The 113449-nt window shown below is 64.4% G+C and carries 106 protein-coding genes, 2 tRNA genes and 1 pseudogene (2 of these 109 running past the window's edge); 54 read left to right on the plus strand and 55 right to left on the minus strand.

Annotation, left to right across the window (positions count from 1 at the left end; genetic code table 11):
- The 3 genes in view from FHW58_RS14540 to rffA are tightly spaced (at most 9 nt apart) and all read left to right on the plus strand, a layout consistent with a single transcriptional unit that may run on beyond the window.
- Nucleotides 1–230: the 3' end of a GNAT family N-acetyltransferase gene (locus tag FHW58_RS14540; RefSeq protein ID WP_179673847.1), read on the plus strand. It extends 505 nt beyond the left edge of the window; only the last 230 of its 735 coding nucleotides appear in the window; its start codon lies beyond the left edge, outside the window; it ends in the stop codon at nt 228–230.
- Complete coding sequence (locus FHW58_RS14545) at nt 227–589, plus strand: hypothetical protein (protein WP_179673848.1); 363 nt, start codon at nt 227–229, stop codon at nt 587–589. Before FHW58_RS14540 ends, FHW58_RS14545 begins: the two co-directional genes overlap by 4 nt.
- 9 nt (nt 590–598) lie before the next feature.
- A complete protein-coding gene (gene rffA / locus FHW58_RS14550) occupies nt 599–1726 on the plus strand; it encodes a dTDP-4-amino-4,6-dideoxygalactose transaminase (RefSeq protein ID WP_179673849.1) in 1128 nt (375 codons plus the stop codon).
- A gap of 6 nt (nt 1727–1732) precedes the next feature.
- Here rffA and FHW58_RS14555 read toward each other — a convergent pair whose 3' ends face one another.
- Together FHW58_RS14555 and FHW58_RS14560 are read right to left on the minus strand one after the other, a co-directional pair.
- Entirely contained in the window at nt 1733–2902 is a 1170-nt protein-coding gene (locus tag FHW58_RS14555; protein WP_179673850.1) for an acyltransferase, read from the minus strand.
- Entirely contained in the window at nt 2899–4380 is a 1482-nt protein-coding gene (locus tag FHW58_RS14560) for a DEAD/DEAH box helicase (protein WP_179673851.1), read from the minus strand. Before FHW58_RS14560 ends, FHW58_RS14555 begins: the two co-directional genes overlap by 4 nt.
- A 142-nt stretch (nt 4381–4522) precedes the next feature.
- Between FHW58_RS14560 and FHW58_RS14565 the strand changes: the two genes are divergently transcribed.
- Both FHW58_RS14565 and FHW58_RS14570 read left to right on the plus strand, forming a co-directional pair.
- Complete coding sequence (locus tag FHW58_RS14565; protein ID WP_179673852.1) at nt 4523–7606, plus strand: diguanylate cyclase; 3084 nt, start codon at nt 4523–4525, stop codon at nt 7604–7606.
- Nucleotides 7607–7617: 11 nt separating this feature from the next.
- Nucleotides 7618–7815, plus strand: coding sequence for an oxidoreductase-like domain-containing protein (locus FHW58_RS14570; protein ID WP_373996679.1), 198 nt, complete (start codon nt 7618–7620; stop codon nt 7813–7815).
- Nucleotides 7816–7938: 123 nt separating this feature from the next.
- On the opposite strand, the gene FHW58_RS14575 is transcribed toward FHW58_RS14570, so the two are convergent.
- Together FHW58_RS14575 and FHW58_RS14580 are read right to left on the minus strand one after the other, a co-directional pair.
- Nucleotides 7939–9639: a methyl-accepting chemotaxis protein gene (locus FHW58_RS14575; RefSeq protein WP_179673854.1), complete on the minus strand. Its 1701-nt coding sequence runs from the start codon at nt 9637–9639 to the stop codon at nt 7939–7941.
- Nucleotides 9640–9752: 113 nt separating this feature from the next.
- Complete coding sequence (locus FHW58_RS14580) at nt 9753–11999, minus strand: TonB-dependent receptor (RefSeq protein WP_179673855.1); 2247 nt, start codon at nt 11997–11999, stop codon at nt 9753–9755.
- 182 nt (nt 12000–12181) lie between these two features.
- On the opposite strand from FHW58_RS14580, the gene FHW58_RS14585 reads away from it, so the two are divergent.
- The gene (locus FHW58_RS14585) at nt 12182–12508 is read left to right on the plus strand and encodes a hypothetical protein (protein WP_179673856.1); all 327 of its coding nucleotides are present in this window, start codon (nt 12182–12184) and stop codon (nt 12506–12508) included.
- Here FHW58_RS14585 and FHW58_RS14590 read toward each other — a convergent pair.
- Both FHW58_RS14590 and FHW58_RS14595 read right to left on the minus strand, forming a co-directional pair.
- Complete coding sequence (locus FHW58_RS14590) at nt 12501–14510, minus strand: bifunctional diguanylate cyclase/phosphodiesterase (RefSeq protein ID WP_229265325.1); 2010 nt, start codon at nt 14508–14510, stop codon at nt 12501–12503. The genes FHW58_RS14585 and FHW58_RS14590 overlap by 8 nt on opposite strands.
- A 410-nt stretch (nt 14511–14920) precedes the next feature.
- A complete protein-coding gene (locus FHW58_RS14595) occupies nt 14921–15526 on the minus strand; it encodes a LysE/ArgO family amino acid transporter (RefSeq protein WP_179673857.1) in 606 nt (201 codons plus the stop codon).
- Between the two features lie 89 nt (nt 15527–15615).
- On the opposite strand from FHW58_RS14595, the gene FHW58_RS14600 reads away from it, so the two are divergent.
- A complete protein-coding gene (locus FHW58_RS14600; protein ID WP_179673858.1) occupies nt 15616–16500 on the plus strand; it encodes a LysR family transcriptional regulator ArgP in 885 nt (294 codons plus the stop codon).
- Here the strand turns inward: FHW58_RS14600 and FHW58_RS14605 are convergent.
- A complete protein-coding gene (locus tag FHW58_RS14605; RefSeq protein ID WP_179673859.1) occupies nt 16497–17570 on the minus strand; it encodes a histone methylation protein DOT1-like protein in 1074 nt (357 codons plus the stop codon). The genes FHW58_RS14600 and FHW58_RS14605 overlap by 4 nt on opposite strands.
- A 43-nt stretch (nt 17571–17613) precedes the next feature.
- Nucleotides 17614–17979, minus strand: coding sequence for a DUF5710 domain-containing protein (locus FHW58_RS14610; RefSeq protein WP_179673860.1), 366 nt, complete (start codon nt 17977–17979; stop codon nt 17614–17616).
- Between the two features lie 60 nt (nt 17980–18039).
- Here FHW58_RS14610 and FHW58_RS14615 point away from each other — a divergent pair, with 60 nt between their 5' ends.
- Nucleotides 18040–18687: a hypothetical protein gene (locus FHW58_RS14615; protein WP_179673861.1), complete on the plus strand. Its 648-nt coding sequence runs from the start codon at nt 18040–18042 to the stop codon at nt 18685–18687.
- On the opposite strand, the gene FHW58_RS14620 is transcribed toward FHW58_RS14615, so the two are convergent.
- Nucleotides 18684–19781, minus strand: coding sequence for a Gfo/Idh/MocA family protein (locus tag FHW58_RS14620; RefSeq protein ID WP_229265326.1), 1098 nt, complete (start codon nt 19779–19781; stop codon nt 18684–18686). The two genes, FHW58_RS14615 and FHW58_RS14620, sit on opposite strands and share 4 nt — an antisense overlap.
- Nucleotides 19782–20003: 222 nt before the next feature.
- Here FHW58_RS14620 and FHW58_RS14625 point away from each other — a divergent pair, with 222 nt between their 5' ends.
- Together FHW58_RS14625 and FHW58_RS14630 are read left to right on the plus strand one after the other, a co-directional pair.
- Nucleotides 20004–20345 (plus strand): HdeA/HdeB family chaperone, encoded by a 342-nt coding sequence (locus FHW58_RS14625; protein ID WP_179673863.1) that lies wholly within the window; start codon nt 20004–20006, stop codon nt 20343–20345.
- Between the two features lie 225 nt (nt 20346–20570).
- Nucleotides 20571–21533 (plus strand): helix-turn-helix transcriptional regulator, encoded by a 963-nt coding sequence (locus FHW58_RS14630; RefSeq protein ID WP_179673864.1) that lies wholly within the window; start codon nt 20571–20573, stop codon nt 21531–21533.
- Nucleotides 21534–21709: 176 nt separating this feature from the next.
- Here the strand turns inward: FHW58_RS14630 and FHW58_RS14635 are convergent.
- From FHW58_RS14635 to ybiB, 7 genes are all read right to left on the minus strand, one after another.
- Nucleotides 21710–21788, minus strand: a tRNA-Ile gene (locus tag FHW58_RS14635).
- Between the two features lie 44 nt (nt 21789–21832).
- Nucleotides 21833–24076 carry an RNA polymerase sigma factor RpoD gene (gene rpoD, locus FHW58_RS14640; RefSeq protein WP_179673865.1) on the minus strand — a complete coding sequence of 748 codons (2244 nt, stop codon included), beginning with the start codon at nt 24074–24076 and terminating at the stop codon, nt 21833–21835.
- 395 nt (nt 24077–24471) lie between these two features.
- Nucleotides 24472–26268, minus strand: a complete 1797-nt coding sequence (dnaG, locus tag FHW58_RS14645; RefSeq protein WP_179673866.1) for a DNA primase — start codon at nt 26266–26268, stop codon at nt 24472–24474.
- A gap of 188 nt (nt 26269–26456) precedes the next feature.
- Entirely contained in the window at nt 26457–26906 is a 450-nt protein-coding gene (locus tag FHW58_RS14650) for a GatB/YqeY domain-containing protein (RefSeq protein ID WP_179673867.1), read from the minus strand.
- A gap of 125 nt (nt 26907–27031) precedes the next feature.
- Nucleotides 27032–27244, minus strand: coding sequence for a 30S ribosomal protein S21 (gene rpsU / locus FHW58_RS14655; RefSeq protein ID WP_008451879.1), 213 nt, complete (start codon nt 27242–27244; stop codon nt 27032–27034).
- A 141-nt stretch (nt 27245–27385) separates the two neighbouring features.
- Nucleotides 27386–28591, minus strand: coding sequence for an NAD(P)/FAD-dependent oxidoreductase (locus tag FHW58_RS14660; RefSeq protein ID WP_179673868.1), 1206 nt, complete (start codon nt 28589–28591; stop codon nt 27386–27388).
- 72 nt (nt 28592–28663) lie between these two features.
- On the minus strand, nt 28664–29647 hold the full coding sequence (gene ybiB, locus FHW58_RS14665; RefSeq protein WP_179673869.1) for a DNA-binding protein YbiB: 984 nt from the start codon (nt 29645–29647) through the stop codon (nt 28664–28666).
- 73 nt (nt 29648–29720) lie between these two features.
- Between ybiB and FHW58_RS14670 the strand changes: the two genes are divergently transcribed.
- Nucleotides 29721–30779, plus strand: a complete 1059-nt coding sequence (locus FHW58_RS14670) for a 3-deoxy-7-phosphoheptulonate synthase (RefSeq protein WP_179673870.1) — start codon at nt 29721–29723, stop codon at nt 30777–30779.
- 67 nt (nt 30780–30846) lie between these two features.
- Here FHW58_RS14670 and FHW58_RS14675 read toward each other — a convergent pair whose 3' ends face one another.
- A complete protein-coding gene (locus FHW58_RS14675) occupies nt 30847–31167 on the minus strand; it encodes a hypothetical protein (protein WP_179673871.1) in 321 nt (106 codons plus the stop codon).
- A 170-nt stretch (nt 31168–31337) separates the two neighbouring features.
- Between FHW58_RS14675 and tsaD the strand changes: the two genes are divergently transcribed.
- Nucleotides 31338–32378 carry a tRNA (adenosine(37)-N6)-threonylcarbamoyltransferase complex transferase subunit TsaD gene (gene tsaD / locus FHW58_RS14680; RefSeq protein ID WP_179673872.1) on the plus strand — a complete coding sequence of 347 codons (1041 nt, stop codon included), beginning with the start codon at nt 31338–31340 and terminating at the stop codon, nt 32376–32378.
- Here the strand turns inward: tsaD and FHW58_RS14685 are convergent.
- Entirely contained in the window at nt 32375–32557 is a 183-nt protein-coding gene (locus tag FHW58_RS14685) for a hypothetical protein (RefSeq protein ID WP_179673873.1), read from the minus strand. The two genes, tsaD and FHW58_RS14685, sit on opposite strands and share 4 nt — an antisense overlap.
- A 166-nt stretch (nt 32558–32723) precedes the next feature.
- Nucleotides 32724–33659 carry a LysR family transcriptional regulator gene (locus FHW58_RS14690; protein WP_179673874.1) on the minus strand — a complete coding sequence of 312 codons (936 nt, stop codon included), beginning with the start codon at nt 33657–33659 and terminating at the stop codon, nt 32724–32726.
- Between the two features lie 111 nt (nt 33660–33770).
- On the opposite strand from FHW58_RS14690, the gene FHW58_RS14695 reads away from it, so the two are divergent.
- Entirely contained in the window at nt 33771–34634 is an 864-nt protein-coding gene (locus FHW58_RS14695; protein WP_179673875.1) for an oxidoreductase, read from the plus strand.
- Here FHW58_RS14695 and FHW58_RS14700 read toward each other — a convergent pair.
- The 7 genes from FHW58_RS14700 to ybaK all read right to left on the minus strand — a co-directional run bounded on the left by FHW58_RS14700 (nt 34631) and on the right by ybaK (nt 39849).
- The gene (locus FHW58_RS14700; RefSeq protein WP_179673876.1) at nt 34631–35857 is read right to left on the minus strand and encodes a metal-dependent hydrolase; all 1227 of its coding nucleotides are present in this window, start codon (nt 35855–35857) and stop codon (nt 34631–34633) included. The genes FHW58_RS14695 and FHW58_RS14700 overlap by 4 nt on opposite strands.
- A complete protein-coding gene (locus FHW58_RS14705) occupies nt 35850–36590 on the minus strand; it encodes an AAA family ATPase (protein ID WP_179673877.1) in 741 nt (246 codons plus the stop codon). The genes FHW58_RS14700 and FHW58_RS14705 overlap by 8 nt, the downstream gene beginning before the upstream one ends.
- Nucleotides 36590–36880, minus strand: a complete 291-nt coding sequence (locus FHW58_RS14710) for a DUF427 domain-containing protein (protein ID WP_179673878.1) — start codon at nt 36878–36880, stop codon at nt 36590–36592. The genes FHW58_RS14705 and FHW58_RS14710 overlap by 1 nt, the downstream gene beginning before the upstream one ends.
- Before the next feature lie 13 nt (nt 36881–36893).
- On the minus strand, nt 36894–37946 hold the full coding sequence (locus FHW58_RS14715) for a diguanylate cyclase (RefSeq protein ID WP_179673879.1): 1053 nt from the start codon (nt 37944–37946) through the stop codon (nt 36894–36896).
- Between the two features lie 95 nt (nt 37947–38041).
- Nucleotides 38042–38692 carry a DsbA family oxidoreductase gene (locus FHW58_RS14720; RefSeq protein WP_179673880.1) on the minus strand — a complete coding sequence of 217 codons (651 nt, stop codon included), beginning with the start codon at nt 38690–38692 and terminating at the stop codon, nt 38042–38044.
- Nucleotides 38670–39302 carry a glycerol-3-phosphate 1-O-acyltransferase PlsY gene (gene plsY / locus FHW58_RS14725; protein ID WP_179673881.1) on the minus strand — a complete coding sequence of 211 codons (633 nt, stop codon included), beginning with the start codon at nt 39300–39302 and terminating at the stop codon, nt 38670–38672. Before plsY ends, FHW58_RS14720 begins: the two co-directional genes overlap by 23 nt.
- 55 nt (nt 39303–39357) lie before the next feature.
- Nucleotides 39358–39849 carry a Cys-tRNA(Pro) deacylase gene (gene ybaK / locus FHW58_RS14730; RefSeq protein ID WP_179673882.1) on the minus strand — a complete coding sequence of 164 codons (492 nt, stop codon included), beginning with the start codon at nt 39847–39849 and terminating at the stop codon, nt 39358–39360.
- Between the two features lie 21 nt (nt 39850–39870).
- On the opposite strand from ybaK, the gene FHW58_RS14735 reads away from it, so the two are divergent.
- The 3 genes from FHW58_RS14735 (at nt 39871) to FHW58_RS14745 (ending at nt 45427) form a co-directional block, all read left to right on the plus strand.
- A complete protein-coding gene (locus FHW58_RS14735) occupies nt 39871–40902 on the plus strand; it encodes an endonuclease/exonuclease/phosphatase family protein (RefSeq protein WP_179673883.1) in 1032 nt (343 codons plus the stop codon).
- 188 nt (nt 40903–41090) lie between these two features.
- Entirely contained in the window at nt 41091–42317 is a 1227-nt protein-coding gene (locus tag FHW58_RS14740) for an efflux RND transporter periplasmic adaptor subunit (RefSeq protein WP_179673884.1), read from the plus strand.
- 2 nt (nt 42318–42319) lie between these two features.
- Nucleotides 42320–45427, plus strand: coding sequence for an efflux RND transporter permease subunit (locus FHW58_RS14745; protein ID WP_179673885.1), 3108 nt, complete (start codon nt 42320–42322; stop codon nt 45425–45427).
- A gap of 78 nt (nt 45428–45505) precedes the next feature.
- Here the strand turns inward: FHW58_RS14745 and FHW58_RS14750 are convergent, their stop codons facing one another.
- From FHW58_RS14750 to FHW58_RS14760, 3 genes are all read right to left on the minus strand, one after another.
- The gene (locus FHW58_RS14750; RefSeq protein WP_179673886.1) at nt 45506–45682 is read right to left on the minus strand and encodes a hypothetical protein; all 177 of its coding nucleotides are present in this window, start codon (nt 45680–45682) and stop codon (nt 45506–45508) included.
- A gap of 61 nt (nt 45683–45743) precedes the next feature.
- Nucleotides 45744–46649: a site-specific tyrosine recombinase XerD gene (xerD, locus tag FHW58_RS14755; RefSeq protein ID WP_179673887.1), complete on the minus strand. Its 906-nt coding sequence runs from the start codon at nt 46647–46649 to the stop codon at nt 45744–45746.
- Nucleotides 46625–47146 carry a methylated-DNA--[protein]-cysteine S-methyltransferase gene (locus tag FHW58_RS14760; protein WP_179673888.1) on the minus strand — a complete coding sequence of 174 codons (522 nt, stop codon included), beginning with the start codon at nt 47144–47146 and terminating at the stop codon, nt 46625–46627. The genes xerD and FHW58_RS14760 overlap by 25 nt, the downstream gene beginning before the upstream one ends.
- A 569-nt stretch (nt 47147–47715) precedes the next feature.
- Here FHW58_RS14760 and FHW58_RS14765 point away from each other — a divergent pair.
- Nucleotides 47716–48372, plus strand: a complete 657-nt coding sequence (locus FHW58_RS14765) for a TRAP transporter small permease (protein ID WP_218892765.1) — start codon at nt 47716–47718, stop codon at nt 48370–48372.
- A complete protein-coding gene (locus FHW58_RS14770) occupies nt 48369–49760 on the plus strand; it encodes a TRAP transporter large permease (protein ID WP_179673889.1) in 1392 nt (463 codons plus the stop codon). The genes FHW58_RS14765 and FHW58_RS14770 overlap by 4 nt, the downstream gene beginning before the upstream one ends.
- Before the next feature lie 143 nt (nt 49761–49903).
- Here the strand turns inward: FHW58_RS14770 and FHW58_RS14775 are convergent, their stop codons facing one another.
- Nucleotides 49904–50890 carry a TRAP transporter substrate-binding protein gene (locus tag FHW58_RS14775; protein WP_179673890.1) on the minus strand — a complete coding sequence of 329 codons (987 nt, stop codon included), beginning with the start codon at nt 50888–50890 and terminating at the stop codon, nt 49904–49906.
- Nucleotides 50891–51019: 129 nt separating this feature from the next.
- On the opposite strand from FHW58_RS14775, the gene FHW58_RS14780 reads away from it, so the two are divergent.
- A complete protein-coding gene (locus FHW58_RS14780) occupies nt 51020–53047 on the plus strand; it encodes a nitrogen regulation protein NR(II) (RefSeq protein WP_179673891.1) in 2028 nt (675 codons plus the stop codon).
- 5 nt (nt 53048–53052) lie between these two features.
- The gene (locus tag FHW58_RS14785; RefSeq protein ID WP_179673892.1) at nt 53053–53634 is read left to right on the plus strand and encodes a response regulator transcription factor; all 582 of its coding nucleotides are present in this window, start codon (nt 53053–53055) and stop codon (nt 53632–53634) included.
- Between the two features lie 52 nt (nt 53635–53686).
- Here FHW58_RS14785 and FHW58_RS14790 read toward each other — a convergent pair whose 3' ends face one another.
- Nucleotides 53687–54121, minus strand: coding sequence for a hypothetical protein (locus tag FHW58_RS14790; protein ID WP_179673893.1), 435 nt, complete (start codon nt 54119–54121; stop codon nt 53687–53689).
- A gap of 72 nt (nt 54122–54193) precedes the next feature.
- Between FHW58_RS14790 and FHW58_RS14795 the strand changes: the two genes are divergently transcribed.
- Together FHW58_RS14795 and FHW58_RS14800 are read left to right on the plus strand one after the other, a co-directional pair.
- On the plus strand, nt 54194–54670 hold the full coding sequence (locus tag FHW58_RS14795; protein ID WP_179673894.1) for a MarR family winged helix-turn-helix transcriptional regulator: 477 nt from the start codon (nt 54194–54196) through the stop codon (nt 54668–54670).
- Complete coding sequence (locus FHW58_RS14800; protein WP_179673895.1) at nt 54667–55518, plus strand: CPBP family intramembrane glutamic endopeptidase; 852 nt, start codon at nt 54667–54669, stop codon at nt 55516–55518. Before FHW58_RS14795 ends, FHW58_RS14800 begins: the two co-directional genes overlap by 4 nt.
- On the opposite strand, the gene queG is transcribed toward FHW58_RS14800, so the two are convergent.
- A complete protein-coding gene (queG, locus tag FHW58_RS14805; RefSeq protein ID WP_179673896.1) occupies nt 55450–56562 on the minus strand; it encodes a tRNA epoxyqueuosine(34) reductase QueG in 1113 nt (370 codons plus the stop codon). The two genes, FHW58_RS14800 and queG, sit on opposite strands and share 69 nt — an antisense overlap.
- A 63-nt stretch (nt 56563–56625) precedes the next feature.
- On the opposite strand from queG, the gene tsaE reads away from it, so the two are divergent.
- The 3 genes from tsaE to FHW58_RS14820 are packed head-to-tail and all read left to right on the plus strand — an operon-like array spanning nt 56626 to nt 59294.
- Nucleotides 56626–57111 (plus strand): tRNA (adenosine(37)-N6)-threonylcarbamoyltransferase complex ATPase subunit type 1 TsaE, encoded by a 486-nt coding sequence (tsaE, locus tag FHW58_RS14810; protein WP_179673897.1) that lies wholly within the window; start codon nt 56626–56628, stop codon nt 57109–57111.
- A complete protein-coding gene (locus tag FHW58_RS14815; RefSeq protein ID WP_179673898.1) occupies nt 57075–58430 on the plus strand; it encodes an N-acetylmuramoyl-L-alanine amidase in 1356 nt (451 codons plus the stop codon). Before tsaE ends, FHW58_RS14815 begins: the two co-directional genes overlap by 37 nt.
- Nucleotides 58431–58442: 12 nt before the next feature.
- Nucleotides 58443–59294, plus strand: a complete 852-nt coding sequence (locus FHW58_RS14820) for a D-hexose-6-phosphate mutarotase (protein WP_179673899.1) — start codon at nt 58443–58445, stop codon at nt 59292–59294.
- 130 nt (nt 59295–59424) lie between these two features.
- Here FHW58_RS14820 and FHW58_RS14825 read toward each other — a convergent pair whose 3' ends face one another.
- Both FHW58_RS14825 and FHW58_RS14830 read right to left on the minus strand, forming a co-directional pair.
- Nucleotides 59425–60444 carry a carbonic anhydrase gene (locus FHW58_RS14825; RefSeq protein ID WP_179673900.1) on the minus strand — a complete coding sequence of 340 codons (1020 nt, stop codon included), beginning with the start codon at nt 60442–60444 and terminating at the stop codon, nt 59425–59427.
- 86 nt (nt 60445–60530) lie between these two features.
- Entirely contained in the window at nt 60531–61175 is a 645-nt protein-coding gene (locus tag FHW58_RS14830) for a VTT domain-containing protein (RefSeq protein ID WP_179673901.1), read from the minus strand.
- A gap of 132 nt (nt 61176–61307) precedes the next feature.
- Between FHW58_RS14830 and FHW58_RS14835 the strand changes: the two genes are divergently transcribed.
- The 3 genes from FHW58_RS14835 (at nt 61308) to miaA (ending at nt 65313) form a co-directional block, all read left to right on the plus strand.
- On the plus strand, nt 61308–62225 hold the full coding sequence (locus tag FHW58_RS14835; protein WP_179673902.1) for a peptidylprolyl isomerase: 918 nt from the start codon (nt 61308–61310) through the stop codon (nt 62223–62225).
- Nucleotides 62226–62320: 95 nt separating this feature from the next.
- Nucleotides 62321–64363, plus strand: a complete 2043-nt coding sequence (gene mutL, locus FHW58_RS14840; protein ID WP_179673903.1) for a DNA mismatch repair endonuclease MutL — start codon at nt 62321–62323, stop codon at nt 64361–64363.
- 2 nt (nt 64364–64365) lie between these two features.
- Nucleotides 64366–65313: a tRNA (adenosine(37)-N6)-dimethylallyltransferase MiaA gene (miaA, locus tag FHW58_RS14845; protein ID WP_179673904.1), complete on the plus strand. Its 948-nt coding sequence runs from the start codon at nt 64366–64368 to the stop codon at nt 65311–65313.
- On the opposite strand, the gene FHW58_RS14850 is transcribed toward miaA, so the two are convergent.
- On the minus strand, nt 65310–65714 hold the full coding sequence (locus FHW58_RS14850) for a VOC family protein (RefSeq protein ID WP_179673905.1): 405 nt from the start codon (nt 65712–65714) through the stop codon (nt 65310–65312). The two genes, miaA and FHW58_RS14850, sit on opposite strands and share 4 nt — an antisense overlap.
- Before the next feature lie 149 nt (nt 65715–65863).
- On the opposite strand from FHW58_RS14850, the gene FHW58_RS14855 reads away from it, so the two are divergent.
- From FHW58_RS14855 to FHW58_RS14890, 8 genes are all read left to right on the plus strand, one after another.
- Nucleotides 65864–65940: transfer RNA gene (locus tag FHW58_RS14855), tRNA-Met, on the plus strand.
- A 123-nt stretch (nt 65941–66063) separates the two neighbouring features.
- The gene (locus FHW58_RS14860) at nt 66064–66612 is read left to right on the plus strand and encodes a PAAR domain-containing protein (RefSeq protein WP_179673906.1); all 549 of its coding nucleotides are present in this window, start codon (nt 66064–66066) and stop codon (nt 66610–66612) included.
- Between the two features lie 12 nt (nt 66613–66624).
- Nucleotides 66625–67677, plus strand: coding sequence for a DUF2515 family protein (locus FHW58_RS14865; protein ID WP_218892766.1), 1053 nt, complete (start codon nt 66625–66627; stop codon nt 67675–67677).
- Nucleotides 67674–68354: a hypothetical protein gene (locus FHW58_RS14870; RefSeq protein WP_179673907.1), complete on the plus strand. Its 681-nt coding sequence runs from the start codon at nt 67674–67676 to the stop codon at nt 68352–68354. Before FHW58_RS14865 ends, FHW58_RS14870 begins: the two co-directional genes overlap by 4 nt.
- Nucleotides 68355–68734: 380 nt before the next feature.
- On the plus strand, nt 68735–71587 hold the full coding sequence (locus FHW58_RS14875; RefSeq protein ID WP_179673908.1) for a TonB-dependent receptor: 2853 nt from the start codon (nt 68735–68737) through the stop codon (nt 71585–71587).
- Nucleotides 71587–72726 carry a glycoside hydrolase family 88 protein gene (locus FHW58_RS14880; protein WP_218892767.1) on the plus strand — a complete coding sequence of 380 codons (1140 nt, stop codon included), beginning with the start codon at nt 71587–71589 and terminating at the stop codon, nt 72724–72726. Before FHW58_RS14875 ends, FHW58_RS14880 begins: the two co-directional genes overlap by 1 nt.
- A gap of 13 nt (nt 72727–72739) precedes the next feature.
- Nucleotides 72740–74014 carry a DUF2264 domain-containing protein gene (locus FHW58_RS14885; protein WP_179673909.1) on the plus strand — a complete coding sequence of 425 codons (1275 nt, stop codon included), beginning with the start codon at nt 72740–72742 and terminating at the stop codon, nt 74012–74014.
- Complete coding sequence (locus FHW58_RS14890) at nt 74014–76392, plus strand: beta-galactosidase (RefSeq protein ID WP_179673910.1); 2379 nt, start codon at nt 74014–74016, stop codon at nt 76390–76392. The genes FHW58_RS14885 and FHW58_RS14890 overlap by 1 nt, the downstream gene beginning before the upstream one ends.
- 27 nt (nt 76393–76419) lie before the next feature.
- On the opposite strand, the gene FHW58_RS14895 is transcribed toward FHW58_RS14890, so the two are convergent.
- A complete protein-coding gene (locus FHW58_RS14895) occupies nt 76420–76677 on the minus strand; it encodes a PAAR domain-containing protein (RefSeq protein WP_179673911.1) in 258 nt (85 codons plus the stop codon).
- Nucleotides 76674–77774, minus strand: coding sequence for a DUF6708 domain-containing protein (locus tag FHW58_RS14900; protein WP_179673912.1), 1101 nt, complete (start codon nt 77772–77774; stop codon nt 76674–76676). Before FHW58_RS14900 ends, FHW58_RS14895 begins: the two co-directional genes overlap by 4 nt.
- A gap of 56 nt (nt 77775–77830) precedes the next feature.
- Here FHW58_RS14900 and FHW58_RS14905 point away from each other — a divergent pair.
- Nucleotides 77831–78449, plus strand: a pseudogene (locus FHW58_RS14905) (IS3 family transposase); the annotation flags it as partial.
- 92 nt (nt 78450–78541) lie between these two features.
- On the opposite strand, the gene FHW58_RS27535 reads toward FHW58_RS14905, so the two are convergent.
- Entirely contained in the window at nt 78542–79270 is a 729-nt protein-coding gene (locus tag FHW58_RS27535) for a contractile injection system protein, VgrG/Pvc8 family (protein ID WP_229265327.1), read from the minus strand.
- A gap of 146 nt (nt 79271–79416) precedes the next feature.
- On the opposite strand from FHW58_RS27535, the gene FHW58_RS14915 reads away from it, so the two are divergent.
- On the plus strand, nt 79417–80898 hold the full coding sequence (locus FHW58_RS14915) for a diguanylate cyclase domain-containing protein (RefSeq protein ID WP_179673913.1): 1482 nt from the start codon (nt 79417–79419) through the stop codon (nt 80896–80898).
- A 3-nt stretch (nt 80899–80901) separates the two neighbouring features.
- On the opposite strand, the gene FHW58_RS14920 is transcribed toward FHW58_RS14915, so the two are convergent.
- A complete protein-coding gene (locus tag FHW58_RS14920; RefSeq protein ID WP_229265328.1) occupies nt 80902–81663 on the minus strand; it encodes an AraC family transcriptional regulator in 762 nt (253 codons plus the stop codon).
- A 91-nt stretch (nt 81664–81754) separates the two neighbouring features.
- On the opposite strand from FHW58_RS14920, the gene FHW58_RS14925 reads away from it, so the two are divergent.
- From FHW58_RS14925 to FHW58_RS14940, 4 genes are read left to right on the plus strand one after another with little or no spacing between them, the layout of a single operon-like run.
- Nucleotides 81755–82687 carry a 4-hydroxyproline epimerase gene (locus FHW58_RS14925; protein ID WP_218892768.1) on the plus strand — a complete coding sequence of 311 codons (933 nt, stop codon included), beginning with the start codon at nt 81755–81757 and terminating at the stop codon, nt 82685–82687.
- Nucleotides 82684–83790 carry an FAD-binding oxidoreductase gene (locus tag FHW58_RS14930; protein WP_179673915.1) on the plus strand — a complete coding sequence of 369 codons (1107 nt, stop codon included), beginning with the start codon at nt 82684–82686 and terminating at the stop codon, nt 83788–83790. The genes FHW58_RS14925 and FHW58_RS14930 overlap by 4 nt, the downstream gene beginning before the upstream one ends.
- A complete protein-coding gene (locus FHW58_RS14935; RefSeq protein ID WP_179673916.1) occupies nt 83783–84040 on the plus strand; it encodes a (2Fe-2S)-binding protein in 258 nt (85 codons plus the stop codon). The genes FHW58_RS14930 and FHW58_RS14935 overlap by 8 nt, the downstream gene beginning before the upstream one ends.
- Nucleotides 84037–85299: an FAD/NAD(P)-binding oxidoreductase gene (locus FHW58_RS14940; RefSeq protein ID WP_179673917.1), complete on the plus strand. Its 1263-nt coding sequence runs from the start codon at nt 84037–84039 to the stop codon at nt 85297–85299. Before FHW58_RS14935 ends, FHW58_RS14940 begins: the two co-directional genes overlap by 4 nt.
- Nucleotides 85300–85371: 72 nt before the next feature.
- Here FHW58_RS14940 and FHW58_RS14945 read toward each other — a convergent pair whose 3' ends face one another.
- The 6 genes from FHW58_RS14945 to FHW58_RS14970 all read right to left on the minus strand — a co-directional run bounded on the left by FHW58_RS14945 (nt 85372) and on the right by FHW58_RS14970 (nt 91545).
- Nucleotides 85372–86361 carry a LacI family DNA-binding transcriptional regulator gene (locus tag FHW58_RS14945; protein ID WP_179673918.1) on the minus strand — a complete coding sequence of 330 codons (990 nt, stop codon included), beginning with the start codon at nt 86359–86361 and terminating at the stop codon, nt 85372–85374.
- Between the two features lie 69 nt (nt 86362–86430).
- Nucleotides 86431–87537, minus strand: a complete 1107-nt coding sequence (locus tag FHW58_RS14950) for an aldose epimerase family protein (RefSeq protein WP_179673919.1) — start codon at nt 87535–87537, stop codon at nt 86431–86433.
- On the minus strand, nt 87537–88940 hold the full coding sequence (locus FHW58_RS14955; RefSeq protein WP_179673920.1) for an MFS transporter: 1404 nt from the start codon (nt 88938–88940) through the stop codon (nt 87537–87539). Before FHW58_RS14955 ends, FHW58_RS14950 begins: the two co-directional genes overlap by 1 nt.
- A 138-nt stretch (nt 88941–89078) precedes the next feature.
- Nucleotides 89079–90338 carry an MFS transporter gene (locus tag FHW58_RS14960; RefSeq protein WP_179673921.1) on the minus strand — a complete coding sequence of 420 codons (1260 nt, stop codon included), beginning with the start codon at nt 90336–90338 and terminating at the stop codon, nt 89079–89081.
- A gap of 64 nt (nt 90339–90402) precedes the next feature.
- Nucleotides 90403–90723 (minus strand): thioredoxin family protein, encoded by a 321-nt coding sequence (locus FHW58_RS14965; protein WP_179673922.1) that lies wholly within the window; start codon nt 90721–90723, stop codon nt 90403–90405.
- Nucleotides 90724–91545 carry a ChaN family lipoprotein gene (locus FHW58_RS14970; protein WP_229265329.1) on the minus strand — a complete coding sequence of 274 codons (822 nt, stop codon included), beginning with the start codon at nt 91543–91545 and terminating at the stop codon, nt 90724–90726.
- A 403-nt stretch (nt 91546–91948) separates the two neighbouring features.
- On the opposite strand from FHW58_RS14970, the gene FHW58_RS27715 reads away from it, so the two are divergent.
- Nucleotides 91949–92179 (plus strand): PEP-CTERM sorting domain-containing protein, encoded by a 231-nt coding sequence (locus tag FHW58_RS27715; RefSeq protein WP_373996680.1) that lies wholly within the window; start codon nt 91949–91951, stop codon nt 92177–92179.
- Nucleotides 92180–92237: 58 nt separating this feature from the next.
- Here FHW58_RS27715 and FHW58_RS14980 read toward each other — a convergent pair whose 3' ends face one another.
- Nucleotides 92238–93818 carry a sensor histidine kinase gene (locus tag FHW58_RS14980; protein ID WP_179673925.1) on the minus strand — a complete coding sequence of 527 codons (1581 nt, stop codon included), beginning with the start codon at nt 93816–93818 and terminating at the stop codon, nt 92238–92240.
- A gap of 121 nt (nt 93819–93939) precedes the next feature.
- On the opposite strand from FHW58_RS14980, the gene FHW58_RS14985 reads away from it, so the two are divergent.
- Together FHW58_RS14985 and FHW58_RS14990 are read left to right on the plus strand one after the other, a co-directional pair.
- Nucleotides 93940–94287: a hypothetical protein gene (locus FHW58_RS14985; RefSeq protein WP_179673926.1), complete on the plus strand. Its 348-nt coding sequence runs from the start codon at nt 93940–93942 to the stop codon at nt 94285–94287.
- Complete coding sequence (locus FHW58_RS14990) at nt 94280–95125, plus strand: HDOD domain-containing protein (protein ID WP_179673927.1); 846 nt, start codon at nt 94280–94282, stop codon at nt 95123–95125. The genes FHW58_RS14985 and FHW58_RS14990 overlap by 8 nt, the downstream gene beginning before the upstream one ends.
- Before the next feature lie 58 nt (nt 95126–95183).
- Here FHW58_RS14990 and FHW58_RS14995 read toward each other — a convergent pair whose 3' ends face one another.
- On the minus strand, nt 95184–95525 hold the full coding sequence (locus tag FHW58_RS14995) for a hypothetical protein (RefSeq protein WP_179673928.1): 342 nt from the start codon (nt 95523–95525) through the stop codon (nt 95184–95186).
- Between the two features lie 291 nt (nt 95526–95816).
- The gene (locus FHW58_RS15000) at nt 95817–96095 is read right to left on the minus strand and encodes a hypothetical protein (protein ID WP_179673929.1); all 279 of its coding nucleotides are present in this window, start codon (nt 96093–96095) and stop codon (nt 95817–95819) included.
- 113 nt (nt 96096–96208) lie between these two features.
- Here FHW58_RS15000 and FHW58_RS15005 point away from each other — a divergent pair, with 113 nt between their 5' ends.
- The 9 genes from FHW58_RS15005 (at nt 96209) to FHW58_RS15045 (ending at nt 105764) form a co-directional block, all read left to right on the plus strand.
- On the plus strand, nt 96209–97327 hold the full coding sequence (locus FHW58_RS15005; protein WP_179673930.1) for a PhoH family protein: 1119 nt from the start codon (nt 96209–96211) through the stop codon (nt 97325–97327).
- The gene (ybeY, locus tag FHW58_RS15010; protein ID WP_179673931.1) at nt 97311–97775 is read left to right on the plus strand and encodes an rRNA maturation RNase YbeY; all 465 of its coding nucleotides are present in this window, start codon (nt 97311–97313) and stop codon (nt 97773–97775) included. The genes FHW58_RS15005 and ybeY overlap by 17 nt, the downstream gene beginning before the upstream one ends.
- A 92-nt stretch (nt 97776–97867) precedes the next feature.
- Nucleotides 97868–98752, plus strand: coding sequence for an HlyC/CorC family transporter (locus FHW58_RS15015; protein ID WP_179673932.1), 885 nt, complete (start codon nt 97868–97870; stop codon nt 98750–98752).
- Nucleotides 98752–100323, plus strand: coding sequence for an apolipoprotein N-acyltransferase (gene lnt, locus FHW58_RS15020; protein WP_179673933.1), 1572 nt, complete (start codon nt 98752–98754; stop codon nt 100321–100323). Before FHW58_RS15015 ends, lnt begins: the two co-directional genes overlap by 1 nt.
- Nucleotides 100324–100403: 80 nt before the next feature.
- Nucleotides 100404–101321 (plus strand): glycine--tRNA ligase subunit alpha, encoded by a 918-nt coding sequence (glyQ, locus tag FHW58_RS15025; protein ID WP_179673934.1) that lies wholly within the window; start codon nt 100404–100406, stop codon nt 101319–101321.
- A 15-nt stretch (nt 101322–101336) separates the two neighbouring features.
- Nucleotides 101337–103460 (plus strand): glycine--tRNA ligase subunit beta, encoded by a 2124-nt coding sequence (gene glyS / locus FHW58_RS15030; protein ID WP_179673935.1) that lies wholly within the window; start codon nt 101337–101339, stop codon nt 103458–103460.
- Between the two features lie 15 nt (nt 103461–103475).
- Nucleotides 103476–104042 carry a D-glycero-beta-D-manno-heptose 1,7-bisphosphate 7-phosphatase gene (gene gmhB / locus FHW58_RS15035; protein WP_179673936.1) on the plus strand — a complete coding sequence of 189 codons (567 nt, stop codon included), beginning with the start codon at nt 103476–103478 and terminating at the stop codon, nt 104040–104042.
- A 67-nt stretch (nt 104043–104109) separates the two neighbouring features.
- Nucleotides 104110–104802 (plus strand): lysophospholipid acyltransferase family protein, encoded by a 693-nt coding sequence (locus FHW58_RS15040; protein ID WP_373996688.1) that lies wholly within the window; start codon nt 104110–104112, stop codon nt 104800–104802.
- A gap of 5 nt (nt 104803–104807) precedes the next feature.
- The gene (locus FHW58_RS15045; protein WP_373996689.1) at nt 104808–105764 is read left to right on the plus strand and encodes a YgjP-like metallopeptidase domain-containing protein; all 957 of its coding nucleotides are present in this window, start codon (nt 104808–104810) and stop codon (nt 105762–105764) included.
- Nucleotides 105765–106020: 256 nt separating this feature from the next.
- On the opposite strand, the gene waaA is transcribed toward FHW58_RS15045, so the two are convergent.
- From waaA to rfbA, 7 genes are all read right to left on the minus strand, one after another.
- Complete coding sequence (waaA, locus tag FHW58_RS15050) at nt 106021–107322, minus strand: lipid IV(A) 3-deoxy-D-manno-octulosonic acid transferase (protein ID WP_179673938.1); 1302 nt, start codon at nt 107320–107322, stop codon at nt 106021–106023.
- Between the two features lie 6 nt (nt 107323–107328).
- Nucleotides 107329–108321 carry a lipopolysaccharide heptosyltransferase I gene (gene waaC / locus FHW58_RS15055; RefSeq protein ID WP_179673939.1) on the minus strand — a complete coding sequence of 331 codons (993 nt, stop codon included), beginning with the start codon at nt 108319–108321 and terminating at the stop codon, nt 107329–107331.
- A 7-nt stretch (nt 108322–108328) separates the two neighbouring features.
- Complete coding sequence (locus FHW58_RS15060; RefSeq protein WP_179673940.1) at nt 108329–109711, minus strand: phosphomannomutase/phosphoglucomutase; 1383 nt, start codon at nt 109709–109711, stop codon at nt 108329–108331.
- A 166-nt stretch (nt 109712–109877) separates the two neighbouring features.
- On the minus strand, nt 109878–110972 hold the full coding sequence (locus tag FHW58_RS15065) for a glycosyltransferase (RefSeq protein WP_179673941.1): 1095 nt from the start codon (nt 110970–110972) through the stop codon (nt 109878–109880).
- Between the two features lie 202 nt (nt 110973–111174).
- Entirely contained in the window at nt 111175–112032 is an 858-nt protein-coding gene (gene rfbD, locus FHW58_RS15070) for a dTDP-4-dehydrorhamnose reductase (RefSeq protein WP_179673942.1), read from the minus strand.
- Entirely contained in the window at nt 112029–112577 is a 549-nt protein-coding gene (rfbC, locus tag FHW58_RS15075) for a dTDP-4-dehydrorhamnose 3,5-epimerase (protein ID WP_179673943.1), read from the minus strand. The genes rfbD and rfbC overlap by 4 nt, the downstream gene beginning before the upstream one ends.
- Nucleotides 112574–113449: the 3' portion of a glucose-1-phosphate thymidylyltransferase RfbA gene (rfbA, locus tag FHW58_RS15080; RefSeq protein WP_179673944.1), read on the minus strand. Its footprint extends 21 nt past the window's final position; only the last 876 of its 897 coding nucleotides appear in the window; the start codon falls outside the window, past its right edge; its stop codon occupies nt 112574–112576. The genes rfbC and rfbA overlap by 4 nt, the downstream gene beginning before the upstream one ends.

Genomic DNA, 113449 nt, shown 5'->3' on the forward strand with positions numbered 1-113449 from the left:
GGCTGCTGGAGGGCGTGCTGTTCGGCGTCCACCCGCAACACCAGGGCCGCCGGCTGTACCAGGCGCTGATGCAGCAGGCGCAGCACTGGGGCCATGCGCATGGCTTCAGCGCCATGACCGTCTCGACCCAGGTGGTCAACCTGGCGGTGCAGAAGGTCTGGTGCCGCCTCGGCTTCGAGCCGTCGTCCAGCTATTACACCTTCCACCAATGGTTTGGAGAGCAACCATGAATTACCTGTACATCGTTGCCACCATCGCGCTGACCGTGTTCGGCCAGATCGCCATCAAGATGCAAGTGCTGAAGGCCGGCGCGCTGCCGGCCGAGGCCGGGGCCAAGCTGGCCTTCCTGGTCAAGCTGCTGCTCAACCCGTGGATCATCGCCGCCTTCGCCGCCGCCTTCCTGGCGTCGGTGACGTGGATGGGGGCGATGAGCAAATTCCAGCTCAGCCACGCCTATCCGTTCATGGCGCTGAACTTCGTCATCGTGCTGGGCCTGAGCGCCTGGCTGTTCCAGGAACCCCTGTCCCTCACCCGCCTGGCCGGCGTGGCGCTGATTTGCATCGGCACCGTGGTCGCCGCCCAGGGCTAAGGAAACCGCATGAACCCGATCCCGTTCAACAAACCCTTCATGACCGGCCGCGAACTGTGGCACATCGCCCAGGCGCACAACAACGGCCACCTGTCCGGCGACGGCCAGTTCACCAAACAATGCCACGCGTGGCTGGAACAGCGCACCGGCGCCCGCCGCGCGCTGCTGACCCACTCGTGCACGGCGGCGCTGGAAATGGCGGCGCTGCTGGCCGAGCTGCAGCCGGGCGACGAGGTCATCATGCCGTCCTACACCTTCGTCTCGACCGCCAACGCGTTCGTCATGCGCGGCGCGGTGCCGGTGTTCGTCGACATCCGGCCCGACACGCTGAACATCGACGAAAGCCAGATCGAGGCCGCGATCACGCCGCGCACCCGGGTCATCGTGCCGGTGCACTATGCCGGCGTGGCCTGCGAGATGGACACCATCATGGACATCGCCCGCCGCCACGACCTGATCGTGATCGAGGACGCGGCCCAGGGCATCATGTCGACCTACAAGGGCCGGCCGCTGGGCAGCATCGGCCACCTCGGCGCCTACTCGTTCCACGAGACCAAGAACATCATCGCCGGCGAGGGCGGCGCGCTGCTGGTCAACGATCCGGAACTGGCCGAGCGCGCCGAGATCATCCGCGAAAAAGGCACCAACCGCAGCCAGTTCTTCCGCGGCCAGGTGGACAAATACACCTGGGTCGACATCGGCTCGTCCTACCTGCCGGGCGAGGTGATCGCCGCCTTCCTGTGGGCGCAGATGGAGGACGCGGAGAGCATCACCGCGCGCCGGCTGGCGCTGTGGGACCACTACCACGCGGCGCTGGCGCCGCTGGAGCAGCAAGGCCGCCTGCGCCGCCCGCTGCTGCCGGCCGACTGCCAGCACAACGCCCACATGTACTACATCCTGCTGGACTCGCTGGCGCAGCGCACCCAGGTGATGGCGGACATGAAGCGCCAGGGCGTCAACTGCGTGTTCCACTACGTGCCGCTGCACAGCGCGCCGTATGGCGTCCAGCACAGCCGCCATCACGGCGACATGGCGCACACCAACCAGCTGTCGGAGCGCCTGCTGCGGCTGCCGCTGTGGGTCGGCCTGGAAAATGAACAGGAGCGCGTGCTGCGCGCGCTGCGCGAGGCGCTGTAAGCGCTGTCAGGACGGGCGCCAGCGGATGCGGCGCTCGACCACGCGGGCGAAGCCGTAGGCGAAAATCAGGCACAACGGCACGCCCAGCAGCGCCAGCCCGAGCAGCTTCTCCAGCGGCGCCAGCGCGCCATAGGCCGGCCAGTGCAGCAGGAACTTGTAGGCGGTGGCCAGCAGCGGAATGTGGACCAGGTACAGCGAGTACGAGAAGCCGCCGATGCCCACCAGCGCGCGCCGCTCGAACAGCCAGCGCAGCCACTGGCCCGGCGCCAGTCCGGTCAGCCACACCAGCAGCGCGGCGGTAAACAGGCCGGCCAGCGGATCGACCCGCGCAAAGCGGCCGGCAAAGCGCACCGCGCTGGCGCCGTCGACGATCGGATGGCGGCACAGCACCGCCGCCAGCAGCGCCAGCAACAGCAGCACACCCCAGCCCAGATAGCGCCGCGCGCGTTCGCGCCAGGCGGCAAAGGCCGTGCCGTTGGCCAGCGCGGCCGCCGCGATGCCGAGCACGAACAACAGGATGAAATGCGGCGGCTGCGGCACCGACGCGTCCACCAGCGGCAGGCGCGGATAACGGCCGGACAAGCTGGTCAAGCCCCAGGCCAGCAGCACCGCCACCGTCAGCAGCACGCCCAGGCCGTGGCGGCGCAGCAGCCAGATCAGCGCCGGGAAGGTGAAATACAAGTGCCACTCGCAGGCGATGCTCCAGAACGCGCCATTGATGTTGTTGTACTGGCCGTAGATATCCTGCAGCAGCAGCAGATTGGTCCACCATACGGGCGCGCTGATGGTGGCGGTCAGCCCCAGGTCATGGCGTCCCCAGTAGGCCAGCGGCACGAAGCAGTTGACCAGCAGGATCAGCGCCAGCGTGGCGAAATACGGCGGCAGGATGCGCAACGCGCGCGCGGTGAAGAACGCCGGCCAGCCGGCGCGGACGCGGTAGTCCTGGCGCACCACCGGCAGCGCCAGGCAGTAGCCGGACAGCACCAGGAACACGACCACGCCCAAGTGCAGGTACATCAGCAGGTTCAGGGGTTGGGCGGCCCACAGCGTCTGCGCCTGCCAGCCGATGGCGAACAGGTACAGATGGCCGCCCATGACCCACAGCGCCGCCAGCGCGCGCAGGCCGTCGAGGAACAGCAGGCGCTGCGGCGCCAGCGACACGGGCGCCGGGCTCAAGACTTGGGCGCGCCGCCCAGCAGGAAGGCCAGTTTGGGTTTCACCTTGGTGATGCCGTTGCCGCTGGTGGCCGGCGTGGCGGAAGGCGCCGGCGTGGCCGCCTTGCTCGGTTCGTACGGTTTGAGGAACCACGGGTCGACCTTGTCGCGGCGCGGCGACGGGCCCGGGCCCATGCCGCGCGGCGCGCGGTCGGCCGGGCGCGCCGGGCCGCGGCCGAGGTCCTCGCTGCGGCGCGGTCGGCGTTCGCCGCGCTCGTCGGCGAAGGCCGGCGCCGGCATGAAGCCCTGCGGCTCGGCGCGCTGGATGGTCTGCTTGATCAGCTTTTCGATGTCGGCCAGCAGGCGCTCGTCCTTGTCGGAATAGATCGAGATGGCGTCGCCCGAGGCGCCGGCGCGGCCGGTGCGGCCGATGCGGTGCACATAGTCCTCGGCGTTGTACGGCAGGTCGTAGTTGATCACGCACGGCAGGTCGGAAATGTCGAGGCCGCGGGCGGCGACGTCGGTCGCCACCAGGATGTCGATCTCGTTTTTCTTGAACGCGTCCAGCGCCGCCATGCGCTCCTGCTGGGTCTTGTCGCCGTGGATGGCGACCGCCTTCATGCCCTCGCGCTCCAGCTCGCGCGCCAGGCGCGAGGCGCCGATCTTGGTGTTGGAGAAGATGATCACCTGCTTCAGCGCGCGCTGGCGCAGCAGGTGCGCGGTCAGCGCGTGCTTGTGCTGCTCGGCGATCTTGTACACCACCTGGGTAACGGTGTCGGCGGTCTTGTTGGCGCGCGCCACCTCGATCGTCACCGGGTCGGTCAGGAAGGTGTTGGCCAGCTTCTTGATTTCCGGCGAGAAGGTGGCCGAGAACATCAGGTTCTGGCGCTTCTTCGGCAGCAGGTTGATGATGCGCTGCAGGTCCGGCAGGAAGCCCATGTCCAGCATGCGGTCGGCCTCGTCCATGACCAGCATCTGCACCTGGTTCAGCGCGATGTTCTTCTGCTCGACGTGGTCCAGCAGCCGGCCCGGGGTGGCGATGACGATTTCCACGCCAGCCTTCAGCGTGGCGGTCTGCGGCTTCATGTCCATGCCGCCGAACACCACGGTCGAGCGCAGCGGCGTGTGCTGGGCGTAGGCCTTGACGTTGTCGGCCACCTGCACCGCCAGTTCGCGGGTCGGCGTCAGGATCAGCGCGCGCACCGGGTGGCGCGCCGGCGAGGTGCTGCTGCTGGCGTGCGCCAGCAGCATCTGGATGATCGGCAGCGCGAAGCTGGCGGTCTTGCCGGTCCCGGTCTGGGCCGCGCCCATGACGTCGCGCCCCTGCAGCAGCACCGGAATGGCCTGGGCCTGGATCGGCGTCGGGTGCTCGTAGCCCTGGTCGTTCAGCGCGCGCAGGATGTCGGGCGACAGGCCGAAGTCGGCGAAACGGACAGGGGCGGCAGCGGCGACGGCGGCCGGCTCGGGGGCGGAAGGGGTGGTGATCTCGGTATCGGACATAATCTGGACGGATGGTGAAGCGCCGTAAACTATACCCTACTTTCTGACAACTGCGCTAAAAACCAGCAGCTTTTATCACGAAACCATTGCATCAATGGCATGTATAATAACCAATCTGATCAGAAACCAGGTTGCTTTCCCGATGTTCGTGCCCGTTGCGGCCCTGCGCCGCCTGCTCCTCCTTTGCCTGTTGCTGGCGCTGAGCGCCGCCAGCGCCGCCCCGGCGCCGTCGCTGCGTTTCAAGAAGCTGGGTCCGCTGGGCGGCGACGAGCCGTCGATGCTGTCGCTGTTGCAGGACCGCCAGGGCTTCGTCTGGGTCGGCACCCACACCAACGGCCTGTACCGCTACAACGGCTACCAGGCGGTCAAGTACATCAACAACCCGGCCGATCCGGCCAGCCTGCCGCACGACCGCGTGTCGGCCATCTTCGAGGACCGCCAGGGCCGCATCTGGGCCGCCACCCAGAACGGCCTGGCGCGCTTCAATCCGGACACCAACAACTTCACCACCTTCACCACCGACCAGGCGCCGAAGAACCACCGCATCGTCAAGAACATCATTTCGGACGGCAAGGACGGGCTGTGGATCGGCACCTGGGGCGGGCTGCAGCATTTCGATCCCAACCGCGGCGTGTTCGACGCCGTCTACGCCCACGACGACGCCGATCCGGACAGCCTGGCCAGCAACGACCTGAACGCGCTGGCGCTGGACGCCCGCGGCGGCGTGTGGATCGGCACCTGGCCCGGCGGCCTCGACTACCTGGCCCCGGGCGCCAAAACCTTCCGCCACCACCAGGTCGACCCGGCCACCAGGCCGGACGCGCGCGTCAACATCGTCCGCGCGCTGCAGTTCGACCACGGCGGCGCGCTGTGGATCGGCACCGAGTCCGGCATCATCCGCTGGGACGGCAAGGGCGACTGGAGCACGCGCAAGGCGATCGCCTCGCCGTACAGCCGCATCACCAACTTCGGCCTCGACAGCAAGGGCGTGCTGTGGGCCACCACGCTGTCGGCCGGCCTGCTGCGCTGGAACGAGGCCAACGACAGCTTCGACCAGTTCGTGCACGCTGCCGACGACCCGTACAGCCTGCCCGGCGACAACCTGCGCGCGGTGATGCAGGACCGCGGCGGCATGCTGTGGATCGCCTCCTTCACCGACGGCATCGCGCTGGCCAACCTGAGCAGCGAGGGCTTCACGCGCCACGTGCCGTTCCGCATCGACAGCCGCTCGGCGCCGGCCAGCAACGCGTTGCTGAGCCTGGCGCGGGCGCCGAACGGCCGGATCTGGCTGGGCGGCAATGTCGGCATGAGCTTGTACGATCCGGCCACCAGCACCGTACTGCGCAGCTACCGCGCCGACGACAAGACGCCGGGCAAGCTGTCGCATGCCATCGTCTACAGCATGTACCAGGACGAGGACGGCAAGGGGCCGCTGTGGCTGGGCACCTCCAACGGCCTGAACCGGCTGGACACGCCGGACAGCCCGTTCCAGGCCATCCACTTCGGCAACACCGCCAGCGACTACATCAACGCCATCGCGCCCGGCGCCGGCGGCGTGCTGTGGCTGGCCACCGGCAACAGCCTGATCCGCTACGAGATCAAGACCGACGCCCGCAAGATCTATTACAACGATCCGCGCGACCCGGCCTCGCGCAGCGTCAACGGCACTTCGGCGGTGCTGGAGGACCGCCAGGGCCGCGTGTGGGCCGGCTCGGAATGGAATGGCGGCGGCCTCGACCTGCTCGACCCGGCCAGCGGCAAGTTCCGCCACTACCGCCACGCGGCCAGGGATCCGACCAGCCTCAGCGACGACAACGTCGCCAGCCTGCACGAGGACGCGCAGGGGCGGATCTGGGTCGGCACCAGCAAGGGCCTGAACCTGGTAGTGTTCCAGCCGGACGGCGCGCTCGCCTTCAAGTCGTACGCGGCGGCCATGCGCGCGCCCAAGATCCTGGCCATCCAGCACGACCACGAGGGCCGCATCTGGTGCAGCACCATCGCCGGCCTGTACCGGCTGGAGCCGGACAGCGGCAAGGTCACGCACTTTTCCGCCTCGGATGGCCTGACCGAGGGCTTCACCGTCAACTCGTCGGCGTTTGGCGCCGATGGCACGCTGTATTTCGGCGGCGTGCACGGCATGACGGCGGTGACGCCGTCCAAGGTAAAGACCAGCTCGGTGCCGCCGCAGGTGGCGATCACCGACATCACGGTGTTCAACCACTCGCTGCAGAACGGCCAGCCGGCCGAGAACGTCAAGGCCGACGGCCCGGTGACGGCGCCCACCGCGCTGACCTTGTCGTCGCAGGCGTCGGTGTTCGCGCTGGAGTTCGCGGCGCTGCATTACACCGAGCCGTCCGGCAACCGCTACCTGTACCAGCTGCAGGGCTTCGACCGCGACTGGGTGGAGACCGACGCCAGCCGGCGCGTGGCCAGCTACACCAACCTCAATCCCGGCAAGTACGTGTTCCGGGTCAAGGCCGCCAATCACCTGGGCGTGTGGAACGAGGTGCCGGCCACGCTGGCCATCACCATCACGCCGCCGTTCTGGCAGCAGTGGTGGTTCCGCTCGGGCGTGGCGGCGCTGGTGGTCGGCTCGCTGGCGCTGGCGTACAAGGTGCGCATCAACCGGCTGACCCGCCATCAGGCCGAGCTAGAGCAGACGGTGGCGGCGCGCACGGCCGAGCTGGAGGAGTCCAACCGCAAGCTGGCGGCGCTCAGCACCACCGACGGCCTGACCGGCGTCAGCAACCGGCGCGGCTTCGACCTGGCGCTGGAGGCCGAGTGGCGGCGCGCGGCGCGCACCGGCCAGACGCTGGCGCTGTCGATGCTGGATGTGGATTACTTCAAGAAGTACAACGACCATTACGGCCACCTGGCCGGCGACGCGGCGCTGCGCACCGTGGCCGAGCTGATCACCACGCACGGGCGGCGCACCAGCGATCTGGTGGCGCGCTATGGCGGCGAGGAGTTCGCGCTGCTGGCGGCCGCCACCGATGCCACCGACGCTTTTGGCGTGGCCGAGGAGATCTGCGCCGAGCTGGCGCGGCGGGCGCTGCCGCACGCGCAGTCGCCGTTTGGTATCATGACGATCAGTATCGGCGTGGCGGTGCTGGTGCCGACCGAGGAGACCTCGCCGCAGGACCTGGTGCGGCTGGCCGACCGGGCCTTGTATCGCGCCAAGGAGAAAGGGCGGAATATGGCCTTGCTGGCCATGCCGCCGATGTGAGATGAGCAATGATGATGGATGACCCGAAGCCGCAACCACCCACCCCGCCCGCGCCGGGCGATTGCTGCCACAGCGGCTGCACGTATTGTGTGGAAGATTTGTATCAGGAGGAGCTGGACCGCTACCGCGCGGCGTTGCGGGCGTGGGAGTTGCGCCACGCCGGCGCCGACTCCACCCGGCAAGTCAACCCCGCCCGGCAAGGGGTCTGACCCCGCACGGGGTCAGACCCCGGCTTCGGCAGGCCGCCTTGGGGTGGCGGCGTGCGTGGCCTGGCTGGCGTTAACACATGGCCGTTGCGGCCGCGTGCCGGGTGCGGTCTTTACCCCACCTATCTAGAACGCTTCCCACTCGTCCCCGCCCACCGTTTCCTTGACCGGCTTCTTCAACGCCGGCCGCACCACCGGCGCCCCGGCGCTGGCCGCCACCGCGGCCGGCACCGCCGGCTTGCGCGCCACCGGCGCCGGCCGCGCCGCCGTCTGCGCTGTCGCCAGCAGCTTGAACACGCTGACCACCTCGCTCAGCCGCGCCGCCTGCTCCTGCATCGACTCGGCCGCCGCGGCCGCCTCCTCCACCAGCGCCGCGTTCTGCTGCGTCACCTGGTCCATCTGCACGATGGCGGTGTTGACTTGCTCGATGCCGGCGCTCTGCTCCACGCTGGCCGAGGTGATCTCGCTCATGATGTCGGTCACGCGCGTGATGCTGGTGACGATCTCGTTCATCGTCTCGCCGGCCTGGTTGACCAGCGCCGAGCCGGTTTCCACTTTTTCCACCGAGTCGCTGATCAGCAGCTTGATGTCCTTGGCTGCCGCCGCCGAGCGGTGTGCCAGGTTGCGCACCTCGCCCGCCACCACCGCAAAGCCCCGGCCCTGCTCGCCGGCGCGCGCCGCTTCCACCGCCGCGTTCAGCGCCAGGATGTTGGTCTGGAAGGCGATGCCGTCGATCACCGAGATGATGTCGACAATCTTGCGCGACGACTCATTGATCGAGGCCATCGTGCCCACCACCTGCCCCACCACGTCGCCGCCCTTGAGCGCGATGCCCGAAGCCGACTGCGCCAGCTGGTTGGCCTGGCGCGCGTTGTCGGCGTTCTGCTTGACGGTGCTGGTCAGCTCCTCCATCGACGACGCCGTCTCCTCCAGGCTGGACGCCTGCTGCTCGGTGCGCGACGACAGGTCCTGGTTGCCGCTGGCGATTTCCGACGAGGCGGTGGCGATGGTGTCGGTGCCGTTGCGCACCTGGCTGACCAGGTTTTGCAGGTTGGTGGTCATGTCCTTGAGCGCCTGCATCAGCTGGCCGGTTTCGCAGTTGCTCTTGACGTCGATGTCGCGCGTCAGGTCGCCATCGGCCACCACGCGCGCCAGCGACACCGCCTCCTGCAGCGGCCGGGCGACGATCTTCGCCACCCACATCGCCAGCGCCATGCCGATGCCGATGTTCAGCACCAGCAGCACGATCGAGGTTAGGCGCGCGCTCTGGTAGACGCGGGTCGCCTCTTCGCTGGCGGCGTCGCCGCCGTCCACGTTCAGCTTGACCAGCTTGTTGACTTTGTCGGTGATGGCAGCCAGCGCCTGCGCCGAGGAGCCGGCCGACAGCGCGCGACCCTCGGCCTTCTGGCCGGCGCGCGACATGCGGATCATCTTGTCATGGTCGAGCATGAAGGCGGCCAGCGCCTTGTCGAATTCGCTGGCGATGGCTTTTTCCTGCGGGCTGGAGATCAGCTTTTCGTAGGTGTCGCGGTGTTGCTTGAGCAGGGCCAGCGCCTTGTCGAGCCTCTGTTCGTAGTCGGCCATGGCGGCCGCGTCGTCGTTGAGCAGGTGGGCCAGTTCCCAGCGGCGGATTTCGCCGACGTCGGTGCGCAGGTCCATCACCGCGCGCACACTGGGCATCCAGTTGTCGGCCAGGTCGGTCGAGGCCTGGTTGACGCGGTCCATCGACAGCATGTTGCTGAGGCCCAGCACCAGGGTCAGAAACAATACTGCACCGAAAGAAACGATCAGCTTGGTGGCTATTTTCAGATCGTAAAACCATTTCATGGCTCTTCTCCTCATCGCTGCGGCTGGCTATCCAGTATGCAACTATGTGGGGCGCCATGCCAGCGCCGCGCTGTGCCTGTGTTATCCGTGCAACAGCGCGGCGCCGGGACCGCTTACAGCTTGCCGTTCAGCGTCAGGAAGAACTGGCGCGGCGCGCCGGTCAGCAGGGTCTGTGCCGTGCCTTTCGGGTCGCTGGCCTGGAAGCCGTTGGTGCCGATGGTGCTGATGTACTGCTTGTCGAACAGGTTGGTCACGTTCAACTGCAGCGACAGCTCCTTGGCCCAGCCCAGCGACTTCAGCTTGTAGCCGGCCGACAGGTTGGACAGCCAGAACGCCTCGACGCCGGCGTCGTTCAGGTAGGTGTAGTAGCGCTTGCCGGTGTACTTGGCGCCGAGGCGGGCGAACCAGGCGCCGCCTTCATACGACACTTCGGTGTTGAACAGCTGGCGCGGCGCGTTGACCACGGTCTTGCCGCTGACCGCCACCAGCGTGGTGCCGTCGACGTAGTTCGACTTGTACTTGGAGTCGTTGTAGGTGTAGGAGTTGAACCAGCTGAACTCGCGGTTGAACTTCCACACCGCCACCGCTTCCGCGCCCTTGGTGTCGACCTTGCCGACGTTGACGAAGGTCGACGGGCAGCCGACGATGCCGGCGCAGGTGGCCACGCTCAGCTGGCGGTCGTCGAAGCGGGCGCTGTACAGCGCTACCGAGCCTTGCAGGCTGGCGCGCTTGAAGCGGTAGCCGAGGTCGACGTTGGTCGAGGTTTCCGGACGCAGGTTGCCGATGCCGGCGTTGTACGCGGCCTGGGTCTGCGAGAACGGGCCGCCCACGCCCGGCTGGAAGGCGCGCATGTTTTTCGACGCCGAGCCGAACACCTCGTCGTCGGCGGTGACGGCGTAGTTGAAGCCGGCCTGCGGCAGGAACTTCTTGTTGGCGTCCAGGTCGCCGGCAGCGCGTGTGCCGACGATGTTGGTGGCGTGGATGTCGACGTCCAGCGCCTTGAAGCCGGCGTTGATCTTCAGCTTGTTGTCCAGCAGCGCCAGCGTGTCCTGCAGGTAGTACTGCGAGGTGGTGGTGATGAAGTTCTGCTTCCAGTCGGTGGCGAACGGATTGCTCAGGTAGTACATGGTGTCGGCCGGACCGGTGACGCCGTAGTAGTTGCGGCTGGCGGTGTGGTTGTTACGCTCGCCCCACAGGCCGGCGCTGATGGTGTGGTCGCCGATTTCCCAGCTCAGGTCGCTGGTGACGCCGTCGCGGTAGATGCTGTACTCGGTGGTGCGCAGCGAGATCGGGTTGGCGGCATTGGTCGGCACGTACGGCGTGTACCAGTGGCCCTGGCCCTTGTTGTCGTGGTGGTAGATGGTGGTTTTCAGGTCGACGTTCTGGCTCAGGTGCAGGTCCAGCGTCAGGCCGCCGATGGTGTCCTTGCGCAGGCCGCCGGCCGAGTAATAGGCGTCGTCCAGGCTGTTGACGCCGCCGGTGTAAATGCCCTTGGCGGCGTTGACCGCGCGCTGCCAGTCCGGCTGGTAGTTGTCCCAGTTGTAGCCGAGGCGGTTGATCATTTCCAGCGACATGTCCTGGTAGTCGATTTCCTTGCGGTCCGAGTAGTTCAGGAAGCCGGTCAGGCTGTTGTCGCCGAAGTTGAACACGAAGCGCGAGTTCCACTGATCCTGGTCCTGGCCGCCGTCGCCCTTCCACTTGTCGGTGCGCTGGCGGGTGCCGCTCAGGAAGGCCTTGAAGACGCCGTTGATCAGGCCGGAGTCGACGCGCACAAAGGTGCGCGAGGTCGAGTCGCTGCCACCGGTTTGCGCGAAGGTCAGGCCGCGCTCGTCGCTCGGCGCCAGCGTGAAGAACTGCACCGTGCCGCCCAGGTTGCTCGACGAGGCGGTGCCGAGCGAACCGGCGCCCTGCGACACCTGCACGCTGCCGATGTTTTCCGACGAGATGGCGCGGCTGATGTGCAGGCCGTTGTTGTTACCGTAACTCATGTCGCCCAGCGGCACGCCGTCCAGCGTGTAGCCCAGCTGGCTCTGGTTGAAGCCGCGGATGCTGAAGCTGGTCGACCATTCGTAGGCGCCGAACGGGTCGGCCGACTGGAAGTTGACGCCCGGCAGCTTGTCCAGCACCTTGAGCGGGCTGGTGCCCGGCAGGGCTTCGGCCAGGTCGAGCTTGTTGATGTTTTGCACCTGGCGCGACTGACCGCGGCCGGTGATTTCCACCGTCTGGACAGGGCCGGCCAGGGCGCCGACTGCCGCGCTGTCGTCGGCGGCGGTATCGGTGGCTTCGCCGGCGTACGCCTGGCAAGCCAACGCTTGCAGGACGACCAGGCACAAAGGTTTCAGAGGGAAGCGCTGTCGCATGATTGTTGTTCTTTCTTGCTAGGTTGGTGGAAAATCAACTGGCAAGATTGTAGGAAGCGGATGTGACCAAGCGATGACGCCTGCGTGACATCTTGATGACACAGCAACATTTGTTCATGCAGTCGCAGTTCGGCACCATGACGGTGGTGGCGAGGTGGGCCATGCTGCGGTAAGCTGGCGGCATGAACCCGACGCGATTCCTGATAGCGCTGCTGCTGAGCGCCACGCTGGCCCTGCCGGTGCTGGCCATCGATCGCCCCTTCCCGGCCAATATCCTGCGCGGCAAGTTCACGCCCGGCTACTTCCCGGACATCACGCTCGACGGCAAACCACGCCAACTGTCGCCATCCGCGCGCATCTTCAATCAAGACAACCGCATCGAAATGCCGGCCGCCGTGCGCGGCAGCGACATCGTCGTCAACTACACCGTGGACGGCATGGGCTATATTGATCGCATCTGGATTCTGACCGCCGAAGAAGCGGCGCAGAAAGTGCCCAGCGCTAAATAACGTAATCCGGCTGGACTGCCGGCGAGGCGGCGCGGCTGCCGGCGAAGCGCAGCAACTCGCCGGGCGCCACCGGGCGCGCGATGTGGTAGCCCTGCAGATAGTGGCACCCCATCTTTTCCAGCATGGCGGCCTGGCCGGCCGTCTCCACGCCCTCCGCCACCAGTTGCAAGCCCAGGCTATGGCCCATGGCGATAATGGCATGCACCAGATTATGGCTACGCTCGCTATGCTCGATACCCATGACGAAGGAGCGGTCGATCTTCAGCGTGTTCAGCTGGAACTGGGTCAGGTAGCTGAGCGACGAATAACCGGTGCCGAAGTCGTCCAGCGAAATGCCGACGCCCAGCGCACGCAACTGCGCCAGCACGGTCTGCACATTCGCGGTATCGTCGATCAGCACCCGCTCGGTCAACTCCAGTTCCAGCTGGTGCGGCGACAGGCCGTTGCGGATCAGCGCCTGCGACACCAGCGTCACAAACGCCGGATCGGCCAGTTGCCAGGCCGAGACGTTGATGCTGATGGTCACATCGCTCAGCGTGCTGTGCGTCCACTGCCCGACCTGGCGACAAGCCTGCTCCAGCACCCAGGTGCCGAGCGCGATGATCATGCCGCTGTCTTCCGCCACCGGGATGAAGCGGTCCGGCGACACTGGCCCCAGCAGCGAACTGTTCCAGCGCAGCAGCGCCTCAACCTTGGTCAGTTTGCCGCTCTGGGCACTGATGATGGGCTGGTACACCAGGTAAAACTCGCCGGCATCGATGGCGCCGGCCAGCGCGCCATCGATAACCAGCGCATCTTTCGCCATCGCGTTCATATCGTCGCTGAACACGCGCTGTTCGCCGCGACCAGCCTTCTTGGCCTGGTACATGGCGATGTCGGCGTTGCGTATTAGCGTATCGCTATCGGTTCCGTGATTTGGATAGCAAGCAATGCCTATGCTGGCGGTGACGCTGATGGCGTGGTAGGACAGTTCGAACCCCCGCGCCGTGGCGGCGATGAGCGCATCGGCGCAGTCGGCCGCCATCATCTCGGCGCTGCGCGGCGCCAGATCGGGGATGACGACGATAAACTCGTCGCCGCCGAAGCGGGCCAGCACATCCATCGGGCGCAGCAGCGCGTGCATGCGGTCGGCAGCGGCGCGCAGCAACTCGTCGCCGGCGGCGTGGCCGAAAGAATCGTTGACGCGCTTGAACTTGTCCAGGTCGATGAACAGCACCGCGCACTCGCGGCCATTTTCGGCGGCCTGGGCCACCTCCTGCGCCAACCGGGCCGACAGCGCGTGGCGGTTGAAGTAATTGGTCACCGGGTCGATCCGCGCGGCCTGGTACAGCTGATCGTCCTTCTTTTTGCGTTCGCTGACGTCCAGCAACTGGACCAGACAGAACAGCCGGCCGCGCTCGACGTACGGCGACGCCAGCAATTCGACCGGCAAATGATTGCCGTTGCGCAACTTGAAAATGGCCGTATCGGCCATCGGATAGGCCGTTCCCTCCGCCTGGAACCGGAAGAAATAATGGTCGGCCATGTCGCGTGACAGGCCCGGCAGCAGCTCGCACACATGCTTGCCGATCAGTTCCTGAGCGCCATCAAAGCCCAGCAATTTTGCACAACGCTCATTGGCCACGTGGACATAGCCGCGCCGGTCGCGGATCAGGAAACCGTGGCTCAAGCTATCGATGGTGCGGGCGTAGCGCTGCTGAATTTCATCCTGCACCGCATACACCAGACCCAGCATGGACATTACCTTCAAAATACTGGTGCCGACAAACCACACCACATACGTATCCGGATCCAGGGTCACAACGGAAAATAAATTAAAGCCGGCACGCAATATCAACGTCATGCCCAGAAAACGGTAGCGGTTATTCACCGCCATCAGCCGCACGCCGGCCCACAGCATCACCAGGCCTAATGCCGCCGCACTCCCGCGCACCAGCCAGTCATTATTTGCACGCCACAGCAGATAAAACAACCCACTGGCCAGCATAATAACCGGCAACATCCCGCGTACGTGAACCGCGCGCAGCCTACCGATAAAGAATTGCGTCCCCGACCAATATCCCGCCATGCCGACGGTTAAACCCAAGGCGCTTAAATACAAACGCCACTGCAACGACAATATATCCGCAGTACCAAACCAGATAGTGCCGCCAGCCATAATGGCCAACTGTCCGGCACCCCAGAATAGCGCGTGCTTTTCCTTGCGCTGCATCAGCCAAAGAAAAATTAATAAGGCGCTGAGGATGGTATCAGCGGTAAATTCCACGACCATCGCGGTGAGGAAGCCTGGTTGTGCGCTCATCGACATGCGGCGTCCGGGGACGCAGGTTCAAAAAGACCACCTCATTGTATGCCGAACCAGGCTTTTCATGCCAGAAATTAGCATGAACCAGCCAGTTTTGAGCTTATGCTCTATAGAAACAACGAAATGGCAAGACTCCACATGACCATCGCGATAATGCCGTCCAAAATCCGCCACGCACTGGGCCGGGAAAATATCGGCGTCAAATAGCGTGCTCCGAGACCCAGGCTACTAAACCATAGGACGGATGCCAACATTGCCCCAAGAGCAAAATACCAGCGGCCGCTTCCAGGCTGCTGACCACCGATCGAACCCAATAACACCACGGTATCCAGATAAATATGCGGATTCAGCAAACTGAAAGCCAGCATCGCAGCAATAACCGTGCGTCTATCCGGCGCGGCATTATTCATATCTGTCACCAAGGCCGATGGATGAATGGCGGAGCGCGCCGCGCGCAAGCCATACCAGAATAAAAATCCCGCGCCAGCGATTTTTATCCAGAATAAAAGCGACGGCGCCTGAATAATCAGCTGCCCCATGCCGGCCACGCCGGCACCAATTAAAACCACATCGCAGATAATACAAATCGCGATACACGTCAGCACAAATTCACGCTTCAGTGCCTGCCTGAGTAAATAGGCATTTTGCGAACCAATGGCCACGATCAAGCTGCCGCCCAAACCCAAACCTTTCAAAAAAGCGGTGGCTTCCATACGCCTCTCCCGTGCGAAAAAAACGCCAGATTACGTCCCGCCAGCAGATAAGTATAATTAATATTATTTGCCAAATATTAGGTGAGCTAATGAGTCGCGTAGACTACCGGGGACTGGCCGCGCTGGACGCGGTGATCGATCATGGCAGTTTTGACAAGGCCGCCGTAGCGCTGTCGATCACCCAATCGGCAGTGTCGCAACGCATCCGCATGCTGGAAAACAGCGCCGGCGAATTGCTGATCGTGCGCAGCCAACCGCCCGTGCCGACCGAAGCCGGGCAGCGGCTGATCGCCCACTACCGCCAGGTACGGCTGCTGGAATCCGCGCTCGACAAGCGTCCAGGCGACACCGACGCCCGCCCGGAAATCGCCATCGCCGTCAACGCCGACAGCGCCGCGACGTGGCTGCAGGAAGCCGTCACGCCGCTGATGCGCGATGGCGATTGCATGTTGCAGATCCGCCTGGACGACCAGGACCACACGCTGAGCATGCTGCGCGAAGGCCGGGTATTCGGCTGCGTCACCAGCGAAACCGCCCAGGTGCCGGGCACCACCGCCACGCCGCTAGGCATCATGCGCTATTTTTGCGTGGCCACGCCGGTCTTTGCCGCCCGCTGGTTTCCGGACGGCATGACCGCGCAAGCCGTCGCGCACGCGCCGGTGATGACCTTCGACCGCAAGGATATGCTGCAAACCCGCTTCATCGCCCAGCATACCGGCTACACCGGGCGCTACCCGCATCATGCGCTGTCCAGTTCGGAAGGTTATGTGCGGTTCGTCGAGGCGGGGTTTGGCTACGGCATGCTGCCGCTGCCCCAATGCGACCGGCAACTACAGGAGGGAGCACTGATCGATCTAGCGCCCGGCAAGTGGCTGGACGTGATGCTGATCTGGCATATGTGGGACATCCAGACACCGTTCACGCGCGCATTATCTGATAACCTGGTGGCTACTGCACGCAAATGGCTGCTTTAGCTAGCCAAATCCGCGCGCGCCCGAGCTTCCCACGCGACCACGTCCGGCTGGTGCAGATAACGCGCTTCGGACGCCGGTTCGGCCATTTGCGGGCCAATACGCTGATAAATCATCACGCTGGTCCACGAAAGCGTTCCGGGCGCGTGCGATTGCAGCAGCCGGAACGCTGGATGCTTGATCGGATAAGTAGTGGTAGTGACCAGCGCGCCCTCCGGCAGTTCACGCGCCAGCTTGTTGCTCAGCGCATCCATCAGCGGCCCGAAGCAGGTGCTGTACAAGAACACCAGGCTGGCACCACGCACATCGACCTTGAACATATCGCTTTCGATAAAGGCGATGCGCGCACCTAGCTCCAGCAGATGGCGGCCGCTGGTCTGCACCCCGGACGGCAGCATTAAGGGCGAGTCCGGCGTCAACGGCTGCGGCAAGGCTTCCAACCCTTGACGGGCCAACGTCAGCAGCCTGACCAGCCGTTCCTGCGCCAGCCGGTGCCGGTAAGTCATCAGCTCGATGCCAACGCAGCGCACAAACGGCCAGCTCAGCGCCGCCGTCATGACCACCTTGCCCAAGCCGCTGCCGAGGTCAACCATCACGCCGCCGGGCGGCAGGAAGGGTTGGACGGCGTCGAAATAGTTATCCAGCTCGAAACGCTGCATTTCGCCGTAAATCAAGCCACCTTCCTGAATCAGCCAGGAACGGACTTCATCATCGGAGATCTGCTCCAGCGGCCGAAATCCGGGCAGCGGCGCCAGCTTGGGCAGCATGCCCATCGGCAGGATGCTGGCTGGCAGCGTGCCGATCATCACGCTCAGATGCGGGCGCAGGCGCTCGATCAGGTAATCGTGACGGGACGCCTTTTCCGCGCAAGCGCGCAGCGCATAGCCAATTTCGAGGAAAGGCAAAAACGGCGAATCCGGCGTCAGCTCCAGCGTGGGCCGGGCATGCGTCTCGCCGCCCTGGATACTCTGGAACAAGGCCTCGAAAATATCGGCCGGCTGGCGGAAGCGCTGGACCGGCTCCGTTGGCCGGTTTTCGGTGCGGAAGGTGGGCTGCGGGGTCGAGCTATTCATCTGAGGGAATATTGCACTTCCCCATCATTTTGTAAATAGAACATCAAGCCGCGCGCAATGCATTTAGCATTTTTACAACATCATCATAATGCGCCTGCCAGCCCGAGTTGGCCAGCTTGGGCGCACACACCGGGCAAACAGCGAAAGGATCGCAATCGTGCTGCAGCTCGACATAGTAGCGGCCGATGACCGGCTTGCCGGCATACGAATCCGACAGCACCGGCCGCGACTTGAGCGACGGCTTGGCGATGGCCGGCACAAACTCGGCGCCGCCCGGCGGCAGCCAGCGCGCAAAGGCGTCCACGTCCTTCCCATCCGGCACGTACCATGACTTGCGCTCATTGTTCCAGCGCGCGCCCAGCGCCTTGGCCTCATCTTTTTCCGCGAACGGCACTTTTAAAAACATCATCTTGAATCTCTCCGCAACGGCAAGATGCGTATTTTACCGGCGCTATGCGAAAATGCGTGTATGCCCACGATAGAACCTCTTACCCTCACCCTGTCCGAACTGGCCGAACGCTGGCAGATGCTGCCGCAGGAAGTGCTGGACTCGCCCCACGCGCTGCCGATGTATTTCTACTTCGACGGCCTGGTCTTCGACTTCAACGACAAATGGCACCGCGCCAATGGCGACGTCAGCGTGGTGCAAACACTGGAAGCGCACAAGACGCGCCAGTCCACGCTGGAAATCGACCTGCAGCGCCAGACCATGCACAAGCGCGGCCTGCTGAAGCTGACGCAGTGGGAAGAAGCCATGAGCGACGAGGAAATGCAAAGCCAGCAGGCCGAATCGGACCGGCTGACCGAAGAAATCGCGCGCCTCGCCGAGTTGCTGAAAAAGCGCGACGAAGAGCGCCAGCGCTGCGTGCGCAACGGCCTGTTGCGCGCCGCGCCGCGCAGCCTCAACGAAATTGCCGAACGCGGCCAGACCCGCTTCCCGCAATTCGCCTACATGCCGCACACGCCCAACCGCGCGGCCGGCGACACCGCGTCGATCGCCGAAGGCGCGGTGGTGGCGCTGGAAGACGGCTTCCCGCTGAAGGAATACCTGACCGGCGCGGACCTGGTGGTGGCCATGCAGGACGTCCGCGCCGCCGAAGACAGCGCCAGGTCTTAAGTCAGCGCAATCCGCTTCTGCTCGCGCGCCGAGCGGTAGACCGCTTCGATGATGCGGATGTCGCGCAAGCCCTCCTCGCCGCCCACGATCGGCTCCTTGTTATTGATGATGCACAGCGACAGGTGGTCGAGCTGGCCCGCCCACTGGGTCGCGCCCGGGCCGGGCGGCGGCGTGACCAGCTTGCTGCGATCCTGGCCCACCCACAACTGGTTGCCCTCGTAGCGGGTGCCCGGCTCCAGGTCGATGCGGCCCTTGTCGCCTATCAGCAGAATGTGGTTCTGGTTGGCGCTGTACATCGACATGCAGGAGCCGATGACGCCGGACGGAAACTCCAGCTGGAACTCGATCATGTCCTCGACTTCGCGGAAGCGCGGATCATTGCGGTCGGTGGTTTCCTTGGCGTAGACCGAGACCGGCTCCTCGCCCGTCATGTAACGTGCCGCGTTCAGCGCGTAAATGCCGATATCCATCAGCGAACCGCCCCCAGACATCGCCTTCTTCAGGCGCCAGGCGTTGGGATTGCCGGCGGTGAAACCGTGCTCCGAGCGGAAGTAGCGCAGCTTGCCGATGCCGCCGGCACGGGCGATACGGCGCGCCTCCAGATTGTTGGCCTCAAAGTGGCAGCGATAGCCGATCATCAGCTTCTTGCCGGCTTTCTTGCAGGCGGCGATCATGGCCTCGCATTCCTTGGACGACACCGCCATCGGCTTTTCGCACATCACATGCTTGCCGGCTTGCGCGGCGCGGATCGTGTACTCGGCGTGCATCGACACTGGCAGGCAGACGTAGACGACGTCGATGTCCGGATTGTCCTTGATGCTGTCGAAATTCTCGTAGTTGTAAATGCCGCGCTCCGGCACGCCATACTCGGCCGCGACCCGCTTGGCCTTGGCCGGATCGCCGCTGACCAGCGCCACCAGCTTGCTGTGCTGACAGTTCTTGAACTGCGGGATGATGATTCCCAGCCCATAGCCGCCCAGCCCGACGATCGCATAGCCCAGCTTGCGCTCCGGCGTCGCCGCCATCGCCGGCAGCCCCATCGCCGATGCCGTGATAGCGCTACCAGCAGCAAGCACAAGCCCGCGTCGATTCATATCAATCATCTCCTCGCTCCTTTTTGGTGGTTTGTCGGACAATTTTAGTCCAAGCACAAGGCCGTGGCGCATGCGGAGCAAGAAAAAAGCGCGCCATGGAAAAAGACAAGGAGACTCGAAGCCTTTAGGCAGAGCGCAGTTTAAGTGTTTTCTAAATCACCACACTTAAGCTGAATTTGTAGCCGAGAGGCAACAACATCAATCCACCCAAGGAGTTTTGCCATGAAAATCGTTCCTTACCTCGCCGCCCTGACGCTGTCCGCCATCGCCACCACCTCCGCCATGGCGGAGACCGCAGCCAAGCCGGTCGTCAAAACCTCTTGCGCCGACTACGTCGCTCTGAACGAAACCATCAAGCCGCAATTCATCTACTACGTCGTCGGCCACGGCAAAAAAGGCCAGAAGGAAGCGGTCTTCGAAGAAGTGGATATCGAGAAGATTAAGCCGGAAGTCGACAAATTCTGCTCCATCAACCTGACCAAATCGGCCTACGACCAAGTCATCGCCAGCAGCGTCGCCTCTGAAAAAGCCTACCGCGCACAACACGCAACCAAGGCTAAATGACACTGCGCAAGGCACAACAGGGGCGCCGCCCCTGTACCCATGATGAGAATTTGACCCCACCCAACTACGGCAACGCCTTCAAGAAAGTCGCCGGTCTGAACGGCTGACACCACCAGTCGCAGGCGCGTGCTGGCTATACATTAAGTTCAAGTTCACGGTGGCAATAGCGGCGTATAATGATGACAATGGTTTATTGACAACCTCTTCGTTCCCTGCCAGAACGCCATGGACATCGACAGCTCCCTGCTGCTTGAACTGTACCGCGCCGCCCGTGTCATGCCGGTTGCCGAATTTCCCGAATTCGCCCTGGGTTTGCTGCGACCCTGTGTCGGCTTTGATTCCGCCCGCTTACTCACGGTCGAATTTGCAGGCAGCGCCACCCTCATCCGAAGTTCAACCGCCTACAACGTCGCCGGCGATCATGTGCTGGACTGGGATGCAATCAGCCGCAAGGATTTGGTGCTGTCAGCGATCCGGGAACAGGTGAATCGTCCCATCAGCTTTCATGTTCCCACGTTGTTTGCCTCGCCGGAATATTCGGTAGTACGCGACTATGCCGAGCGCTATGAGCATACCAACGGCTTATGCGTGGCCCTGCCCGACACCGAGAGCGGCTACACCGACGGTCTGTCGCTCTACCGTGCCCGCAGTGACGACCATTTCGGCGTACCAGAACAATTGAAGCTGCGCCTGCTGATGCCGCATCTGATCGAAGCGCTCAAGCTGAATCGCGAGCTGGCGGCCGTCAGCCGGCCCGCGGCGCCGCAGGGCGCCTTGCTGATCGCGCGCACCGATGGTTCGGTGCAATACTGCACCAACGCCGCCAGCACGCTGCTGGCCAAGGAATGGAGCGACTGGCACGCGGCGCGGCTGCCGGCGCGGTTGCTGTATGAACTGGGTCGTCCAGGCATCCAGCATTACGAGGGAGCCTGGCTCAGTGTGCTGGCCGAACGCATCGGCGACCTGCTATTTCTGCGGCTGCGGCCACAGTCGCCACTGGCGCAACTGAGTCCGCGCGAACGTGAAGTGGCCCGCAAATACAGCGGCGGCGCCTCCACCAAGGAAATCGCCGCCGCACTGGGACTGTCGCCAGCTACCGTGCGCAACTTTGTACAGCGGATTTACCAGAAGCTATCCGTGGGCGACAAAGCTACCTTGGCCAGCCTGCTGGCTGCCAGCCAGCACTGAGCGCTCGAAATCGCGGCGGCCCACCTGGTTGGTTTCTGCTGAGTCAGATTCGTCATGCGAAACGCTGGCGGTGGCCAAGCTGTTCCGCCTGGGCCGCGACGCGCAAGACATCGGCACCACGCTCAAACTGCTGGCGCCTAAAAGAAAATAGCTGCCCTGAAGCAGCTATTGAAAAGTGGTAGGCCCTCGCGGAGTCGAACCGCGCACCAAAGGATTATGAGTCCTCTGCTCTAACCAAGCATGAGCTAAGGGCCCGAAGAACACGGGAGCATATAGGCTCCCCCTACCTCAGTCAAGCCTTAGTTGCCTTCCAGGAAGCTCTTCAGCTTGTCGGAACGGCTTGGGTGACGCAGCTTGCGCAAGGCCTTGGCTTCGATCTGACGGATGCGCTCGCGCGTGACGTCGAATTGCTTGCCGACTTCTTCCAGCGTGTGGTCGGTCGACATTTCGATGCCGAAACGCATGCGCAGCACCTTGGCTTCGCGCGGCGTCAGCGAGTCCAGCACATCCTTGACCACGCCACGCATCGAGGCGTGCAGCGCGGCGTCCGATGGCGCCAGCGTGTTGTTGTCCTCGATAAAGTCGCCCAGGTGCGAATCGTCGTCGTCGCCGATCGGCGTCTCCATCGAAATCGGCTCCTTGGCGATCTTCATGATCTTGCGGATCTTGTCCTCCGGCATTTCCATCTTGATGGCCAGCGTTGCCGGGTCCGGCTCGGCACCGGTCTCTTGCAGAATCTGGCGCGAGATGCGGTTCATCTTGTTGATGGTTTCGATCATGTGCACCGGGATACGGATGGTGCGCGCCTGGTCGGCGATCGAGCGGGTGATGGCCTGACGGATCCACCACGTCGCGTAGGTCGAGAACTTGTAGCCGCGGCGGTATTCGAACTTGTCCACCGCCTTCATCAGGCCGATGTTGCCTTCCTGGATCAGGTCGAGGAATTGCAGGCCGCGGTTGGTGTATTTCTTCGCGATCGAAATCACCAGGCGCAGGTTGGCCTCGGTCATTTCGCGCTTGGCCTTGCGCGCCTTCATTTCACCGGCCGCCATCTGGCGGTTGATGTTGCGCAGGTCCGGCAGCGGCAGCACCACGCGCGCCTGCAGGTCGATCAGGCGCTGTTGCAGCTCCTTGATGGTCGGGATGTTGCGGCCCAGGATGGCGCTGTAGGCATGGCCGGCGGCCACTTCGCCATCGACCCATTCCAGGTTGGTTTCATTGCCCGGGAACACTTTGATGAAGTGGGCGCGCGGCATGCCGCACTTGTTCACCGCCACGTCGAGGATCTGTTTCTCGATATGGCGCACTTCGTCGACTTGGCCGCGCAGCGTGTCGCACAGCTTCTCGACCACCTTGGCGGTGAAGCGGATGCCCAGCAGTTCTTGCGAAATCGCTTCCTGCGCTTTGACGTAGGCTTTCGAGTTGTAGCCTTCTTTTTCGAAGGCGCGGCGCATCTTGTCGAATTGCAGGGAGATGACGTCGAATTTCTCCAGCGAAGCCGCTTTCATGGCTTCCAGCTGTTCGGCCGAGTAGCCCGCCGCCGCGCCCGACGGGCTGGCTTCTTCCTCTTCCTCTTCTTCCTCTTCTTCTTCCTCCTCGTCCTCTTCCTCGTCGTCGGACGAGGCGGCGGGCGCCGCGGCGGCTTCGTCTTCGTTGTCGTCTACCAGGCCGTCGACAATTTCGTCGATCTTGATCTCATCAGCGCGGATCCGGTCCGACGCGGCGATGATTTCGGCGATCGTCACCGGGCAGGCGGAGATCGCCTGGATCATGTCTTTGAGGCCGTCCTCGATGCGCTTGGCGATTTCGATCTCGCCCTCGCGCGTCAGCAGCTCGACCGAGCCCATCTCGCGCATGTACATGCGGACCGGGTCGGTGGTGCGGCCGAAATCGGAGTCGACGGTGGACAGCGCCGCCTCGGCGGCGGCTTCCGCTTCGTCATCGCTGGTGACGGTGGCGACATTGTCGGACAGCAGCAGCGTCTCGGCGTCGGGCGCGTGCTCGTAGACGGCAATGCCCATGTCGTTGAAGGTGCCGATAATGCCTTCGATCGCTTCCGGATCGACGATATTGTCGGGCAGATGGTCGTTGATCTCGGCGTACGTGAGGAAACCACGTTCCTTGCCGAACTTGATCAGGGTCTTGAGCTTCTGGCGGCGGCGTTCGAGTTCTTCCTCGGTGGCCTCGGTGTCCGACGAGAACGCGTCTTTGAGCAGCGCTTTTTCCTTGGCCTTGCGGTCCTTGGCCTTGGCCTTGTCGACCGCCTTCAGCTCGGCGCGTTCGACTGCGTTGAGCGCGGCGACTTCGTCGTTCTCAGGCTGGAATTCTTTCGGTTTGCGCCCGCGCCGGCCCGGCACTTTGACCGTGGGCAGCACGTAGCTCGAAGTATCGATGGCGGCCAAGGTGGCCGCATCCGTGGTCTGGCTGACCGCTGGCGGCTTGCTGGCGACGCGCGTCTCCGGCTTGTCCGCCGTTTTGGCGGATTTTGCGCTCACTTTAACCGGCTTTGCAGCCGCTTTGGATTCAGGTTTCTTGATTGGCACAGGCGCTTTCGATTACGGATAAAGTTTCGATCCTTAGATCACTACGTCTTCGAACTTGCCGACTACACAAGTCCGACAATACTACGACTTACTTACACCTGGGTCAGGCCGACCGCCGCTATAGAACTCCAAGGAATTCTACTGCATCAGACACGTGCGTGGGGGCAAGAAAGCGTGACTCGGTTAGGTAGCAAACAGACTATTTGCTCAACCGTAGCTGGCCCTGGCCGCCGACACCTGTCCTTCCGCGTCGATCAAGAGCCTAACTCACTGAAAACAAACACACTCTGAACAGAAAAACGATGCCAAAACATACAACACTTAGCGTTTTATTATAGCACGTCACTTTTCAATTTCCAGAGGGAAGACCTGCGCCTCCCCCGCTGGTCCCTTGCCTAGCGCGGCGCCAGATCGGCCTGCGCCTCGCGCAACAGCTGGTCTTGCTGCGCGGTTAATTCCCGGTAGCGGACGCCGATCTCGTCGGACGACAGGCCGGCCGCGAACAGCTGGCTCAGCTCCTGCTTCAGCGCGTCGTGCTTGACCTGGCGGATTGCCGCCCGCAGCACCACGCGCTCGGTGTCGCGCTCGGTTTCCGGTTCCTTGACGATCTCGGCAATGATGCCGTCGTACTCGTCGCCCTGCGATTTCAACTGCTGGGCAAAGGCGGCAAACGCGCCGCCCTCGCCCATGGCCCGGGCCGTCGTCAGCAACTGCCCCAGCCGCTCGGCCGATTCCTGGCCGAAGAACTGGAAGGCCGCCTCGGCCGCCTGGTCGACCTCCAGCGCCAGCGACGGGTGCGCCACCAGCACGCGCATGATCTGCAACTCCAGCCCCTTCGGCTGCGGCCGGCCGCCCTTGGGCGGCGCGATCTTGACCGTGGCCACCGGTTTGGACAGCTCGAACAGCACCTCGATTTCCGACGGCGAGGTCTGCGTCAGCTGCGCCAGGCCGCGCACGATTTGCAGGCGCAGCGCGGTGGGGGTCATCGCCTGCAGCATCGGCTTGGCGTCGAACTGCGCACGCGCCCGGCCTTCCAGCGTGTTCATGTCGTGCTCGCCGCAGGCTTCCTTGATCAGGAACTGCGACAGCGGCATGGCCTCGTGAATCTCTTGCTCGAACGCTTCCTTGCCGTGTTCGCGCACATAGCTGTCCGGGTCGTGCTCGGTCGGCAGGAACAGGAACTTGATGGTCTTGTTGTCCGTCACGTGCGGCAGGCAGGCTTCCAGCGCGCGCCGCGCGGCGCGGCGGCCGGCCTTGTCGCCGTCGAAACTGAAGATCACCGTGTCGGTCTGGCGCAGCAGTTTTTGCACGTGGTGGGTGGTGCAGGCGGTGCCCAGCGTTGCCACCGCTTGCGGGAAGCCCATCTGCGCCAGCGCCACCACGTCCATATAGCCCTCCGTCACCAGCACGTAGCCCGCGTCGCGGATCGCCTGGCGTGCCTCGAACAAGCCATACAGCTCGAAACCCTTTGAAAATAAAGGCGTTTCGGGAGAATTCAAGTACTTTGGTTCGCCCTGATCCAGCACCCGGCCGCCAAAGGCGATGACCTGGCCCTTGGTGTTGCGGATAGGGAACATCACGCGCTCGCGGAAGCGGTCATAGCGCTTGCGGTTGTTGCCGTCCTCATCCACCTTGTCGATGACCAGGCCGGACTCGGCCAGCACCACCGCCTCGTAGTCGGGGAAAACGGCACGCAGGTTGTCCCAGCCGTGCGGCGCGTAGCCGAGGCCGAAGCGGGCGGCGATTTCGCCGGTCAGGCCGCGCCGTTTTAAATAGGCGATGGCGTCCGGCGCGCTGCGCAGTTGCTGCTTGTAAAAATCGCTGGCGCGGGTCATGGCGTCGGTCAGCGCCAGGCTCTGGGCCGCCATTTGCGCGCGCTGCGCCGGCGGAATCTTGTCGTCCTGGTCCGGCACCACCATGCCGACGCTCTGCGCCAGTTCCTTGACGGCATCGACAAAGCCCATGCCGGAATATTCGATCATGAAGCCGATCGAGGTGCCATGGGCGCCGCAGCCAAAGCAGTGGTAGAACTGCTTGGTCGGGCTGACCGTGAAGCTGGGCGACTTTTCATTGTGAAACGGGCACAACCCCATGTAGTTCGCGCCGCCTTTTTTCAGCTGCACGTAACGGCCGACCACGTCGACGATATCGACGCGGTTCAGCAAATCGGCGATAAAAGTTTGTGGTATCACAGGGCGGAACGGTCTCGGAGTAGGTCAGACTATACCGCCGCAGCCGACACGCCTTGAGGCACATCAAACCGCGGCAGCGATGCAATCGTCCGTCGTTCCGGCGCAGGCCGGAACCCATAGAAGGTATGCATGCCGCCTATGGATTCCGGCCTGTGCCGAAATGACGTTTCAAACGGTGACGGTGTTGCTTACGCCGGGGTCAGTGCTTTTTTGACCAGCGCGGAGACCACGGTCATGTCGGCGCGGCCAGCCAGCTTCGGCTTGACGATGCCCATGACCTTGCCCATGTCCTGCGGACCGGCGGCGCCCGAGGCGGCCACGGCGGCGGCCACTTCGGCGGCGATTTCCTCGTCCGACAGGCCGGCCGGCATGTAGGCGCTCAGCACGGCCAGCTCGGCCTTTTCGATGTCAGCCAGGTCGGCGCGGCCGCCGGCCTCGAACTGGGTGATCGAATCCTTGCGCTGCTTGATCATCTTTTCCACGATGGCCACGGTCTGGGCGTCGTTGACTTCGATCTGCTCGTCCACTTCCTTGCGCTTGATTTCGGCCAGGATCAGACGGATGGTCGCCAGGCGACCGGCTTCCTTGGCACGCATCGCGGTTTTCATGTCTTCGGTGATTTGTTCTCTCAGGCCCATGAGGTTTCTTTCAGAAAATGTGGAGATGAAAATGCGAAAACCCGCTGCGGCCTGGCCGGAGCGGGTATCTCTCAGATGCCGCTAAACACAACCGGCGTGTGCCAGGTTGGCCTGCGTAAGCAATCTTAGAAGAGTTTTTTCGGCAGCTGTTGGCTGCGGATGCGCTTGTAGTGACGCTTGACAGCAGCAGCCAGCTTGCGCTTACGCTCAGCCGTTGGCTTTTCGTAGAACTCGCGTGCGCGCAGTTCGGTCAGCAGACCGGTTTTTTCGATGGTGCGTTTGAAGCGACGCATTGCGACTTCGAACGGCTCGTTTTCTTTAAGGCGAATAGTGGTCATGTAAAAATTCAAACCGTTGGAGGTTATAGGGAGACAGAGACTATAGCAGCTTTTTCCGAAAAATGGAAGCCCGAGGCCGTTCAACACAGCCTGCCATGCGGCCTTCATGGGAAAAACAACAACGTGCAGACCGTCAGTATATCAGACCGCCTGCCCGGCCGCCACGCCGGATGCCCACGCCCACTGGAAGTTGTAGCCGCCCAGCCACCCGGTCACGTCCACCGTTTCGCCGATGAAATACAAGCCCGGCACCTTGGTGGCCATCATGGTCTGTTGCGACAGTTCGCGGGTGTCGATGCCGCCGCGCGTGACTTCGGCTTTTTTGTAGCCTTCGGAGCCGTTCGGCGTCAGCGTCCACTGGTTGATGGCGGCGCCGAGCTTGCGCAGTTGCGCGTCCGGCAGGTCGGCCAGGCGGGCGTCCAGCGCAAAGCCGTGGGCATGCAGCAAGCCTTCCGCCAGGCGGGCCGGCAGCCATTGCGACAGCACGTTGCCGAGCTGTTTCTTGATGGTGTTCTTGCCTTCGATCAGCGTGGCGGCCAGGTCCAGCTCCGGCAGCAGGTTGATGACGATCGGCGTGCCCGGCTGCCAGTACGACGAAATCTGCAAAATCGCCGGCCCGGACAGGCCGCGATGGGTGAACAGCAGGTCTTCGCGGAAGCGCGCGCCGGTCGGGTTGCGGCCTTTGAGCGAGCCGGTTTCGACGTCGACCTCCAGCGCGATGCCGGCCATTTCCACGAATGGCGCCCACTGCTGGGCGTCGAAGGTCAGCGGCACCAGCGCCGGGCGCGGCTCGACCATGCGCAGGCCGAATTGCTGGGCGATGCGGTAGCCAAAGTCGGTGGCGCCGATTTTCGGGATCGACAGGCCGCCGGTGGCGATCACCACGCTGGGCGCTTCGATCGGGCCGCTGTCGGTCTGCAATACGAAGCCTTCCGCGCCCTGCTCCAGCGAGACGATCTTGCATGGCATGCGCCAGTGGACGTCACCGGCGGCGCACTCGTCCTTGAGCATGTCGATGATCTGCTCGGCGGAGTCGTCGCAGAACAGCTGGCCCTTGTGCTTTTCGTGGTAGCCGATGCGGTGTTTTTTCACCAGCGCCAGGAAATCGGCCGGCGTGTAGCGCGACAGGGCGCTTTTGCAAAAGTGCGGATTCTCGGACAGGAAGTTGGCCGGGCCGGCGTTGATGTTGGTGAAGTTGCAGCGGCCGCCGCCGGAGATGCGGATTTTCTCGGCCAGCTTGGCGGCGTGGTCGATCAGCACCACGCGCAGGCCGCGCTGGGCCGCCGTGGCCGCGCACATCATCCCGGCCGCGCCCGCGCCGATTACCGCTACATCAAACTTTGCCATGTTGTTCCCGTCAGTTAACTACCGCCACCGGTCGTCCCGGCGCTGGCCGGGACGACGGCAAAGGGCGGGATTTTACTCGATCGGCTCGCTCACATGCTGGCGCGAGGCGATGGTCCGCGCCACCAGCAGGCATTGCGCCACCTGCTCGGCGATGGGCGGCGGCACCGGCACGTCGCCGTCCAGCACCGACTGAATCCACGCCGCCGTGGCCGCCGCGCCCTTGTCCTCGGGCAGCAGCGGCAGCTCACCGACCAGCGTCTGCTTGGGCACCAGCGTCGTGCGCAAGCCGCCGTGGAACCAGTCGATCTGCTGCGCCTTGTTGGCGTTGGCCACCGTCTCGCCCTCGGTGCCGCGCATCAGGAAGGCGTCGCCGCGCTCGTGCAGCGCGGCCGTGGTGAAGTATTCGCCCAGCATCTCCAGATATTCCGGGTGCGTGTACGACACCAGGCGCAGCGCCGGCCCGGCAAACGGCTGCATGATCTTGACCAGCGTGTGCGTCGAATTGCGCACGCCCAGGATGCGCCGCAGCGACAGCAGATGCGCCAGCTTGGGCGCCATATTGTCGATGGTGATGAAGGCCGGCTTGCCCTGCGACATGGCCTCCTCCGCCTCCGAGCGGTGGCGCGCCGCCACCACGCCCATCTCGGCCAGCACCTCGGCCGAGGTCACCCGGCCCGGATCATCGGCCACGCCGTGCAGCAGCACCGGCACGCCCTCGCGCGCCAGCAGCAGCGCCAGCAGCGGCGTCAGGTTGGCCATCTTGCGCGCGCCGTTGTACGACGGGATCACCACCGGCGCGAACGGCCCCGGCGGCGCGTTGAGCGGTGCAAACGATGCTTCGGCCGCGTCGAGGAAGCCGGCGATCTCGTCCACCGACTCGCCCTTGATGCGCATCGCCAGCAGAATGCCGCCCAGTTCGAGGTCGGACACGCGGCCGTCCAGCATGGCCTGATAGAGATCGTGGGCGTCGTCCTGGCTCATGCTGCGGGCGCCCGCTTTGCCGCGCCCGATTTCTTTGATAAACCGCGCAGCGGGGAATGGTGAATGTGTGGTCATAACGCCAGCTTAAACCACTCCAGCCCATTTCGGCTACACTATCCCTCCCCCGAAATAAAACACACTAGAGATCATGATTTCCCCAGACATTGAAAACGTCAACGTCACCTCGTTCGCGCCGATGCCGTCGCCGGAAGCCTTGCACAGCAAGCTGCCGCTGACCGACCTCGCGTCCGAGACCGTGATGAAGGGCCGCGAGGCCCTGCGCAACATCATCGACCGCCAGGACAAGCGCCTGTTCGTGGTTGTCGGTCCGTGCTCGATCCACGACCCCGTGGCCGGCCTGGACTATGCACGCCGCCTGAAGGCGCTGCAGGCCGAAGTGGCCGACACCATGCTGCTGGTGATGCGCGTGTATTTCGAAAAGCCGCGCACCACCACCGGCTGGAAAGGGTATATCAATGATCCGGACATGGACGACTCGTTCCGCGTCAACGTCGGCATGGAGAAGGCGCGCCAGTTCCTGCTGGACGTGTGTGAGCTGGGCCTGCCGACCGCCACCGAGGCGCTGGACCCGATCTCGCCGCAATACCTGGGCGACCTGATCGCCTGGACTGCCATCGGCGCCCGCACCACCGAATCGCAGACCCACCGCGAGATGTCGTCCGGCCTGTCGACCCCGGTCGGCTTCAAGAACGGCACCGATGGGGATATCGGCATCGCCATCAACGCCATCCTGTCGTCGGCGCACCCGCACTCCTTCCTGGGGATCAACGCGCAGGGCAATGTGTCGATCGTGCGCACCCGCGGCAACGCCTATGGCCACGTGGTGCTGCGCGGCGGCGATGGCCGTCCGAACTACGATTCGGTGTCGATCGCGATTGCCGAGCAGGCGCTGGCCAAGGCCAAGCTGCCGGCCAACCTGGTGGTCGATTGTTCGCATGCCAACAGCTACAAGAAACCCGAGCTGCAGCCACTGGTGATGGCCGATGTCATCCACCAGATCACGCAGGGCAACAAGTCGCTGGTGGGCGTGATGATTGAATCGAACATTGTCGGCGGCAACCAGAAGATTCCGGCCGACCTGAGCCAATTGGTGTACGGCTGCTCGGTCACCGACGGCTGCATCGACTGGGACACCACCGCGCAGATGCTGCGCGATGCGCACAAGCAGTTGCTGAACCGTCCCTGATAGACCCGCACGGCGTGACGCGCCGGGGTCTGCCCCCGTACGGGGTCAGACCCCATCTGCCCTGGGGTCAATAACAGTACGCCACCAGGCTGGTCGCCACCCCGAACGTCCCCGCCAGCGCCGCCTCGGCCTTGCTCGCCGGGGCGCTCAACTCCCCCAGGTCCAGGTAGACCTTGCCGCCCTCCACCCGCACCGAATACCGCCGCGCGCTACTGTAGCGGGCATCCACGCCCGGGCAGTCAAGCACGGCATGCACGCTTTCCTCGCCGCTGCGGTACAGCGCCACACCCGGCAACTCCTGCCACGCCAACCCACGCGGCACCAGGCGCACGCCGCCCTCCAGCGGCACATCCTTTAGTTTGCAGATCAGTTTCCATTGTCCAGACATCGCATCCTCCCCTGCTGTGCCTGTTTTCCAAGCAAAAGCGATGCCATCGAAATCCTGACCGTTTGGCAAAATTCTGCACCCGGCCAGTGCGGCCCGGCGCGGTGCTGGTGCATGCTTGCACGCAGTTTCCATTACAATGGCGGATTCCCCTTTTGACTTTTGCTGCTTCCATGATCGTTCTTGGCGTTGAATCCTCCTGCGACGAAACCGGCCTGGCGTTGTACGACACGCAACACGGCCTGCTGTCCCATGCCCTGCATTCGCAGGTGGCCATGCACGAGGAATACGGCGGCGTGGTGCCGGAACTCGCCTCGCGCGACCATATCCGCCGCGCCATCCCGCTGCTGACGCAGACGCTGGAGCAGGCCGGCAAGACCCCGGCCGACATCGACGCCATCGCCTACACCCAGGGCCCCGGCCTGGCCGGCGCGCTGCTGGTCGGCTCGTCGGTCGCGTGCAGCCTCGGCCTGGCGCTGGACAAGCCGGTGCTCGGCGTCCACCACCTGGAAGGCCATCTGCTGTCGCCGCTGCTGGCGTCAGAGCCGCCGGAGTTTCCGTTCATTGCGCTGCTGGTGTCGGGCGGCCACACGCAGCTGATGCGGGTGGATGGCGTGGGCCAGTACACGCTGCTGGGCGAAACGCTGGACGACGCCGCCGGCGAAGCCTTCGACAAGTCGGCCAAGCTGCTGGGCCTGGGCTACCCGGGCGGCCCGGCAATTTCGCGCCTGGCCGAGTTTGGCGATCCCACGGTCTACAAGCTGCCGCGCCCGATGATGCACACCAAGGACTTCAACTTCAGCTTTTCCGGCCTGAAAACCGCGGTGCTGACGGTGGTCAAGAACCACGAGGAAAAAGTCATCGCCAACATCTGCCAGCAGGACAAGGCCAACATCGCGCGCGGCTTCGTGGATGCGATTGTGGAAGTGCTGACCGCCAAGTGCGTGTCCGCGCTCAAGCATACCGGCCTGAAGCGGCTGGTGATTGCCGGCGGCGTCGGCGCCAACGCGCAGCTGCGCGCGTCGCTGAACGCGGCGGCGGCCAGGAAGAAATTCAAGGTCTACTACCCTGAGCTGGAATTTTGCACCGATAACGGCGCCATGATCGCCTTCGCCGGGGCCATGCGCTTGATGATCAACCCCGACGCGGCCAAGAAGGATTACTCGTTCAACGTGCGGCCGCGCTGGCCGCTGGACGAGCTGCGGGTGATTTAAGCCTGCGCGAAAGCCATGCCGGCCAGCACGGCCAGACCGACCAGCGGGATCAGGTATTTGGCCTTGCCCTTGCCCAGGCTGATGCCACGGGCGGCAATGCGCTCGCTGCGCAGGCGATGTTCATCGGCCGGCGATTCGTGTACCACGGTTTTATTGTCTTTTTCAGTTACGGTATTCATAACAGCCTCCATGTAATCGATCATCGTCCTTTCTGGAGGGCAATGCAATTGTTGTGCCAACCAAATAGGCAGTAATTGGCCTATACAGCTTGATTCTAGGCGCTTTTGTGGTGAAGCCACCACACAATACAACGCGCCAGGCACTAAAACCGTGCACAAACACACCTTATCTTGCTTTGGCCGCATTGACAGCGTTGCGCTGCGCCTGCAGCCGAAGTGTGGCCCGCTCGGCCACGAAATCGATGAAGTGCCGTACCCGCAACGGCATCTGCGTGCGCTGCTGGTAGTACATGAAGACGCCGCTGTTGGCGGTGATGGTCTGCGTCAGCAACGGCACCAGCGCGCCGCTGGCCAATTCCCGCTCGATCATGAACACCGGCACCTGGCCGATGCCGACGCCGTTCAGCACCGCCGTCAACTCCCCCTCCACGGTGTTGAAGCTGGCCACCGCCGTCACATCCTGATAGACCGTGGCGCCGTCCACATGAAATTCCCACGGCAGCAAGCGGCCGGTATTGGGCTGGCGGAAGCCGGTGCAGCGATGGGCGGCCAGGTCGGCCACGCGCCGGGGCGTGCCGTGCTGGGCGAGGTAGGCCGGCGCGGCGCAGGTCAGCAGCGTCATCGCGCCCAGCTTGCGCGAGATGAGATTGCGCTCGGGCGGGCTGCCGGCGCGGAAGCCGACATCGATCTTGCTTTCGACCAGATCGGTGAAGTGGTCGTCCAGCTGCACATCGAAGTGCGCGCCAGGATAGCGCTGCTGGAATTCTTGCAGCAGCGGCACGATGATGGCGTTGCCGATCGACGTCGGCGCGGCCAGCCGTATCAGGCCATCTACTTCCAGCCGGCTGTTCCGGATCTGCTCCAGCGCCTCGTCCAGCAGGCGCAGGCCGGGATTGGCCAGCTCGAACAGGCGCGCGCCGTCGTCCGTCAGACTGAGGCTGCGCGTGGTGCGGTGGAACAGGCGCACGCCCAGATGATCCTCCAGCTGCCGCACGGCCTTGCTGACCGCCTGCGGCGTCAGGCCGGCGTCCACCGCCGCCTGGCTGAAGCTCTTGGCGCGCACCACGCCGATGAACAAACTGATGACCCGCGCTTTATCCATGCTATTTACAACCAAAAGGTGAAAATCAAACAGCTTTCCTATGGCTAGTGTAGCAGGTGATGGCAGCCTAAACTGGGCTCCATCAACTCACACACCGAAAAGGAAATCATCATGACTCGCACTGCACAAAAAGTATGGTTCATCACCGGCGCATCGCGTGGCTTCGGCATGCTGACCGCGAAGAAGGCGCTGGCGCGCGGCGACTTCGTCGTGGCCACAGCGCGCGATCCACGGACCGTGATCGCCGCCCTCGGCGAACATCCGCATCTGCTGGCCTTGCGGCTGGATGTGAAGCTGGAGGCGCAAGCCATCACCGCCGCCCAGCAGGCGGTGGCACGCTTCGGCCGCATCGACGTCCTGGTCAACAACGCCGGCTACGGCTTGCTGGGCGCGGTGGAGGAAGCCGACGCCGAAGAGGTCCGCGCGCTGTACGAGACGAATGTCTTCGGCCTGCTCAACGTCACCCGCGCGGTGCTGCCGGTGATGCGCCGCCAGGGCAGCGGGCATGTGATGAACATTTCGTCCGTGGGCGGCTACTCGTCGTATCCCGGCTGGGGCGTGTACTGCTCGACCAAGTTCGCGGTGGAGGGCCTGAGCGAGGCCATGTCGGCCGAACTGGCGCCGCTGGGCATCCACGCCACCGTGGTGGAGCCGGGCTTCTTCCGCACCGACTTCCTCGACCAGGCGTCGCTGGTGACGATGCGCAGCGAGATCGGCGACTACCACGGCACCGCCGGCGCCACGCGCGAGTTTGCGGCGGTCGCCAATCACACGCAGCCTGGCGATCCGGCCAAGCTGGCCAGCGCCCTGCTGCAACTGGCCGACAGCCCGACGCCGCCGGTGCGCCTGCAACTGGGCTCGGACACGGTGCAGCGCGTGCGCGCCAAGAACCAGTTGGTCGAGCAGGAGATGGCGCAGTGGCTGGACGTCGCCACCTCCACCGACCATGACGACGTGGTGCAGCAGGCCGCCTAAAACAGGTCGGCGCGCGGATAGCCCCATGCCGGCACACCGTGCGGGCATGGGGCCGGCGCGTCGGGCGGCGCGATGGGCAGCGTGCTGAAGTTGCCGCGCGGCGTGGCGGCGAAGCGGTAGTCGGACAGCGCGCCATGCGCCAATTCCGGCATGCGGCCGAAGCGCAGCCACGCGTCGACCATGCAGTTGGACGCCTTCAGCGCGCGCAACTGCGGCAGGCTGGCCTCCGCGCTGCCCTGCTGCAGCACGCCGGCGCCCAGCGCCAGCGCCGGCTTCTGCTCCACCAGGCCGGCCGGGCAGGCGGCAGGCGCCAGCCAGTCCGGCGCGATGCTGGCGACGCCACGCCGCAGGCGATAGGTGCCCGCCTTCGCATTGCTTTCGACACTGGCGTAAGCCCAGCACAGAGGCTGCGACGGGAAGGCTGTCATCGCCACATCCAGCACGCGCGACGCCGGATCGATGCGCTGCAAGTCCGCCGTAATCTGCGCGCGGCCGGCATGCGACGCCACACCCTGCACGGCGATGAAGCCCACGCTGATCGCCAGCGCCAGCAGCAGCCCGCCGCGCCCCCGCTCACCGGAGCGCGATTGCGCCCAGCCGCACAGCAGACCAACCAGCAGCAGCGCCGCGAACGACGGCCATCCGATAAAGCCGCGCGCCGCAAACGCCACCAGCGCCGCAGCCAGCAGTATCAGCCCGCCGATGCGCAGGCCGCGCCAGCGCATGATGAGCGCCATCGGCACCGCAATCGCCACCCAGAACAGCGGCTCGATGATGAACACCATGTCGCCATACAGCCAGCGCGCATCGAGCGGATACCACGGATGCACGCCATACGAATTGGTGTAATCCATCAGCAGGTGCAGCGCGAAACCGAAGCCGATACTCAGCGCCAGCCCGATCCGCGCCGGCCGGCTGGCGGCCAGCAAGCGCCGCGCGTTGGGCCAGCATAGCCACAGCAACGCCGCCAGCAGCAAGGCCTGCGGCAGCGCCCACGCCACCGTGTGCGTGTGACCGCGATGGTTCAGCAGATAGCGCAGCGGGTCCGGCAACAGCCGCGTGAGGAACAGGTCCAGATCCGGAAAATTGGAGGCCAGCGCGCAAGCCACCAGCAGCAGCCGATGCCGCACGCGCTGCGCCGGCGTGTCGGCTTCCGCCAGCAGACTGCGGTGCACCACTTCGCCAACGCCAAAACCGATGATGCTATGGGTGATGTTATCCATCCGATTCGAACAGCTGCTCCAGCCGCCTTGGGTAGTGATTGAGAAAATCGTGGGTGATCGCGTAATGCTCCGTATCCTCGTACGCCACCTCGGTGATGCCGGTGCCGTCGAACAGCAGGATCTTCGCGTTGGGATAGGCCAGCAAGATCGGCGAGTGGGTGGCGATGATGAACTGCGAATCCTGCGCCACCAGCTGATGAATCACGCGCAGCGCCGCCAGCTGGCGGTTGGGCGACAGCGCCGCCTCCGGCTCGTCCAGCAGATACAGGCCATGGCCGCGAAAGGTATCCAGCAGCACCGACATGAAGGCCTCGCCGTGCGAGCGCGCATGCAGCGAGCCGGCGCTGGACGCGCTGCGCTCATAATACTGGTCCATGCGCGTGGCCACGGTGTGGAAACTCTCGGCGCGGAAGAAGTAGCGGTCGCGCGGCGTCTTGAAGCTCTTGGACAGGCGCAGCGACTGCGCCAGCGGTGCCCGTTCCTGCGCCGTATTCAGGTTGCTGACATTGCGGCTGCCGCCATCGATGCTGAAGCCCAGCGCCAGCGCGATCGCCTCCAGCAGCGTTGACTTGCCGGCGCCGTTTTCGCCGATGAAGAAGGTCACGTCCGGATGAAAATCCAGCGCGGACAGATCGCGCACCGCCGGCACGTTGTAGGGATGGCGCTCCCAGTCCACGTCGTCGCCAAACAGCGCCGTAATCCGTTGCAGATACGGCCGCGCCGACAAGCCCACTAGCGTTGCACCTCAACGCCGCGCCAGAAGGCCACGTGGTCCTTGATCTGCGCCGCCTTCTCGGACGGCTCCGGGTAGTACCACGCCGCGTTCTCGTTGACCTTGCCGTTGACGTTGAGCGAGTAGTAGCTGGCCAATCCCTTCCACGGGCAGCGCGAGGTGTGGCTGCTCGGCTGCAGGTACTCGCGCTTCACGCTCGACGGCGGGAAGTAGACGTTGTTCTCGACGATTTCCACCTCGTCGTCATTCGCCTGCGCGATGACGACGCCATTCCAGCTAGCGGTAGGCATGACCTATCTCCTTTTACGTTGCGCCGCACTCCACCCGGTTGCGGCCGCCGTGCTTGGCGCGGTACAGCGCGGTGTCGGCCTGGCGCAGCAGGCTTTCCGCGTCATCGATTTCCATGTGGTCGAACGCGCCCACGCCCAGGCTGGCCGTCACGTGCAACGGCCGCGTGCCGGCGTAATGCACGGCCGACTCGATCTTCACCCGCAGCGACTCGGCAAACTTGCAGGCGCCCTCCAGCGGCGTGTTCGGCAGGATCACGCACAGCTCCTCGCCGCCGTAGCGGCCGGGAATGTCGATCACCCGCACGTTATCGCGCAGCAGCCGGCCCAGCGTGGTCAACACCTGGTCGCCGACCGCGTGGCCGTATTCATCGTTGATCTTCTTGAAGTGATCGAGGTCGATCATCACCGCCGACAGCGGCGCGCGGAAACGCTTGGCGCGCGCGGTTTCAAACTTCAGCCGGTGCAGCAGCGAGCGGCGGTTGTGCAGGCCGGTCAGGTCGTCGGTGGTGGCCAGCAGCTCCAGCTCGCGCACCGTCGCCTCCAGCGTTTTCTCGTTGGCGCGCAGTTCGATCAGCGCCATCACCTGGCGCGCCAGCTTGGCCAGCAAGGCGCGCTTGTCGTCGCCCAGCGCGCCGGGCTTGACGTCCATCACGGCCAGCGTGCCGATGGCGAAACCGTCCGACGACGTCAGCGCCACACTGCTGTACATGCGCATGTGCGGCGCGTGCAGCGTCAGCGGCATGTTGGCGGTGCGCGGGTCGCGCGTCAGGTCGGGGATTTCGGTGGCAGCGTCGCCCAGCACGGCTAGCGAGCAGTAGCTCTCGCCGCGCGGCAGCTCGCCCATGTGCATGCCGGCGCAGGACTTGATCCAGACACGCTCGGCATCGACCAGCGAAATATAAGCGTAAGGCACCTCGCAGATTTTGGTCGCCAACTCGGTGAGGAAGCTGAAATCTTCGCAGGCGGGCGTATCGAGGATGTGGTAGCGGTGCAGCGCAGCCAGGCGGAAGTTATCGGCCTGCGAGTGGGCGGTAATCAGCGTGTGTACTTTTTCTTCGGCCAGCATGGGCCTCCCTGGTAGTAACGGCGTGTTCTTTTACCCAGAGAGTTTATAGCAAAACAAGACCGGTGGGAGCGCTTCCCCCACCGGGCCGGCGATTTTTATGCCGATTTGGCCATAATTTCGCGCAGCGCTTTTTCAAACACCGCCGCCGGCTGGCCGCCGGAGATCAGGTGGCGCTCGTTGATGATCACGGCCGGCACCGAGTTGATGCCGTGACGGTGGAAGAACTCCTCCGCCTGGCGCACTTCGGCGCCGTATTCGCCGCTGTGCAGCACCTGGCGCGCGCGCTCCTTGTCCAGGCCCACTTCACCGGCCACGTAGATCAGCACCTCGTGCGCGCTCGGGTCCAGGCCCTGCGTGAAGTAGGCCTTGAACAGCGCCTGCTTCAGTTCCTTCTGCTTGCCTTCCAGGCCGGCCCAGTGCAGCAGGCGGTGGGCGTCGAAGGTGTTGTAGATGCGGCCGCGCTTGTCCATCGCGAACGCGAAGCCGACATCGGCGCCGCGCGAGCGGATCATCTCGCGCGCCTGTTGCTGCTGCTCCGGCGTCGAGCCGTATTTCTCGGTCAGGTGCTCGGTGATGTCCTGGCCTTCCGGCGGCATGTTGGCGTTCAGCTCAAACGGCTGGAAGTGCAGCGCGACGTCGGCCTCGTCGCCGATGGCGTCCAGCGCCTTGTTCAGCGACGCCAGCCCGATGGCGCACCAAGGGCACGAAACGTCGGAGACGAAATCAATTTTTAGCGGAGTTGCCATGGGTACCTTTCGATTTGCTGCCGATGCGGCTTTCCTTGCCGGCGATCAGATTCGAGATATTCTTGCTGTGACGGAATACCAACAGCACGCTCATGACAAACACGGCGGCCAGCTGCGGCTCCACGCCAAACAATAAACCATAATAGAACGGCGCGAACACCGCCGCCACCAGTGCGGCCAGCGACGAGTAGCGGAACGCGAACGCGACCACCAGCCAGGTCACCAAGGTGGCGACGCCCAGCCAGACATTCAAGCCCAGCAGCACGCCAGCCGCCGTCGCCACACCCTTGCCGCCGACAAAGCGGAAAAACACCGGCCACAGGTGGCCGAGGAACACGGCGATGGCCACCAGCGCGATGGTGGCGTCGCCGACGTTCAACTGCGACTGGAAGCGGATCGCCAGCCATACTGCCAGCCAGCCCTTGACGGCGTCGCCGACCAGCGTGGCGATGGCCGCTGCTTTATTACCACTACGCAACACATTGGTGGCGCCGGGATTTTTCGAGCCGTAGGTGCGCGGATCGGCCAGGCCGAACAACTTGCTGCTGACGACGGCAAACGAGATCGAGCCGATCAGGTAAGCGGCCACGGTCATCCAAACTGTATTCATCTTTTCCTCTATTTATCGTTCTTGGCCCAAACACCGGGCCGCTGACTATACAGCCTTACTCGGCCAGCGCGCAATGCACCGGCCTGGCGTTGAGCAGTTCGGTCAGTACCTGCGGCGCGATGCCGACCAGATACCCGCGCCTGCCGCCATTGATATAAATCGTTTCCAGCGCAAGGATGCTATCCTCTACATACACCGGCATGGTCTTCTTGGTGCCGAACGGCGAGGTGCCGCCGATCATGTAGCCGCTGTGGCGCGAGGCCACCTCCGGCTTGCACGGTTCGACGGACTTGCAGCCGATGTTGCGGGCGAGATTCTTGGTGGATACCTTGCAATCGCCATGCATCAGCACAATTAAAGGTTTGGCGGCTTCGTCCTGCATCACCAGCGTCTTGACCACGTGGTGCTCGTCGACGCGCAGCTCGCGCGAGGACACGCTGGTGCCGCCGTGCTCCTCGTAGGTGTACGGGTGCTCGGTGAATGCCACCTTGTGCTTGCGCAGCATCTGGGTGGCAGGAGTTTCGGAGATATGCTCTTTTTTAGCCATGGTGAGATCGGAGTTGTCCATATGCAGCAGGAAATTCGTTTTGCCACTTTCAATGTTTGCAATCTTTCCCAGCCTGGGGCGAAATTGTACGACAATCTGGCCCCGCTGACCGAGGCCGAGTATGAAGCAAAAGTCGCCTGGACCGCGCGCCAGCTGGACCAGCTGGACGCCGACGTCATCGGCCTGCAGGAAATCTTCTCGCTGGCGGCGCTGCGCGACGTGCTGGCCCACAGCACCCGCTACCGCGAGGCCACGCTGGCCGGCTTCGAGCCGCCGCCCGATCCCGCCACCGGCCTGCCGCGCCTGACGCCGGAACTGGCGCTGATTTCGCGCCTGCCGCTGGCCGGCCCGGCGCAGGCCTACATCATGTTCCCGCAGGGTGTGGCCCTGCCCGACGGCCACCGCGACGCCGACCGCTTCGCCCGCGCGCCGCTGCACGTGCAGGTGGTGCTGCCGGATGAGCGCATCGTCGACGTCATCGTGGTCCACCTCAAATCCAAGCGGCCCGACTACCGCAACGGCGACACCGGCGACGATCCGATGCTGCACGCGCAGGCCAACCTGCGCTCGCTGATCCGGCGCGGCACCGAGGCGGTGGCGCTGCGCGCGCTGCTGAGCGAGATGGACAAGGGCCCGCGCCGGCCGCGCGTGGTGCTGGGCGATTTCAACGACACGGTGGACGCGGTGACCACGCACATCGTCATGGGCGCCGGCGCCGCCTGCGAGCCGGGCGAGGAGTTGCACGGGCAGTTGTTTGACAGCCGGCAGATCCAGGCCGGCCGCGAGCGCCGGCGCGACAGCGGCTACACCATCGCCCATGACGGGCGGCACGCCACCATCGACCATGTGCTGGTGTCGGAGGAATTTCACCCGGCCTCGCGCCATGCGATTGGCGAGGTGGCCGAGGTGGCCTACTTCAACGAGCACCTGGTGCAGGCCACGCCGGCCGCGTCCGATCATGGCCAGGTGCTGGTCACCCTGCGCCTGCACCCCGTCCCCGTCCCCGCCGCCGCAGCAGCCGTCATTCCGGCGAAAGCCGGAATCCATACATAGCGTCCCGGCCAGCTCAGCATGGATTCCGGCGTTCGCCGGAATGACAGCGTCGACGGCGGTGGTGGCGATGCCGCGTTTTCTGCATTTCAGCCACGGTTTTACACCGCCTATCGCATTTCTCTGGCCCTTGCGCTTGTGTCTACCTAAAGTGGCACCATGCGCAAATCCCTTCAGGCCAGAAAAACGATATGAAACTAGAAACTTTGCCCCCCAACACACAGCCCACCGTGCGCGCTAAAAGCTGGCGCGCGCCGGCGGCCATCCTGATCGTGGTGGCGCTGGCCGGCGGCGGCTGGACCGTCCTGCGCGGCAAGAGCGAGCCGGCGCCCGCCCCCGCGCCCGCCGCCAAAGAGAAAAAAGACATCTTCGAACTGTCGACCGGCGACGTCGCCGCCGTCAGTGCCCGTTCATTGGCGGTCAGCTTGCCCCTGTCGGGCTCGCTGACGCCCCTGAGTTCCGCCACCATCAAGTCCAAGGTCTCGGGCGTGGTGGAGGCCACCACGCTGCAGGAAGGCATGGCGGTGCGCGCCGGCCAGGTGCTGGCCCGCATCGACCAGGCCGACCTGCGCGCGCGCCTGCAACAGCAGCAGGCGCAACTGGATGAAGCCCAGGCCAAACTCGCCCTGGCCACCAAGAACGAAACCAACAGCCAGGCGCTGCTCAAGCAGAAATACATCTCGCAAAACGCCTACGACTCGACGCAGAACTCGGTCGACCTGGCGCGCGCGGCGGTCAAGTCGGCCTCGGCCATGGTCGAGCTGGCGCGCATCGCGCTCAACGACGGCGTCATCAAGTCGCCGATCGACGGCGTGATCAGCAAGCGCCACGTGCAGGCCGGCGAAAAGCTGGCGCTCGACATGCCGGTGTACAGCATCGTCAACCTGGCGGAAATGGTGCTGGAGGCGCAGGTGCCGGCCTCCGAAATCCCGCGCGTGAAGGTCGGGCAGGATGTGAAATTCCGCGTCGAGGGCTACGCCCAGCGCGACTTCCACGGCAAGGTGGCGCGCATCAATCCGGCCACCGAAGCCGGCTCGCGCGCGATGCTGGTCTATATCGCCGTGCCGAATGCGGACAACGCGCTGCGCGCCGGCATGTTCGCCAAGGGCAGCATCGTTACCGACCGTTCCGCCGTGGCGCCGATCGTGCCGCTGGCCGCCATCCGCAGCGACAAGGCGGGCAAGCAGATCGTCTACAAGATCGAACAGGGCAAGCTGGTCGCGCAGCCGGTCAGGATCGGCCTGCGCAACGAGGACGAGGGCGTGGCGGAGGTGACCGACGGGCTGTCGCAAGGCGCCAACGTCATCGTCTCGCGGCTGGACAGCCTGAAGCCGGGCGCCGCCGTCAAGCTGCCGGCCGGGGTGGCCGACGCGCCGCCATCGGCCCAGGCCAAGGCCGCTGAACCGTCGAAGGGCTGATCATGTGGATCACGAAAGTCAGCATCCAGAATCCGGTGTTTGCCACCATGGTGATGGTGGCCTTGATGGTGCTCGGCCTGTTCTCGTACCGCGGCCTGGGCCTGGAAGCTATGCCGAATATCGACATCCCCGGCGCCGCCATCGAGGTGCAGTATCCGGGCGCCTCGCCGGAAGCGGTGGAGAACGACATCACCCGGCCGATCGAGGAAGCGGTCAACACCGTCAGCGGCATCAAGACGCTGCGCGCCAACTCGTGGGAAGGCCGCGCCGGCGTCTACATCGACTTTGAACTGTCGACCGACATGAACCGCGCCATGCAGGACCTGCGCGACAAGGTGGCGCAGGTGCGGCCGCGCTTCCCGCGCGAGGCCAAGGACCCGTTCATCGTCCGCTTCGAGGGCGAGAACGCACAGCCGATCGCGCAGATCGGCCTGACCGCCAGCGAGCACTCGCTGCGCGACCTGTCCACCATGGCCGACCAGGTCATCGCCAAGCGCTTCCAGGGCGTGGCCGGCGTCGGCCAGGTGCGCACCAACGGCATGGCGGCGCGCCAGATCCTGATCCAGTTACGCCCCAACGACCTGACCGCGCAGGCGGTCGGCGTGGATGAAGTGCTGAACGCCATCCAGAACACCAACACCAATCTGCCGGCGGGTTTCATCAGCTACGGCGCCAGCGAGCGCCTGGTGCGGGTGGAAGGCAAGATGAAGGACCCGCGCGACTTCAACAAGATCATCGTCGCGCGCCGCGCCAACGGCCCGGTGTACCTGGAGCAGGTGGCGACGGTGGAAGACGGCGCGCAGGAAGAGCTGTCGATCTCGCGCATCAACGGCCAGCGCGCCGTCACGCTGGACATCACCAAGGTGCAGGACGCCAACGTGGTGGAAGTGGGCCGCCGCATCCAGCAGGTGGCGGCCGACCTGCAAAAGACGCTGCCGCCCGATATCAAGCTCGAAGTGCTGCGCGACGAATCGCTGAAGGTGCAAAGCCAACTCGATAACGTCAAGGAGACGATTATCGAAGGCGCGGTGCTGACCATGGTGATCGTGTTCTTCTTCCTGCACTCGTGGCGCTCGACCATCATCACCGGTCTGACGCTGCCGATTTCGGTCATGGCCAGCTTCATCGCCATGAAGGCCTTCGGCTTCACGCTCAACTTCCTGACGCTGATGGCGCTGTCGCTGTGTATCGGCCTGCTGATCGACGACGCCATCGTGGTGCGCGAGAACATCGTGCGCCACCTCGGCATGGGCAAGAACCACCGCCGCGCGGCGGCAGACGGCACCAACGAAATCGGCCTGGCGGTGATGGCCACCACCTTTGCCATTGTCGCCGTGTTTATCCCGGTGGCCTTCATGGAAGGCATCATCGGCCGCTTCTTCCTGCAGTTCGGGATTACGGTGGCGGTGGCGGTGCTGGTGTCGCTGTTCGTGTCGTTCACACTGGACCCGATGCTGTCGTCGGTGTGGCCGGACCCGGTGCAGGACCGCTTCAAGTACGCGCCATGGCTGGGCCGCTTCATGCACTGGCTGGAAGGCGGCGTCGAATGGCTGCACGTGGTCTACGGCAAGGTGCTGGCGCTGGCGCTGCGCTGGAAGAAAAGCACGCTGCTGCTGGCCTTCGCGCTGTTCGCCGGCAGCATCCTGCTGGTGCCGAAGATCGGCGGCGAGATGATGCCGGAGCAGGACAGTGGCTGGGTCAACTTCATGATCAAGACGCCGGTCGGCTCCAGCCTCGACTACACCGACAACAAGATCCACCAGGTGGAAGACGCGCTGAAGGCCTTCCCGGAAATCGAGCGCGTGATCACCGTGGTCGGCACCTGGGACGGCCGCAATACCGCGCAGATCGACATGAAGCTGCTGGACCGCAAGCTGCACAAGCGCCGCACGCAGCAAGAGCTGGAAGCGGCGATCCGCGCGCGCCTGAACAAGATCGCCGGCATCACCCTGACGGCCGGCTTCAAGCCGGTGTTCATCGCGATTCTGGGCACCGACGAGGGCAAGCTGGATGACGTGGCGCACCGCCTGATGGACAAGATGCGCAAGATCAAGGGCATCGCCGACCTGGAATACAGCCAGGAAGGCGCCAACCCGTCGACCAACATCAAGATCAACAACGAGCTGGCCAGCGACCTGGGGCTGACCACGCAGCAGATCGGCGCCGCGCTGCGGCCGTTCGTGGCGGGCGACACCACCTCGCACTTCCTGGCGTCGGATGGCCAGAACTACGACGTCAACGTGCAGTTGCCGAAGTCCGGCCGCCAGAAAGTGACCGACCTGGCCGACCTGTCGCTGGCGTCCAGCAAGCTCGGACCGGATGGCCGGCCGATCATGGTGCCGCTGCGCCAGGTGGTGGAATTCGTGCCGGCCTTCAGCCCGCAGGTGCTGAAGCGGCAGGCGCTGCAACGCCGGGTGGCGGTGTACGCCAGCATCGAAGGCCGTCCGGGCGGCGACGTCGACGCCGACGTCAAGAAGGCGATGAAGGAAATCGAACTGCCCTCCGGCGTGCGTTTCGACGTCGGCGGCAACGCGCAGAACATGGCGGAGTCGATGAACTCGGCGATGATCGCGCTGGGCATCGCGGTGATCTTCATCTACCTGGTGCTGGCATCGCAGTTTGGCAGCTTCCTGCAGCCGGTGGCCATCATGATGTCCTTGCCGCTGTCGCTGATCGGCGTGCTGGTGGCGCTGCTGGTGACCGGCAGCACGCTGAACATCTTCTCGGTGATCGGCTTCATCATGCTGATGGGCCTGGTGACCAAGAACGCCATCCTGCTGGTGGACTTCACCAACCACGCGCAAAAGGAAGGCCAGAGCCAGCACGACGCGCTGATGAGCGCCGGCCAGGTGCGCCTGCGGCCGATCCTGATGACCACGCTGGCCATGGTGTTCGGCATGCTGCCGATGGCGATCGGCATGGGTGACGGCGGCGAGACGCAGGCGCCGATGGGCCGCGCGGTGATCGGCGGCGTGCTGACCTCCACCCTGCTGACGCTGGTGGTGGTGCCGGTGGCCTACACCTATCTGGACAACTGGGGCAAACGCGCCGCGCGCTGGTTCAAGGGCAAGCACGTCGAAGAGGATCACGTGCTGCGCGAAGTGGCCTGACCGCACGTCGCTACGGTGCAGGCCGGAGCCCATGGAACGCAAGCTCGGCATGGATGCCGGCTTGCGCCGGCATGACGATCAGTCTTCGTCGGGGGCGAGGCCGGAGGGTTCGCCGTCGGCGATGTCGGCCTCGCTTTCGGGCGCCAGGCCGGGGTTGTTTTTCAGCTCGGCCTTGCGCCGGGCTTTTTCTTCCTGCTTTTTCTTCTTCTCCAACTCACGCTGCCGCTTTTCGTAGGCGAAGTTCGTCTTGGCCATTTGCTACCTCTTTCAAGTTAAAAGGGTTGCACTGCGTAACCCCCATTATGACCCAAGTTGCTTACCCGCGAGGATGATGTTGCGCATGCAATTGCTTCAAACGCTCGCGCGCCACGTGCGTATAGATCTGCGTGGTGGAGATGTCGGAATGCCCCAGTAGTAATTGCACAACACGCAAGTCGGCGCCGTGATTCAGCAAGTGCGTGGCAAACGCGTGGCGCAGCGTGTGCGGCGACAGCGGCGTCTTGATGTCCGCCTTCAGCGCATGCTTTTTAATCAAGACCCAGAACATCTGCCGCGTCATCGGCCCGCCGCGGCTGGTAACGAACAGCGCGTCGTCCTGCTGGCCATTGAGGATGACGCCACGCGCCTCCTGCACGTAGCGCTCGATCCACGCCCGCGCCTGCTGGCCGAAGGGCACCAGCCGCGTCTTCGCGCCCTTGCCGGTCACGCGCAGCACGCCGTCGTTCAGGCTCAGTTCCAGCATCTTCAGCTCGACCAGTTCGGACACGCGCAAGCCGCTGGCATACATCAACTCCAGCATGGTGCGGTCGCGCAAGCCCAACGGGGTATGGACATCCGGCGCCGCCAGCAAGGCCTCCACCTGCGCCTCGCTCAGCGTCTGCACGAAGCGTTGCGGCTGCCTGGCCGACACCAGCTTCAAACTGGGGTCCTCGTCGATGCGGCGCTGCCGCTGCAACATCTGGTAGAAGCGCTTGATGACCGACAGCCGCCGGTTGGACGAGGTGGCCTTGCCGCTGTCCGCGTGGCGCGCGGCGATATAGCCCTGGATGTCGTGCGCCGCCACGGCCAGCAGGCCGTCCACCTGCGGCCGCTTTTTCTCCAGCCAGGCGGCGAACAGGCGCATGTCGCGCCGGTAGGCTTCCAGCGTGTTCTTCGACAGCCCGTCCTCCAGCCACAGGCTGTCGCAGAACTCGTCGATCAGAGCAAGGTTGTCTGCTGCCATGCGTACTCGCTCGATCCTTCGTGCGCCAGCAGCCAGCGCTTGATGCCCAGCAGGTAGCCGTTGGGGTCGTCGCTGTTGCCAAAGCCGCCCAGGCCGCCGACGGCGGTCACGCGGTGACACGGCACCACCACCGGGAACCAGTTGGCGCCGCAAGCCTGGCCCACCGCGCGCGGCGCCGAGCCGAGGTGCTTGGCCAGTTCGCCATAGGTGCGGGTGCTGCCGCGCGGAATCGCGCACAGCTCGTCCCACACCTTCTGCTGGAACGCGGTGCCATTGCGCTTGAGCGGCAGCGTGAACTGGAAATCGGCGTCCTCGCAATACTTGCCCACCTGGTGGGCGACCAATTCGGCCGCCGTGTCCTGTGGCGCTTTTGCCTCAAAATGGGGCGGCAGATAGCACAGCTCGCTGACCAGCCCCTGCGCCGTGCGGACCCCGAGTTTGCCAAAGGGGAACGCCAGTACGGCGGAAAACAGCTCACTGCCCTGTTGTATTTTCATCACAGTCACTTGCACCAAAAAAGTACGAAAGTTGTCCGTATGCACCATTTTGTTGCATCGGCACTACAGCAAAAAAACCACGCCGGCGTGGATTGTAATGGGTACGGGCGAAAAAAAACGCACCCTCAGGTGCGTTTTCAAATCCTGCTTCACGTTCCCGGTCGCTTGCCTGGTTCCGTAGCGCGCTTGTGGCGGCCTGCAGAGCCTATAACAGCGACATTCTGTAAAACGTGTGTCTCCTCGATCTAGTGCCGGTATTCAGTACCGATTCTCTACACACTCCCCACTTACAATTCTTTGCTACTGGATCGCATATCGATATGCATGTATCCCTGAGGGCGTCGCCATCATAACGTATTCGTTAAGCTTTTTCTCAATTTTTTTTGTGCGCTCGCGCACGGTTAGTTTAAACATCAAACATATTTGACGCAGCTCAAACAAGTTGTGGTATGGGGGCAATCTGACACAATGGCCAAGTTAGTAATAGCCCTTATTGCCACCTCGCAAACAGCTGGCTAAGTTAGCACCATGCTGGATTCCCCGGCACTAATAATTCTTAGAGACATATTATGCTGACAAAAATTCTTGATCATCTGGAGGAGTGGATCATCACCCTGCTGATGGGCGGAGCGACGCTGCTCATCTTCCTGTCCGTGGTCCATCGCTACGGCACCGGCCTGCCGATTCCCTACGTGCAGGACTACCTGCTGTCGCTGCATTTTGAATGGGCGCAAGAGCTGTCCATCATCATGTTCGTGTGGATGGCCAAGTTCGGCGCCGCCTATGGCGTGCGCAAGGGCGTGCACGTCGGCGTCGATGTGCTGGTCAACCGCATGCCGACCGACTGGCGCCGCTTCACCGTGCTGCTGGCCCTGTTCTGCGGCATGCTGTTCACCGGCATCGTCGGCACGCTGGGCCTGACCTTCGTGTGGGACAACGGCATGCACCACGCGGTCTACACGCTGCTGGGCTGGGACGCCAGCGCGGTGCCGGAAGGCCCGACCACGCCGGACCTCGAATGGCCGACCTGGTTCATCTACTCGGCCGTGCCGCTGGGTTCCTACCTGATGTGCTTCCGCTTCATCCAGGTGGCCTACGCCTACCTGGTGCGCGGCGAACTGCCGCACCATGACGAATCGCACGTCGAAGGCCTGGACGACGACGAGGACGACGAACTGTTCGCCGCCGCGCCGCATCCACACCCTGCGCACGGAGGTGCACGATGAGCGGCGCCGTGGCGATGCAGGGCATCGAGCCCTGGACCAAGAAAAAAGCCGGCACCGTGCTGTCGGTGATCGCCGGCATCCTGCTGGCGGTGTGCCTGCTGGGCGGCAAGGTTGGCATCGTGTTCGCGCTGCTGATCCTGCTGATGCTGACCGGCATCCCGGTTTCCATCGCGCTCGGCCTGACGGTGCTGATGTTCATGTACCTGCTGACCCAGGTGCCGGTGGAGGCGGTGGCGCTGAAGCTGTTCAGCGGCATCGAGAAGTTCGAGATCATGGCCATTCCGCTGTTTATTTTGGCCGGTAACTTCCTCACCCACGGCGGCGTGGCCAAGCGCATGATCGCCTTTGCCACCAGCCTCATCGGCCACTGGCACGGCGGCCTGGCGCTGGCCGGCATCATCGCCTGCGCCATGTTTGCGCTGGTGTGCGGTTCGTCGGTGGCGACGGTGGTGGCGATCGGTTCGATCATCCTGCCGGCCATGGTCAAGCAGGGCTATCCGAAGCACTTCGGCGCCGGCGTCATCATCACCGCCGGCTCGCTGGGCATCCTGATGCTGCCGTCGATTCCAAAGGTGATTTACGCGATTTCAACCAACACCTCGATCGGCGCGCTGTTCCTGGCCGGCCTGTTCCCCGGCATTTTGCTGACCGTGATGTTGTGCGGCACCACGTGGGTGCTGGCGCGCAAGAACAACTATCCGCGCATGCGCAAGGCCGGCTGGAAGCAGCGCTGGACCGCGTTCCGCAAGAGCGTGTGGGGCTTGATGCTGGTGGTGATCATCATCGGCGGCATTACCAAGGGCATCTTCACGCCGACCGAGGCGGCGGCGATGAGCGCGGTGTATGCGTTTCTGATTTCGGTGTTCGTCTACAAGGACATGCCGCTGTCGAAAACGCCGGAAGTGCTGAAGAAATCGGCAGCGCTGTCGGCCATGCTGTTGTACATCATCACCAACGCCGTGCTGTTCTCCTTCCTGATGGCGCACGAGAACATTCCACAGGCAATGGCGGACTGGATACTGGCCAAGGACCTGGGCCAGGCGGGCTTCCTGTTCTTCACCAATATCCTGCTGCTGCTGGCGGGGAATGTGATGGAGCCGTCGTCGATTATCCTGGTGATGGCGCCGATCCTGCACCCTGCGGCGATCCGCCTGGGGATTGACGCCGTACACTTCGGCATCATGATCGACGCGAACATGGAAGTGGGCTTGTGCCACCCGCCGGTGGGCCTGAATCTGTACGTGGCCAGCGGCATTTCGAAGATGAGCATCTCCGAGCTGACCGTGGCGGTGATGCCGTGGCTGATCACGATGCTGGTGTTCCTGGTGATCGTGACCTACTGGCCGGGGTTGTCGCTCTGGCTGCCGAAGGCGATGGGGCTGATGTAAGCGGCACCCGCAGAACCCGCACACCGCTGCGGCCAGGGTCTGACCCCGTACGGGGTCAGACCCTTTCGTTTGGGGGTACTGAGCGCGGCATCGTCGCAAAAAAAAGGAGGCCCGCGGCCTCCTTTCCTTTCCCCGCCGGCGAATTACTTCGCTGCCTCCTTGTTGATCGCCGAGATCAGGTCCTTGCCGATCCGGCCTTCCATCTGCTGCTGCACCGGTAGCAGGGCCTTGCGCCATTCGGCCTGCTCTTTCACGCTGAGGGTGTACACCTCGGTCTTGCCGGCCTTCTTGATCGCGTCCAGCGCCATGTCGTTGTCGCGCTGCGCGATGGCTTTCTCGAAGGTGGTGGCTTCCTTCATCGCCTTATCCAGCGCGGCGCGGATATCCGGCGGCAGGCCGTCCCAGAACTTCTTGTTGACGATTACCGCATAGCCCAGATAACCGTGGTTCGACACCGTCACATACTTCTGCACCTCGTGCATCTTCTGCGTGTACATGTTCGACGGCGGGTTCTCGGTGCCATCCACCACGCCGGTCTGCAGCGCCTGATACACCTCGGAGAACGCCAGCACCTGCGGATTGGCGCCCAGCGCGCGCATCTGCGCGTCCAGCACCTTGGACGACTGGATACGCATCTTCAGGCCCTTGAAATCGGTCGGGTTATGCAGCGGCTTATTCGCCGACATCACCTTGAAGCCATTGTCCCAGAACGCCAGGCCGGTGATGCCCTTCGGCTCCAGCTTCTTCAGCAGCGACTTGCCGATTTCGCCTTCGGTCACGTTGTACAGCGCGGTCTTGGACGGGAAGATGTACGGCAGGTCGAAGGCTTCGAATTCCTTCACGCCCAGCGGGCCGAATTTGGCCAGCGACGGCGCCAGCATCTGCACGGCGCCCAGCTGCAGCGCTTCCAGTTCTTCCTTGTCCTTGTACAGCTGGCTGTTCGGATACACCTCGATCTTCACGCGGCCATTGGTTGCCTTTTCGGCCAGCTGCTTGAAACGCTCCGCGGCCTGGCCTTTCGGCGTGTCGGTCGCCACCACGTGGCTGAATTTGATGACGATCGGCGCCTGGGCGTATGCGTTGAAGCTCAGGGCTGCGCTCAGGACGAGCAGGACGGGTTTCAGTTTCATGAAGTCTCCTGGTGGGTTTAAAGTTACACTATTGTTCTATTCTGACCGATTCTTATAAATCGCTGCAACACTGGCAACTGTGGATAACCACAATGACCACATTCCCGTGACAAGCTACCCTCACCACCCATGACGCCACCGCCCTCCGACACCCCGGCACCGCGCCGCCGCGGCCACTCCAGCACCTCGCTGCGCTGGCTGCTGCCGATCGTGCTGGTGTTGTTTTTTCTGGCCATCCTGATTTGGCTGCCGTGGCAGGCGCGCCAGATGGAGAGCAATGAGCGCCAGGAGCAACTGATCGCCGACACGCTGTGGGTCGAACAGACCATCCGCTTCCAGATGGGCCGCGACGAGGAAAGCCTGCGCAGCCTGGGCGTGGAAATCGCCGCCGGCCACCTGTCGCAGAAAGAGCTGCACGAGCGCATGGCACGGGTGCTGAAGAACGGCCACGAGCTGGTGCGCGTGGCGTGGCTCAAGCCGGACGGCATATTGGGCGCCAGCAGCGACCCGCTGGCCAACCCGGTGGAGCTGTCGCCGGCGTCGCGCGCCACCGCCGAGATCACGCGCAAAACGCGCCGGCCGATGTACACGCAGCCGGAGGCGCAGTCGCACGTGTCGTCGGCCGCGCCGTCGGCGGTGCTGATGGACTATCACGTGCCGCTGTTCCGCGGCGACGACTACCTGGGCGACCTGGTGGCCACCTACCAGACCAGCGCGCTGCTGGACGAAATGGTGCCCTGGTGGTTCGCGCAGGACAACCAGGTCACGCTGGTGGACCGCGACGACAAGGTGCTGGCGCGGCGCGCGGCCGCCGGGCCGGGACACGGCGTCTACACCCACAAGCGCGCGCTCGACCTGCCCGGCGCCTCGGTCACGCTGGTGACGGACAGCGTCAAGAGCGAACCGCAGCTGCTGCCTAACCTGCTGGTCGGCTCGGTGATCGTGCTGTCGCTTGGCCTGCTTTGGAGCCTGCTCGCGCTGTGGGGCCACATCTCCAGGCGGCTGGCAGCGGAAGGCGCGCTGCGCCAGCAGATGTCGTTCCGCACCGCGATGGAAAATTCGCTGGTCACCGGCCTACGCGCGCGCGACCTGGAGGGCCGCATCACCTACGTCAATCCGGCCTTCTGCCAGATCGTCGGCTATCCGGCCGAGGAAATCGTCGGCAAGCTGCCGCCCATGCCCTACTGGGCCGAGGAAGCGATGTCCGAATACCAGGCGCGCTTCGCCTCGGTATTGGCCGGCAAGGTCACGCCGCAATTCGAAACCTTCTTCCAGCGCCCCAATGGCGAACGGGTGCCGGTGCTGGTGTTCGAGGCGCCGCTGGTGGACAACAACGGCAAGCAGACCGGCTGGATGGGCTCCATCCTCGACATCTCCGACCGCAAGCGCATCGAAGAGGTCAACCGCCAGCAGCAGGAGAAGTTGCAATCGTCGGCGCGCCTGGCGACGATGGGCGAAATCGCCTCGATGCTGGCGCACGAACTGAATCAGCCGCTGGCCGCCATCTCCAGCTACACCACCGGCGCGCTGAATGTGCTGGACCGCGCGCAGGATGACAAGCCGCTCGATTGCGCCATCCTCAAGCCGGCGCTGGAACAGGCCAGCGCCCAGGCGCAGCGGGCCGGCCAGATCATCCGCAGCGTGCACGAATTCGTCAAGAAGCGCGAACCGCAGCGGCAGGCGGTGGCCATCGCCTCGCTGCTGGACGGCATCCGCGCGCTGATCGAACTGCAGGCGCGCCAGAGCTATGTCTCCTTCCGCACGGAGATTCCGCCCGACCTGCCGCCGGTGCGCGCCGACCGCGTGATGATCGAACAGGTGCTGCTCAACCTCACCCGCAACGGCATCGAGGCGATGCAGCACGTGTCGCCGCAGCGCCGCATCCTGAACGTGGTGGCGTCCTACGACGCCGAGGCGGAAAAAGTCAGCGTGGAAGTGATCGACCAGGGGCACGGCATTCCGGACGAGGTGGCGCAGCGCCTGTTCTCGCCGTTCTTCTCGACCAAGGCCGAAGGCATGGGCATGGGACTCAACATCTGCCGGACTGCGATAGAATTCCACGGTGGCGCGCTGACCTTCCGCGCCAATCCGCAGGGCGGGACCATATTTACGTTCGTGCTGCCGGCCGTGCCGGCCGCCGCGACCCAGGAGACATAGGAAAAATGCTGCATATCGTCGACGACGAAGCGGTCGTGCGCGACGCGCTGACCTGGCTGGCCACATCGCGGGCGATCCCCGCGCGCGCCTACGAATCCGGCACGCAGTTCCTGCAGCAGATCGGCGACTTCGACGCCGACGGCGACTGCGTGCTGCTCGACGTGCGCATGCCGGACATGAACGGCGTGGCGGTGTTCGACCAGTTGCTGACGCGCGGCGTGGCGCAGCGCATGCCGGTGATTTTCCTGACCGGCCACGGCGACGTGCCGATGGCGGTGGACACGCTCAAGCGCGGCGCCTTCGATTTTTTCGAGAAGCCGTTCAACGACAACCAACTGATGGACCGGGTGCAGGAAGCGCTGGCCAACTCGCGCCGCGCCGGCGAAACCGCCGCCGTCCACGCCCGCCTGGCCACGCTGTCGACGCGCGAGCGCGAGGTGCTGGACCTGATCCTGGCCGGGAAAATGAACAAGGTGGTGGCCGACCAGCTGGGCATCAGCATGCGCACGGTGGAAGTGCACCGCGCCCACATCTTCGACAAGATGCAGGTCAAGACCGCCGTCGAGCTGGCCGGCCTGCTGAAATAAACCCGCACGGCGGCACACTGGGGTCTGACCCCGTACGGGGTCAGACCCCGCCTTACCGGGGTGGCGGCAACGAGCGGCGTTTAAACCACAGCGCCACGAGGCACGCCACCGCCACCACATTCACCGCAAAAAGCCGCGCGTGAGCGCCTGCGTCCAAGTCCACCATAAAGTCCACGCCGATGGACAGCTCCTGATATGGCGCCCCATCCTGTATTCCCACCGGCAGGAAAAACCCCAAACCCGGCCGAAACACCACCGTCCCCACCGAGAACACCGGCAGCAGAAAAACCTGCAGCACCACGGAGCCCAGCCACGCGGCACCCACCCTCCTCAACAGCCTCACCCCCGCCACCAGCGACACCGCCCCCAGCGCACAGAACACGCCCTGCTGAGGCCCCACGACACCATGCGCGAACAGCCGTCCGCACACATCAATCAGCATGAACACACCAGCGATGATTTCAGACCACGCTACCCAATAAACCATGTCATTCCTTGCACAAACCAGCCCAAAAAAATAAATACATAAGCACTTATGTATTGTGCTACATTGTAGGCCATGAGACAAGGACTGGGAACCCAATTACGCCACCTGATCGACCTGCTGGACGGCGCCGTCAGCGCCGCCTACGAGGAAGCCGGCATCGACTACCGCCCGCGCTACACCCCGGTGATGCGCGCGCTGGAAGGCAGCCAGCCGCACACCATCAGCCAGATCGCCGAGGCAGCCGGCATCACCCAGCCGGCCGCCACGCAGACCGTGGCGCTGATGATCAAGGAAGGCCTGCTGGACGCCTCGCCCGGCGCCACCGACGCGCGCCAGAAAGTGATCCGCCTCGGCGCCCGCGGCCGCAAACTGCTGCCGCAACTACGCATCTGCTGGCAGGCCACGCGCGCCGCCGCCGACAGCCTGGATGGCGACATGCCCTACCCGCTGTCCGACGCGCTGGCCGCCGCCATCACCGCGCTGCACAGCAAACCATTCGGCGAACGCATCCGCACCGCGCGCGCCGCCATCACCAAGGAGACATCATGAGCATCGCCAGGCAGGCTGTTACCCCCGTCCCTTCGTTCATCACGCGCCTGCTGGCGCACCCGGTCACGCGCATCGTGCTCGGCATCGCCGCCGTCATGCTGCCGATTACGCTGACGCTGGCGCTGATCCACGCCGCCGTGCCCGCGCCGTTCCGCGTCGTGTGGCCGATGCCGCTGGCGGCGGTACTGAGCTTCCTCAGCTACCGCTACTTCACCCTGATCATCGAGAAGCGCCAGCCCTCGGAACTGGCGCTGCAAGGCGCCGCGCGCGAAGCCGGCATGGGCGCCGGCATCGGCGCGGCGCTGGGCCTGAGCGTGGCCGGCATACTGGCCGTCGCCGGCGCCTTCATCGTCACCGCCAGCGGCACCAGCTGGGACATCCTGCTCAAATGCCTGCCGGAGCAGATCATGGTGGCGACGTTTGAAGAACTGATGTTCCGCGCCGTGATCTTCCGCATTGTCGAACAGCGCTGGGGCACGCGCACGGCGCTGGCGGCGTCATTCCTGCTGTTCGCCCTCGCCCACCTGCAGAACGACAGCATCGGCGCGCTGGCGATCCTCAACACCGGCGTGGTGTCGCTGACGCTGTGCGCGGCCTACATGCTGACGCGCCGCGTATGGCTGCCGATCGGCATCCACTTCGGCTGGAACTTCCTGTACGACGGTATCTTTGCCGTGCCGGTTTCCGGCCACCAGGCGCGCGGCTGGCTGCAGGTATCGCTGCCCGGCCCCGAATGGCTGACCGGCGGCGCCTACGGCGTCGAAGCCTCGGTACTGACCTTACTGGTGTGGGCCGTCGCCACCGTGCTGGTGCTGCGCCAGCGCCCACGCAACGTGCTCGCGCACTAAGTCGGAGGGATGATCGCGGCGCGCCTGCAGCGCCGCGACAATGGCTGCGTCCCCGCGCGCGCCGGCCGCTGCCGCGTTGCCCAGCCCCACCGCGATATTGCGCAGCCAGCGCTCGTGACCGATGCGACGTATCGGGCTGCCCTCCATCTTGCGGTTGAATTCCTCTTCGCTCCAGGCAAACAGCTCGACCATGGAGGCGTGGCCCAAGCCATGGCGCTCGTCGAAGTCCGGCAGCACGGCGCGCTGCGCGAACTTGTTCCAGGGGCAGGCGGTCTGGCAATCGTCGCAGCCGTAGACGCGGTTGCCGATCAAGGGCCGCAGTTCCAGCGGAATCGCGCTTTTCAGTTCGATGGTCAGGTAAGAGATGCAGCGCCGCGCATCCAGCCGCCCCGGCCCGAGGATGGCCTGCGTCGGGCAGGCGGTAATGCATGCCGAACACTGGCCGCAGTGGGCGCCGGTCGGCTCATCCACCGGCAGCGGCAGGTCGACCAGGAATTCGCCCATGAAGAACATCGACCCGGCGCTGCGCGACAGCAGCAAGGTATGCTTGCCGCGCCACCCCAGGCCAGCCTTCTCGGCCAGCGGCAGTTCCATCACCGGCGCCGAGTCGGTGAACACGCGGTAGCCGAAATCGCCGATTTCCGCCTTCACCTTGTCGGCCAACTGCTGCAGGCGCGCGCGCAGCACCTTGTGGTAGTCGCGGCCACGCGCATACACCGAAATCACCGCCGCGCCGGGATCGTCCAGCCGCGCCAGTTCGCGCGCGCGCCAGTCGTTTTCCGCGTCCCTCGGCAGATAGTTCATGCGGGCGCTGACCACGCGCACCGTGCCCGGCACCAGCTCGGCGGGCCGCGCGCGCTTCATGCCGTGGGCCGCCATGTAGTCCATTTCGCCGTGCATGCCCGCGTCCAGCCACGCCTGCAGGCCCGCTTCGGCGTGACTGAGGTCGACGTCGGTGATGCGGATGTCGGCAAAGCCCAGCTCCGCGCCCCAGCGCTTGATGCTGAGGGCAAGTTCGGCTAAATTGGATTCGGACAGGGACATCTTGGCGTTTGAAGAAGCGTAGGCGGTTACAATGGCGGTCAAACCAACATGACATTTTAATTGATGCAGCACTTCACAGCCCATCTGCACGACGAAGAAGGCACCGCAGCACTCGGCGCGGCACTGGCGCGCGCGCTCCTTCCCGGCCTGGCGATCCATCTGCACGGCGACCTTGGCGCCGGCAAAACCGCCCTCACCCGTTCGCTGCTGCACGCCGCTGGCCATATTGGCACCGTCAAAAGCCCGACCTACACGCTGTCCGAACCGTACAGCATCCAGCTCGACGGCCGCGCCGTCAGCGTCATCCACTTCGACCTGTACCGCATGGGCAGCCCGGAGGAATTCCTCGACGCCGGCTTCCGCGAAGACTTCAACGGCGCTAACATTTGCATCGTCGAATGGCCGGAAAAGGCCGACGGCGTGCTGCCGCCGCCCGATCTGAACGTGTTTTTGACTGTGGCCGGCCACGGCCGTGATGTAGAATTGCAGGCGTCTACCGCCTTGGGTAACTCATGCCTTCAACGCCTCAAATTCGCTCCCAACATGTGAGCCGCCGCACCGTCCTGAAGGCCGGCGCCACCTTGCTGCTGTCCGTGACGGTGCCGCTGCGCGCCAACGCCGCGCAAATCCTCGCCGTGCGCGTATGGCCGGCCGACGACTACACCCGCGTCACGCTGGAAAACGACTCCGACCTCAAAGCCACGCACTTCATCGTCAAGGACCCCGAGCGCATGGTGGTCGACATCGAGGGCCTGGACCTGAATCCCACGCTGAAAAGCCTGGTGGCCAAGATCCAGTCCAACGACCCGTACATCAAGCAGGTGCGCGTGGGCCAGAACCGGCCCAACGTGGTGCGCCTGGTGTTCGACCTGAAGGAAGAAGTCAAGCCGCAGGTGTTCACGCTGCCGCCGGCCGGCAATTACAAGCACCGCCTGATCTTCGACCTGTATCCGGTTAAGCCGGCCGACCCGATCGCCGCCATGATCGAAAAAGGCGACTGGTCCGGCGACGACAAGACCGCCGCCGCGCCGCCGCCATCGCCCAAGGAACAGCTGGAACAGCTCAAGCCCGACCTCAAGGCCGAGCCGCGCGAGGAGCTCAAGACCGAACTCAAAACCGCCGAGGCGCAGACCAGGGCCGACAAGAACGGCAAAATGGTGCGCATGATTACCATCGCGCTTGATCCGGGCCACGGCGGCGAAGACCCCGGCGCCTCCGGCAAGAACGGCAGCCGCGAAAAGGACATCGTGCTGTCCATCGCCAAGCGCCTCAAGGCCAAGCTGGAAGACCAGCCGAACATACGCGTGATGCTGACCCGCGACGGCGACTACTTCGTCCCGCTGGGCACCCGCGTCGACAAGGCGCGCAAGGTGCAGGCCGACCTGTTCGTATCGATCCACGCCGACGCCTTCGTGCAGCCGACCGCGCGCGGCTCGTCGGTGTTCGTGCTGTCGGAAAAAGGCGCCACCTCGTCGGCCGCGCGCTGGCTGGCGGACAAGGAGAATTCGGCCGATACCATCGGCGGCGTCAACGTCAAGAACCACGACCGCCAGTTGGCCAGCGTGCTGCTCGACCTGTCCACCACCGCGCAGATCAACGACAGCATGAAGCTGGGCCGCTCGGTGCTGGGCGAAATCGGCGGCATCAACCGCCTGCACAAAGGCTCGGTCGAGCAGGCCGGCTTCGCGGTGCTGAAGGCGCCGGACATTCCGTCGATCCTGATCGAGACGGCCTTCATCTCCAACCCGGAGGAGGAAGCGCGGCTGCTCGACGACAGCTACCAGAACAAACTGGCGGACGCCATCGTCACCGGCATCCGCCGCTATTTCGCAAAGAACCCACCGCTGGCGAAAAACCGCCTGACTTAAGAAGAGAGATCCATGGCTGTCGTAACGCACACCACCTACGGCGATCTGCCGGCCGTCCACCTCACCGCCGCCGACGGCGCGCAGGCCACCGTGTCGCTATTCGGCGCCCACCTGCTGTCGTGGAAAACCGCCGACGGCAAGGAGCGCCTGTTCGTCAGCTCGCAAACGCCGCTGGACGGCAGCAAGGCCATACGCGGCGGCGTGCCGGTGATCTTCCCGCAATTTAATGTGCGCGGCCCCGGCCTGCGCCACGGCTTTGCACGCGTCAGCACCTGGCGCCTGACCGGCCAGGGCGGCGATGGCGGCAGCGCCTACGTTGAATTCAGCCTGGCGCCGCAAGACCTGTCGGCGGAACATGCGCAAGCCTGGCCGCACGACTTCACGCTGACGCTGCGCTTTACGCTGCGCGGCGACGCGCTGGACTTCACGTACACGGCCCACAATCCGGGCCGGGAGCCCTACCCGTTCGGCGTGGCGCTGCACACCTACTACGACGTCGGCCAGTTGGACGCGACCAGCATCGGCGGCCTGCAGCACCAGCCCTTCCTCGATCATCACAACAACAACGCGGTGCAGGACGCGCCGGCGCTGCACTTCACCGAAAAGCTCGACCGCATGTACCAGGCCACGCCGGGCGTCACACTGAACACGGCCAGCGCCACGCTGCGCCTGGAGCAGCAAGGCTTTGAACAGTGGGTGGTGTGGAATCCGGGGAGGGACGACGCGGCCGCGCTGACCGACCTGGCCGATGATGAATACCTGCGTTTCGTCTGCATCGAGCCGGCGCGCATCTACCAGCAGCCGCTGGAAGCCGGCGCCACCTGGACCGGCAAGCACACCATCAGCGTAATGCCGTTCAATTAAGCCTGTCGTTCCGGCGAAAGCCGGAACCCATGGAACGCCTGGGCTGTGGTAACTCTGGCCTTCTATGGATTCCGGCGTTCGCCGGAATGACAGTGCAAGCCCTAACTGAACGGCATTACACCATCAGCGTTTAATTCGACTCTTTGATGATGCGGCCGGCGCTTGGCTGGATCGGCCGCGCGTTCAAGGGATACAGGCGGCTGAACAGCGCCATCTGCTGCGGCGAGGCCTGCACCGGTTCCTTCATCACCATCCACAGCACGCCCTCGTTGCACGGCGGCGTGGTCATCGAGCCCATGAAGGTGTAGTACTCGCGGCGCGCCGGCAGCAGGTCCTGCGGATCCAGCGTCTCGTTTGGCGCGGCGGTATCGAATTTTTCCAGCGGCAGGTTGTTCCACACGGTCTGGATCACCGGCTGCGGCTTGCCGCGCTCCAGCAGCAGCGCCAGCATGGCGATGCGGCCCTCGCCGTCCTTGTGCACCAGGTGCACCACCATCTCGTAGCCCTTGCCGTTGATGCGCTCCTCGGACGGCCGGTGGAAATGGAACTGGATCAGCTCATAGGTGCGGTTGCCCACGGTGAGGAAGTTGCCGCTGCCGACCATCACCTGCACGGTGTGGCCGTTGTCGGTCACGTTGAACGAAGACGGATGATAGTCAAAGGTGATCTGCTCCAGGTCGACCTTCATGCCGTCGCGGATGTCGATCGGCGACTGGCGGTTGCCGCTGCCGCACTTGGCCCACGCCGGATTGATTTTGCCCCAGTTGGCCGGGCCGGTCTCGCCCTCGTACGACCACACATTGCTGTACACCTTGGGCGCGGCCGCCACCGCCGCCGCCTTGACCTCGGCCGCCTTCTTGGCCTTGGCCGCCGCCGCCACGCGCGCGGCCTGGTTGGCGCGCATGATGGCCAGGCGCTCCTGGATGCGGGCCGTCAGGTCGGCCTCTGCCTGCGCTTCCTTCTCGCGCTCGGTCATCTTGCGCGGCGGCGCGCTGGACGCCGAGGCGGCGCCCGACGACGTGGCCGACGTGGCCCCGGCGACACCCACCAGCGCCGATTTCGTCGAAGGCGAAAGCAGCGGGTCTTTTTCAGTGCCGGCGGCCGCGGAAACCACGCAGCAGCAGGCAATCAGGGTCAGGAGGGAGCGCATGAAGTATCCAGAGTGAACAATTACACTCTGGTATACGGATGCATTTGGGCAAAACTTGAGGGTGTCCCTCTGGGGACGCGGAGATTTCAGCGGCTTTGCAGGCGGCGCGTCAGCTTCCACACGCCGCCGATGGCCATCGGCACCACGGCCACGCCCACGCCGACCAGCACGATCTCGGTCAGGTGCTCGCGCACGATGGGGATGTTGCCGAAGAAGTAGCCGGCGGCGGTCAGCAGCACTACCCACAGGATGGCGCCGGTGAAATTGAACAACTGGAAGCGGGCGAAGGTCATGTCCGACACGCCGGCGACGAACGGCGCGAAGGTCCGCACCACCGGCACGAAGCGCGCCAGCACGATGGTCTTGCCGCCGTGTTTCTCGAAGAATTCGTGGGTGCGCGTCAGCGCCTCCTTGTTGAGCCAGCGGTAGTCGTGCGTGAACACCCGCTGCCCGACTTTCTCGCCGATCCAGTAATTGACGGTGTTGCCGGTGATGGCGGCGGTGCTCAGCAACAGCATCAGCAGCGGCAGATTCATCTCGCCCACCGCGCACAGCGCGCCGGCGATGAACAGCAAAGTATCACCCGGGAAGAAGAACAGGACGACCAAACCGGTCTCGGCAAAGATAATGGCAAACAGGACAACGTAGATCAACGTACCATATTGCTGAATCAACACTTCCAATGTCTTATCGACATGCAGGATCATGTCAAAAAATTGCACTAAGTCCATATTCATTCCATGAGGTGAGCCGGCATCATACACTACCGAAGACCTGCGGTAGCGGTTTCCGAGCATACATAACCAGTTTACAATCGGCGCAGGTCCCGCAGCAAGCGGGTTCGCTCAACCAAGGAGATCTGGATGGCTTTGTTACGCACTTTCCGTGTTTTATCCCTGCCTGTTCTGGCGCTGGGCCTCGGCGCCCACGCCGCCGATTTGCCGGTGCGTCCCGGCGCCGGCGACATCATCAAGACATCCAAGCCATCGGACTGGCGTCCGACCGATCCAGCCAACACGCTGTACATGGACCTGCCGACCGGCCGCGTGGTCATCGAACTGGCGCCGGACTTCGCGCCGCTGGGCGTGGCCAACATCAAGACGCTGGTCAAGGAACACTACTTCGACGGCCTGGCGATCATCCGCTCGCAGGACAACTACGTGGCGCAGTGGGGCGACCCGAACGCGGAAACCAAGCCCAAGTCGCTCGGCACGGCCAAGGCCAAGGTGCCGGGCGAGTTCTCGGTGCCGATGTCGAACGACAAGCACTTCGTGCAGCAAAAGGATGCGGACGGCTACGCGCCGCAGATCGGCCACTCGAACGGCTTCCCGGTCAGCCGCGATCCGGTCGCCAAGACCACCTGGCTGGCGCATTGCTATGGCATGGTCGGCGTGGGCCGTGACAACGACACCGACAGCGGCAGTGGTGCCGAGCTGTATGCGGTGACCGGTCACGCGCCGCGTCACCTCGACCGCAACATCACGCTGCTGGGCCGCGTGATTTCCGGCATGCCGCTGTTGACCACCCTGCCGCGCGGCAGCGAGGCGCTGGGCTTCTACGGCCCGAACGAGCCGCGCATGCCGATCGTCTCGGTGCGGCTGGAGGCGGACGTGCCGGAAGCGGAACGCAGCCACCTGGAAGTGATGCGCAGCGACGCCCCGATCTACGAGCAGGTGCTGGACGCGCAACGCAACCGCGGCGGCCCGTGGAACAAGTTCACCGCCAACTATCTGGAACTGTGCAACGCCATGATGCCGGTGCGCGAAAAGCCAAAACAGTAACCCCCAACCGGATGGGGTCTGACCCCGTACGAGGTCAGACCCCTGCCTGCGGTTTGCGGGGTGAAAGGTGCCGCACACGTTATATAATCGCAGGGATGAACGCCCCAGACCTCCGCCCCCACCGCCCCATCCAGGCCCTGCCTGACCAGCTGATTTCCCAGATCGCCGCCGGCGAGGTGGTGGAACGGCCGTCGGCCGTGGTCAAGGAACTGCTGGAGAACGCGCTGGACGCCGGCGGCACGCAAATCGCCGTGCGCCTGGAGGAAGGCGGCGTCAAACGCATCTGCATCACCGACAACGGCCGCGGCATCCCCCACGATCAAATGCCGCTGGCCCTGGCGCGCCATGCCACCTCCAAGATCGCCTCGCTGGACGACCTGGAAAACGTCGGCACCCTCGGCTTCCGCGGCGAGGCGCTGGCCTCCATCGCCTCGGTGGCGCAGGTGACCATCACCTCGCGCACCGCCGACGCCGCCCATGCCTGGGAGATCTCCGGCTCGCACAACAGCACGCCGACGCCATCGTCCGGCGCGCTGGGCACCACGGTCGATGTCAAGGACCTGTACTACAACACGCCGGCGCGCCGCAAATTCCTCAAGTCCGAGCAGACCGAGTTTGGCCACTGCGCCGAAGTCGTGCGCCGCATCGCGCTGGCGCGGCCGGACGTATCGTTCTCGCTGACCCACAACGGCCGCACGGTCGACCACTGGAACGTCAGCGAAATCGCCCGCCGCAGCGCGCAGATCCTCGGCGACGGCTTTGCCGAGGCGCGCCTGCCGGTCGACGAAACCATTGGCCCGTTGCGCCTGCACGGCTATGTCGGTCTGCCGACCGCGTCCAAGGCGCGCGCCGACGGCCAGTTCTTCTACGTGAACGGCCGCTTCGTGCGCGACAAGGTGCTGGTGCACGCGGTCAAGGCGGCCTACCAGGACGTGCTGCACGGCGACCGCTTCCCGTCCTACGTGCTGTCGCTGGACATGGACCCGGCGCTGGTGGACGTCAACGTCCACCCGTCGAAAATCGAAGTGCGCTTCCGCGACGGCCGCGCCGTCCATCAATGCGTGTTCCACGCCGTGCAGCGCGCGCTGGCGCAGACCTCGGCCACCGCGCATGGCAGCGTGCCGTCGCCGCTGCCGGCGGCAGACAGCCTGACCACCACGCCGGTATGGCGCGGCGAACAAACCTCGTTCGGCCCGCTGCTGGCGCCAGACTACGCGCCGACCTTCTCGCCGTCGCCCTTCGCCGCGCGCGGAGCGGATGGCAACGGCAGTGGAGGTGACGGCGCGCGCGACAGCGCCGCCACGGCTGGCGGCTTCGGCGCCATCGGCGCAGGCTTCGGCAGCGCGCCGGCCGGCAGCGGCTTTGGCGGCGGCTACGCCGGTCCGCGCTTTGGCGCCGGCGGCGGCGTGGCGCAGAGTACCGAAAAATACGGCGCCCTGTTCCGCGACAACGAACGCCCCTCCAGCGAACGTGCCGCCGCCGACATGGCGCTGCCGCAGGCCAGCTCATTCACCATCTCCGCCGCCGCCATGGCGCAGGAAGAGTTCCCGCTCGGCTTCGCGCTGGCGCAACTGCACGGCATCTACATCCTGGCGCAAAACGCCAAGGGCCTGGTGCTGGTCGACATGCACGCCGCCCACGAACGCATCCTGTACGAACAGCTGAAGAACGCCCTGGACAGCCGCGTGGCCGGCGAAGAAATGCAGGTGCAGCCGCTGCTGATCCCCGTCACCTTCTATGCCGACGCGGTGGAAGTCGGCACCGCCGAAGAACACCAGGACACGCTAAAGGCGCTGGGTTTCGACATCGCCGTGCTATCGCCCACCACGCTGGCGGTACGCTCGGTGCCAGTGCTGCTGAAGAACGCCGACGCCCAAACGCTGGCGCGCGACGTGCTGCGCGACGTGCGCGAATTCGGCGGCTCGCGCGTGCTGATCGAACGCCAGAACGAACTGCTCGGCACCCTCGCCTGCCACACGGCGGTGCGCGCCAACCGCATCCTGTCGCTGCAGGAGATGAACGCCCTGCTGCGCCAGATGGAAATCACCGAGCGCGCCGACCAGTGCAACCACGGCCGCCCGACCTGGGTGCAGGTGGAAATCGGCGCGCTGGACAAGCTCTTCCTGCGCGGTCAATAAGCATGAGCGCCAAACCACTGGCCGTCGCCATCATGGGGCCGACGGCGTCGGGCAAAACCGCCGCCGCGCTGGCGATCGCCGAACGCATCCCGTCCGAAATCATCTCCGTCGATTCCGCGCTGGTGTACCGGGGCATGGACATCGGCACCGCCAAGCCGACCAAAGACGAACTGGCCGCCGTGCCGCACCACCTGATCGACATCATCGATCCGCTGGACGCGTATTCGGTGGCGCAGTTTCGCAAGGACACGCTGCGCCTGGTGGACGACATCAGCGCGCGCGGCAAGCTGCCGTTGCTGGTCGGCGGCACCATGCTGTACTTCAAGGGCCTGGCCGATGGCCTGGACGATCTGCCGGGCGCCGATCCCGCAGTGCGCGCCGCGCTGGACGAGGAAGCCGCGCGCGTGGGCTGGCCCGCCATGCACGCGCGCCTGGCTGCGGTGGATCCCGACACCGCCGCGCGCCTGGCGCCGGCCGACGCGCAACGCATCCAGCGCGCGCTGGAAATCCACGCGCTGAGTGGCAAGCCGATGTCCGAACTGCTGGCGCAGCGCGAACACGTGGCGCTGCCGTTCGACCTGCTGTCGTTCGCGCTGGAGCCGTCCGACCGCGCCGTGCTGCACCAGCGCATCGCGCGCCGCTTCGACATCATGCTGGAAGAAACGCCGCAAGGTAACCTGATCACCGAAGTGGAAGCGCTGCGCCGGCGCGGCGACCTGCACCTCGGCCTGCCATCGATCCGCTGTGTGGGCTACCGCCAGGCGTGGGAATACCTCGACGGCAGCATCGACTACGCCACCATGCGCGAAACCGGCATCATCGCCACCCGCCAGCTGGCCAAGCGCCAGCTCACCTGGCTGCGCGCCATGCCCGAGCGCGTGGTGCTCGACTGCCTGGCGCCCGACCCGGCCGGCAGCATGCTGGCGCGGATCGCCGACCGCCTCGGTTAAGTTTTGGGCGGCTCGCCGCTCATGTAGACGATTTCCCACAGATGGCCGTCCAGGTCCTGGTAGCCGTGGCCGTACATGAAGCCATGGTCCTGCGGCTCCTTGTAGGCGCTGCCGCCGGCCTCGATGGCCTTGTTGACCATGGTCGTCACCGCCTCGCGCGAATCCACCTGCAAGCACAGCAGCACCTCGGTTGACGTGCGCGCGTCGCTGACGGGCTTCGGCGTAAACTCCTTGAAGCGCGATTCGGTCAGCAGCATCACAAAGATATTCTCCGCCACGATCATGCACGTGGCGGACGCGTCGGTGTAGTGCTGGTTGAAGCTGTAGCCCAGGTGGGTAAAGAACTGGATGGACTTCTGCAAATCCCGCACCGGCAGGTTGATAAAGATGTTGGTGGCCATGACGCCTCCATGGAAAATGGTTATGCCTTCAGAATACCAATATGCCAACGTTTTGACGATCGCCGCACGCTACCCCGCACTTTTTTCAAAAAAGTTTGGGGTCGTCCTTGACAGTTAAGCCCCCATCCCCGATAATGCTTCGCGTTGCAGGTGATATAGCTCAGTTGGTTAGAGCATAGCATTCATAATGCTAGGGTCGGTGGTTCAAGTCCACCTATCACCACCAAGATTCCGGAAGCCGTAAATCATGCTAAATGATTTACGGCTTTTTTGTTTCTCTTGTCCGCTCACAAGGCTGATGACTGTGGCCGGCGCTACATTGAGTCTTTCCACTGTAGAACGGCAAGCCATGCAACGCTACCACATCACCCTCGGCGCCAGCACCAGCACCGGCGGCAAAGTCATCAGCGCCAGCAGTTGCTGCAGCATCGACGGCGTGCTGGTCGCGCTGGAGGGCGACGCGATCTTCTGCCCTGCCTGCAAATCGCCAGGCAAGATCAAAATCTTCGGGCCGCGCATCCCGGAAAGCTGGAACGGCACGCAAGTGGCGCTGCAGGACGACCTGTGCATTTGCAAGTGCGCCCCGCCACCCAAACTGATCGCCAATCAGCAGCGCAAATATCAGGTGGTGGACGGCAGCGCCCCGTCCTCTTCCGCCGCAACGCAAACCGCATCGGCGGCACGCGAAGAGGCACAAGCCGCCGCCCTCGGCGATCAGGACGAGCAGATCACGCTGCGCCTCCTGGACGACCTCACGCAAGCCCCACTCGCCGCCCGGCGCTACCGGTTCGAGCTGGCAGGCAAAACCATCGAAGGCGTTACCGACAGCAGCGGCTACACCCAGCCCATCAGTGCAGCCGAGCGCGCGCAACTGGTCGCCTGGCATCTCCTCGACTAACAGGGGGCTCCCATGCCGGACGACATTTTTACCAAGCACCAGCACGACAACACACCGCTGGGACGCAATACCACGCCAGTGCCAAAGTGTAACGCCCACAATGCCAACATCGGCGGCAAGGACTGCAAGGCCATCGACGTGCCGATACTCGGTTGCGCAAGCATCTGGCTCCGCGTACAGAAAGAAGCTGAGACATGGATCGCTCCCGGCGGCAAATTGATCGCCGATCCAGTCGCGCGCAACCGGCGCATCAACCAGGCCTACGCGCAGCTTTGGCTGGCTGACAAGCGCTTTCAGTGGGCCGGCTTGGCAGCCTTCGCCTCCAAACAAGTCGGCTGCGGCCTGCTGCATGCGGCAGATAACATCCACAAATCACAGGAAGAAATGGCGGCCAATGCCTACCGTCCCGACATCACCGGTAGCGCCGACATCGCAGCGATGAACACTATCCCGGCAGCCATCAGCGCCAGCTCGGCCTATATGTACCAGCAACTCGCCCTCGGCAACACCACGCTGTTCCTCGACACCTACCCGTTGCACCGCTTCTACATGCTGCGCGGGATCGAGCAACTAAAGAAATGCCTTAACGACCGTAGGCTCATCTCCGACAACGTCATGTGGCCGATTGGCAAATCAAAATTGCCTTTCGGCCAAGCTTTCAGGACGGTTCTGGAAGCATTCGACCTCATAGAACAAGGGCTTGTTGCCGATAGCGTCAGGCGGCTGGCATATCACGAGCAAATCAATATTCTTCAAACAGCAATTTACAACGATGTGGCGATGAGAAGAGCATTGGATGCCAATCAATTTTCATGGGCTATCGATTTCCCGACAGGAGTCGCAGCGGAGATTTCCTTGACGCTATCAGCTGCATGCAAAGCGAAAACTGAATCGCGTAGGGTTATGTTCTCAAAAAATAAATCGGCCAAGCTACATGACGAAGACCAGCGAATGGCCTTTGTCTATTCTGCAGCGATACGGTTCGATGCGTTACTTCATAGCAGCAACAAGGCAGACGTCGAAGCATCCATCAGCGAGATTGCACGCAACGGAGAGCCGCGATGAACAAGCTTTACGTGCTGGCGATTCCAGCTTGTGGATATATGTTATGGACTTATTTTTACTCGCCCACTCCGACTGTCATCTCACTTCATATTGGCCAAACATTTCACGAGGTAGTCAATAACTCGAGCTTCAAAGTCATGGAAGCTTCGAATATTCCCGATGAAAGTACGGAGGGCAGCGGCGCGACCTGGATTACCCGACCTGCGGTCATCGTTCACTTCAATGATCCACAGTATGAATTCACTTTGCCCCCCACTACATTTGCTGCAGTCGACTATATGAATTACCGGGTCAGCACCATCTCGACCTCCCCTATGTTGAAGAAGCTTCCGTTCGACGACGCATTTGCCATAGCCGAATCGCTGCAACGGCAGTTCCAGAGCAAAGGATGGCAACCAGAAAATGGCACCAATTGGTTGAACCTTGGCGACAAAGAATCCGTACATCAAACGCTGCGCCGAGACCTCCCAACGCTCCGAAATTATGTGGAGTTGGTCGCCCCCAAAAAATACTCGATCATTTTTCGTTTCTACTGCTCGGAGCGATGTGACAGCCGTCTAGGCTTGGATCGCTATTTGATCGATGTTGGTGTTGGCCGGGATTACAGCTATGCAATCGAGCAAAGAAAACATCAACATCACAAACCTATTAAATCAGAACACGCGAAAGGAGGTTGAGGCTTCCAACCCGCAAACGATGCGTTGTCAAGATCTCGCGCGTGTTACCCATGCTTGGGCGGCTCGGTGCCGCCGCCGCGCAGACGCTCGTCGGTTTTTCCCCACATCGTCGTATAGAAAATTTGCGTTGGCCTATACGATGTCGGCATACCTGACCGTCCCAAACCTTGCCTGCCGCACTGTTTTCAATTTCTCCACATGGATAAAGTTGCTCGCTTTTAGAGCGAAATCCGCTTCAGCACGCCCGCGTCCAGCCTCTGCCGCACCGCAATAAAACGTTTTCCGAATCTTGTTGCTCCTGATTGCCGAAATGGCTAGTCTTGATCCTGACAGGTCGTCAGACAACCTGCGCCATCCCAGCATCAACCACTGAGGACAACATGAAAAAGAAAATAATGGAGACCATGGTTCCGCTCGCTTTGGCGGCCATGTATGCGCCCGCGGCATTCGCCCAGCAGGCGCCTGAAGCACCAGTCGCGCCGCCGCCGGCGGCCGACGATCCCGGCACCACCGTGGTGGTCACCGGCTTCCGATCCAGCCTGCAAAAGGCGCTGAACCTGAAACAGCAGGCCATCGGCGTGCGCGATTCCATCGTCGCCGAAGACATCGGCAAGTTCCCCGAGGCCAACGTGGCCGAGTCGCTGCAGCGCGTGCCCGGCGTGATCCTCAACCGCGACGAATCGTCCGGCGAGGGCCAGCGCATCTCGATCCGCGGCCTGCCGACCGAATACTCGGTGACCACGCTGAACGGCGCGCCGGTCAACACCACCTCCACCGCCACCATCGGCTCGGCGGCGCGCGGCTTCAATTACGACGTGTTCGCGTCCGAACTGTTTGGCCGCGTCGACTTCTACAAGTCGCCGCTGGCCGAGCTGACCGAGGGTGGCCTCGGCGGCGTGGTCGACCTGCAAACGCCACGGCCGTTCGACAATCCCAAGCGCACCATCCGCTACGGCGTCACCGACACCTACAACACCGCCTCCAAACACAATGACCCCAACGGCTTCGTGCTGTACTCGAACACCTGGGACCATCTCGGCTTCCTGATCGGCGCCTCGCACAGCGGCAACGTCAACACCCGCTCCGGCTTTGAAGCCACCGGCGGCTACAACAGTTCCTTCAACGGCAGCCAAAACCCGGTCAAGGGCAACTTCGCGCTGGCACTGGACTTCGACAGCCCGCTGGCCAACCTGGGCACCTACACGCGCGACCAGGTGGCGCGCGCTTTCCTGCCGCGCATCTACCGCTTCTACGGCTCGCAAAACGAGCGCACGCGCGACGGCCTGGTATCGTCGGTGCAGTGGAAAACCCCCTCGCTCAACGTCAGCTTCGACACCATGTACTCGAAGCTGAAGAACACGCGCGCGGAACAACTGTTCGGCATCCTGATCCGCAGCACCGCCACCACCAACCGCAACGCGCCGGTCGGCGCCAGCGGCAACAACGGCCTGATACCGCTGAACGTGAGCATCGACCCGGCCACCAATCTGCTGACCGGCACCTTCGGCAACACCACCTACAACGGCGGCGCGGCTTACACCAAGGACGACACCCAGTTCGGCTACGGCGCCTTGAACGCCAGCTGGAAAGCCAGCCCGAAACTGACGCTGAGCGGCCAGGCCAGCCTGAATCAAAGCACCGCCACCAGCGCCACCGGCCAGCTGTCCGGCTACATCTACGGCGCCACCTCGACCATCGACTACGGCAGCGATCACGTCTACCCGTCGGTGTCGTCGCCGACCAGCTACACCGATCCGAATAGCTGGAGCGGCTTCACCATCAGCTCCGGCTGGACCAAGGAAACCGACAAGGGCAAGCAGGCGCGCGTGGCCGCCGACTACGACTACGACCTGCCCGGCGGCTGGACCGGCCACCTGAAAACCGGCCTGACTTACGTGGCCACCATCAAGGGCGTCAACAAGCGCAATGGCACCGCGCTGGCCACGGCAAAGCTGAACAGCATCGGCGCGGCCGGCCTGCGCGGCGCGATGACGTCGCAACTGCCGATCAATAACCTGGACTTCGGCCCCGGCTGGCCGCACAGCTGGGCCACCTGGAACAGCGACTACTTCTATTCGCAGTTCGATCCCAACGTCTACAACCCGGATGCGGCCTTTACGCCCTCGCAAAGCTTTGCGGCGGAAGAGGATGTGAAAACCGCCTTCGCGCAATCGGACTTCAAGGGCGACATCGGCGGCCACGAGCTGCGCATCAATGCCGGCGTGCGTTTCTCCAAAACCGAAACGAAGATCGACAACTTCAAGCAAAAGGGCGCGGGCCTGGTCTACTCGCCGAATCACGAGCAAGGCTCGTACAGCAACGTGCTGCCGGCCGTCAGCAGCGCGCTGGATCTGACCGATAACCTGATGTGGCGCGCTTCGTGGGGCAAGACGATCACGCGCGCCTCGCTGTCCATCATCGCCGCACAGACGGTCATCCCCAACCAGTTCGACAACTCGGCCACCTCGGGCAATCCGGGCCTGCGTCCGCAGCAGTCGAAGAACCTGGACACCAGCCTGGAATGGTATTTCAAGCCGGGCAGCCTGCTGTCGGCCGCGCTGTTCCAGAAGAAGCTGACCGACGCCACGGTCGCCAACACCACGGTGGTGCCGTTCTCCTCGCTCGGCCTGCCGGATACGGCGCTCGGCCCGCTGTTCCAGGACGCCAACGGCCACGTCGATCCCAACCTGGCGATGACGCTGCGCACCTACACCAACGCCGGCGAGCAGACGTTCAAGGGCTACGAACTGGCCTACCAGCAGGCCTTCAACTTCCTGCCGGCGCCATGGAACGGACTGGGCGCGCTGGCCAGCTACACCCACATCAATCCCTTCAACAGCGTACCTTGGATTACCACGGCGGGCAAAGTCATCGACGTCAACTCGGTGCCGAAGTACGCCTACAGCACCACGGTGTACTACGAGCAGGGGCCATGGGCGGCACGCCTGTCCTACAACTACAAGGACAAGTCGCTGCACCCGGACAGCCCGCGCAACCTGGGGGATGACCTGATCCGCTGGCGCGCAGGCCGTGGCTACCTCGATGCCAACATCAGCTACAAGATCAGCGACAGCCTGGAGTTCCGCATCGATGCGCTCAACCTGAGCAATACGCTGGCCTACGATTACTTCGAAGACGCCAGCGGCAAATACGGCAGCGGCAAGAAGACCCGCATGGACTATGCGAAGTATGATGGCCGCACGATCAAATTCGGCATCCGGGGCAAACTCTGATGATGAGACGACTCTACGCCGCCAGCCTGCTGGCGGCCAGCGTGACCATGTTGGCCGGCTGCGCCTCGGCGCCGCCGGCGGTCGACACCTCCGAGCAGGAAGTCATCGGCATTATCAACAAGGTCAATGGCTACTGGCAGCAGCGCGAAGCGCCGCAGAAGTGGGCCTTCTGGGACATCGCCGCCTACCATACCGGGAATATGGAGGCGTACCAGATCACCGGCAATCCGGCGTGGCGCACCTATTCGGAGGACTGGGCCGCCTACAACCAGTGGCAAGGCGCCAAGTCCCCCAACAAGGCCACGTGGAAGTACCAGTATGGCGAGACCGACGACCATGTGCTGTTTGGCGACTGGCAGATCTGCTTCCAGACCTACGCGGACCTGTACCAGTTGGCGCCCGATCCGAAGAAGATCGCCCGCGCCCGCGAGGTGATGGAATACCAAATGAGCACGCCGAACAAGGATTACTGGTGGTGGTCGGACGGCCTGTACATGGTGATGCCGGTGATGACCAAGCTATACACCATCACCGGCAACCGCCAGTACCTCGACAAGCTGCATGAATACTTCGAGTACGCGAACAGCATCATGTACGACAAGGACGCGCAGCTGTACTACCGCGACGCGCGCTACGTCTATCCGAGGCACCAAAGCGTGAACGGCAAGAAGGACTTCTGGTCGCGCGGCGATGGCTGGGTATTCGCCGGACTGGCCAAGGTGCTCAAGGATCTGCCAAAGGACGATCCGCACCGGGACGACTACATCGCCAAGTTCAAAGGCATGGCGCAGGCGCTGAAGCAGGCGCAAACCGAAGACGGCTACTGGACCCGGAGCCTGCTCGATCCGCAGCACGCGCCGGGACCGGAAACCAGCGGCACCGCCTTCTTCGTCTACGGCTACCTGTGGGGCATCAACAACGGCCTGCTGGAGCGCGACGCCTACCTGCCGGTAGTGCGCAAGGGCTGGCGCTACCTGAGCCAGACCGCGCTGCAACCGGACGGCAAAATCGGCTACATGCAGCCGATTGGCGAACGCGCCATCCCGGGACAGGTGGTAGACCAGAATTCCACCACCGCGTTTGGCGTCGGCGCGTATCTGCTGGCGTCCTCGGAACTGGTGCGCCTGCTGCGTCAATAACAACGGAGACTGAATGGAACGACGACACTTTATCCAGACCCTCGCCGCCGCCGCCGGCGGCGGCATCGCGGCAGCGACAGCCACCACCACGTCCGCCGCATCGCTGGCCGTAGCGGACAACAGCGGCGCCGCCGCCCGCGCCCAACTCGCCGCGCTGGCGCAGAAAATGTCCGAACCGGTGCTGGCCAACATGGCCGCCGGCACGCTGAAGAAAAACTTCGCACTGGAAGTCAGCCCGACCTGGGATGGCCGTGACAAAGGCGTGGCCTACCTCGAATGCTTCGGCCGCCTGATCGCAGGCATCGCGCCGTGGCTGGCCCTCGCCGACGACGGCACACCCGAAGGCCGCACGCGCGAGCGGCTGCATCAACTCGCGCTGCAAAGCTACACCAACGCCGTCGATCCCGCCCATCCCGACTACCTGCTGTGGAAGGGGCCGGGCCAGACGCTGGTCGATTCCGCCTACTTCACCAACGCCCTGATCCGCGCGCCGCAAGCATTGTGGGAGCCGCTGGACGCCAGGACCAAGCAGCGTATCATCGCCGAAATCAAATCGCTGCGCCGCATCGAACCGCCCTACATCAACTGGATGCTGTTCGCCGCCATGAACGAAGCGTGGCTGATGTCCATCGGCGAAGAATTCGACCCGCTGCGCATGAACGTGGCCATCCGCAAGATCAACGAATGGTATGTGGGCGACGGCTGGATCAAGGACGGTGACGCCTTCCACTTCGACTACTACAACGCCTACGTCATGCACCCGATGATGGTCGAAATCCTCGACGTGCTGGAGGCGAAGAAAGGCGCGTTCTGGAACGGCAAGCCGGAAGAGCTGCGCGCGCAAGCGATCAAGCGCATGCAGCGCTACGGCGAACACCTGGAGCGCTTCATCGGCAGCGACGGCAGCTTCCCGCCCATCGGCCGCTCGCTCACCTACCGCACCGCTGCCTTTCAGCCGCTGGCGTTGCTGGCGCTGCGCAAGCAACTGCCGCAAAGCCTGCCGGAAGGCCAGATCCGCGCGGCGCTGCAAGCGGTGCACCAGGCCGTGTGGTCGGCGCCGTCCAACTTCGACAAGCAAGGCTACCTGACCATCGGCTTCGTCGGCCATCAGCCGGAGCTGGGCGACTGGTACTCCAACAACGGCAGCATGTACATTGCCTCCGCCAGCCTGCTGCCACTGGGCCTGCCGCCATCCGACAGCTACTGGACCGCGCCCGCGCAAGACTGGACGCAGAAAAAAGCCTTTGCCGGCGCCCGCTTCCCTAAAGACTATCCAGTGAACTACTAATGACGATCACGTCCCCATCCCGGCGCCGCGCCTTGCGCAACGGCCTGCGCGGCGCCAGCGTGGCGGCTGCGGCGACCTCGGTTGGCGGCATGCTGCTGCCGCTGTCCGCCCATGCCGCGACCCGCTTCACCATCAGCGACACCGACTTCATGCTGGACGGCCAGCGCTTGCAAATCCGCTGCGGCGAAATGCACTTCGCCCGCGTGCCGCGCGAATACTGGCAGCACCGCCTGAAAGCCATCAAGGCCATGGGCCTGAACACCGTCTGCGCCTACCTGTTCTGGAATTACCACGAATGGCGCGAAGGGCGCTTCGACTGGCAAGGACAGCGCGACGCCGCCGAATTCTGCAAGCTCGCGCAGCGGGAAGGCCTGTGGGTCATCCTGCGCCCCGGCCCCTATGCCTGCGCCGAATGGGAAATGGGCGGCCTGCCGTGGTGGCTGCTGAAAAAACCGGGCAACGCCTTCCTGCGCACGCGCGACGCCAACTTCATGCAGCCGGCTCGCCGCTATATGAAGGAAGTCGGCCGCGTGCTCGCCCCCCAGCAGATCACCCACGGCGGCCCGATTCTGATGGTGCAGGTCGAGAACGAATACGGCTTCTTCGGCGAAGACCTCGACTACATGCGCGAGATGAAAAGCATGTTGCAGGACGCCGGCTTCGACGTGCCGCTATTCCAGTGCAACCCGACCAACGCCGTGGTCAAGTCGCACATCGACGGCTTGTTCAATGTCGCCAACTTCGGCAGCGATCCGCTGACTGGCTTCAAGGCGCTCGACCAGGTGCAGAAAGGGCCGCGCATGTGCGGCGAATACTATTCTGGCTGGTTCGACACCTGGGGTGCGCCACACCGGCGCGGCTCCGCCAACGGCGCCGTGGCCGACATCCAGACCATGTTGAAGGCCAACGGCTCCTTCAGCCTGTACATGGCGCACGGCGGCACCAGCTTCGGTTTGTGGGGCGGCTGCGACCGCCCCTTCCGCCCCGACACCAGCAGCTACGACTACGACGCGCCGATCAGCGAAGCCGGATGGACCGGCGAAAAATTCCAGGCCTACCGCGACGGCATCAAACCCTTCCTTCCGACCGGCGCAACACTGCCGCCGCCACCACCAAAAAATCCGATCATCGCCATCCAGCCGTTTGCGCTGAAAGAATCGTGCAGCGTGACTGCCGCGCTGCCGGCGCAAGCCTTGCGCGTCCCCGCGCCGCAGCCGATCGAGCAGTACGACATCAGCCGAGGCCTGGTCTCGTATCGGGTAATGCTGCCCGCCGGTCCGGCCGGCACACTGGAAGCGGCCAAGGTGCGCGACCTGGCATGGGTCAGCATCGACGGCAAACAGGTGGGCACCATGGACACGCGCCACCGCCGCTTCAGCCTCGATCTGCCGGCGCGCAGCAAACCGGCGATGCTGGAGATCCTGTTGTACACCATCGCCCGCGTCAACTTCGGCGTCGAGATCCATGACCGCAAAGGCCTGCATGGGCCCGTGCGCCTCAACGGCCAGCCGCTGGAAAACTGGGAGATCCGCGCCATCGACTTCGACGCCGATGGCGTGCTGCCGCCGCTGACATGGAACACCGGCCGCGCCCAGGGCCCCGCCTTCTGGCGCGGCGGTTTCGACGCTACGCAAACCGGCGACACCTTCCTCGACATGTCCGGCTGGGGCCAGGGCATCGTGTGGGTCAATGGCCGCTGCCTCGGGCGCTGCTGGAGTATCGGCCCGACGCAAACCATGTACCTGCCCGGCCCATGGATCAAACCTGGCCATAACGAAGTGATCGTACTGGACCTGACCGGCCCGCGCAGCGCGCGCATCGCAGGCCTGACCATGCCCATCCTCGACCAGTTGCGCCCGGAACTGGACCTGCCACGTCCGCCGAGCAAAGTGAAGCCAGCGCTCGGCGGCGTCAAGCCAGCCTACGAAGGCGAGTTCGCCCAAGGCTCCGCCGTACAGGACGTGAAGTTCGCGCAGCCGATGAAGGGCCGCCAGTTCTGCCTCGAATCGCTGGACGCCTACGACGGCAAGCAGTACGCCGCCGTGGCCGAATTGGCGCTGCTGGGCGCCGATGGCAAACCACTCAACCAGTCCAACTGGACCATCGCCTACGTCAGCAGCGAGGAGTTCACCAAGGAAGACGGCGGCGCGCTCAACGCCATCAACGGCCAGGCCTCGGACTTCTGGCACACCGCCTACAGCGGCAAGGCCGCCACCGCGCCCGGCAGCAGACACCCGCACCGCCTCATCATCGATCTGGGCGCCGACGCCACCGTGGCCGGCCTGCGCTACACGCCGCGCCAGGGACCGGACAGCGTCACCGGCCGCATCAAGCACTTCCGCGCCTACGTCGGCGACCAGTTGACGAAAGAGAAATGACGAACGTCTATAGCGACAAGACAGGAATCAAACTGAGGAAATCAGTCTGGCTCCGCAGGCAGCCTTGTCGCCTTCGTAAGCGCCGGCTTTGCCGTGGTGATGCCTGTCGCTGGACGCCACCTGTATCGGAAAGGTGCCTTTGCACTTAGGACAAGCCGTCATATCACCGTCCACCGCGACAGGCTTGCCCAGTGCTTTGAAATCAACGCTGGCCGAGATCACCTTGCCACCGTGGGATGTTAAGTCACCCAAGCGAATCACGCCTTTTCCCTGACTGTTTTTCACGACGCACCCCTTCCGTTTCCAGGCGCGACCTCGCCCCGCCACAGTTCCGCGATCTTGAAACTATCGGTCTCGCCGTGCCAACCCGGGGTTTTTCTGCGCGGGTCGCAAGGATAGGTTTGTGCTTTATGCGCTTGCGAGGTAGCCGCCCAGCCAACCGGCGTATCACCGCATGGCTGCCGATAAGAGTCTTCGCTGGCGACCTGACAAATGTCCCTGATTGCCGGCGGCCAGATGGGCCCCCGACAGGTCGCCAGAGAAGACACGCGCAAGAACGTAAGCCAGAGGAAAAACGGCATGAACGCTATGCGCAAGCCAGCGCTCAAACCGAAGCCGACCTCGTACATACAATATAAAAAAGACTCAAAGAAGGTTTCGCGCTCCGTCAGGAACAGCAGCGGCTTGGGTAACTCGGCAGGCCCCTGATTCATAAACCAGCACCAGTAGTTCCACTGGCAAAGCAAATCGTTCATCCCATCCAGACCATCCCATTCCCTGCCAATAGCAAAGCCCCCTAGCACGATTCCAGCGGAATCCACTTGGTAGTAGCGAATATGATAGCTATCTGCGTGGTCGGAATTGTGCTTACCTCGGTGAACGCAAAAGACGGCCTCCGCATTCCACGGAACTTCCACCGTGATGTCACCCAGCACTTGTGCCGAAGCGAACCGACGCCGGCGTATGGCAAAGATTTTCTTCGCGGCACGATGAAACCGAATCGGTCTTCGCGTCAGAGAGAATATTTCGTCCCGACCGTACTTGACGCACACGTATCCAAAGCCGATAGCAGCAGCGAAGAATTCGAAACTAGCAGAGCTAAGTGCAAATCCCCAGTGTGCTTCCCATGAGTGACAAACCACATAAAGAAAGAAAATAAGGAATACGGTGGCAAAAAGCCCTGCAGTAAAAGTCCCTCCGGCGAGCCATTGCCTCATCATGTGAGGCTGGTCACTAACATCCATAAAGATCGAATTGATCCGATAAATCGTCGCGCTATCCTTAGACTCTGGACCAATACACCCTGTCATCGGCAAGCGATGCTTTGCATCCCAGTCGGGAACCGGACAGCCTATCTTAATTTTGAAAACTCGCTCATCCATTTAACCTCCTAGTGCAATCTTAAGCGCAGCAAACTCTTCCATCGGTGCGGCTCGATTATCCTCTTGGCTTGTTGTGTCGCGTTTTTGAAGTGTCGCGTAGCGGCTTCTACGCAGCGCTGGAGCGTCAGCCATCGCAGCGTGCGCAGGACGATGAGCGATTGAAGGTCGCGATCAAGGCCGCTCACATACAGATGCGCGAGACCTACGGTCCCTTGCGCCTGCAGCCGGAGCTCGCTTCGCAAGGGTTCAATGCTGGACGTGACCGGATCGTGCGCCTGTGGCGGGAGCTGGGCCTGCGCTGCAAGCAAAAACGGAAGTTCAAAGCCACGACGAATTCGCATCACGCGTTCCCAGTGGCGCCGAACCTGCTGGAACAGCGCTTTACGCCGGCACGGCCAAACGAAGCCTGGGTCAGTGACATCACCTACGTCCCGACGAATGAAGGATGGCTCTACTTGGCGGGCATCAAGGACGTCTTCACCTGTGAAAGGGTGGGCTACGCGATGGGCGCCCGGATGACGCAGGAATTGACGGCGCAGGCGCTGTGGCGGGCGGTGCGCAGCAAACGGCCTGCGCCAGGCTTGATTCTGCACTCGGATCGCGGCAGCCAATACTGTGCCGACGACTACCGCGCCCTCGTCGCGCAGTTTGCGCATGCGAGCATCCATGTCGCGATGCTTTGCATCCCAATCAGGAATTGGATGACCTATCTTAATTCTAAAAATACGCTCATCCATTTTAGGCCCCCAGTGCATGATGAAGGGCACTTAGCTCTTCTTCCAAATTCGCGTAGCCGGATTCGCTGTAATTGGACGAAAAAAACAATGACTTAACCATTTAGTCAGAGCAGATTTTTTGAGCACAAAAATAACGATGGCCAGCAAAAGTGCAGCGACAAACAACGGCCAAAATATCGCTAAGCTAAAGTATCCTGCTAAAGATAGAACGAGCCCCAAGCTCGCATTAGATACATACAGTATGGCTAGCAATTTATCGTTTTCAGTGTAAGCCATCCTTCTCGTGTTGAAGCAGGTGCCGAGCACTGGGTTTTTCTGCCGCCATTCGTTGAGGATGCGCAGGACGATGTCGACTTCGTCCATGTTGCGGAACACGCGGGTGTTGGTACGCTTTTCCAGGATGGCCAGCGCGTCGCGTAGCACCAGCTGGTAGCTGGCCAGGCCGCCGTCGCTGTCGCCGGAGCTGGCCTCGGTGACGATGCCGCAGACGTTGCGCAGGTCGCCGCGGTCGGTGACGAATTGCAGCACCGCCGGCACGGCGATCATCTGCTTCAGCGGCAGATGGGCGTTGGCGGAGACGCATAGCACACGGTACTCGATGCCGCCGCAGATGCTTTCGGAGCCGAACACGCGCTGCGGCAGCAGCATGTCATCGTTAACGCCGCCAGGTAGGGCAAGACGCAGGCGTAGTGGCCGGTTGTCGGTGATCAGTTCCTTGGCCAGGGCCATGAAGCCGAAAAAGTCGCTGTCGCTTTCCATCGTCTCTCCCGCTCGCTACGAGTGGCCAATGATGGCACGATGGACGACGGCGATTTTGACGTTCAGCAACACTATCGAGCGGGGCCATGACAATTTCACATCGCAATCATTGACAGCACCACAGCGGCCACACGATGATGCTGATAATGATCAAACGCGAAAAATTCTGGCGGCGGCCTGGCTGGCTGTTTTGCCTGCTGCTGCCGCTGTTCCATTTTGCCAGCGTCAAGCTGACTTTCTTCTGCGCGGTCACGCCGGAAAACGCGGTGGTGGTGTGGCTGCCCAACGCGGTGCTGCTGGCGGCGCTGCTGCGCTTCCGCGGCCGGCGCGCGCCGCTGATGGCCGCCCTCACCTTCAGCTCCGACGTGCTGGCCAACCTGCCCGTCTTCCGCTGGTACGAGGCGGTGCTGTTCAGCGCCGTCAACCTGCTGGAGGTGGCGGTGGCCTACCGGCTGATGCTGTTGAGCCGCGCGTCGCCGCACCTGCACCGTTTGCAGGACCTGATCAAGTTCATTCTCGCCGGCCCGGTGTGCGGCGCGCTGCTGGCCGGCCTGGCCGCCGCCGTCGTGCTGCAGCAGGTCGGCGGCTCGGCCACGCCCTATCTGACGCTGGCGCGCGTGTGGTGGTTTGGCGATGGTCTGGGCCTGCTGATCTACACGCCGCTGCTGCTGGCTTTCACGCAGCCGCAGCACCAGCGTCCAAGGCTGACGCGCTGGGACGATGCGGCGCTGGTGCTGACGCTGCTGCTGGCCCTGGCCGTGCTGTCCGCACAGGGCGGCCAAATCGAGAACGTGTCGGTCACGCCCACCCTGCTGCTGCCGGCGGTGGCGGTAATTGCGTTCCGTTTCGGCGTGCGCCTGACAACGCTGCTGGTGGCGCTGATTTCGCTCGGCACCGCGATGATGATGACCACCGGCCTCAAACCGTTCGGCGAGGTGCCGATCCACCTGGAGGTGGTGCGCGCGCAGGAGTTCATTCTGACGCTGTGCATCATCGGCATCGGTTTCGCCGTGCTGCTGAACGAGCTGCAGACGCGCGAGCGCGAACTGGAAAGCCGCGTGCGCGCACGCACCCGTGAGCTCGAACGCAGCAATGCGCGCCTGGCCGCGATCAGCGCCACTGACGGCCTGACCGGCATCCCCAATCGCCGGCGCTTCGACGAAACACTGGCGGCCGAGTGGAGCCGCGCGCGCCGCAGCGGGCAGCCACTGATGCTGGCATTGATCGATGTCGATCTGTTCAAGCAGTACAACGACTACTACGGCCACCAGGCCGGCGACGACGCGCTGCGCGCGGTGGCCGCCGCATTGGCCAGCCATGCGCGCCGCAGCGGCGACTTCGTGGCGCGCTATGGCGGCGAGGAATTCGCGCTGATCGCTCAATGCGCGGACAAAGAGCAGGCCTTGCAAATGGCGGCCATCATCTGCCGCTGCGTGGCCGAGTTGAAGATCCCGCATATGACTTCGCCGTATGAGGTGCTGACCATCAGCGTCGGCGTCACGGTGCTGAGGCCGTGCGAGCATGACCTTATTTTGTCGGCGCTAAAAACCGCCGATGTGGCGCTGTACCGCGCCAAACAACTGGGCCGCAATCGGGTGGAGGCGGCAGACGTCGAGCCGGTCGCCTGAGGTTCAGCGCTCCGCGCGCCGCGCTGCCAGTTGCCGGTATTGGCTGGGCGTGAGGCCGGTGGTGGCTTTGAACTGGCGGGTGAAGGCGGAGTGGTCGCCGTAGCCGCAGGCCTGGGCAATTTCCGCCACGCTGGCGCCGCCGCTCAGCATGCGCGAGGCAGCGTCCACGCGAGTCTGAATGATCATCTGGCGCGGCGTCAGGTGGAAGATGCGCAGGAAGTAGCGCTCGATCTGCGCCACCGACATGTTGGCGATGCGCGCCAGTTCCGGCAGTTGCAACGGTTGACCGTACTGCTCGTGGATCACGTTCACCGCCGCCGCCACCTTGCGGTAGGCGGGATTTTTTTTATCTGCCATCGCCAGGTCGCGCGAGATGCCGGTCAGGCCGACGATGCGGCCGTGAGTGTCGCGCAGCGCGGTCTTGCGCGTCAGGCACCAGCCGGGATCGCGGTTGGGATACAGGTGCAGTTCCAGCTGGTTGTCGATGTCACTGTCGCCTGCCAGCACCTGCAAGTCCTGCGCGTGATAGGTCTGGCCGAAGGGATGGGAGAATACCTCCACCGGCGTCCGGCCGATCAGCGCCGATTTGTGCCGCTGGCCGCATCGCTGCACCAAGGTCTGGTTGACCACCACGTAGCGGCCTTGCACGTCCTTGACGAAGAACACCACGTCCGGCAACGCGTCGAACAGCCCTTCCGCGAAGAACGGATTGTCGATGGTGGCGCCCAGCGCGGCGCGGGCGGTGTCGTGGTGCGTGGCGTGCATGCAGCGCATTCTGCACCATTATGCGGATTTCGTCACCCATCGTGCGCAAGTGGTGCAAGACAACGGCGGCCGCCCATCCTAAGATGCAGACATGAAAACCATCTCCATCATCGACTCCCATACCGGCGGCGAGCCAACCCGCCTGGTGACCGACGGCGGCCCCGATCTGGGCAACGGCCCGCTCAGCGAGCGCGTGGCCCGGCTGCGCGCCGCCCATGACAATTTCCGCTCCGCCGTCGTCTGCGAACCGCGCGGCTCGGACGTACTGGTGGGCGCCCTGCTGTGCGAGCCGCACGCGCCGGACTGTGTCGCGGGCGTGATCTTCTTTAACAACGTCGGCTACCTCGGCATGTGCGGCCACGGCACCATCGGCCTGGTGGCGTCGCTGGCCTTCATGGGCCGCATCGCGCCCGGCCGTCACCGCATCGATACGCCGGTGGGCGTGGTGGAGGCGGAGCTGCATGCCGACGGCAGCGTCACCGTCGACAACGTCGCGTCCTGGCGCAGCCGCGCCGCCGTCACTGTCGACGTGCCGGGCATCGGCCCGGTGACCGGCGACATCGCCTACGGCGGCAACTGGTTCTTCCTGGTGGCCGAGCATGGGCAGGACCTCCACGTGCGCAACGTCGAGGCGCTGACCAGCTACACGGTGGCCGTTGCCGCCGCCCTGGCCGACCAGGGCATCACCGGCGACAACGGCGCGGTGATCGACCACATCGAACTGTTTGCCGATTCGCGCACCGGCGCGGACAGCCAGAGCTTCGTGCTCTGCCCCGGCAAGGCTTACGACCGCTCGCCTTGCGGCACCGGCACCAGCGCCAAGCTGGCCTGCCTGGCGGCCGACGGCAAGCTGGCCGAGGGCGCGCTGTGGAAGCAGGAGAGCGTGATCGGCAGCGTGTTTGAAGGCTCGTACCGCGTGCGCGACGGCCAGCTGCTGCCGAGCATCCGCGGCAAGGCCTGGGTCAATGCGCAGGCGCAGCTGATCCTCGATCCGAGCGATCCTTTCGTCTGGGGCATCCGTTGAATCATGCCGAAGTGATCGTCATCGGCGCCGGCATCGTCGGCGCCGCGTGTGCGGATGCGCTCAGCGAGCGCGGGCTGCGCGTGGCGGTCATCGAGCAGGATATCGCCGGCGGCGGCGCCACGGCGGCCGGCATGGGCCACCTGGTGGTCATGGACGACAACGCTGCCGAACTGGCGCTGTCCTCCTACTCGCTCGCGCTGTGGAAGGATCTGGTGGGCGATCGTCCGCAGCGCCACGAGTACAGCGGCTGCGGCACCATCTGGGTCGCCGCCGATGACGAAGAGATGGACGCCGCGCTGCACAAGGCGCAGACGCTGGCCGGCCACGGCCTGCTGGCCGAGGTGCTGACGCCGCCGGCGCTGTACGCGCGCGAGCCGCAACTGCGCGCAGGTCTGGCGGGCGGCCTGCTGGTGCGCGGCGATGGCCTGGTCTATCCGCCCAAGACCACCCGCATCCTGCTGGACCGCGCCATGCGGCGCGGCACCATCACCAAGCGCGCCACCGTGACGGCGATCGAAGACCACGGCGTGGTGCTGAGCGACGGTACCCGCCATCAGGCGCAGCACATCGTGCTGGCGGCCGGCGCGCGTTCCAGCGCGCTGCTGCCGGAACTGCCGATCCAGCCCAAGAAGGGCCACCTCGCCATCACCGACCGCTATCCCGGCTTTGTGAAGCACCAGCTGGTGGAGCTGGGCTACATCAAGAGCGCGCACGCGGCCAGCGGCGACTCGGTCGCCTTCAACCTGCAGCCGCGCCCCACGGGACAGCTCCTGATCGGCTCCTCGCGCCAGTTCGACACCAGCGATCCGGCGGTGGAGCCGGCCATGCTGCAACGGATGCTGCGCCACGCCGCCGCCTTCACGCCGCGGCTGGCGGAGCTGAACGTGCTGCGCACCTGGACCGGCTTCCGCGCCGCCACGCCGGACGGTCTGCCGCTGATCGGCCCTTGCGCCGCCCGACGCGGCTTGTGGCTGGCCACCGGCCATGAAGGGCTGGGCATCACCACCTCCCTGGCGACGGCGCAACTGCTGGCCGGCCAGATGCACAACGAAAAAACGCGCATCCCGTTTGCGCCCTATCTGCCGGGACGCTTCCATGACTGACGCCCAGATCACCATCAACATCAACGCCCACGAGATCAGCGTGCCCGCCGGCGTGACCGTGGCCGCCGCCATCGCCATGGCCGGCAACACGATCACGCGCCGCTCCGTGGGCGGCGCCGCGCGCGCGCCCTTGTGCGGCATGGGCGTCTGCCAGGAATGCCGCGTCACCATCGACGGCCGCCCGCACCAGCTGTCGTGCCAGATGCTGTGCGCCGATGGCATGCACATCGTGACCGGAGCCACGGCATGAAGCGCTTCGACGTGCTGGTGGTGGGTGCCGGGCCGGCCGGACTGGCGGCGGCCCACGCGGCCATGGAGCAAGGCGCCCTGGTCGGCGTGGTCGACGACAATCCGCACGCCGGCGGCCAGATCTGGCGCGGCGATCCCGAACAGCAAAGCGACCCGCGCGCGCGCCAGCTGTGGGCGGCGTTGAGCAGCTCGCGCCGCATGGTGTTCCTGCCACAGACGCGCGTGCTGTATGCGCTGCAGCCCGGCCATCTGCTGGTGCAGACGCCGTCGGCGTCGGCCACCCTGCATTACAACAAACTGGTGCTGGCGACCGGCGCGCGCGAGCGCCTGCTGCCCTTCCCCGGCTGGACGCTGCCCGGCGTGACCGGCGCCGGCGGCCTGCAGGCGTTGTCCAAGGGCGGTTACCCGTTGCAGGGCAAGCGCGTGGTGGTGGCCGGCAGCGGCCCGCTGCTGCTGGCCGTCGCCACCACGCTGCGCGGCAAGGGCGCGCACATCGTTGCCATCGTCGAGCAGGCGTCCACGCCGGCGCTGCTGCGCTTCGGCGCCGGCCTGCTGGCCACGCCGTCCAAAATCACGCAGGCGCTGCAACTGGGCGCGCAGTTGCGCGGCGTGCCGTATCTGCGCAACAGCTATGTGCTGTCGGCGCAGGGCGATGGCACGCTGCAGTCGGTGCAGATCCAGCGCAGCGGCGTGCCGGAAGTGGAAACGCTGCAATGCGATTACCTGGCCTGCGGCTACGGCCTGTTGCCCAACGTGGAGCTGGCGCAGGCGCTGGGCTGTGCCACCGCCGCCGAAAACGGCCAGGCCGTGGTCCGGGTCGATGAGCTGCAACTGACCTCCGTGGCCGGCATCTACTGCGCCGGCGAAGGCACCGGCGTGGGCGGCGTCGATCTGGCGCTGGCCGAAGGCCGCATCGCCGGCCTGGCGGCCAGCGGGCACGAGGTGCTGGCGCGGGAAAGCATCGCGCAGCGCACCTACTGGAAAAAGTTTGCCGCAAGGCTGGCGCGCGCGTTTGCGCTGCGTCCCGAATTGCGCACGCTGGCCGGCGACGACACCATCGTCTGCCGCTGCGAAGACGTCTGCCATGGCGACCTGCGCACGCACACCGGCTGGCGCAGCGCCAAGCTGCAGACCCGCTGCGGCATGGGACCGTGCCAGGGCCGCATCTGCGGCGGCGCCACCGAAGTGCTGTACGGCTGGCGGCCGGACGCGGTGCGCCTGCCGGTGTCACCGGCGCGGATTTCCAGCATCATCGATTGATCGTAACCCGGCGACGGACGGCGCAACGGCAGCGTTCGTGTCCGAATGTCGGCACTGACCCCGGTTTGGGGGTTAGCGCTTGATGGTGGAGCCGCGCAGGATTAGTTGCGGTTCGATCATGGTGGTGGCCGGCGGCTCCTTGCCGTCGATGGTGGCGATCAGTTTTTCCATCGCCGCCGCGCCCATGCGCTCACTTTGCAGGTCTACCGTGGTCAGTGGCGGCGAGGTGTACAGGCCGTAGTGGATGTTGTCGAAGCCGGCCACCGACATGTCCTCCGGTAGCTTGAAGCCCAGCGACTGCGCGGCTTTCATGAAGCCCAGCGCCATCAGGTCGTTGTAGCAGATCAGCGCGTCGGGATGCTGGGCGCCCAGCATGATGGAAGAGCATACGCGCTCGCCCTCGGCCGCCGTCGGCGCGCTGCCTTCATGCACGCTCAGTTCCAGGCCGTGCGCGGCCAGGCATTCGCGGATGCCGCCCAGGCGCTCCTCGTCGCGCCGCGAGCGCGGGAAGCTCAGGTAGGCGATGCGCTTGTGGCCCAGCGATACCAGGTGGCGCGTCAGCATGTAGGCGCCGCGGTGGTCGTCGCTGATCACCCACGGGATCTCCAGCCGGTTCAGGCGGCCGAAGAACACCAGCGGCTTGCCCAGTTCCGTCATCCAGTCCATTTCCGATTCCAGCATGCGCGAAAAGACGATCATGCCGTCCACGCGGCGGCTCAGCGCCTCCAGCAGCGGGCGTTCGCGGCCGGGATTTTCCTCGGTGTCAACCAGCAGCAGCGTGTAGCCGTGCGCCAGCGCCACGCGGTTGGCGCCCTTGACGATGCTGGTGAAGTGCGGGTTGCTGACGTCCAGCACCGACAGGCCGATGCTCTTGGTGCGGCCGGTGATCATCGACGCCGCCAGCGGGTTGGAACGGTAGCCCAGCTTTGCAATCACCTCCGTGATGGTCGCTTCCACGGCGGGCGAGAAGCGCTGCGCACCGTTGACGAACTTAGAGACGGTGGCGGTCGATACGCCGGCGGCGGCGGCGACGTCACGGATGGTGGCTACGTTTTTTTTCATGTTCAGACTGTCGTATATCCTGGCGCATGCTGCACCAAAGGGACAATCTTAGCATGACGGCATGATCCCTCAGTCGTCGCCGAAGTAGAAGCGCGTCTCGGATTTGAACACCTGACCCGGATACAACGCCGTGCTGGGGAAGTTGGCGTGGTTTGGACTGTCCGGCAGGTGCTGGGTTTCAAACGCAAACGCGCCGTGCCGCTGATAGGCCACGCCCTCGCTGCCGATCTCCTTGCCGTCAAAGCCATTGACGGTGTATAGCTGTACCGACGGCTCGCTGGTGCCGACCACCAGCCGTCGCCCGGCGGCGGTGATGGTGGCCACGCGCGCGTAGGTGCCCGGCGGTTTGCTCAGCACCAGGCTGTGGTCAAAGCCGCCCGGCACCGATGGCAGGCGCTCGGTGACGCTGGCCGCGCTGCGGAAATCGAACGGCGTGCCCGCCACGTCCAGCAGCTTGCCGGTGGGGATGCGCATCGCGTCGGTTTCCAGATAGCGATCGGCGTCGATCTGGAAGCGGTGCTCCGCCAGCGTGTTGGCGGCGGCGCCGGCCAGGTTGAGGTAGACGTGGTTGGTCAGGTTGAGCACCGTCGGCGCGCTGGTCGTGGCCTGGTATTCGATGCGGAATTCGTCGCGCTGGCGCAGCAGGCGGTAGGTCACGGTGACGTCCAGCGCGCCGGGGAAATTCTGGTCGCCGTCGGGACTGTGCAGCCGGTAGACCGAGCCGATCGCGTCCTGGTCGGCAAAGTCCTGGCGCTGCCAGACGCGCTTGTCGTACGGGTCCGGATCGCCATGCAGGGCCATGCCCTTGTAGTTGGAGATCAGTTGCACGGTCTTGCCGTCCAGCGTGTAGCGGGCGTTGGCGATGCGGCCGGCGTAGCGGCCGATGATGGCGCCGTACCGGCCACGCGTGCGCTCGAACGCGGCCAGGTCGGGCAGGCTGAGAATGACGTTGGCGCGCTGGCCATCGCGGTCGGCGACGTCGGCCTGCACCAGCGTGGCGCCGTAGTCGATGTAGGCCAGCCGCATGCCGCGCGCATTTTCCAGCACCACTTTTTCGACCTTCTGGCCGGCGGCGGTGACGCCGTACGGTTCCACGCGCAGGCCGGCGCCGGCAACCGCGGCGCCGCTGGCGAACAGGGAGGCCGCCAGCAGCGCGGCCGGAAGCGTGGCGCGCATCACAGGTCGGTGATTTCCTTGTGGCGCGGCACCAGCGCCTTCATCACCACCCATGCCGCCAGGTAGGCCAGCGCGCAGATGCCGAACATGATCATGTAGCCGGTGTGGATGTCGTTGACCGACTTGTAGTAGTCGAACACCCAGCCACCCAGCTTGGTCAGCAGCACGCCGCCGATGCCGCCGGCCATGCCGCCGATGCCGATCACCGACGCCACCGATTTTTGCGGGAACATGTCGGACACGGTGGTGAAGATGTTGGCCGACCAGGCCTGGTGCGCCGACGCGCCCACGCCGATCAGCAATACCGGTATCCAGTAGCTGATGGAGCCGAGCGGCTGCGCCAGCAGCACCACCAGCGGGAAGAAGGCGATCAGCAGCATGGCCTTCATGCGGCCGTCGTACGGTGCATAGCCGCGCGCCATGAAGTAGCTGGGGAACCAGCCGCCGCCGATCGAGCCGATCATGGTCATACTGTACAACACGGCCAGCGGGATGACGATGGCCTCGCCCTTCATGCCGTACTGTGCCGACAGGTAGGTCGGCAGCCAGAACAGGAAGAACCACCAGACGCCGTCGGTCATGAATTTACCGAAGGCGAAGGCCCAGGTCTGACGGTACTTCAGCAACTGGAACCACGACACTTTCTTGGCGGCGGCGATCGATGCTTGCTCGCTGTTTTCCGCCGGCGCCACCGAGTCGCTGCGGATGTAGGCCAGTTCGGCGGCCGTCAGGCGCGGCTGCTGCTCGGGCTTCTCGTACAGCCACAGCCAGACGCTCATCCAGATGAAGCCCAGCATGCCGATCATGATGAAGGCCGCCTGCCAGCCCCAGATGGCGGCCAGCAGCGGCACGGTGATCGGCGCCAGCACCGCGCCCACATTGGCGCCGGAGTTGAAGATGCCGGTGGCGAAGGAGCGTTCCTTCTTCGGGAAGTATTCCGCGGTGGCCTTGATGGCGGCCGGGAAGTTGCCGGCCTCGCCCACCGCCAGCACCGCGCGCGACAGCATGAAGCCGACGATCGACGGCACCGCCGCCACGCCAAAGATGCCGAGGAAGGCCACCGCCACCTCGCCCATCGGCACCGAGAACGCGTGCATCAGCGCACCCAGCGACCACACGGTGATGGCCACCACGTAGGCGGCCTTGGTGCCGATCTTGTCGACCACGCGGCCGGCAAACAGCATCGAGATGGCGTAGACAAACTGGAAGGCGGCGGCGATGTTGGCGTAGTCGGTGTTACTCCAGCCGAACTCGGTCGACAACGCCGGCGCCAGCAGGCTCAGGACCTGCCGGTCCAGGTAATTGACGGTGGTAGCAAAAAACAACAGGGCGCAGATGGTCCAGCGGTACTTACCGACGGACTGGGCCACCGCTTGCGCATTGACGGGCTCGCTCAGGTTCATGGCATCACTTATTGTGTGTTTATGGTGATGATCTCTCGGTCTCCACGAGATCATGCTTTAGTCGTATGTCATCGTACAACCATAAAACGGCGGAAGCAAGCAGAAAGATGCGCCCGCCGCCAACTGTTGTACGATGACTTAGCGTGTTTTTACCAGCAGCAGCGCCACCAGCGTGATCAGCGCGGCGGCCGACAGATAGTAGCCCACGTACTGCAATCCATAGTTGGTCGCCAGCCAGGTGGCGGCGTACGGCGCCAGCGAGGCGCCCAGGATGCCGGCCAGGTTGAAGGTCAGCGACGAGCCGGTGTAGCGCACCTCGGCCGGGAACAGTTCCGACAGGATGGTGCCGAGCGGGCCATAGGTCAGGCCCATCAGGCCCAGGCCGACCGACAGGAACAGCGTAACCTGCAGGCTGCTGCCGGAGCCGAACATCGGCGCCAGCGCCAGGCCGAACACGGCAATGGCGGCCGAGACCCAGATCAGCGTGGTGCGGCGGCCCTTGCGGTCGGCCCACACGGCCGACACCGGTATCGTCAGCGCGAAGAACAGCACGGCGAACAATTGCAGGATCAGGAAATGCTGGCGCGAGAACTTCAGCGCGGTGGTGCCCCAGCTCAGCGCGAACACCGTCATCAGGTAGAACAGCACGAAGGTGGCCAGCGCGATCAGCGTGCCCAGCACCAGCGCCCGGCCGTGCTGCTGCCACACGGCCAGCACCGGCACCTTGACGCGCTCGTTCTTGTCCAGCACCTGCTGGAAGTCCGGCGTCTCGTGGATCTTCAGGCGGATATACAGGCCAACGATCACCAGCAGCGAGCTGGCCAGGAAGGGAATGCGCCAGCCGTAGCTGAAGAATTCGGCGTCGCTCAGCAGCTGGCTCAGCAGCAAGAAGATGCCGCCCGACAGGAAAAAGCCGATCGGCGCGCCCAGTTGCGGGAACATGCCGTACCAGGCGCGCTTGCCTGGCGGCGCGTTCTCGGTGGCCAGCAGCACTGCGCCGCCCCATTCGCCGCCCAGGCCCAGGCCCTGGCCAAAGCGGCACAGCGCCAGCAGCGCCGGCGCCAGCGTGCCGATGGTGGCGTAGGTCGGCAGCAGGCCGATCACCACGGTGGAGATGCCCATGGTCAGCAGCGCCGCCACCAGCGTCGCCTTGCGGCCGACGCGGTCGCCGAAGTGGCCGAACACGGCCGAGCCGACCGGGCGCGCGAAGAAGGCGATGGCGAACGTGGCCAGCGACTGCAGCGTGGCGGCGGCGGGATCGCTGGCCGGGAAGAAGAGCTTGGGAAACACCAGCACCGCCGCCGTGGCGTAGATGTAGAAGTCGAAGAACTCGATGGTAGTGCCGATCAGGCTGGCAAACAGCACGGTGCCGGCCGAATTGGTCTGGTGCTGACTCATGGGCGCTCCTGCAGTGGGTGTGCGGGCCATCATACACATCCCCTTGCAGGATTGCCAAGCTTGACTAGGGGTCTATTTGCGCAAAGCCGACGGCCAGCTCGTCGGCGCGTAGCGGCCGCACCACGCGCGCCTTTTCCTCGCCGTCCAGCAGGAAGATGAAGGTGGGCCACAGCTTGACGCGGAACGAGCGCCCCAGCGGCCGGCCCGGGCCGTCCTCGACCTTGTAGTGCGCCACGCTCTCGCTGCCGGCAAAGGCTTGCTGCAGCGGCGGCTGCGCGGCCATGCAGTGGCCGCACCAGTTGGCGCCGAATTCCAGCAAGACCGGCCCCTGCATCGCGTCGACCTCGGCGCGCTGCGGCGCCTCGGGGATGTAGCGTGTTTTCATTTATCCCTTTTTCACCTGTTTGCACGGGTCGTCGCGCTGTTGCGGCGCCAGTGGCTGAATGCTGTCATACCGGCCGCCGTTGTCGCGGCCCTCGATAAACCCCACGCTGCGCATGCTCAGCGTGGGCGCCGCCTGCCGGATCCAGTAGCCGGCGCCGATGTCCTTGCGCACGTGGCCGTTGCCGGCGATCAGCACAACGTCGCGCGGCTGCTGGTCCAGCACGATCTTGGCCATCCAGATGTCGCGCGCCACCTGGGCGTTGACCATGCCGCCGACCATCATCTCCGGCAGCATATTGCAATGGCCGCTGATGATCTCCTGCTGTTGCTCGCTGACGATGGCCGCCGGCAGCGGCTGGTCCAGCTGGTATTGCCTGACGCTTTTCGGATCAAAGCTGGAGGCCACGCCATCGCGCACCACGCGCGAGGCGTCGGAACGCGACAGATTGCCGGCCACCAGCGGCAGATGGTAGGTCAGCGCCAGTTGAATCACAGGATAATACAATTGCCAATCCCAGTGCGCACCGCCGGCCACCCGGATCACGCACTGCGCATCGGCGCAGCCTTTCTGCGCCTTGTCGACCAGGTCCTGGTTCTCGCGGTCGAACTGCTCCATGACGATGGCCGGGCGCCAGCCGGCCTCCACCCGCTGGCGCAGCAGCTCGTAGCGCAGCTTGTGGCCCTGGGCGTTGTCGTGCACCTCGCCCAGCAGCAGCACCTGGGGATTGCCCGCCCCCAGCAGGTCGGACGCCGGCGCGGTCGCTGGCTTGCCGCCGCTGGCGCAGCCCGCCAGCACTACCGCCGCCGACACCGCCGAAGTCAATCGAATTCTGGCCCTATATGTGGAAATCATCTGATGAACGCCTGTCTTGTGCAAATTGGTTTGTTGAAAAAGTGATATTCATCTGCGCCACTGGCAAGCCGCCGACAGGTGTTGTTGCGGCGCAAAATTACGTTGTTCCAAAAGAAAAACAGATGGCAATTTATTATGGGATATGATTTAATATCAGAACGGTAGCAAGTGTCAGATTGATACCGCATCATTTTACAGTTTGTGCATTAAATCGACCTTAACTTCCTGTTCTTGTAGCACTGCCGGGAGTGTCATCGTGAAAGTACCGTCCTTGATCTCGACTGCTTTACTAGCTTTAAGCCTCGCCGGCGCCGTACAGGCTCAGCCTGCCGCACCGGCAAACAGCAATATTGCACCTGCAACAATCGAACTGGTGCACTGCGACGCGCACGACACCGCGCCGTGCAGCACCGACGCGTCCGTTGCCGCCCCATCCGACGACGCCGAGCATACGCTGCCGCCCGCCGATCCGAAACAGCGCCAGCAGGACGTGCCGGCCACGCCGGTGCCGGAGCCGGAAACCTTCGTCATGCTGATGCTGGGCCTGGTTGTGCTGGGCGTGGCCTCGCGCAGCCGCCAGTCGCCGGACAAGTTCAGCGACTGAGCCGTCTCATCCGTTCACACCACATCCCGCCGCGCGCGGGATTTTTTACGTCCGCCGCTCAAGCGTGCAGGCGGCTGTCCGGCTGCAGCGCGGTGTCGTCGGACGGCGTCACGCACGGCATGCGCAGCGTGAAGCTGGCGCCCTGCCCCAGCACGCTGGCCACGGTGATGCTGCCGCCAAACTGCTTGGCGATCAGGTTGAACACGATATTCAGGCCCAGGCCGGTGCCGCCCTGGCCGCGGCGGGTGGTCACGAAGGGGTCGAACACCTTGTCCAGCATGTCCGGCGGAATGCCCTTGCCGTTGTCGGTCACATGCATCTCGATCCAGTCGCCCTGCTGCGCCACGCCAATCTCGATGCGGCCCTCGTCCTCGGGATCGAAGGCGTGGTCGACGCAGTTCAACGTCAGGTTGGTGATGACCTGCGCCAGCGCGCCCGGATAGCTGTCCAGCATGATGTCGGCCGGGCAGACGATGCTGACCGTGATGCGCGTCTTCTTCAACCTCGGCTGCAGGCTGGACACCACCTCGTTGATGTAGTCGCGCAGCTCGAAGCGGCGGCGCGCCTCGCTCACCTGGTCGACCGCGATCTGCTTGAAGCTGTGGATCAGGTGCGCCGCCCGGTAGGCGTTGTTCATGATCAGCCGCGTGCTTTCCGAGGCCGTCTCCAGGTAGCGCGTGATGTCGGACTTCTTGACGTTGCCGCCCTCGACCGAGGCCTGCACCTTCTCGGTGGCCTCCATCAGCACCGAGGCGCTGGTCAGCGCGATGCCGACCGGCGTGTTGATCTCGTGGGCGACGCCGGCCACCAGCCCGCCCAGCGACGCCAGCCGCTCGGCCTGCAGCAGCGACTCCTGCGTGCGGCGCAGATCGTCCATCGCCTTGGCGGTGGCCTGGGCCGACTTGCGCGCCTCGTCCTCGGCCTCGCGGATGCGCTGGATGTTGGACTTGATCTTGCGCTGGATGGCGTTGAAGCCGCGGATCACCTCGCCCAGCTCGTCCTGGCGGTTGTCCGGCAGTTCCTCCACCTCGTCGCTGCCGCGCGTGGCCAGATCGAACAGGCCGTCGCGCAGCTGCTTGAGCGGGCCGAACACGAAGCGCAGCGACCACGCCAGCGCCGCCACCAGGATCAGGTCGAGGATCAGCACCTCGGTCACCTTGCGCCGCACCTCGGCGGCCAGGGTGGCGTCGATCTGCGCGCGGCTGAAGTTGACCACCACGCGGCCGACGATGACCGGCTTGAGGGCCGCCCCGGCCGCGCCGGAATCGCGGTAAGCCAGGTCGGCCACCACCGGCGTGCCCGGCACGGCGGCGTCGTTTTCAATCGAGGTAATGGTGCCGTTCTCGTTGCGCAGCTTGCCCGAGAACAGGCCAACCGACGTATCATAGACGCGGATCGACACCAGTTCCGGCGGCATCATCTCGGCCGCGACGATGTTGTCGACCTTGGCCTTGTCGAGGTCCCACAGCGCCGACGGCAGGCTGGTCTGCAGACGCGTCAGCACGCCCTGGCGCAGGCGCTGGCTGCTGACCTCCAGTTCATGGCCAAGGCTGTACTGGGCGTAGGTGCCGGACACGCCCAGCACCAGGGTGACTATGACCACAAAAAGCAGCGTTAAGCGGCCTTTAATACCAAACATCGAGCGATCTCCCGACAACACGGATTTGACGGCAACGTCCCAATGTACGGTATGGGCTGCATCTTGGCAAGACAATGGTAAGATCGGGAAATAGTGACCAGGAAGCAAGCAGGAGGCGGGCATGACAGGCAATTATCATCAACTGACACTGGCGGAGGTGCGGCCCGGCATGGTGCTGTCCGACGTGCTGCTGGACGTGCAGGGCCACGTGCTGCTGCCGCAGGGCACGGTGCTGACCGAGGCCATGCTGGCGCTGATGCCGCGCCACGGCATTGCCGTGCTGCCCATCGTCAAGGACGAGGTGACGCCGGAGCAGGCGGCCGCCACGCTGCAGCACCACGAGGCGCGCCTGGCTCACCTGTTCCGCAAGACCGATCCGGACCGCGACAGCGACTGGGCCACCGCCACGCTGCGCCGCTTCGTCACCGATTTCCGCCTGGGTGCGGAGGAGACGCCCGACCATGAGTAATACCCTGAGCTACGACGACGTGGTGCGCACGCTGGACGACCTGCCCTCGCTGCCGGCGGTGGTGATGGAACTGCTCAACAGCATCGACCAAGACGACGTCGACATTTCGGTGCTGGCCAAGAAGGTCAGCTACGACCAGGCGCTGACGGCCAAGACACTGCGCCTGGCCAACTCCTCGCTGTACGGCCTGCAGGTCAAGGTCACCACCATCCAGCAGGCCATCACCTTCCTGGGTTTCCAGACCACGCGCAACCTGATCACGGCGGCGGCCGTCACCGGCTGCTTCGCCGAGGGCCACTGCCCCGGCTTCGACCACAAGGCGTTCTGGCGCCACTCGATCGCCACCGCCGCCTGCGCCAAGGTGCTGGCGCGGCAGATGCGCTTCAACCAGGACTACGCTTTCACCGCCGGGCTGCTGCACGACATCGGCCGGCTGGTGCTGGTGTCCTGCTTCCCGAATCACTACTCGGAAGCCATCGCCTACCGCGAGCAGCACGACTGCTACATGCTGGACGCCGAGCGCAGCGTGCTGGGCGTCGATCACGTCGACGCCGGCCTGGCACTGGCAGAACACTGGAATTTTTCCGATACGATGCGGCTGGCCATCGGCGGCCACCACGACCCGGAAGCGCCGGGCGCGGGCTTTTTGGCGGCCATCATCCACGTGGCCGACGCGATTGTCCATGCGCTCGATCTGGCGCAGGTACAGGACGACCTGGTGCCGCCTGTGTCCACCGTGGCCTGGACCGCGCTGGGCCTCGATGAGGAAGTGTATCTGCAGATCTTCCGCGAAACGGAATTGCAGTATGAAGAAATCTCTATGGTGTTGCTAACCTGAAGTGGCGTCCTGCCGGGACGGGATCATCCTCGCACCGGCAGGCGCATGCGCGGGCGCATCAATGATGTGCCGCGTTTCCGGCCTCGGCCTTTTTATCGGTGGCTGGACGGTCTTCTGGCTTCGGACGGCCCTGGGCGTCGGACAGGCGGTACTTGGTGCGGCGGTCGCCCATCAGGTCGCGCAGGTCGCGGATGCTCATGCCGGTCACTTCGTGCATGCGGATCAGCAGGGAAGCGCCGACCGGCAGGCGGTGGTGGCGGATTTTGCTGATCACCGGCGGCGCCACTTCCAGCAGGCGCGACAGCGCGGCATCGTTCTTCAGCTGCATCTTGCCGAGCAAGATATCCAGCAGGTGGTTAGGGTTGTAGCTTTCCTGAGAAGCGAGAGCATGATGTGCCATGATGAAATTCCTCGTGAGTTGGGGTGAACAGATAGTGCTGGTTTGAACTTAAGCAAAACTTAGATTCTGGAATTGCTATTTGCACAAGATACCAGCGCACACCGGGCTAAGATTGTTCGACATCAATCAGTGGCTAGAAACCTTAGCAACAATGCTATTTCATCACATGGGACCAGAGTGTGTCGCACACAAGAACTTGTAGGAAACTGTTACACAGCAAAACCGGGGTCAGTGCCGACATTCGGACATTTCGCGTGCGAAATGTCCGAATGTCGGCACTGACCCCGGTTTTCAGGCGGTGGTGTCGATGTTGCGGCCCAGCGTTTTTTCGCTGCCGCGGCGGTCGGCGACCGCCTGGTCGTTGGCGCGGGCTTCGTTGCGGGTGGCTTCGCTGTTTTGCTTGACGCGCTGCTGGAGTACGGCGTCATCCTTCTCGGCGCGTCGCGCCGTGTCGCTGCGGCGCGTCTCCGCCGCCTGCTCGCTACGCTGCTCGACACGGTTGGCGCGGGTCTCGCGCAGATTCAGCTGCAGCGGATTCGCGTTGGAGGTGGACGTTATATTGATTGCCATGGCTCCACTGTAGCGCAACAGCAAGCAAAATCAAGTGACCGTTGCGGCAAATACGATAAACTATCGGCTGTGCCGCCCGTCGGCCGTCGGCCCTCTCTCAGCAAAGCATCCCATTGAAAACCAAAACTCCAGTCCAGCCGCATTACTTCGTTCCGGAGCCGCTCGATAACGCGCGCCTGGCCCATCTGTGCGGCCCGCTCGACGAAAACCTGCGGCAGATTTCCGCCGCGCTGGACGTCACCATTTTCCGCCGCGGCGACCAGTTCATCGTCAGCGGCCACAACGCCGAACGCGCGGTCGAGATCCTTGACCACTTCTACGCCATCGCCAACAAGATCGTGCCGATCGAGGAGGTGCAACTGGCGCTGGTCGAACAGCGCGCCAGCATGCATGCCGGCAACACCGCCGCGCTGGCCCCCGAGGCGCAGGCCGCCGCCGGTGACGACGCGCCCGCCGCCCGTCCGGCCAGGCCGCGCAAGATCGAACCGGTGCCGGCCGTCGACATCGACATCAACAGCCCGGTGCTGAAGACGCGCCGCAGCGACCTGCGCGGCCGCACGCCGCACCAGATCCGCTACCTGCGCAACATCCTCGAGCACGACATCAGCTTCGGCGTCGGCCCGGCCGGCACCGGCAAGACCTACCTGGCCGTGGCCTGCGCGGTCGACGCGCTGGAGCGCGATGCCGTCAAGCGCATCATCCTGACCCGGCCCGCGGTGGAGGCCGGCGAGCGCCTCGGTTTCCTGCCAGGCGACCTGTCGCAAAAGGTCGATCCCTACCTGCGCCCGCTGTACGACGCGCTGTACGACCTGCTGGGCTTCGACCGCACGCAGAAGATGTTTGAAAAGCAGGTGATTGAAATCGCCCCGCTGGCCTATATGCGCGGCCGCACGCTGAACCACGCCTTCGTGATCCTGGACGAGGCGCAGAACACCACGGTCGAGCAGATGAAGATGTTCCTGACGCGCATCGGCTTCGGCAGCAAGGCGGTGGTGACCGGCGACGTCACCCAGGTCGACCTGCACAAGAGCCAGAAGAGCGGCCTGGTGGACGCCATCCAGGTGCTGAAGGAAGTGCGCGGCATCGCCTTCAGCCACTTCAACAGCGAGGACGTGGTGCGCCACCCGCTGGTGGCGCGCATCGTCGACGCCTACGAAACCGCCCACAACCACGAAGCGGAAATCGCTCCCCTCCTCAAAGCCACGGCTCTCAAAAATGTCCGCAAAAAATAAACTGACGCTGTCGGTGCAATACGCCGACCCGCGCCTGCAAGAAACCATCACCCGTCCGAAAATCCGCAAGTGGGTGCAAGCCGCGCTGTTTGCCCCGGCCGAGCTGACCATCCGCTTTGTCGACGCCGAAGAAGGCCAGGCGCTGAACCGCGAATACCGCGGCAAGGACTACGCCACCAACGTGCTGACCTTCGCCTACAACGAGGGCGAGGAGGAACTGCCGGACGACGCCCCGACCCAGGCCGACATCATCCTCTGCACCGACGTGCTGGAGCGGGAAGCGGCCGAGCAAAAGAAAACCGTGGAAGAGCACACCGCCCACCTGATCGTCCACGGCGTGCTGCACGCCCAGGGCTACGACCACCTGGACGATGACGAGGCCGCCGAGATGGAAGGCATCGAGACCGAGATCCTGGCCGCATTGGGGATGGCAGATCCTTACGCATAGTGGTACAGTGGGGCTGTCTTTTTGACAAAAACGGCCCCACCTCCCCATTTGGTGTATCCTATACCCCTTCGAAACAACGGCTCACGCCTGCTATGCAAGAGCACTCTAGTAGCGTCAAGACTGACGCTAAACCCCACAGGTCGCTGTTTGAACGGCTGACCGCCCTGATCTCCCCCGAGCCCGAGAACCGATCGGAGCTCCTCGAAGTTCTGCACGATGCCCACGAACGCAACCTGATCGACGCCGACGCCCTGTCGATGATCGAGGGCGTGTTCCAGGTGTCCGACCTGTCCGCCCGCGACATCATGATTCCGCGCTCGCAGATGGACGTCATCGATATCTCCAAGCCGATCGACGAGTGGATGCCGCTGGTGCTGGAAACCGCCCACTCGCGCTTCCCCGCCATCGAAGGCGAACGCGACAAGGTGGTCGGCATCCTGCTGGCCAAGGACCTGCTACGCTACTACGCCGAAGAGTCGTTCGACGTGCGCGACATGCTGCGCCCGGCCATCTTCATCCCCGAATCCAAGCGCCTGAACGTGCTGCTGCGCGACTTCCGCGCCAACCACAACCACATGGCCATCGTCGTCGACGAGTACTCCGGCGTGGCCGGCCTGATCACCATCGAGGATGTGCTGGAGCAGATCGTCGGCGACATCGAGGACGAGTACGATTTCGACGAGGAAGAGGACAACATCCTGTCGATCCGCGAGGGCCAGTTCGGCCCGCGCTGGCGCGTCAAGGCGCTGACCGAGATCGAACAGTTCAACGAAGAGCTGGACACCGCGCTGCCGGACGACGACGTCGACACCATCGGCGGCCTGGTGGCCAAGCACCTCGGCCGCATGCCGCACAAGGGCGACACCTTCGAGTTCCAGGGGCTGCGCTTTGAAGTGCTGCGCGCCGACGCCCGCCAGATCCACGTGCTGACGGTCGAGAAGCTGCCGCCGGCGCCTGCCCAAGACGACGACGCATAATGCGCTTTCGCCGCGCCAACCCCAACGACCCACCCAAGCCGCAACGCTCGACCCGAGGCCGGATGATCATCACCGGCATCGCCGGCGCGCTGTGCGTGTTCGCCTTCGCGCCGTTCGGCTGGTGGCCGCTGGAGATCCTCGGCCTGGCCACGCTGTTCTACCAGGTGCTGCGCAGCAGCGGCGTCAAGGCCGCCGCGCTGATCGGCTGGGCCTTCGTCACCGGCTGGACCGTGGCGGGCGTGCACTGGCTGTACGTGTCGATGCACACCTATGGCGCCATGCCGGCGCCGCTGGCGGCGCTGGCGGTGCTGCTGCTGGGCGCCGCCATGGGCCTGTACGGCGCCGCCGCCATGGCCGGCGCCGCCTGGCTGCGCCAGCGCTGGACGCTGCCGCTGCCGGCCGCCAACCTGCTGGTGTTCCCGGCCATGTGGTCGCTGTTCGAATGGCTGCGCGGCTGGCTGTTCACCGGCTTCCCGTGGCTGTCGTCCGGCTACGCCCACAACCACAGCCCGCTGGCCGGCTTTGCGCCCGTCATCGGCCAGTACGGCCTGGGCTGGCTGGCGGCGGTGATCGCCGGCGCGCTGCTGTTGCTGCTGCACCGCACGCGCCTGCGCGCGGCCGGCCTGATCGTCGCCATCTGCGTGGCCGGCGTGGCGCTCAGCTTCCTGCAGTGGACCTACCCAGAAGGCAAACCGATCTCGGTGCGCCTGTTGCAGGGCAATGTGCCGCAGGAAGAGAAATTCAACGGCGCCCGCATCGTCGCCATCATGCAGCAGTACCAGCAAGCCATCATGGCCGCCCCGGCCGACCTGATCGCCACGCCGGAGACGGCGATTGCCGCCCTGCCGCAGGCGCTGCCGCCGGATTACCTGTCCGGCATCGCCCAGTACCTGAACAAGACCAACAGCAACCTGATCCTCGGCATCTTCACCGCCGACAGCGAAACCGTCTACCACAACAGCGTGATCGGCATCCCGGCCAAGCTGGGCGGCAGCTACTACCGCTACGACAAGCACCACCTGGTGCCGTTTGGCGAGTTCGTGCCGTTCGGCTTCCACTGGTTCGTCAACCTGATGTCGATCCCGCTGGGCGACCAGACCAGCGGCGCGGACATCCAGCCGGCGTTCCCGATCAAGGACCAGCGCGTGCTGCCCAATATCTGCTACGAAGACTTGTTTGGCGAGGAAATCGCGGCCCAGCTGAACCATCCGGCACAGGACCAGAAGCCGGCGACCATCCTGCTCAACACCTCCAACCTGGCCTGGTTTGGCGACACCATCGCCATCCCGCAGCATTTGCAGATCTCGCAGATGCGCAGCCTGGAAACCGGCCGTCCGATGCTGCGGGCGACCAATACCGGGGCCACCGCCATCATCCACGGCGACGGCAAAGTGGAGCGGCAGCTGCCGGTCAACACGCTGGGCTCGCTGGATGCCCGCGTCCAGGGCATGGCGGGCAGCACGCCCTATATCATCTGGGGGAACAAGCTGTTCCTCGTGCTGGCGGTGCTGTCGCTGCTGGCGGCGTGGTTTTTGACGCGCCGCGCAAAAAATCAGCCAAAAGCCGCTTAACCCGCTAAAATCATCCCTTTAGCGAAACTGCAACCGCGCGCCCGCCGGCCCTTGCCCGGGCGCGCCACCGACGATACAAGATGCTGACATTTCAACAAATTATCCTGACCTTGCAAACCTACTGGGACAAGCAAGGCTGCGCCCTGCTCCAGCCATACGACATGGAAGTGGGCGCCGGCACCTTCCACACCGGCACTTTCCTGCGCGCGATCGGCCCCGAGCCGTGGCGCGCCGCCTACGTCCAGCCGTCGCGCCGCCCGAAAGACGGCCGCTATGGCGAGAACCCGAACCGCGGCCAGCACTACTACCAGTACCAGGTGGTGATGAAGCCGGCGCCGGAAAACATCCTCGACCTGTATCTGGGTTCGCTGGAGGCGCTGGGCCTGGACCTGAAGCAAAACGACGTGCGTTTCGTGGAAGACGACTGGGAATCGCCGACGCTGGGCGCCTGGGGCCTGGGTTGGGAAGTCTGGCTGAACGGCATGGAGGTGACGCAGTTCACCTACTTCCAGCAAGTGGGCGGCCTGGATTGCAAACCGGTGCTGGGCGAGATCACCTACGGCGTCGAGCGCCTGGCCATGTACCTGCAGGGCGTCGAGAATATGTATGACCTGGTGTGGACCACCTGGGAAGAGAATGGCGAAACGAAAACGCTGAAGTACGGCGACGTGTTCCATCAAAATGAAGTGGAGCAGTCGGCCTACAACTTCGAGCATTCGAACACCGAGCTGCTGTTCTCGCAGTTTAACAACCACGAATCGGAAGCCAAGCGCCTGATCGAAGCGCAGCTGACGCTGCCGGCCTATGAGCAGATCATGAAGGCCTCGCACAGCTTCAACCTGCTGGACGCGCGCGGCGCCATCTCGGTGACCGAACGCGCCGCCTACATCGGCCGCGTGCGCGCGCTGTCGCGCCTCGTCGCCCAGGCCTACTACGACTCGCGCGAGCGCCTCGGCTTCCCGATGGCCCCGAAGACTGCCGCCGTCGCCGCTGAATAAAACGATATAAACGATATGACTCAAACTCTGCTCATCGAACTGCTGACCGAAGAACTGCCGCCGAAGGCGCTCGCCAAACTGGGCAAGGCTTTCGCGGACGGCATCGTCAACGGCCTGAAATCGCGCGACTTCCTGGAAGCCGACAGCGTCGCCACCGCCTACGCCACGCCGCGCCGCCTGGCCGTGTCCATCACCAAGGTGCGCGCCGTGTCGCCGGACAAATCGATCCGCGAAAAAGTGCTGCCGGTCTCGGTGGCGCTGGACGCCAACGGCAACGGCACGCCGCCGCTGGCCAAGAAACTGGCCGCGCTGGGCTTCCCTGACCTGACCGTGGCCGACCTGGAACGCGCGCAGGACGGCAAGGCCGAAAGCTTCTTCTACACCTACACCGCTGCCGGCAGCGCGCTGCAAGGCGGCCTGCAAGCCGCACTGGAAGAATCGGTCGCCAAGCTGCCGATTCCAAAAGTGATGAGCTACCAGCGTCCGGACGGCGCCACCGTGCAGTTCGTGCGTCCCGCCCACGCGCTGGTCGCGCTGCATGGCGACACCGTGCTGCCACTGACGCTGCTGGGCCTGACCGGCGGCAACCTTACCGAAGGCCACCGCTTCCTGACCGCGCCGGGCAAGCGCGCCGTCACCATCGCCAACGCTGACGCCTACGCCGCCACGCTGAAGGCCGATGGCAAGGTGCTGGCCTCGGTCGAAGAGCGCAAGGAACAGATCCGTGCCGAGCTGCTGGCCAAGGCCGGCGCCGACCAGGTGCTGATGCCGGAATCGCTGCTGGACGAAGTGGCCGCGCTGGTCGAATGGCCGGTGGTCTACGAATGCAAGTTCGAGGAAGAATTCCTGGCCGTGCCGCAGGAATGCCTGATCCTGACCATGCAAACCAACCAGAAATACTTCGCGCTGACCGACACCAACGGCAAGCTGCGCTCGCGCTTCCTGATTGTCTCCAACATCGCCACCGACACGCCGGCCGCCATCATCGACGGCAACGAGCGCGTGGTGCGTCCGCGCCTGTCCGACGCCAAGTTCTTCTTCGAGCAGGACAAGAAGAAGACGCTGGAATCGCGCCTGCCGCTGCTGAAGAACGTCGTCTACCACAACAAGCTGGGCACCCAGGCCGAGCGCAGCGAACGCGTGACCGCGCTGGCCGGCGCCATCGCCGCCAAGCTGGGCGCCGCCGGTTTGCAAGCCGATGTCGCGCTGACCGAGCGCGCCGCCAAGCTGTCCAAGGCCGACCTGCTGACCGACATGGTGGGCGAATTCCCCGAGCTGCAAGGCATCATGGGCACCTACTATGCCCGCAACGACGGCGAACCGGAAGACGTGGCGCTGGCCGCATCGGAACACTACCAGCCGCGCTTCGCCGGCGACGCCCTGCCATCGACCGTGACCGGCACCGCCGTCGCCCTGGCCGACAAGCTGGAAACCCTGGTCGGCATCTGGGCCATCGGCCTGCAGCCGACCGGCGACAAGGACCCGTTCGCGCTGCGCCGCCACGCGCTGGGCGTGCTGCGCATGCTGATCGAAAAGCGCCTGTCGCTGTCGATCACCGGCCTGCTGGCCGACGCCGCGCAACAGTTCACCACCGTCGCCGGCTTCAAGGACCCGGGCGCCGACGTCGCGGCCTTCATGTTCGACCGCCTGCGCGGCATCCTGCGCGAGCGCGGCTTCTCGGTCAACGAGATCGAAGCCGTGGTGGCCCAGAACCCGGACCGCCTGGACGACATCGTGCAGCGCCTGGAAGCCGTGCAAGCCTTCGCCGCGCTGCCGGAATCGGCCTCGCTGGCCGCCGCCAACAAGCGCATCACCAACATCCTGAAGAAGAACGAGGAAGCGCTGGCCGCTGTTGGCGAACATGGCGTCAACGTCGCGCTGCTGAAGGACGCGGCGGAAGTCAACCTGAACGCCGCCGTGGTGCGCGTACTGCCAGCCATCGACGACGCCTTCAACAAGGGCGACTTCGCCGGTACGCTGAAAACGCTGGCGCAGCTGAAGGAGGAAGTCGACGCCTTCTTCAACGACGTCATGGTGATGGCCGAAGACGTCGCCCTGCGCAACAACCGTCTGGCGCTGCTGTCCTCCCTGCACGGGATGATGAACCGCGTGGCCGACATTTCCAAGCTGGCGGCCTAAATGGGAGCGCCGTCCATGAAACTGATCATTCTCGATCGCGACGGCGTTATCAACCACGATTCGCCGGACTTCATCAAATCGCCGGCGGAGTGGATCCCCATTCCCGGCTCGATGGAGGCGATCGCCCGCCTGAACCAGGCCGGCTACCGGGTGGTGGTGGCGTCGAACCAGTCGGGCATCGCCCGCGAGTTCTTCGACATGACCATCCTCAACGCCATCCACCAGAAGATGCACAACCTGGCGCAGCAAGTGGGCGCGGACATCGACGCGGTGTTCTTCTGCCCGCACGCGGCGGCCGACAACTGCGACTGCCGCAAGCCCAAGCCGGGCATGTTCACAGAAATCTCGCAGCGCTATAAAATCAGCCTGAAAGGCGTGCCGGTGGTCGGCGACTCGCTGCGCGACCTGCAGGCCGGCTATGTCAGCGGCTGCGTGCCGTACCTGGTCCTCACCGGCAAGGGAGAAAAGACCCAGGCCACCGGCGGTCTGCCGCCGGGCACCATGGTGTTCCCGGACCTGGCGGCCATGGTCACGCACCTGCTGAAAACCAGCACCCCGCCGGCGCTGCACGTCGTCAGCTAATCGTTTTTGGAGTCTGCCCTTGGGTCATCCCGTTCTGTTCCTGCGTTCCCTGATCTTCACCATCGTCATGGTGGTATCGACCATTCTCTGGTCCTGCGTGTGCTTCCTGGCGGCGCCGCTGCCGTATCGCCAGCGCTTCTTCATCACCTCGCGCTGGAACGTCTTCATCATCTGGTGCCTGCGCGTGATCTGCGGCATCCGCTACGAGATCCGCGGCCAGGAGAACCTGCCGGACGCCCAGGCCATCGTGCTGTCCAAGCACCAGTCGGCGTGGGAAACCATCTTCCTGCTGCCGAACATGCCGCGTCCCCTGGTGTTCGTGTTTAAAAAAGAGATCCTGTACATTCCCTTCTTCGGCTGGGCCATGGCGCTGCTGCGCATGATCCCGATCGACCGCAAGCAAGGCAAGAACGCCTTCAAGCACGTGGTCCGACACGGCAAGCGCCGGCTGGCGCAGGGCTTGTGGATCATCATGTTCCCGGAAGGGACGCGCATCCCGGTCGGCCAGACCGGCAAGTACAAGAGCGGCGGCACGCGCCTGGCCATCGACACCAATTCGGTGGTGGTGCCAATTGCCCACAACTCGGGCGAGTGCTGGCCAAAAAACTCTTTCATCAAACGGCCCGGCCTTGTTACAGTATCGATAGGTAAGCCAATCTCGCCGGAAGGCCACACGCCGGACAGCATGATGCAACAGGTGGAAAATTGGATAGAATCAGAAATGCGCGTCATTTCGCCCCACGCCTACAGCGCTGGTTAGACGATCTGGCGACCACGGTCAAACCGGCGTCGCCCGATCCGAATCAACCAGACCTGTTTGGACGGGAGGCCTCGCCGCCTCCCCGGCCGGTGTACACCACGCCGGTATGGTCGGTTCCACCGACACCCGCCGCATCGCAACAACCTCCTCCCGTATCGCCCTACGTCGCCCCGCCGGAAACCGCGGTGCCGGTGAAAACCCGGCCGCTGGTGGCGCCGCCGTCGGACCAGCCGCCGCGACGGCAGCTGCTGGTGGGCGACTTTGTGCTTGAATATGAGCTGCGCCGCTCGACGCGCCGCTCGATCGGCTTCATGATCGACGACGATGGCCTGCGCGTGACCGCGCCCAAGCGCGTCAGCATCGCCGAAATCGATGAAGCCATCCGCACCAAGCAGCACTGGATCCTCAGCAAACTGAAAGAACGGCGCGAACGCCGCGCGGCGCGGCTGCAAAAGCCGCCGGTGGAATGGATCGACGGCGCGCAGTTGCCGTATCTCGGCGCCGACATCACGCTGCGGCTGCTGGTGGGCGGGCGCAATCGCAGCATCTACAACCCCAACACGCGCGAGCTGTGGATGACGCTTCTCCCCGGCGCCAGCGAGACGCTGCTCAAGGAGCGGGTCAAGCAGTGGTATCAGCAGCAGGCCAAGGAGCTGTTCGCGCAGCGGCTGGATCTGTATGCCGGGCGGCTGGGCGTGCAGTATCACTCGTTCGGCCTGTCGTCGGCCGGCACGCGCTGGGGTTCCTGCACCGCCGACCGCAAGATCCGCCTGAACTGGAAGCTGATCCACTTCTCGCTGCCGCTGATCGACTACGTGGTGGCGCACGAACTGTCGCACATCCTGGAAATGAACCACAGCCAGCAATTCTGGGACACCGTCGGCCTGATCTACCCGGAATACGAAGACGCCAAGAACCTGCTGCGCAAGCGCTCGCAGGAACTGCCCGTCCTGTTCAACTAGCACGCGCGCTCATTCCTGATCGTAACGCGCGCGTCCCGTCTGGCGCACGTGACAAAATACGCCTCACATACACGCTGATCGAGGTCGCCATGAATCCAGGAGATGACGCACCAGCCGGCACGCCCGGCACCGGTGAGGATGTTTGCCCCGTTTGCCACGGGACTGGCCACTTGCTGGATGAGGATGACGCGGAATCCAGCACGCCCTGCCCCAATTGCGGCGGCACGGGCGTGGTTACGGAAGGGATAGGCGGCGGCTAGTGCCGCCCGCCGATCAGCGCCGGCAGCAGGGCCAGGGTGCGGCGCGTGGCGCCGCGGTGCTGGTTGGCGAAAGCCTGGGCGTTGCGGCCCATCTGGCTGCGGGCGGCGGTGTCGGTCAGCAGCGTGCCGGCGGTGGCGATCAGGTCGGCCGCGTCGGTGATGCGTTGGGCGCCGCCGGCGGCCAGCGCGTCTTCCGTCACCAGTTCGAAGTTGAAGGTGTGCTGGCCGATCAGGACCGGCTTGCCGAGTGCCGCCGGTTCGATCAGGTTCTGGCCGCCCAGCGGTTGCAGGCTGCCGCCGACGAAGGCCACGTCGCACGCCGAGTAGTAGGCGAACATCTCGCCCATCGAGTCGCCCAGCAGCACCTCCACGCTGTGCGGCATGGCGCCGCCGTCCAGCGCCAGGTGGCTGCGGCGCTCGACCGTCAGGCCGCGCGCGGCGACCATTTGCGCCACTTCGTCGAAGCGCTGCGGGTGACGCGGAACGATCAGCAGCAGCACCTCTGGCGGCAGCGCGGAGCGGGCGCTCACATACGCTTGCAGGATCAGGTCTTCCTCGCCTTCGCGGGTCGAGGCGCACAACAGCACCGGACGCTCGCCGATGGCGGCGCGCAGCGCGGTGCCGGTGGCCAGCGCGGCATCCGGCACCACCACGTCGAACTTGATGCTGCCGGTGATTTCCACCCGCTGCACGCCCAGCGAACGGATGCGCTGCGCGTCCGCTTCGGTTTGCGCGGCCACCAGCGTGATGCCGCGCGCGGCGTTGCTCATCAGCGAACCAAGGCGCGTGGCCTTGCGCAAGGAGCGCTCAGACAAGCGGGCGTTGGCCAGCAGCACCGGCACGCCCTTGGCGCCGCAGACGGCGATCAGGTTGGGCCACACTTCCGTCTCCATCAGGATGCAGACGCTCGGCCGGAAATGGCGGATGAAGCGCGACACCATGCTGCCGGTGTCGTACGGCAGATAGGATTGCACCAGGCGTGCGCCGTGTTTGGCGAACAGCGCCTTGCCGGTGGCGCGGCCGGTCGGCGTCATGTGCGTCAGGATGATGCGGCTGGAGGGATATTCGGCCAGCAAGGCGTCCACCAGCGGCTCGGCGGCGCGCGTTTCGCCGACGGAGACGGCGTGGACCCACAGCACCGGGCCGGTGGCCGGCGCGGCGCCATTGGCGCGGCCGTAGAAGCCGAGTCGCTCGCCCCAATGCTGGCGATAGCCGGGCTCCTTGCGTCCGCGCAGCCACAGGCGCGCCAGCACCAGCGGCAAGGCCAGCCACCACATCAGGGAATAAAACAAACGCATAGAAAATCAGCCCAGCAAACTCCGGGCCGCGGCCAGCACGTCCGCCACCGAAGGCGGCGTCCCTTGATCGCCCAGATTGATAATGCGCGGCGACCAGTTGCCCTCGGTCTTCCAACGCGGCGAATCCGCATAAATTTCCACCGTCGGCCGCACGAAGGCGGCGGCGATGTGCACCAGTCCCGTATCGACGCCCACCACCAGCGTCGCCCGCCGCGCCACCATGATGGCATCGGCCATCGACAGCTTGGGCAGCACGCGCGCGTTCGGCAGGCCGGCGGCGATCTGCTCGGCCTCGGCCTTCTCCTTCGGCGAGCCCCACGGCAGCAGCACCGGCAGCGGCGCCAGTTCGCGGCCCAGCGCGATCCAGTTTTCAATCGACCACTTCTTGGCGTCGCGCGCGGTGCCGTGGAAAAACACCGCGTAGGATGCCGGCATCCACTCCGGGCGCGGCGTATCGTCCGGCACCGACGGCAGGCCGAAATCGGCCGGCGTATCGACCGCGTAGCCCAGCGCCGCGCCGGCGACGATGCGGCCGCGCGCCACCGCGTGCGTGCGCGGATCGGTCGGAATGCTCAGATGATGGAAGATGCGCGAGATGCCCTCGTAGCCCGAGCCCTCGCTGCCATTGGCCAGGCCCACCTTGCGGCCGCCCTTGACCACGCGCGCGGCGCCCATGATGATGCCGGTCTTGAGCAAGCCCTGGGTGTCGAACACAAAATCGTATTCCTGCTGGCGCAGCGTGCGGAAAAAGGCCTTGATCTCGGCCCGCGTTTCCGGCTTGCCGAGGCTCTTGCGCCAGCGCCGCAGCGCGAACGGAATCACGTTGCGCACGCGCGGGTTCATCCGCACCAGGCTGACGAAGCCCTCCTCCACCACCCAGTCGATATGCGCGTCCGGGTAGTGGCGGGCGATGTCGGCCACCATCGGCATGTTGTGCAGCACGTCGCCCAGGGACGACACCCGCACCAGCAGGATATTCAGCGGCTTTTGCGTCGACATCACAAACTTAGAAAGGCAGCTCCGCGTCCGGCTTGGCGGCCAGGATCACATCGCGGAACTGGCCCTGGATGCGTTCCAGCGCGGCCGGCGTTTCCGCCTCGAAGCGCATCACGATCACCGGCGTGGTGTTGGACGAACGCGCCAGGCCGAAGCCGTCCTCGTACTCCACGCGCAGGCCGTCGATGGTGATGATCTGCTTATTGCCGGGGAACTTGGCGTCGGCGCGCAGCTTGTCCATCACGGCGAAGTTCTCGCCTTCCTTCAGGTGCAGGTGCAGTTCCGGCGTGCTGTCCGACTGCGGCAGCGAATTCAGCAGCGCCGACGGATCTTGTTCCTTGGTCAGGATTTCCAGCATGCGGGCACCGGCGTACAGGCCGTCGTCGAAGCCGTACCAGCGGTCCTTGAAGAAGATGTGGCCGCTCATCTCGCCGCCCAGCGGCGATCCGGTTTCCTTCAGCTTGGCCTTGACCAGCGAGTGGCCGGTCTTGTACATCAGCGGCTTGCCGCCGGCTTTTTCGATGTACGGCGCCAGGTGGCGGGTGCATTTGACGTCGTACAGGATTTCGGCGCCGGCATTACGCGACAGCACGTCAGCCGCGAACAGCATCATCTGGCGGTCCGGGTAGATGATCTGGCCATCCTTGGTGACCAGGCCCAGGCGGTCGCCGTCGCCGTCGAAGGCCAGGCCGATCTCGGCGTCGGTCTCCTGCAGGCAGCGGATCAGGTCCTGCAGGTTTTCAGGATGGGCCGGGTCCGGGTGGTGGTTGGGGAAATTGCCATCCACTTCGCAGAACAGCTCGATGACTTCGCAGCCCATGCCACGATACAGGTCGCCCGCGAACGCGCCGGCCACGCCGTTGCCGCAGTCCACCGCGATCTTGATCGGGCGGGCGATCTTGACGTCGCCGATGATGCGCTGCAGGTATTCATTGCGGATGTCGTAGGTGCTGTACGCACCCGGATTGGCCACCGCCGAACCATCGTGGGCGGCGATGCTGTCGTACAGGCCGGTGATCGCCTCGCCGTGGATGGCCTCGCCGGCCAGCACCATCTTGAAGCCGTTGTAGTCCGGCGGGTTGTGGCTGCCGGTCACCATGATGCCCGACGCCGCGCCCAGCACATTGGTGCCGAAGTAGACCATCGGCGTGGCCACCACGCCCAGGTCGATGACGTCGACGCCCGACGACTGCAGGCCCTCGGCCAGCGCCTTGGCCAGCGACGGGCCGGACAGGCGGCCGTCACGGCCGATCACCACTTTCTTCTCGCCCTTGGCCAGCGCGGCGCGGCCGAACGCGGCGCCGATCTGGTGCGCCACGCCGGCGTCCAGGGTTTTATCGATGATGCCGCGGATATCGTAAGCTTTGAAGATGGTTTTGGATAAGGAGACCATAGTGGGAATGAGCTTGATGCGCAACCGGGCACTGCGGGCCAACATGCAGGATCGATGCGCGGGATTAGTCGGATTGGGCTTGCCTGCGTTGCAGCAGACACAACTTTCATATAGTAATTGTGATAAGGACGGCGCGCAAGGGTTGCAATTGTGCGCAGCACAAAAATCAATGTTTCTTATGCCGTATCATCCAGCGCGGCGCCTTGAAGCGGACGATGCGCACGTAAATCCAGATATAGCTGCCGATAAACAGCAGGCAGGACACCATCAGCACCCAGGTCTGGCGCCAGAACACGGTGGCCGGGATCACCGCCATCAGCGAGAACAGCCACAGATACGGCGAGGTCAGCGAATTGCGGCGGATCAGCGCGCGCGCCTCCTTGCGGCCCACCGCCCACTGGACGATGCGGCGGAAGATCAGGCTGTGCAGGTGGATCCCATCCGGCATGGCCGGCGACTTGCCGCGCACAAACATGCGGCGGTAGACCGAGAACAGGGTTTCAAAAGTCGGATAAATCAGCAGCAGCGCGGCGTACCAGGTCGACACCTGCGGATTGCGCATCACCAGCAGCAGCGCCAGTTCACCCAGCATGAAGCCGATGAAATAGGCGCCGCCGTCGCCGAGGAAGATCAGGCCGACCGGGTAATTCCAGATCAGGAAACCGGCGGTGGCGCCGGCCACCATCAGCGCGGCGATCAGCACGAACATATCGTTGACCTGCAGCGCCACGTAGCCCAGCGACAGCAGCATGCAGATGGACACCACGCTGGCCAGGCCGTTAAAGCCGTCGATGATGTTGACCGCGTTGGCGATACCAGCCACCGCCAGCACCGTCAGCGGCAGCGTGACCCACATATACGGCAGCGCCCAGGCGGTAAACGGCAAGTCGAGGCGGTCGATGCGGGCGTCGAGCAGGAAATAGCCGAGGGCGGCGGCGGCCATGGTCAGCAGCAGGCGGCGCGCCGGGCTGACGCGGCCGGTATAGTCCTCGACGATACCGCCGGCAAACGCCACGGCGGCGCAGGCGATCAGCGCCAGCAGCAAATCGCTGAGCACCGGCACGCGCCAGATGGAAATAGCGGCGCTGAGCGCCACCGCCACGAAGATCGGCAGGCCGCCGATGCGGGCCACATGGTGGGCATGGACCTTCTGGACGCCGTCGAAATTGGCGTCCAGCGCCGGACCGTGCAATCTCGCCTCTTTAATGACCAGCAGGGTCAGCAGCGCGGAAGCGACAAAGCTCAGTAGGAAGGAAAACATATTCTTTTAATTTCTGCGTTGTATCGCAACACCAGGCATTATCAGCGTGCCAACAGCCGATTGTACAGGATTCGCGCGGCCCGGCCGAACATGCTTACCAATCGATACAACTCCGGGGTCAGGTCCTCCATTTCTACACGGGCTCTGCCGTAGCGCAAGCTACGGCAGAGCCCGTGTAGAAATGGAGGACCTGACCCCGGAGTTAGCGCATGCAGAGCTGCAACGCTTCTTTCCAGTGCGGCAGGTGGCAGAAGCGGGCCATCAGGCGCTCGGAGGACAGCACCGAGTATTGCGGCCGTCGCGCCGGCGTCGGGTAGTCGGCGCTGGTGATTGCCTCCACCTGGCACGACAATCCGGCTTCTTCGATGATGGCTTGGGTGAATTCGTGCCACGTGGTCTGTCCCTGGGCGCTCAGGTGGTAGACGCCGCTGTTTTGCTCCCACCACGCGTGGCCGCCCGCGTGCGCCTGCGACAGCACCTGCGCGGTGACGTCGGCGATCGTCCGGCTCCACGTCGGCGCGCCGTGCTGGTCGGCCACCACGCGCAGTTGGTCGCGCTCTTTGGCCAGTCGCAGCATGGTCAGCAGGAAGTTCTTGCCGCGCATGCCGTACACCCAGCTGGTGCGGAAGATCAGGTGCGGAATGCCGGCCGCCACGATCGCGCGTTCGCCGGCCAGCTTGCTGGCGCCGTAGACGTTGAGCGGGCCGACCGGGTCGTCTTCGACCCGCGGCGTTGGCTGGGCGCCGTCGAACACGTAATCAGTCGAGTAGTGCACCAGCGCCGCGCCCAGCGCCCTGGCCTCCTCGGCCATGACAGCCGGCGCCTCGGCGTTGACGCGGTGCGCCAGTTCCGGTTCGCTCTCGGCCTTGTCGACCGCCGTGTAGGCGCCCGGGTTGACGATGAGCCTGGGCTGAACGCGGCGGATGACGTCGCGCACCTGGTCGAGGTCGGACAGGTCCATGACGTTGCGGTCCACCGCCACCACCTCGCCCACGCCCTGCAGGCTGCGCGCCAGTTCGTAGCCCACCTGGCCGCTGCTGCCGGTCAGCAGCACCTTCATGCGAACACCTCGGCGCTGGCCAGCGGCGCGGCGTTCTGGTCCTTGCCCGACAGCAGCGGCGGCCCGTCCAGCGCCGGCCACTGGATGCCGATCGCCGGGTCGTTCCACTGGATGGCGCGCTCGTGCTCGGGCGCCCAGTAGTCGGTGGTCTTGTAGAGGAATTCGGCGCTGTCCGAGGTCACCACGAAGCCGTGCGCAAAGCCGGGCGGGATCCACATCTGGCGCTTGTTCTCGGCCGACAGCTCGATGCCAAACCACTGGCCGAAGGTGGGCGAGCTCTTGCGGATATCCACCGCCACGTCGAACACCGCGCCGGCGCTGGCGCGCACCAGCTTGCCCTGCGCCTGCTGGATCTGGTAATGCAGGCCGCGCAGCACGCCCTTCGCCGAGCGCGAGTGGTTGTCTTGCACGAACTCGGCGCTGACGCCGGTCAGCTCGGTAAAGCGGCGGGCGTTGTAGCTTTCAAAGAAAAAACCGCGGTCGTCGCCGAACACCTTGGGCTCCAGCACCAGCAGGCCTTGCAGCGGCGTAGTCAGGACGTTCATCGTGGCACAACCTTATCTTCGAGGATTTGCAGCAGGTACTGGCCGTAGTTGTTTTTCTTCAGCGGCTCGGCCAGCTTGCGCAACTGCTCGGCGTCGATATAACCCTTGCGATAGGCGATCTCTTCCGGGCAGGCGACTTTCAGGCCCTGGCGTTTTTCAATGGTGGCGATGAACTGACCGGCTTCCAGCAGCGACTCGTGGGTGCCGGTGTCCAGCCAGGCCATGCCGCGCCCCATCACTTCGACGTTCAGCTGGCCCTTGTCCAGGTACACCTTGTTGACGTCGGTGATTTCCAGCTCGCCGCGCGCCGACGGCTTGATGCTGGCGGCGATGTCGCACACCTGGTTGTCGTAGAAGTACAGGCCGGTGACGGCGTAGTTGGACTTCGGCTGCTTCGGCTTTTCCTCGATCGACACGGCGGTGCGCTGCTCGTTGAACTCGACCACGCCATAGCGTTCCGGATCCTGCACGTGGTAGGCAAACACGGTGGCGCCGTCGGTCTGCTCGGTGGCGTGGCGCAGCAGCGCGTCGAGGTCGTTGCCGTAGTAGATGTTGTCGCCGAGGATCAGCGCCGAGGGCGCGTCGCCGACGAAGTCCTTGCCGATGATGAAGGCCTGCGCCAGCCCGTCCGGCGACGGCTGCACCGCGTAGCTGAGGTTGATGCCCCACTGGCTGCCATCACCAAGCAGATCCTTGAAGCGCGGCGTGTCCTGCGGCGTCGAGATCAGCAGGATGTCGGTCATGCCGGCCAGCATCAGCACCGTCAGCGGATGGTAGATCATTGGCTTGTCGTAGATCGGCAGCAGCTGCTTGGAGACGCTCATCGTCACCGGGTACAGCCGGGTGCCGGAGCCGCCGGCCAGGATGATGCC

Source organism: Duganella sp. 1224, from assembly GCF_013408245.1.
Taxonomy (GTDB): Bacteria; Pseudomonadota; Gammaproteobacteria; order Burkholderiales; family Burkholderiaceae_D; genus Rugamonas.

Coding starts and splice junctions, on each gene's coding strand:
- FHW58_RS14545 (WP_179673848.1), top strand. CDS start 227: ATGAATTACCTGTACATCGTTGCCACCATCGCGCTGACCGTGTTCGGC.
- rffA (WP_179673849.1), top strand. CDS start 599: ATGAACCCGATCCCGTTCAACAAACCCTTCATGACCGGCCGCGAACTG.
- FHW58_RS14560 (WP_179673851.1), bottom strand. CDS start 4,380: ATGTCCGATACCGAGATCACCACCCCTTCCGCCCCCGAGCCGGCCGCC.
- FHW58_RS14565 (WP_179673852.1), top strand. CDS start 4,523: ATGTTCGTGCCCGTTGCGGCCCTGCGCCGCCTGCTCCTCCTTTGCCTG.
- FHW58_RS14570 (WP_373996679.1), top strand. CDS start 7,618: ATGATGGATGACCCGAAGCCGCAACCACCCACCCCGCCCGCGCCGGGC.
- FHW58_RS14575 (WP_179673854.1), bottom strand. CDS start 9,639: ATGAAATGGTTTTACGATCTGAAAATAGCCACCAAGCTGATCGTTTCT.
- FHW58_RS14580 (WP_179673855.1), bottom strand. CDS start 11,999: ATGCGACAGCGCTTCCCTCTGAAACCTTTGTGCCTGGTCGTCCTGCAA.
- FHW58_RS14585 (WP_179673856.1), top strand. CDS start 12,182: ATGAACCCGACGCGATTCCTGATAGCGCTGCTGCTGAGCGCCACGCTG.
- FHW58_RS14590 (WP_229265325.1), bottom strand. CDS start 14,510: ATGTTGCCGGTTATTATGCTGGCCAGTGGGTTGTTTTATCTGCTGTGG.
- FHW58_RS14595 (WP_179673857.1), bottom strand. CDS start 15,526: ATGGAAGCCACCGCTTTTTTGAAAGGTTTGGGTTTGGGCGGCAGCTTG.
- FHW58_RS14600 (WP_179673858.1), top strand. CDS start 15,616: ATGAGTCGCGTAGACTACCGGGGACTGGCCGCGCTGGACGCGGTGATC.
- FHW58_RS14605 (WP_179673859.1), bottom strand. CDS start 17,570: ATGAATAGCTCGACCCCGCAGCCCACCTTCCGCACCGAAAACCGGCCA.
- FHW58_RS14610 (WP_179673860.1), bottom strand. CDS start 17,979: ATGATGTTTTTAAAAGTGCCGTTCGCGGAAAAAGATGAGGCCAAGGCG.
- FHW58_RS14615 (WP_179673861.1), top strand. CDS start 18,040: ATGCCCACGATAGAACCTCTTACCCTCACCCTGTCCGAACTGGCCGAA.
- FHW58_RS14620 (WP_229265326.1), bottom strand. CDS start 19,781: ATGAATCGACGCGGGCTTGTGCTTGCTGCTGGTAGCGCTATCACGGCA.
- FHW58_RS14625 (WP_179673863.1), top strand. CDS start 20,004: ATGAAAATCGTTCCTTACCTCGCCGCCCTGACGCTGTCCGCCATCGCC.
- FHW58_RS14630 (WP_179673864.1), top strand. CDS start 20,571: ATGGACATCGACAGCTCCCTGCTGCTTGAACTGTACCGCGCCGCCCGT.
- FHW58_RS14650 (WP_179673867.1), bottom strand. CDS start 26,906: ATGGGCCTGAGAGAACAAATCACCGAAGACATGAAAACCGCGATGCGT.
- rpsU (WP_008451879.1), bottom strand. CDS start 27,244: ATGACCACTATTCGCCTTAAAGAAAACGAGCCGTTCGAAGTCGCAATG.
- FHW58_RS14660 (WP_179673868.1), bottom strand. CDS start 28,591: ATGGCAAAGTTTGATGTAGCGGTAATCGGCGCGGGCGCGGCCGGGATG.
- ybiB (WP_179673869.1), bottom strand. CDS start 29,647: ATGACCACACATTCACCATTCCCCGCTGCGCGGTTTATCAAAGAAATC.
- FHW58_RS14670 (WP_179673870.1), top strand. CDS start 29,721: ATGATTTCCCCAGACATTGAAAACGTCAACGTCACCTCGTTCGCGCCG.
- FHW58_RS14675 (WP_179673871.1), bottom strand. CDS start 31,167: ATGTCTGGACAATGGAAACTGATCTGCAAACTAAAGGATGTGCCGCTG.
- tsaD (WP_179673872.1), top strand. CDS start 31,338: ATGATCGTTCTTGGCGTTGAATCCTCCTGCGACGAAACCGGCCTGGCG.
- FHW58_RS14685 (WP_179673873.1), bottom strand. CDS start 32,557: ATGAATACCGTAACTGAAAAAGACAATAAAACCGTGGTACACGAATCG.
- FHW58_RS14690 (WP_179673874.1), bottom strand. CDS start 33,659: ATGGATAAAGCGCGGGTCATCAGTTTGTTCATCGGCGTGGTGCGCGCC.
- FHW58_RS14695 (WP_179673875.1), top strand. CDS start 33,771: ATGACTCGCACTGCACAAAAAGTATGGTTCATCACCGGCGCATCGCGT.
- FHW58_RS14700 (WP_179673876.1), bottom strand. CDS start 35,857: ATGGATAACATCACCCATAGCATCATCGGTTTTGGCGTTGGCGAAGTG.
- FHW58_RS14710 (WP_179673878.1), bottom strand. CDS start 36,880: ATGCCTACCGCTAGCTGGAATGGCGTCGTCATCGCGCAGGCGAATGAC.
- FHW58_RS14715 (WP_179673879.1), bottom strand. CDS start 37,946: ATGCTGGCCGAAGAAAAAGTACACACGCTGATTACCGCCCACTCGCAG.
- FHW58_RS14720 (WP_179673880.1), bottom strand. CDS start 38,692: ATGGCAACTCCGCTAAAAATTGATTTCGTCTCCGACGTTTCGTGCCCT.
- plsY (WP_179673881.1), bottom strand. CDS start 39,302: ATGAATACAGTTTGGATGACCGTGGCCGCTTACCTGATCGGCTCGATC.
- ybaK (WP_179673882.1), bottom strand. CDS start 39,849: ATGGCTAAAAAAGAGCATATCTCCGAAACTCCTGCCACCCAGATGCTG.
- FHW58_RS14735 (WP_179673883.1), top strand. CDS start 39,871: ATGCAGCAGGAAATTCGTTTTGCCACTTTCAATGTTTGCAATCTTTCC.
- FHW58_RS14740 (WP_179673884.1), top strand. CDS start 41,091: ATGAAACTAGAAACTTTGCCCCCCAACACACAGCCCACCGTGCGCGCT.
- FHW58_RS14745 (WP_179673885.1), top strand. CDS start 42,320: ATGTGGATCACGAAAGTCAGCATCCAGAATCCGGTGTTTGCCACCATG.
- FHW58_RS14750 (WP_179673886.1), bottom strand. CDS start 45,682: ATGGCCAAGACGAACTTCGCCTACGAAAAGCGGCAGCGTGAGTTGGAG.
- xerD (WP_179673887.1), bottom strand. CDS start 46,649: ATGGCAGCAGACAACCTTGCTCTGATCGACGAGTTCTGCGACAGCCTG.
- FHW58_RS14760 (WP_179673888.1), bottom strand. CDS start 47,146: ATGAAAATACAACAGGGCAGTGAGCTGTTTTCCGCCGTACTGGCGTTC.
- FHW58_RS14765 (WP_218892765.1), top strand. CDS start 47,716: ATGCTGACAAAAATTCTTGATCATCTGGAGGAGTGGATCATCACCCTG.
- FHW58_RS14770 (WP_179673889.1), top strand. CDS start 48,369: ATGAGCGGCGCCGTGGCGATGCAGGGCATCGAGCCCTGGACCAAGAAA.
- FHW58_RS14775 (WP_179673890.1), bottom strand. CDS start 50,890: ATGAAACTGAAACCCGTCCTGCTCGTCCTGAGCGCAGCCCTGAGCTTC.
- FHW58_RS14780 (WP_179673891.1), top strand. CDS start 51,020: ATGACGCCACCGCCCTCCGACACCCCGGCACCGCGCCGCCGCGGCCAC.
- FHW58_RS14785 (WP_179673892.1), top strand. CDS start 53,053: ATGCTGCATATCGTCGACGACGAAGCGGTCGTGCGCGACGCGCTGACC.
- FHW58_RS14790 (WP_179673893.1), bottom strand. CDS start 54,121: ATGGTTTATTGGGTAGCGTGGTCTGAAATCATCGCTGGTGTGTTCATG.
- FHW58_RS14795 (WP_179673894.1), top strand. CDS start 54,194: ATGAGACAAGGACTGGGAACCCAATTACGCCACCTGATCGACCTGCTG.
- FHW58_RS14800 (WP_179673895.1), top strand. CDS start 54,667: ATGAGCATCGCCAGGCAGGCTGTTACCCCCGTCCCTTCGTTCATCACG.
- queG (WP_179673896.1), bottom strand. CDS start 56,562: ATGTCCCTGTCCGAATCCAATTTAGCCGAACTTGCCCTCAGCATCAAG.
- tsaE (WP_179673897.1), top strand. CDS start 56,626: ATGCAGCACTTCACAGCCCATCTGCACGACGAAGAAGGCACCGCAGCA.
- FHW58_RS14815 (WP_179673898.1), top strand. CDS start 57,075: ATGCCTTCAACGCCTCAAATTCGCTCCCAACATGTGAGCCGCCGCACC.
- FHW58_RS14820 (WP_179673899.1), top strand. CDS start 58,443: ATGGCTGTCGTAACGCACACCACCTACGGCGATCTGCCGGCCGTCCAC.
- FHW58_RS14825 (WP_179673900.1), bottom strand. CDS start 60,444: ATGCGCTCCCTCCTGACCCTGATTGCCTGCTGCTGCGTGGTTTCCGCG.
- FHW58_RS14830 (WP_179673901.1), bottom strand. CDS start 61,175: ATGGACTTAGTGCAATTTTTTGACATGATCCTGCATGTCGATAAGACA.
- FHW58_RS14835 (WP_179673902.1), top strand. CDS start 61,308: ATGGCTTTGTTACGCACTTTCCGTGTTTTATCCCTGCCTGTTCTGGCG.
- mutL (WP_179673903.1), top strand. CDS start 62,321: ATGAACGCCCCAGACCTCCGCCCCCACCGCCCCATCCAGGCCCTGCCT.
- miaA (WP_179673904.1), top strand. CDS start 64,366: ATGAGCGCCAAACCACTGGCCGTCGCCATCATGGGGCCGACGGCGTCG.
- FHW58_RS14850 (WP_179673905.1), bottom strand. CDS start 65,714: ATGGCCACCAACATCTTTATCAACCTGCCGGTGCGGGATTTGCAGAAG.
- FHW58_RS14860 (WP_179673906.1), top strand. CDS start 66,064: ATGCAACGCTACCACATCACCCTCGGCGCCAGCACCAGCACCGGCGGC.
- FHW58_RS14865 (WP_218892766.1), top strand. CDS start 66,625: ATGCCGGACGACATTTTTACCAAGCACCAGCACGACAACACACCGCTG.
- FHW58_RS14870 (WP_179673907.1), top strand. CDS start 67,674: ATGAACAAGCTTTACGTGCTGGCGATTCCAGCTTGTGGATATATGTTA.
- FHW58_RS14875 (WP_179673908.1), top strand. CDS start 68,735: ATGAAAAAGAAAATAATGGAGACCATGGTTCCGCTCGCTTTGGCGGCC.
- FHW58_RS14880 (WP_218892767.1), top strand. CDS start 71,587: ATGATGAGACGACTCTACGCCGCCAGCCTGCTGGCGGCCAGCGTGACC.
- FHW58_RS14885 (WP_179673909.1), top strand. CDS start 72,740: ATGGAACGACGACACTTTATCCAGACCCTCGCCGCCGCCGCCGGCGGC.
- FHW58_RS14890 (WP_179673910.1), top strand. CDS start 74,014: ATGACGATCACGTCCCCATCCCGGCGCCGCGCCTTGCGCAACGGCCTG.
- FHW58_RS14900 (WP_179673912.1), bottom strand. CDS start 77,774: ATGGATGAGCGAGTTTTCAAAATTAAGATAGGCTGTCCGGTTCCCGAC.
- FHW58_RS27535 (WP_229265327.1), bottom strand. CDS start 79,270: ATGGAAAGCGACAGCGACTTTTTCGGCTTCATGGCCCTGGCCAAGGAA.
- FHW58_RS14915 (WP_179673913.1), top strand. CDS start 79,417: ATGATCAAACGCGAAAAATTCTGGCGGCGGCCTGGCTGGCTGTTTTGC.
- FHW58_RS14920 (WP_229265328.1), bottom strand. CDS start 81,663: ATGCACGCCACGCACCACGACACCGCCCGCGCCGCGCTGGGCGCCACC.
- FHW58_RS14925 (WP_218892768.1), top strand. CDS start 81,755: ATGAAAACCATCTCCATCATCGACTCCCATACCGGCGGCGAGCCAACC.
- FHW58_RS14935 (WP_179673916.1), top strand. CDS start 83,783: ATGACTGACGCCCAGATCACCATCAACATCAACGCCCACGAGATCAGC.
- FHW58_RS14940 (WP_179673917.1), top strand. CDS start 84,037: ATGAAGCGCTTCGACGTGCTGGTGGTGGGTGCCGGGCCGGCCGGACTG.
- FHW58_RS14945 (WP_179673918.1), bottom strand. CDS start 86,361: ATGAAAAAAAACGTAGCCACCATCCGTGACGTCGCCGCCGCCGCCGGC.
- FHW58_RS14950 (WP_179673919.1), bottom strand. CDS start 87,537: ATGCGCGCCACGCTTCCGGCCGCGCTGCTGGCGGCCTCCCTGTTCGCC.
- FHW58_RS14955 (WP_179673920.1), bottom strand. CDS start 88,940: ATGAACCTGAGCGAGCCCGTCAATGCGCAAGCGGTGGCCCAGTCCGTC.
- FHW58_RS14960 (WP_179673921.1), bottom strand. CDS start 90,338: ATGAGTCAGCACCAGACCAATTCGGCCGGCACCGTGCTGTTTGCCAGC.
- FHW58_RS14965 (WP_179673922.1), bottom strand. CDS start 90,723: ATGAAAACACGCTACATCCCCGAGGCGCCGCAGCGCGCCGAGGTCGAC.
- FHW58_RS14980 (WP_179673925.1), bottom strand. CDS start 93,818: ATGTTTGGTATTAAAGGCCGCTTAACGCTGCTTTTTGTGGTCATAGTC.
- FHW58_RS14985 (WP_179673926.1), top strand. CDS start 93,940: ATGACAGGCAATTATCATCAACTGACACTGGCGGAGGTGCGGCCCGGC.
- FHW58_RS14990 (WP_179673927.1), top strand. CDS start 94,280: ATGAGTAATACCCTGAGCTACGACGACGTGGTGCGCACGCTGGACGAC.
- FHW58_RS14995 (WP_179673928.1), bottom strand. CDS start 95,525: ATGGCACATCATGCTCTCGCTTCTCAGGAAAGCTACAACCCTAACCAC.
- FHW58_RS15000 (WP_179673929.1), bottom strand. CDS start 96,095: ATGGCAATCAATATAACGTCCACCTCCAACGCGAATCCGCTGCAGCTG.
- ybeY (WP_179673931.1), top strand. CDS start 97,311: ATGTCCGCAAAAAATAAACTGACGCTGTCGGTGCAATACGCCGACCCG.
- FHW58_RS15015 (WP_179673932.1), top strand. CDS start 97,868: ATGCAAGAGCACTCTAGTAGCGTCAAGACTGACGCTAAACCCCACAGG.
- lnt (WP_179673933.1), top strand. CDS start 98,752: ATGCGCTTTCGCCGCGCCAACCCCAACGACCCACCCAAGCCGCAACGC.
- glyQ (WP_179673934.1), top strand. CDS start 100,404: ATGCTGACATTTCAACAAATTATCCTGACCTTGCAAACCTACTGGGAC.
- glyS (WP_179673935.1), top strand. CDS start 101,337: ATGACTCAAACTCTGCTCATCGAACTGCTGACCGAAGAACTGCCGCCG.
- gmhB (WP_179673936.1), top strand. CDS start 103,476: ATGAAACTGATCATTCTCGATCGCGACGGCGTTATCAACCACGATTCG.
- FHW58_RS15040 (WP_373996688.1), top strand. CDS start 104,110: ATGGTGGTATCGACCATTCTCTGGTCCTGCGTGTGCTTCCTGGCGGCG.
- waaA (WP_179673938.1), bottom strand. CDS start 107,322: ATGCGTTTGTTTTATTCCCTGATGTGGTGGCTGGCCTTGCCGCTGGTG.
- waaC (WP_179673939.1), bottom strand. CDS start 108,321: ATGTCGACGCAAAAGCCGCTGAATATCCTGCTGGTGCGGGTGTCGTCC.
- FHW58_RS15060 (WP_179673940.1), bottom strand. CDS start 109,711: ATGGTCTCCTTATCCAAAACCATCTTCAAAGCTTACGATATCCGCGGC.
- FHW58_RS15065 (WP_179673941.1), bottom strand. CDS start 110,972: ATGTTTTCCTTCCTACTGAGCTTTGTCGCTTCCGCGCTGCTGACCCTG.
- rfbD (WP_179673942.1), bottom strand. CDS start 112,032: ATGAAGGTGCTGCTGACCGGCAGCAGCGGCCAGGTGGGCTACGAACTG.
- rfbC (WP_179673943.1), bottom strand. CDS start 112,577: ATGAACGTCCTGACTACGCCGCTGCAAGGCCTGCTGGTGCTGGAGCCC.